This is a genomic window from Variovorax sp. GW821-FHT10B04 (genome assembly GCF_059415645.1).
This window is the reverse complement of sequence record NZ_JBWKNQ010000004.1, coordinates 114708-226869: the sequence shown is the minus strand read 5'-3', so window position 1 is coordinate 226869 and position 112162 is coordinate 114708. Positions and strand designations below refer to the sequence as shown.

General features: G+C 67.9%; 109 protein-coding genes and 2 pseudogenes (2 of these 111 only partly in view). 66 read left to right on the top strand and 45 right to left on the bottom strand.

Annotated features, from left to right (window positions below; translation table 11 throughout):
* The 3 genes in view from AC07PZ_RS12345 to AC07PZ_RS12335 are tightly spaced (at most 8 nt apart) and all read left to right on the top strand, a layout consistent with a single transcriptional unit that may run on beyond the window.
* Nucleotides 1-613, top strand: partial view of a dihydrodipicolinate synthase family protein gene (locus AC07PZ_RS12345; RefSeq protein ID WP_495295378.1) — the 3' portion only. 341 nt of this gene lie to the left of the window's left edge; only the last 613 of its 954 coding nucleotides appear in the window; its start codon lies off the left edge, out of view; the stop codon is at nt 611-613.
* Between the two features lie 8 nt (nt 614-621).
* Nucleotides 622-2034: a dihydropyrimidinase gene (gene hydA, locus AC07PZ_RS12340; protein WP_495295377.1), complete on the top strand. Its 1413-nt coding sequence runs from the start codon at nt 622-624 to the stop codon at nt 2032-2034.
* A 1-nt stretch (nt 2035) separates the two neighbouring features.
* Entirely contained in the window at nt 2036-2806 is a 771-nt protein-coding gene (locus AC07PZ_RS12335) for an HpcH/HpaI aldolase family protein (RefSeq protein ID WP_495295376.1), read from the top strand.
* A 3-nt stretch (nt 2807-2809) separates the two neighbouring features.
* Here AC07PZ_RS12335 and AC07PZ_RS12330 read toward each other — a convergent pair whose 3' ends face one another.
* Complete coding sequence (locus AC07PZ_RS12330) at nt 2810-3655, bottom strand: transporter substrate-binding domain-containing protein (protein WP_495295375.1); 846 nt, start codon at nt 3653-3655, stop codon at nt 2810-2812.
* Nucleotides 3656-3863: 208 nt separating this feature from the next.
* Here AC07PZ_RS12330 and AC07PZ_RS12325 point away from each other — a divergent pair, with 208 nt between their 5' ends.
* Entirely contained in the window at nt 3864-4832 is a 969-nt protein-coding gene (locus tag AC07PZ_RS12325) for a LysR family transcriptional regulator (protein WP_495295374.1), read from the top strand.
* 72 nt (nt 4833-4904) lie between these two features.
* On the opposite strand, the gene AC07PZ_RS12320 is transcribed toward AC07PZ_RS12325, so the two are convergent.
* From AC07PZ_RS12320 to AC07PZ_RS12290, 7 genes are all read right to left on the bottom strand, one after another.
* Nucleotides 4905-5615, bottom strand: coding sequence for an amino acid ABC transporter permease (locus AC07PZ_RS12320; protein WP_495295373.1), 711 nt, complete (start codon nt 5613-5615; stop codon nt 4905-4907).
* Between the two features lie 34 nt (nt 5616-5649).
* A complete protein-coding gene (locus tag AC07PZ_RS12315) occupies nt 5650-6489 on the bottom strand; it encodes an ABC transporter substrate-binding protein (RefSeq protein ID WP_495295372.1) in 840 nt (279 codons plus the stop codon).
* A 75-nt stretch (nt 6490-6564) separates the two neighbouring features.
* A complete protein-coding gene (locus AC07PZ_RS12310; RefSeq protein WP_495295371.1) occupies nt 6565-7026 on the bottom strand; it encodes a MaoC family dehydratase in 462 nt (153 codons plus the stop codon).
* Nucleotides 7023-8612, bottom strand: a complete 1590-nt coding sequence (locus AC07PZ_RS12305) for an acyl CoA:acetate/3-ketoacid CoA transferase (protein ID WP_495295370.1) — start codon at nt 8610-8612, stop codon at nt 7023-7025. The genes AC07PZ_RS12310 and AC07PZ_RS12305 overlap by 4 nt, the downstream gene beginning before the upstream one ends.
* A gap of 13 nt (nt 8613-8625) precedes the next feature.
* Nucleotides 8626-9768, bottom strand: coding sequence for an acyl-CoA dehydrogenase family protein (locus AC07PZ_RS12300; RefSeq protein ID WP_495295369.1), 1143 nt, complete (start codon nt 9766-9768; stop codon nt 8626-8628).
* The gene (locus AC07PZ_RS12295; RefSeq protein ID WP_495295368.1) at nt 9765-10160 is read right to left on the bottom strand and encodes a tautomerase family protein; all 396 of its coding nucleotides are present in this window, start codon (nt 10158-10160) and stop codon (nt 9765-9767) included. Before AC07PZ_RS12295 ends, AC07PZ_RS12300 begins: the two co-directional genes overlap by 4 nt.
* 8 nt (nt 10161-10168) lie before the next feature.
* Nucleotides 10169-11179, bottom strand: coding sequence for a LacI family DNA-binding transcriptional regulator (locus tag AC07PZ_RS12290; protein ID WP_495295367.1), 1011 nt, complete (start codon nt 11177-11179; stop codon nt 10169-10171).
* 171 nt (nt 11180-11350) lie between these two features.
* On the opposite strand from AC07PZ_RS12290, the gene AC07PZ_RS12285 reads away from it, so the two are divergent.
* Genes AC07PZ_RS12285 through AC07PZ_RS12275 form a run of 3 tightly spaced genes read left to right on the top strand, consistent with a single transcriptional unit; the run spans nt 11351 to nt 14014 of the window.
* Nucleotides 11351-12292 carry a dihydrodipicolinate synthase family protein gene (locus AC07PZ_RS12285; RefSeq protein ID WP_495295366.1) on the top strand — a complete coding sequence of 314 codons (942 nt, stop codon included), beginning with the start codon at nt 11351-11353 and terminating at the stop codon, nt 12290-12292.
* A gap of 28 nt (nt 12293-12320) precedes the next feature.
* Nucleotides 12321-13223: a dihydrodipicolinate synthase family protein gene (locus AC07PZ_RS12280; protein WP_495295365.1), complete on the top strand. Its 903-nt coding sequence runs from the start codon at nt 12321-12323 to the stop codon at nt 13221-13223.
* A gap of 5 nt (nt 13224-13228) precedes the next feature.
* Nucleotides 13229-14014: an amino acid ABC transporter ATP-binding protein gene (locus tag AC07PZ_RS12275; protein WP_495295693.1), complete on the top strand. Its 786-nt coding sequence runs from the start codon at nt 13229-13231 to the stop codon at nt 14012-14014.
* 64 nt (nt 14015-14078) lie between these two features.
* On the opposite strand, the gene AC07PZ_RS12270 is transcribed toward AC07PZ_RS12275, so the two are convergent.
* The 15 genes and pseudogenes from AC07PZ_RS12270 to AC07PZ_RS12200 form a co-directional block, all read right to left on the bottom strand.
* Nucleotides 14079-14996: a DMT family transporter gene (locus AC07PZ_RS12270; RefSeq protein ID WP_495295364.1), complete on the bottom strand. Its 918-nt coding sequence runs from the start codon at nt 14994-14996 to the stop codon at nt 14079-14081.
* Nucleotides 14993-16312 (bottom strand): MFS transporter, encoded by a 1320-nt coding sequence (locus AC07PZ_RS12265; protein WP_495295363.1) that lies wholly within the window; start codon nt 16310-16312, stop codon nt 14993-14995. The genes AC07PZ_RS12270 and AC07PZ_RS12265 overlap by 4 nt, the downstream gene beginning before the upstream one ends.
* Before the next feature lie 52 nt (nt 16313-16364).
* Entirely contained in the window at nt 16365-18230 is a 1866-nt protein-coding gene (locus tag AC07PZ_RS12260) for a TRAP transporter large permease (protein WP_495295362.1), read from the bottom strand.
* A gap of 16 nt (nt 18231-18246) precedes the next feature.
* A complete protein-coding gene (locus AC07PZ_RS12255; RefSeq protein WP_495295361.1) occupies nt 18247-19257 on the bottom strand; it encodes a TRAP transporter substrate-binding protein in 1011 nt (336 codons plus the stop codon).
* Nucleotides 19258-19351: 94 nt separating this feature from the next.
* Entirely contained in the window at nt 19352-19891 is a 540-nt protein-coding gene (locus AC07PZ_RS12250; protein WP_495295360.1) for a type II 3-dehydroquinate dehydratase, read from the bottom strand.
* Between the two features lie 25 nt (nt 19892-19916).
* Entirely contained in the window at nt 19917-20672 is a 756-nt protein-coding gene (locus tag AC07PZ_RS12245; RefSeq protein WP_495295359.1) for an SDR family NAD(P)-dependent oxidoreductase, read from the bottom strand.
* 67 nt (nt 20673-20739) lie between these two features.
* Nucleotides 20740-21513: an SDR family NAD(P)-dependent oxidoreductase gene (locus AC07PZ_RS12240; protein WP_495295358.1), complete on the bottom strand. Its 774-nt coding sequence runs from the start codon at nt 21511-21513 to the stop codon at nt 20740-20742.
* Entirely contained in the window at nt 21510-22370 is an 861-nt protein-coding gene (locus tag AC07PZ_RS12235; RefSeq protein WP_495295357.1) for an alpha/beta fold hydrolase, read from the bottom strand. Before AC07PZ_RS12235 ends, AC07PZ_RS12240 begins: the two co-directional genes overlap by 4 nt.
* Nucleotides 22370-23626, bottom strand: coding sequence for a CaiB/BaiF CoA transferase family protein (locus AC07PZ_RS12230; RefSeq protein ID WP_495295356.1), 1257 nt, complete (start codon nt 23624-23626; stop codon nt 22370-22372). Before AC07PZ_RS12230 ends, AC07PZ_RS12235 begins: the two co-directional genes overlap by 1 nt.
* Nucleotides 23623-24423, bottom strand: coding sequence for an IclR family transcriptional regulator (locus tag AC07PZ_RS12225; RefSeq protein WP_495295355.1), 801 nt, complete (start codon nt 24421-24423; stop codon nt 23623-23625). Before AC07PZ_RS12225 ends, AC07PZ_RS12230 begins: the two co-directional genes overlap by 4 nt.
* Before the next feature lie 8 nt (nt 24424-24431).
* Entirely contained in the window at nt 24432-25577 is a 1146-nt protein-coding gene (locus AC07PZ_RS12220) for a thiolase family protein (RefSeq protein WP_495295354.1), read from the bottom strand.
* A complete protein-coding gene (locus tag AC07PZ_RS12215; RefSeq protein WP_495295353.1) occupies nt 25574-26863 on the bottom strand; it encodes an alpha/beta fold hydrolase in 1290 nt (429 codons plus the stop codon). Before AC07PZ_RS12215 ends, AC07PZ_RS12220 begins: the two co-directional genes overlap by 4 nt.
* 170 nt (nt 26864-27033) lie before the next feature.
* Nucleotides 27034-31728, bottom strand: a complete 4695-nt coding sequence (locus tag AC07PZ_RS12210; RefSeq protein ID WP_495295692.1) for an autotransporter domain-containing protein — start codon at nt 31726-31728, stop codon at nt 27034-27036.
* A gap of 3 nt (nt 31729-31731) precedes the next feature.
* Nucleotides 31732-31860, bottom strand: a pseudogene (locus tag AC07PZ_RS12205) (ESPR-type extended signal peptide-containing protein); the annotation flags it as partial.
* A gap of 336 nt (nt 31861-32196) precedes the next feature.
* The gene (locus AC07PZ_RS12200; RefSeq protein ID WP_495295352.1) at nt 32197-32922 is read right to left on the bottom strand and encodes a FadR/GntR family transcriptional regulator; all 726 of its coding nucleotides are present in this window, start codon (nt 32920-32922) and stop codon (nt 32197-32199) included.
* 98 nt (nt 32923-33020) lie between these two features.
* On the opposite strand from AC07PZ_RS12200, the gene AC07PZ_RS12195 reads away from it, so the two are divergent.
* The 3 genes from AC07PZ_RS12195 to AC07PZ_RS12185 all read left to right on the top strand — a co-directional run bounded on the left by AC07PZ_RS12195 (nt 33021) and on the right by AC07PZ_RS12185 (nt 36193).
* Nucleotides 33021-33707: an RraA family protein gene (locus AC07PZ_RS12195; protein ID WP_495295351.1), complete on the top strand. Its 687-nt coding sequence runs from the start codon at nt 33021-33023 to the stop codon at nt 33705-33707.
* 49 nt (nt 33708-33756) lie between these two features.
* Nucleotides 33757-34569: a transporter substrate-binding domain-containing protein gene (locus tag AC07PZ_RS12190; RefSeq protein ID WP_495295350.1), complete on the top strand. Its 813-nt coding sequence runs from the start codon at nt 33757-33759 to the stop codon at nt 34567-34569.
* Nucleotides 34570-34684: 115 nt separating this feature from the next.
* A complete protein-coding gene (locus AC07PZ_RS12185) occupies nt 34685-36193 on the top strand; it encodes a lyase family protein (RefSeq protein WP_495295349.1) in 1509 nt (502 codons plus the stop codon).
* 32 nt (nt 36194-36225) lie between these two features.
* On the opposite strand, the gene AC07PZ_RS12180 is transcribed toward AC07PZ_RS12185, so the two are convergent.
* The gene (locus AC07PZ_RS12180) at nt 36226-36648 is read right to left on the bottom strand and encodes an SRPBCC family protein (protein ID WP_495295348.1); all 423 of its coding nucleotides are present in this window, start codon (nt 36646-36648) and stop codon (nt 36226-36228) included.
* 296 nt (nt 36649-36944) lie between these two features.
* On the opposite strand from AC07PZ_RS12180, the gene AC07PZ_RS12175 reads away from it, so the two are divergent.
* The 18 genes from AC07PZ_RS12175 to AC07PZ_RS12090 all read left to right on the top strand — a co-directional run bounded on the left by AC07PZ_RS12175 (nt 36945) and on the right by AC07PZ_RS12090 (nt 56005).
* On the top strand, nt 36945-39695 hold the full coding sequence (locus AC07PZ_RS12175) for a winged helix-turn-helix domain-containing protein (protein WP_495295347.1): 2751 nt from the start codon (nt 36945-36947) through the stop codon (nt 39693-39695).
* A gap of 132 nt (nt 39696-39827) precedes the next feature.
* On the top strand, nt 39828-40613 hold the full coding sequence (locus AC07PZ_RS12170; protein ID WP_495295346.1) for an ABC transporter ATP-binding protein: 786 nt from the start codon (nt 39828-39830) through the stop codon (nt 40611-40613).
* Nucleotides 40614-40623: 10 nt separating this feature from the next.
* The gene (locus AC07PZ_RS12165) at nt 40624-41328 is read left to right on the top strand and encodes an ABC transporter ATP-binding protein (RefSeq protein WP_495295691.1); all 705 of its coding nucleotides are present in this window, start codon (nt 40624-40626) and stop codon (nt 41326-41328) included.
* Between the two features lies 1 nt (nt 41329).
* On the top strand, nt 41330-42214 hold the full coding sequence (locus AC07PZ_RS12160; protein WP_495295345.1) for a branched-chain amino acid ABC transporter permease: 885 nt from the start codon (nt 41330-41332) through the stop codon (nt 42212-42214).
* A 13-nt stretch (nt 42215-42227) separates the two neighbouring features.
* Nucleotides 42228-43181, top strand: a complete 954-nt coding sequence (locus AC07PZ_RS12155) for a branched-chain amino acid ABC transporter permease (protein WP_495295690.1) — start codon at nt 42228-42230, stop codon at nt 43179-43181.
* A complete protein-coding gene (locus AC07PZ_RS12150; RefSeq protein ID WP_495295344.1) occupies nt 43178-44056 on the top strand; it encodes an enoyl-CoA hydratase in 879 nt (292 codons plus the stop codon). The genes AC07PZ_RS12155 and AC07PZ_RS12150 overlap by 4 nt, the downstream gene beginning before the upstream one ends.
* Nucleotides 44053-45285, top strand: coding sequence for an ABC transporter substrate-binding protein (locus AC07PZ_RS12145; RefSeq protein WP_495295343.1), 1233 nt, complete (start codon nt 44053-44055; stop codon nt 45283-45285). The genes AC07PZ_RS12150 and AC07PZ_RS12145 overlap by 4 nt, the downstream gene beginning before the upstream one ends.
* On the top strand, nt 45258-46055 hold the full coding sequence (locus AC07PZ_RS12140; protein ID WP_495295342.1) for an SDR family NAD(P)-dependent oxidoreductase: 798 nt from the start codon (nt 45258-45260) through the stop codon (nt 46053-46055). The genes AC07PZ_RS12145 and AC07PZ_RS12140 overlap by 28 nt, the downstream gene beginning before the upstream one ends.
* Nucleotides 46056-46087: 32 nt before the next feature.
* On the top strand, nt 46088-46906 hold the full coding sequence (locus AC07PZ_RS12135) for an enoyl-CoA hydratase/isomerase family protein (protein ID WP_495295341.1): 819 nt from the start codon (nt 46088-46090) through the stop codon (nt 46904-46906).
* Nucleotides 46903-48465, top strand: coding sequence for a class I adenylate-forming enzyme family protein (locus AC07PZ_RS12130; RefSeq protein ID WP_495295340.1), 1563 nt, complete (start codon nt 46903-46905; stop codon nt 48463-48465). Before AC07PZ_RS12135 ends, AC07PZ_RS12130 begins: the two co-directional genes overlap by 4 nt.
* Nucleotides 48462-49625 (top strand): acyl-CoA dehydrogenase family protein, encoded by a 1164-nt coding sequence (locus tag AC07PZ_RS12125; protein ID WP_495295339.1) that lies wholly within the window; start codon nt 48462-48464, stop codon nt 49623-49625. The genes AC07PZ_RS12130 and AC07PZ_RS12125 overlap by 4 nt, the downstream gene beginning before the upstream one ends.
* A 22-nt stretch (nt 49626-49647) precedes the next feature.
* Nucleotides 49648-51204 (top strand): long-chain-fatty-acid--CoA ligase, encoded by a 1557-nt coding sequence (locus AC07PZ_RS12120; RefSeq protein ID WP_495295338.1) that lies wholly within the window; start codon nt 49648-49650, stop codon nt 51202-51204.
* A gap of 1 nt (nt 51205) precedes the next feature.
* Nucleotides 51206-52018, top strand: a complete 813-nt coding sequence (locus tag AC07PZ_RS12115) for an enoyl-CoA hydratase/isomerase family protein (protein WP_495295337.1) — start codon at nt 51206-51208, stop codon at nt 52016-52018.
* An 11-nt stretch (nt 52019-52029) separates the two neighbouring features.
* Nucleotides 52030-53229 (top strand): lipid-transfer protein, encoded by a 1200-nt coding sequence (locus tag AC07PZ_RS12110; protein ID WP_495295336.1) that lies wholly within the window; start codon nt 52030-52032, stop codon nt 53227-53229.
* Nucleotides 53226-53666, top strand: coding sequence for a MaoC family dehydratase N-terminal domain-containing protein (locus AC07PZ_RS12105; RefSeq protein ID WP_495295335.1), 441 nt, complete (start codon nt 53226-53228; stop codon nt 53664-53666). Before AC07PZ_RS12110 ends, AC07PZ_RS12105 begins: the two co-directional genes overlap by 4 nt.
* Before the next feature lie 10 nt (nt 53667-53676).
* Nucleotides 53677-54105, top strand: a complete 429-nt coding sequence (locus AC07PZ_RS12100; protein WP_495295334.1) for a MaoC/PaaZ C-terminal domain-containing protein — start codon at nt 53677-53679, stop codon at nt 54103-54105.
* 38 nt (nt 54106-54143) lie between these two features.
* Nucleotides 54144-54974, top strand: coding sequence for an SDR family NAD(P)-dependent oxidoreductase (locus tag AC07PZ_RS12095; protein ID WP_495295333.1), 831 nt, complete (start codon nt 54144-54146; stop codon nt 54972-54974).
* A 2-nt stretch (nt 54975-54976) separates the two neighbouring features.
* Nucleotides 54977-56005, top strand: coding sequence for a CaiB/BaiF CoA transferase family protein (locus AC07PZ_RS12090; protein WP_495295332.1), 1029 nt, complete (start codon nt 54977-54979; stop codon nt 56003-56005).
* 51 nt (nt 56006-56056) lie between these two features.
* Here AC07PZ_RS12090 and AC07PZ_RS12085 read toward each other — a convergent pair.
* The 3 genes and pseudogenes from AC07PZ_RS12085 to ocd form a co-directional block, all read right to left on the bottom strand.
* Nucleotides 56057-56452: pseudogene (locus AC07PZ_RS12085) on the bottom strand (acyl-CoA thioesterase); the annotation flags it as partial.
* A 99-nt stretch (nt 56453-56551) separates the two neighbouring features.
* On the bottom strand, nt 56552-57505 hold the full coding sequence (gene ctlX, locus AC07PZ_RS12080; RefSeq protein ID WP_495295331.1) for a citrulline utilization hydrolase CtlX: 954 nt from the start codon (nt 57503-57505) through the stop codon (nt 56552-56554).
* A gap of 8 nt (nt 57506-57513) precedes the next feature.
* The gene (gene ocd, locus AC07PZ_RS12075; protein WP_495295330.1) at nt 57514-58563 is read right to left on the bottom strand and encodes an ornithine cyclodeaminase; all 1050 of its coding nucleotides are present in this window, start codon (nt 58561-58563) and stop codon (nt 57514-57516) included.
* 144 nt (nt 58564-58707) lie between these two features.
* Between ocd and AC07PZ_RS12070 the strand changes: the two genes are divergently transcribed.
* Nucleotides 58708-59130 (top strand): Lrp/AsnC family transcriptional regulator, encoded by a 423-nt coding sequence (locus tag AC07PZ_RS12070; protein ID WP_495295329.1) that lies wholly within the window; start codon nt 58708-58710, stop codon nt 59128-59130.
* A 112-nt stretch (nt 59131-59242) separates the two neighbouring features.
* On the opposite strand, the gene AC07PZ_RS12065 is transcribed toward AC07PZ_RS12070, so the two are convergent.
* The 8 genes from AC07PZ_RS12065 to AC07PZ_RS12030 all read right to left on the bottom strand — a co-directional run bounded on the left by AC07PZ_RS12065 (nt 59243) and on the right by AC07PZ_RS12030 (nt 67724).
* A complete protein-coding gene (locus tag AC07PZ_RS12065) occupies nt 59243-60310 on the bottom strand; it encodes an ABC transporter substrate-binding protein (RefSeq protein ID WP_495295328.1) in 1068 nt (355 codons plus the stop codon).
* Nucleotides 60311-60342: 32 nt separating this feature from the next.
* Complete coding sequence (locus AC07PZ_RS12060) at nt 60343-61143, bottom strand: ABC transporter permease (RefSeq protein ID WP_495295327.1); 801 nt, start codon at nt 61141-61143, stop codon at nt 60343-60345.
* Nucleotides 61140-62000 (bottom strand): ABC transporter permease, encoded by an 861-nt coding sequence (locus tag AC07PZ_RS12055; protein ID WP_495295326.1) that lies wholly within the window; start codon nt 61998-62000, stop codon nt 61140-61142. The genes AC07PZ_RS12060 and AC07PZ_RS12055 overlap by 4 nt, the downstream gene beginning before the upstream one ends.
* Complete coding sequence (locus tag AC07PZ_RS12050; protein WP_495295325.1) at nt 61997-63121, bottom strand: ABC transporter ATP-binding protein; 1125 nt, start codon at nt 63119-63121, stop codon at nt 61997-61999. Before AC07PZ_RS12050 ends, AC07PZ_RS12055 begins: the two co-directional genes overlap by 4 nt.
* A complete protein-coding gene (locus AC07PZ_RS12045) occupies nt 63118-64131 on the bottom strand; it encodes a zinc-binding dehydrogenase (RefSeq protein ID WP_495295324.1) in 1014 nt (337 codons plus the stop codon). Before AC07PZ_RS12045 ends, AC07PZ_RS12050 begins: the two co-directional genes overlap by 4 nt.
* A 32-nt stretch (nt 64132-64163) precedes the next feature.
* Nucleotides 64164-65678 carry a class I adenylate-forming enzyme family protein gene (locus tag AC07PZ_RS12040; RefSeq protein ID WP_495295323.1) on the bottom strand — a complete coding sequence of 505 codons (1515 nt, stop codon included), beginning with the start codon at nt 65676-65678 and terminating at the stop codon, nt 64164-64166.
* The gene (locus AC07PZ_RS12035; RefSeq protein WP_495295322.1) at nt 65675-66910 is read right to left on the bottom strand and encodes an amidohydrolase family protein; all 1236 of its coding nucleotides are present in this window, start codon (nt 66908-66910) and stop codon (nt 65675-65677) included. The genes AC07PZ_RS12040 and AC07PZ_RS12035 overlap by 4 nt, the downstream gene beginning before the upstream one ends.
* A gap of 220 nt (nt 66911-67130) precedes the next feature.
* Nucleotides 67131-67724, bottom strand: a complete 594-nt coding sequence (locus AC07PZ_RS12030) for a flavin reductase family protein (protein WP_495295321.1) — start codon at nt 67722-67724, stop codon at nt 67131-67133.
* A 234-nt stretch (nt 67725-67958) separates the two neighbouring features.
* Between AC07PZ_RS12030 and AC07PZ_RS12025 the strand changes: the two genes are divergently transcribed.
* The 11 genes from AC07PZ_RS12025 to AC07PZ_RS11975 all read left to right on the top strand — a co-directional run bounded on the left by AC07PZ_RS12025 (nt 67959) and on the right by AC07PZ_RS11975 (nt 78251).
* Nucleotides 67959-68381: an Lrp/AsnC family transcriptional regulator gene (locus tag AC07PZ_RS12025; RefSeq protein ID WP_495295320.1), complete on the top strand. Its 423-nt coding sequence runs from the start codon at nt 67959-67961 to the stop codon at nt 68379-68381.
* Nucleotides 68382-68553: 172 nt separating this feature from the next.
* A complete protein-coding gene (locus AC07PZ_RS12020) occupies nt 68554-69447 on the top strand; it encodes an amino acid ABC transporter permease (protein ID WP_495295319.1) in 894 nt (297 codons plus the stop codon).
* 58 nt (nt 69448-69505) lie between these two features.
* Nucleotides 69506-70285 carry an amino acid ABC transporter ATP-binding protein gene (locus AC07PZ_RS12015; RefSeq protein WP_495295318.1) on the top strand — a complete coding sequence of 260 codons (780 nt, stop codon included), beginning with the start codon at nt 69506-69508 and terminating at the stop codon, nt 70283-70285.
* Between the two features lie 13 nt (nt 70286-70298).
* Nucleotides 70299-71222: an ABC transporter substrate-binding protein gene (locus tag AC07PZ_RS12010; RefSeq protein ID WP_495295317.1), complete on the top strand. Its 924-nt coding sequence runs from the start codon at nt 70299-70301 to the stop codon at nt 71220-71222.
* Nucleotides 71219-72601 carry an MmgE/PrpD family protein gene (locus tag AC07PZ_RS12005; protein ID WP_495295316.1) on the top strand — a complete coding sequence of 461 codons (1383 nt, stop codon included), beginning with the start codon at nt 71219-71221 and terminating at the stop codon, nt 72599-72601. The genes AC07PZ_RS12010 and AC07PZ_RS12005 overlap by 4 nt, the downstream gene beginning before the upstream one ends.
* Before the next feature lie 29 nt (nt 72602-72630).
* Nucleotides 72631-73548 (top strand): arginase family protein, encoded by a 918-nt coding sequence (locus AC07PZ_RS12000; RefSeq protein ID WP_495295315.1) that lies wholly within the window; start codon nt 72631-72633, stop codon nt 73546-73548.
* Nucleotides 73538-75046: an argininosuccinate lyase gene (argH, locus tag AC07PZ_RS11995; RefSeq protein WP_495295314.1), complete on the top strand. Its 1509-nt coding sequence runs from the start codon at nt 73538-73540 to the stop codon at nt 75044-75046. Before AC07PZ_RS12000 ends, argH begins: the two co-directional genes overlap by 11 nt.
* 22 nt (nt 75047-75068) lie before the next feature.
* Entirely contained in the window at nt 75069-75959 is an 891-nt protein-coding gene (locus AC07PZ_RS11990; protein WP_495295313.1) for a polysaccharide deacetylase family protein, read from the top strand.
* A gap of 9 nt (nt 75960-75968) precedes the next feature.
* On the top strand, nt 75969-76664 hold the full coding sequence (locus AC07PZ_RS11985) for a helix-turn-helix domain-containing protein (RefSeq protein ID WP_495295312.1): 696 nt from the start codon (nt 75969-75971) through the stop codon (nt 76662-76664).
* A 126-nt stretch (nt 76665-76790) separates the two neighbouring features.
* Nucleotides 76791-77732 carry a YihY/virulence factor BrkB family protein gene (locus AC07PZ_RS11980; RefSeq protein ID WP_495295311.1) on the top strand — a complete coding sequence of 314 codons (942 nt, stop codon included), beginning with the start codon at nt 76791-76793 and terminating at the stop codon, nt 77730-77732.
* A 99-nt stretch (nt 77733-77831) separates the two neighbouring features.
* On the top strand, nt 77832-78251 hold the full coding sequence (locus tag AC07PZ_RS11975) for a hypothetical protein (protein WP_495295310.1): 420 nt from the start codon (nt 77832-77834) through the stop codon (nt 78249-78251).
* Here AC07PZ_RS11975 and AC07PZ_RS11970 read toward each other — a convergent pair.
* Nucleotides 78248-79228, bottom strand: coding sequence for an SMP-30/gluconolactonase/LRE family protein (locus AC07PZ_RS11970; RefSeq protein ID WP_495295309.1), 981 nt, complete (start codon nt 79226-79228; stop codon nt 78248-78250). The two genes, AC07PZ_RS11975 and AC07PZ_RS11970, sit on opposite strands and share 4 nt — an antisense overlap.
* Between AC07PZ_RS11970 and AC07PZ_RS11965 the strand changes: the two genes are divergently transcribed.
* The 7 genes from AC07PZ_RS11965 to AC07PZ_RS11935 all read left to right on the top strand — a co-directional run bounded on the left by AC07PZ_RS11965 (nt 79212) and on the right by AC07PZ_RS11935 (nt 85144).
* Nucleotides 79212-79382: a hypothetical protein gene (locus AC07PZ_RS11965; RefSeq protein ID WP_495295308.1), complete on the top strand. Its 171-nt coding sequence runs from the start codon at nt 79212-79214 to the stop codon at nt 79380-79382. The two genes, AC07PZ_RS11970 and AC07PZ_RS11965, sit on opposite strands and share 17 nt — an antisense overlap.
* A 73-nt stretch (nt 79383-79455) precedes the next feature.
* Entirely contained in the window at nt 79456-80646 is a 1191-nt protein-coding gene (locus tag AC07PZ_RS11960) for an ABC transporter substrate-binding protein (RefSeq protein ID WP_495295307.1), read from the top strand.
* A gap of 21 nt (nt 80647-80667) precedes the next feature.
* A complete protein-coding gene (locus AC07PZ_RS11955; RefSeq protein WP_495295689.1) occupies nt 80668-81423 on the top strand; it encodes an ABC transporter ATP-binding protein in 756 nt (251 codons plus the stop codon).
* Nucleotides 81416-82168: an ABC transporter ATP-binding protein gene (locus AC07PZ_RS11950; RefSeq protein WP_495295306.1), complete on the top strand. Its 753-nt coding sequence runs from the start codon at nt 81416-81418 to the stop codon at nt 82166-82168. Before AC07PZ_RS11955 ends, AC07PZ_RS11950 begins: the two co-directional genes overlap by 8 nt.
* 48 nt (nt 82169-82216) lie before the next feature.
* Nucleotides 82217-83104 carry a branched-chain amino acid ABC transporter permease gene (locus AC07PZ_RS11945; RefSeq protein ID WP_495295305.1) on the top strand — a complete coding sequence of 296 codons (888 nt, stop codon included), beginning with the start codon at nt 82217-82219 and terminating at the stop codon, nt 83102-83104.
* On the top strand, nt 83101-84087 hold the full coding sequence (locus AC07PZ_RS11940; protein ID WP_495295304.1) for a branched-chain amino acid ABC transporter permease: 987 nt from the start codon (nt 83101-83103) through the stop codon (nt 84085-84087). Before AC07PZ_RS11945 ends, AC07PZ_RS11940 begins: the two co-directional genes overlap by 4 nt.
* A gap of 34 nt (nt 84088-84121) precedes the next feature.
* The gene (locus AC07PZ_RS11935; protein WP_495295303.1) at nt 84122-85144 is read left to right on the top strand and encodes a cyclase family protein; all 1023 of its coding nucleotides are present in this window, start codon (nt 84122-84124) and stop codon (nt 85142-85144) included.
* A 26-nt stretch (nt 85145-85170) separates the two neighbouring features.
* Here AC07PZ_RS11935 and AC07PZ_RS11930 read toward each other — a convergent pair whose 3' ends face one another.
* The 5 genes from AC07PZ_RS11930 to AC07PZ_RS11910 are packed head-to-tail and all read right to left on the bottom strand — an operon-like array spanning nt 85171 to nt 90939.
* Nucleotides 85171-85794 carry a nuclear transport factor 2 family protein gene (locus AC07PZ_RS11930; protein ID WP_495295302.1) on the bottom strand — a complete coding sequence of 208 codons (624 nt, stop codon included), beginning with the start codon at nt 85792-85794 and terminating at the stop codon, nt 85171-85173.
* 1 nt (nt 85795) lies between these two features.
* Complete coding sequence (locus AC07PZ_RS11925; protein WP_495295301.1) at nt 85796-86581, bottom strand: enoyl-CoA hydratase-related protein; 786 nt, start codon at nt 86579-86581, stop codon at nt 85796-85798.
* Complete coding sequence (locus AC07PZ_RS11920) at nt 86578-88686, bottom strand: acetate--CoA ligase family protein (protein ID WP_495295300.1); 2109 nt, start codon at nt 88684-88686, stop codon at nt 86578-86580. The genes AC07PZ_RS11925 and AC07PZ_RS11920 overlap by 4 nt, the downstream gene beginning before the upstream one ends.
* Nucleotides 88679-89788: an acyl-CoA dehydrogenase family protein gene (locus tag AC07PZ_RS11915; protein WP_495295299.1), complete on the bottom strand. Its 1110-nt coding sequence runs from the start codon at nt 89786-89788 to the stop codon at nt 88679-88681. The genes AC07PZ_RS11920 and AC07PZ_RS11915 overlap by 8 nt, the downstream gene beginning before the upstream one ends.
* Nucleotides 89785-90939: an acyl-CoA dehydrogenase family protein gene (locus AC07PZ_RS11910; RefSeq protein WP_495295688.1), complete on the bottom strand. Its 1155-nt coding sequence runs from the start codon at nt 90937-90939 to the stop codon at nt 89785-89787. The genes AC07PZ_RS11915 and AC07PZ_RS11910 overlap by 4 nt, the downstream gene beginning before the upstream one ends.
* Nucleotides 90940-91268: 329 nt before the next feature.
* Between AC07PZ_RS11910 and AC07PZ_RS11905 the strand changes: the two genes are divergently transcribed.
* From AC07PZ_RS11905 to AC07PZ_RS11830, 16 genes are all read left to right on the top strand, one after another.
* Nucleotides 91269-92369 carry an LLM class flavin-dependent oxidoreductase gene (locus AC07PZ_RS11905; protein ID WP_495295298.1) on the top strand — a complete coding sequence of 367 codons (1101 nt, stop codon included), beginning with the start codon at nt 91269-91271 and terminating at the stop codon, nt 92367-92369.
* Between the two features lie 57 nt (nt 92370-92426).
* On the top strand, nt 92427-93617 hold the full coding sequence (locus AC07PZ_RS11900; protein WP_495295297.1) for a CaiB/BaiF CoA transferase family protein: 1191 nt from the start codon (nt 92427-92429) through the stop codon (nt 93615-93617).
* Nucleotides 93617-94435 carry an enoyl-CoA hydratase/isomerase family protein gene (locus tag AC07PZ_RS11895; protein ID WP_495295296.1) on the top strand — a complete coding sequence of 273 codons (819 nt, stop codon included), beginning with the start codon at nt 93617-93619 and terminating at the stop codon, nt 94433-94435. The genes AC07PZ_RS11900 and AC07PZ_RS11895 overlap by 1 nt, the downstream gene beginning before the upstream one ends.
* 11 nt (nt 94436-94446) lie before the next feature.
* The gene (locus tag AC07PZ_RS11890; RefSeq protein WP_495295295.1) at nt 94447-94950 is read left to right on the top strand and encodes a flavin reductase family protein; all 504 of its coding nucleotides are present in this window, start codon (nt 94447-94449) and stop codon (nt 94948-94950) included.
* A 40-nt stretch (nt 94951-94990) separates the two neighbouring features.
* A complete protein-coding gene (locus AC07PZ_RS11885) occupies nt 94991-95917 on the top strand; it encodes an SDR family oxidoreductase (protein ID WP_495295294.1) in 927 nt (308 codons plus the stop codon).
* A 10-nt stretch (nt 95918-95927) separates the two neighbouring features.
* Nucleotides 95928-96797, top strand: a complete 870-nt coding sequence (locus AC07PZ_RS11880; protein WP_495295293.1) for a MaoC/PaaZ C-terminal domain-containing protein — start codon at nt 95928-95930, stop codon at nt 96795-96797.
* Nucleotides 96798-96811: 14 nt separating this feature from the next.
* Nucleotides 96812-97168, top strand: a complete 357-nt coding sequence (locus tag AC07PZ_RS11875) for a VOC family protein (protein WP_495295292.1) — start codon at nt 96812-96814, stop codon at nt 97166-97168.
* Nucleotides 97169-97200: 32 nt separating this feature from the next.
* A complete protein-coding gene (locus AC07PZ_RS11870; protein ID WP_495295291.1) occupies nt 97201-98367 on the top strand; it encodes a thiolase family protein in 1167 nt (388 codons plus the stop codon).
* On the top strand, nt 98364-98738 hold the full coding sequence (locus tag AC07PZ_RS11865) for a Zn-ribbon domain-containing OB-fold protein (RefSeq protein WP_495295290.1): 375 nt from the start codon (nt 98364-98366) through the stop codon (nt 98736-98738). Before AC07PZ_RS11870 ends, AC07PZ_RS11865 begins: the two co-directional genes overlap by 4 nt.
* Before the next feature lie 116 nt (nt 98739-98854).
* Nucleotides 98855-99769: a LysR family transcriptional regulator gene (locus AC07PZ_RS11860; protein ID WP_495295289.1), complete on the top strand. Its 915-nt coding sequence runs from the start codon at nt 98855-98857 to the stop codon at nt 99767-99769.
* 104 nt (nt 99770-99873) lie between these two features.
* Nucleotides 99874-100872, top strand: a complete 999-nt coding sequence (locus tag AC07PZ_RS11855; protein WP_495295288.1) for a Bug family tripartite tricarboxylate transporter substrate binding protein — start codon at nt 99874-99876, stop codon at nt 100870-100872.
* A 14-nt stretch (nt 100873-100886) separates the two neighbouring features.
* Complete coding sequence (locus tag AC07PZ_RS11850) at nt 100887-101678, top strand: SDR family NAD(P)-dependent oxidoreductase (protein ID WP_495295287.1); 792 nt, start codon at nt 100887-100889, stop codon at nt 101676-101678.
* Between the two features lie 23 nt (nt 101679-101701).
* The gene (locus AC07PZ_RS11845; protein ID WP_495295286.1) at nt 101702-102643 is read left to right on the top strand and encodes an SDR family NAD(P)-dependent oxidoreductase; all 942 of its coding nucleotides are present in this window, start codon (nt 101702-101704) and stop codon (nt 102641-102643) included.
* Nucleotides 102644-102693: 50 nt separating this feature from the next.
* Nucleotides 102694-103566, top strand: coding sequence for an alpha/beta hydrolase (locus tag AC07PZ_RS11840; protein WP_495295285.1), 873 nt, complete (start codon nt 102694-102696; stop codon nt 103564-103566).
* 5 nt (nt 103567-103571) lie between these two features.
* Nucleotides 103572-104603 carry a hydroxyacid dehydrogenase gene (locus AC07PZ_RS11835; protein WP_495295284.1) on the top strand — a complete coding sequence of 344 codons (1032 nt, stop codon included), beginning with the start codon at nt 103572-103574 and terminating at the stop codon, nt 104601-104603.
* A 67-nt stretch (nt 104604-104670) separates the two neighbouring features.
* The gene (locus AC07PZ_RS11830; RefSeq protein ID WP_495295283.1) at nt 104671-105813 is read left to right on the top strand and encodes an alpha-hydroxy acid oxidase; all 1143 of its coding nucleotides are present in this window, start codon (nt 104671-104673) and stop codon (nt 105811-105813) included.
* A 35-nt stretch (nt 105814-105848) separates the two neighbouring features.
* On the opposite strand, the gene AC07PZ_RS11825 is transcribed toward AC07PZ_RS11830, so the two are convergent.
* The 4 genes from AC07PZ_RS11825 to AC07PZ_RS11810 all read right to left on the bottom strand — a co-directional run bounded on the left by AC07PZ_RS11825 (nt 105849) and on the right by AC07PZ_RS11810 (nt 109161).
* Nucleotides 105849-106829: a Bug family tripartite tricarboxylate transporter substrate binding protein gene (locus AC07PZ_RS11825; RefSeq protein WP_495295282.1), complete on the bottom strand. Its 981-nt coding sequence runs from the start codon at nt 106827-106829 to the stop codon at nt 105849-105851.
* Between the two features lie 28 nt (nt 106830-106857).
* Nucleotides 106858-107838: a Bug family tripartite tricarboxylate transporter substrate binding protein gene (locus AC07PZ_RS11820; protein WP_495295281.1), complete on the bottom strand. Its 981-nt coding sequence runs from the start codon at nt 107836-107838 to the stop codon at nt 106858-106860.
* Nucleotides 107839-107932: 94 nt separating this feature from the next.
* Complete coding sequence (locus AC07PZ_RS11815; RefSeq protein WP_495295280.1) at nt 107933-108718, bottom strand: SDR family NAD(P)-dependent oxidoreductase; 786 nt, start codon at nt 108716-108718, stop codon at nt 107933-107935.
* On the bottom strand, nt 108715-109161 hold the full coding sequence (locus tag AC07PZ_RS11810; protein ID WP_495295279.1) for a carboxymuconolactone decarboxylase family protein: 447 nt from the start codon (nt 109159-109161) through the stop codon (nt 108715-108717). The genes AC07PZ_RS11815 and AC07PZ_RS11810 overlap by 4 nt, the downstream gene beginning before the upstream one ends.
* Before the next feature lie 295 nt (nt 109162-109456).
* Here AC07PZ_RS11810 and AC07PZ_RS11805 point away from each other — a divergent pair, with 295 nt between their 5' ends.
* The 3 genes in view from AC07PZ_RS11805 to AC07PZ_RS11795 are tightly spaced (at most 50 nt apart) and all read left to right on the top strand, a layout consistent with a single transcriptional unit that may run on beyond the window.
* Nucleotides 109457-110647, top strand: a complete 1191-nt coding sequence (locus AC07PZ_RS11805; protein ID WP_495295278.1) for an acyl-CoA dehydrogenase family protein — start codon at nt 109457-109459, stop codon at nt 110645-110647.
* A 19-nt stretch (nt 110648-110666) separates the two neighbouring features.
* Complete coding sequence (locus AC07PZ_RS11800; protein ID WP_495295277.1) at nt 110667-111806, top strand: acyl-CoA dehydrogenase family protein; 1140 nt, start codon at nt 110667-110669, stop codon at nt 111804-111806.
* A gap of 50 nt (nt 111807-111856) precedes the next feature.
* Nucleotides 111857-112162, top strand: partial view of a carboxymuconolactone decarboxylase family protein gene (locus AC07PZ_RS11795; RefSeq protein ID WP_495295276.1) — the 5' portion only. The gene runs 129 nt beyond the window's last position; the window shows 306 of its 435 coding nt (coding positions 1-306); it begins with the start codon at nt 111857-111859; its stop codon lies beyond the right edge, outside the window.

Sequence of the window (112162 nt, the reverse complement as noted above, 5' to 3'; positions counted from 1 at the left end):
CTCCTGGGCGCTCTCGCAGGACGCCGACATGGCGGTGCGCCACCACCGCATCGCCACGTCGAACAGCTCGCTGCCGCTGTTTCTCTACCAGGCTGGTGTGCGTGCCGGGTCGCTCGGCTATACCGCCGACGTGCTGGAGCGCCTGGTGCAGTTGCCCAACGTGATCGGCATCAAGGAAGGCAGTTGGGAGGCCGCCGCCTACGAAGCCAACCTGCGCCTGGTGCGCCGCGTGGCGCCCGAAGTGATGGTGATGGCCTCGGGCGACGAGCACCTGCTGACCTGCTTCGCGATCGGCACCGAAGGCAGCCTGGTGAGCCTGGCCTGCGTCACGCCCGAGCTGATCGTCGGGCTCTACCGCGCGATGCAGGCGGGCGATCTCGCCGCGGCGCGCGCGTTCAACGACCGCATCTATCCGCTGGCCAAGGCCATCTACGGCACCGCGCCCGGCGGCCATGCCAATGCGCGGCTGAAGACCTGCTTGAAATTGCTCGGACGCATCCCGAGCGACGCGATGCGTCCGCCGATGGGCCCGCTGCCCGACAGCGAAGTCGCGATGCTGGCGCAGGCATTGAAAGCCGCGGGACTGACCACAACCGACGAATCCGTCGCATGAGCAACACCATGACCAAGACCCTGATCCGCAACGGCCGCATCGTCACGGCCGTCGACGACTACCGCGCCGACATCCTGCTCGAGGACGGCCAGATCGCCGCCATCGGCAAGCGGCTCGACGTCGGCCCCGACACGCCGGTGATCGATGCGGCCGGCCTGCTGGTGCTGCCCGGCGGTGTCGACGTCCACACCCATCTCGACAACACCTTCGGCGACTCGACCACCGCCGACGACTACGAGTCCGGCACGCGCGCTGCGGCCTTTGGCGGCACGACGACGATCATCGACTTCGCCTTCCAGGGCAAGACCGACAGCCCGCTCGACGCCATCGCGCGCACGCAGTCCAAGGCCGCGATCGGCGCCAGCATCGACTACGGCTTCCACGTGATCCTCACGCACGTCGACGACGCCGTGCTGGGCGACATGAAGCACGCGATCCGCCATGAAGGCGTGAGCAGCTTCAAGATGTTCATGGCCTATCCGGGCACGGTGATGGTCGACGACGCGGCCATCTTCCAGGCGATGCGGCTGGTCGGCGAGCACGGCGGCATGGTCGCGCTGCATGCCGAGAACGGCAACGTGATCGAGCTGCTGATCCGTGAGGCGCTGGCGCAGGGCCACACCTCGCCGCGGTACCACGCGCTCACCCGGCCGGCCATTCTGGAAGGCGAGGCGACGCACCGCGGCATCAAGCTGGCCGAGTTGGCCAATGCACCGGTGTATTTCGTGCATCTGTCGGCCAAGGAGGCGCTCAAGCATGTCGTCGAAGCACGCGATGCGGGCATTCCGGTGTTCGCCGAAACCTGTCCGCATTACCTCTTCTTCGACGAGTCGGTGTACGACAGCGACGACTTCTCGATCGCCAAGCATGTGATGACGCCGCCGCTGCGCGACAAGCAGTCCCAAGACGCGCTCTGGACCGCGCTCAAGACCGACGACCTGCAACTCATCTCGACCGACCACTGCCCGTTCTGCATGAAGGAAGGCCACATGGGCCGCGTGCATCAGAAGGAGCACGGCCGACACGACTTCTCGAAGATCCCGAACGGCGCGCCGGGCATCGAGACCCGCATGACGGTGATCTACGACGGCGGTGTGCGCACGAAGCGCATCACGCTCAACCGCTTCGTCGAGCTGACGGCCACCGCGCCGGCCAAGCTGTTCGGCCTGTTCCCGCGCAAGGGCACGATCGCGGTGGGCAGCGACGCCGACATCGTGCTGTTCGACCCGGACGGCGCGCAGACCATCTCGGCGCACACGCACCACAGCAACGTCGACTACAGCCTGTTCGAAGGCAAGCACGTGCATGGCGTGGTGAAGAAGGTGTTCTCGCGCGGCGAGCTGATCGTCGACGGCGCGCAATGGCTCGGCCGGCCGGGGCGCGGCCAGTTCCAGAAGCGCGGCGAAGTCGGAGGCTATTGAATTGATCCGACCGAACACGGCGCGCCGCACGATGCAATCCGGCGGCGCGGTACTCGGCATGGGCGTGCAGCAGGTCGTGGGCGCGGCGGCCGCGGGGCTGGCACGCCGATGCGGCTTCGACTTCTTGTTCATCGACATCGAGCATTCCGCGATCGACGCTACTGCCGCCGCGAACATCTCGGCCGCTGCATTGCCACTGGGCATCGCGCCGCTGGTTCGGGTGCCGGGCAAGAACTCGCCGGACATCGCGCGGCTGCTGGACGGCGGCGCGCAGGGCATCGTGATTCCGCATGTGGACGACGCGGAGGAGGCCGCCGCCGCGGTGCGCGCCTGCAAATACCCGCCGGTCGGCATGCGCTCCTTCTTCGCGCTGCAGCCGCACTTCGATTACGTGCGCCATCCGGCGGCCGAAGCCATGGCCGTCGCCAATGCCGAAATCCTTTGCGTCGTGATGCTGGAGTCGCCGCGTGCCATTGCCAATGCGGCAAGCATTGCGGCTGTGCCTGGCGTGGATGTGTTGATGATCGGCTGCAACGACCTGTCGCTGGAACTCGGCATTCCCGGACAGGTCGACGACCCCGCCATCGAGTCGGCTTGCGATGCGGTGATCAAGGCCTGTGCCCAACACGGCAAGCAACCAGGGCTGGGCGGCGTGGCCGATGCGTCGCTGTTGACGCGACGCATTGCGAGCGGCATGCGTTTCGTGCTGGCCACCAACGACACCGACCTGCTCATCGCCGCCGGCGAAGCGCGGGTGGCGTCGCTTCGCTGATGGTCAGACCGGCCCGGTGCCGCGAATTGCGATGACCTTCTCAGGCAGCTTGGTCATGCCGTATTGGTCGAGGATGCGGTCGTAGGTGCCGTCCTTGATCATGTCGTTGAAGGCCTTGACCACCGCATCGGCGACCGGCTTGGAGCGGAAGCTCATCATCGTCGGCGATGCGCCCTGGGCCGGCAGCAGCATCGTGGCCTGGCCGGCCTTCACGAAGGCACCGCCCGCGTAATTGGGGAATGCGGCGATGTCGAATTGACCGGCGCGCAGTCCGGCCATGACTTCGCTGGCCGTCGGGAACGACAGGATCTTCAGCGACTTGCGTCCCTTGGCGACGTTGTCCTTCTCGCGCTCCTTCAGCCAGCGCTCCTGGTACGAGTCGGCCTCGACGCCGATGCTCATGTCGGTCAACGCGTCGGGCGACGCAACGGTGCGCTTGCTGCCCGGCAGCGCGACGATGTCGATCGCGGCCATCGCGTACGGAATGGTCCACATCACCTTGGAGCGCTCTTCGGTGAAGAACATGCCGGTGTTGATGCCGTCGAAGCGCGCCGCCTTGAGTGCCGGGATCATCGCGGGGAAGTCCATGCGAAGCGTCTCGGCTTTGAGGCACAGGCGCTTGCCGAGCTCGGCCGCGAGTTCGATGTTCATGCCCTTGAGCTCACCGCTCGCGTCGACGAATTGCAATGGCGGCAATGTCGGATTGGTCGACAGCTGGATCTTGCCCTCCGAGATCAGCTCGCTCTTCGGAATGGTCGGTGTGCAGGTCTGGGCGGAAGCGACCATGCCGGAGAGCGGACCGGCCAGCGCGACGATGGCGATCGCGCTGCGCAGAAGAGCAAATTTCATGATGATTCCTGAAAGAAAAAGAAGAACTCGGACACGTGTTTCAAAGGCTCGAAAAGAAAAGAATAACGAGCGCTGCGCAACGCACTCAATTCAGTTGAGGGGGCGGACTATAGGCAGTCGATATACGTCGTGATGGTGCGTGTTGCGCACCGAATCGGCCGCTATCATCAAGTGGCCCGACCCCTTTTTCGGGCATGAATCGACCCCCATGTCCGACCCGCAATTCCGCTCCCTGATCAACCTGCGCCAGCTCGAGGTTCTGCGCGCGGTCATGCGTTGCCGGACCACCATCGGCGCGGCCGAGGAGCTGGGCATGTCGCAGCCCGCGGTGAGCAATGCGATCAAGCTGGCAGAGACCAAGCTGGGCATCGCGCTGTTCGACCGCGTGAGCAACCGCCTGGTCCCCACGGCCGACGCGCAGATCCTGATGGCCGATGCCGAGCCGCTCTTCGTCGTGCACGAGGCGGTCCAGCGCAAGGCCTGGGACCTGCGCACCGGCCGTGCGGGCGTGCTGCGCATCCACGCGACGGCCGAGCTGTCGCAGTACCTCGTGCCGTCGGTGCTCGCGCTCTTCATGGCCGAGCATCCGGACGTGCAGGTCACCATCGAATCGGTGCGCATGGACGCGCTGCTCGAAGGCGTCGAGAGCGGCAGTGCCGACGTCGGCATCGCGATGAAGCCGCCGATGCGCCCCAACCTTGCGCGCGAGGTGTTGGTCGAGGCCGAGATGATGTGCATCACGCCGAGGGGGCATGAACTGGCCGGGCTGCCGGTGCTGACACCCTTCGATTTGCGCGGCCGGCGCATCGTCGGGCCGGGGCCCGCGAGCCCACTCGGCGCGATGATCGCGCAGGCCTTCGAGCGCTCGTCCGACCACTATCACCCCGACATCGAGGCGCGCTTCGCGAACATCGTGAGTCCGCTCGTGGCGCGTGGCCTGGGCATCGGCTTCGTCGACGAGATGACGGCGCGCTATTCCAACCCTTCGAAGGAGCCGGCTTTCGACGTGCACCGTTTCCGGCCGCGCGTCGCGATCCCGGTGTGCGGCCTGTTCGTGCGCGACAAGCCGCGTGCGCGCCTGGCGCAGGCCTTCATGCAGCATGCGCTGCAGTACATGCAGGCGCAGATCGGGCGGCGCGATGACGACGACGACGGTGACGCCGCGCAGCCAACGTAGCCAACGAAAAAGCGCCCGAGGTGGCCGAAGCCATCGTCGGGCGCCATCGTTCATGGCGGGTCGCGGGGGCGGTCAGGCTGGCGTTGCCGCCGTGCGTGCCACCGGCGTCTTCTTCTCGGCTTGTGCGTAGCCCTTGCCGTAGTGCCGTTCGAGGCGGCGTTGCACCACGTCCCACACCGAGGTCAGCACGAGATAGAAGACGGCTGCCACGCAGTACAGCTCCAGCACCTCGAACTTCGCCTGCATCAGCACCTGGCTGCGGCGCATCAGCTCTTCCATCGAGATGACGGACGCGAGCGACGTCGCCTTCAGCAGGCCGTTCACCGAATTGCCGAGCGGCGGAATGATGATGCGGATGACCTGCGGCAGCGTGACCAGCCGCAGCGTGGCGAACTTCGACAGGCTGAGCGCCTTGGCTGCCTCGATCTGCCCCTTGGCGACGGCCGAGAAGCCCGCGCGGATGGTCTCCGACAGGTAGGCCGCCTCATTGAGGCTGAGCGCCAGGATGGCGGAGGTCAGCACATCGAAGCGCACGCCCAGCTGCGGCAGGCCGGTGTAGATGATCACGATCTGCACCAGCAGCGGCGTGCCGCGGAAGACCCAGATGTAGAACTTGGCCGGCGCCCGCAGCAGCTTGTTGGTGGACATGCTCGCCAGCGCCAGCGGCAGCGCGAGGGCCAGGCCGATGAGGATCGTGGCGATCGTCAGCCCGATCGTGATCCCGACCCCACCGAGCAGGTAGGGGTTGACCAGGTAGGACAGGAATGCATCGACGTTGAACACGGCCCGGATTTCCTTCTTGCTCTATCTGTGCCGCTTACTTCGGCGCCGGGCCGGGGCCGCGGATGGCGAAGGTCGTGTCTTTCAGACGGGTCATCTTGAACTTGTCGAACAGCTTGTCGTAGGTGCCGTCGGCCTTCAGTTCGTTCAGCGCCGCGGCGGCGGCCGTGGCCGTCGTCTTGTCGCGGTAGGTCACGGTGATGTCCGTGCCGTTGATGCCGCTCAGCCAGATCTTCGCGATGCCGCGTTCGGCGAAGGCGATGGCGGTCTCGTCGATGTTGATGCCGGCTTCGAGCTGGCCGGCACGCAGGGCGGCCGTGGTTTCCGAGGCGGTGGAGAAGGTGCGGAAGTCGATCGCCTTCAACCCGCGCGCGACCATGTCGGCGTTGTATTCGCGGGACTTGCGTTCCTGGTAGGTGCCGGTCTCGATGCCGACGACGTGGCCTGCCAGGTCATCGAACTTGGTGATCTTCAGCGTGCTGTTGGGCACGGTGTAGATGCTCATCGCCTGCTGGCCGTACGGGATCATGAACATCAGCTTGGAGCGCTCTTCCGTCCAGAACATGCCGGTGTTGATCATGTCGAAGCGGCCGGCCTGCAGCGCGGGAATCATCGGCGGCATGTCCATGCGCAGGAAGACCGGTTCGAGGCACAGCTTCTTCGCGATCGCCTTGCCGAGTTCGACGTTCAGGCCTTGCAGTTCGCCCTTCTCGTCGACGAACTGCTGCGGCGGCAGCGTGGGGTTGATCGACATCTGCAGCTTGCCTGCGGTGACGAGGTGTTCTGCGCCCACCTTGGGTGTGCAGGTCTGGGCCAGGGCCGAAGCCGAGAACGCGGCGCCGATGAAGAGCGCAAGAGCCAGTTTGGTGAGTTGCATGATGTGCTTTCGTGAGACGGAGGTTGGGAAGGACGGCGGAAAACGGGTCGGAAGGTGAAAGTGAAGGTGAAGGGTTCAGGCCTCGGGCCGGCATGCCAGCAGCGCGCTGTGCTGCGCCTCGATGACGCATTCGTCGCGCTGGTTCAGCAGGCGCAGCGACTCGATGACGATGCCGCGGCCGGGACGCGATGACGTGCGCTTCTCGGTTAATTCGAAGCTCACGCGCACCGTGTCGCCGGCAATCACCGGTCGCAAGAAACGAACCCGGTCCCAGCCGAGCGATGCGATCGAGCTGTTCTGATAGAGCTTCAGCTCGGTCTTGAGCCCTTCCATCAGCGCCAGGCCGTAGAGACCGTGTGCAATGACGCCGCCGAAGCCGCGCGACGACGCATAGTCCGCGTCGGTGTGCAGCGGATGGTGGTCGCGCGTCAGGTCGCAGAAGTGCGCGATGTCGGCGGCCGTGATCGCATGCGGCTCGGTCGTGAAGGTGGTGCCGACGACCACGTCGTCGAAATAGATGTCGTGGGTGTCGCTCATGCTGCAGGTACCTCGATATGCCGTGGGGACTGGGCCATGAAGGCATCGCGCATGCCCATCGGTCCGAGCCGGAAGATGCGCGCGTCCATGGTCTTCAGCGCGTCGCTGATGCGGATCGGGAAGCCGATCTGGTCAAGCACGTCTTCCTGCAGCCGCACGCCCGGGGCGATCTCGGTCAGCACGATGCCGTCGGCCTCCATCTCGAACACGGCGCGGTCGGTGATGAAGGTCACGCGTTGCCCGCGCTCGCGCGCCAGGTGGCCGGAGAAACTGATCTGGTCGACCTCGGGCACGAACTTCTTGAACTTGCCGTCGCGGCGGATCGCTAGCCCGCCGTCGGCCACGCCGATGTCGAATTCGCCACCGGTCAGCGAGCCGTTGAACACCAGCCGCTGGGTGTTCTGCGTGATGTTGATGAAGCCGCCGGCGCCGTCGTAGCGCTTGCCGAAGCGGGTGACGTTGACGTTGCCGTGCCGGTCGACCTGCGCGAAGGACAGGAAGGCGCAACTCAGGCCGCCGCCGTCGTAGAAGTCGAACTGGTAGGACTGGTCGAGGATGACCCGCGGATTCACCGAGGTGCCGAATTCGCGCGCATGGCCCGGCACGCCGCCGACCGCGCCCGACTCGACGGTGAGCGTGATCATCTCGTCGATGCCTTCCTCGGCCGCGACGTTCGGGATCATGGCCGAGATGCCGACGCCGAGGTTCACCACGTCCCGCGGACGCAGCTCGAAGGCGGCGCGGCGTGCGACCACGCGGCGCGCGTCGAGGCGGTCGGGCGGAATGCTCGAACTCGGCACGATGGTCTCGCCGCAGCGCGCGGGGTCGTACTGCGTCGTGTACGTCTGCATCTGGTCGGGCTGCACGACGAAGTGGTCGATCAGGAAGCCCGGGATCTTCACCATGTGCGGGTTCAGCGTGCCGCGCTTGACGAGGCGCTTGACCTGGCAGATCACGGTGCCGCCGGCGTTGTGCACGGCCTGCGCCATCGACAGGTCTTCGCGCGCGGTGGCCTCGTGTTCCATGCTGACGTAGCCGTCCTCGTCTGCCGAGGTGCCGCGGATCAAGGCGACCGACGGCACGCCCGGCGCACGGTAGAACAGGTAGTCCTTGCCGCCGATGTTGACGAGTTCGACCAGCTTCTCGGTCGTGCGTTCGTTCATGCGGCCGCCGTCCTGGCGCGGGTCCATGTAGGTTTCCAGGCCCACGTGCGTCAGCACGCCGGGCTGGCGGCCGGCCATCGCGCGGCACATGTGCGTCATCACGCCCTGCGGGAAGTTGTAGGCCTCGAGTTCCTGGTCGAGCACCAGCTTCATGAAGGGCAGCTGCATGCCGAAGTTGCCCCCGATCACGCGCTGCACCAGGCCCTTGTGCGCGAAGTGGCACAGGCCCTTCTCGGTCAGCGCACCGACGCCGGTGATGTGGAAGAGGGTGATGCCGTGCGGGCCGTCGCCGGCCAGGAAGCGGCGCTCGACGGCCTCGAACACCGCCTCGGGCACGCCCGAACCGCCGTTGCCGCCGGCCAGCACCATGTCGCCGTCCTTCAGCAGGGCGGCGGCTTCGTCGGGGGTGATGCAGTGGATCATGGTCGACGTCTCCTCAGGCCAGTTCTTTCTCGACCTGCTTCGAGATGATCAGGCGCTGGATCTGGTTGGTGCCTTCGTAGATCTGCGCCAGGCGCACGTCGCGGAAGATGCGTTCGATGCGGTAGTCGCGCGAATAGCCGTTGCCGCCATGCACCTGCAGGGCGTTCGACACATGCTTCATCGCCATGTCGGTGGTGAACAGCTTGGCCTGCGCCGCTTCCTTGGCGTAGGACAGGCCGGCGTCGAACACGCGCGACGCGTGGTGGATGAGCAGGCGCGCGGCGGCGATGTCGGTCGACATGTCGGCCACCATGAACTGGATGGCCTGGAAGTTGATGATCGGCTCGCCGAACTGCTTGCGCGTGGTGGCGTAGGCCACCGCGTCTTCCATGGCGGCCTGCGCCATGCCCAGCGCCATCGACGACATCAGCAGGCGGCTGAAGTTGAAGTTGCCCATGGCCGTCTTGAAGGCCTGGTTCTCGGCGCCGATCAGCGCGGTCTTGGGCACGTGCACGTCCTGCAGCACGATCTGGCAGTCTTCCAGGCCGTGCATGCCCAGCAGTTCCTCGTTCTTGCCGCGGCTCACGCCGGGCGACGATGCGTCGACCAGGAAGCAGCTGATCGACCGGTGGCCGGCGTCCTTGCCGGTGCGCGCGAAGACCATGATGCGGTCGGCCACGCCGCCGAGCGTGACCCAGGCCTTGGTGCCGTTGAGCACCCAGCCGTCATCGGTCGCACGCGCGGTGGTCTGGATGCTGGCGGCGTCGGAGCCGAAGTCGGGTTCGGTCATGGCCGTGGCGAACACGATCGAGCCGTCGAGGATGCCGGGGATCAGCGCCTTCTGCGATTCGTTGCCGTGGTGATGCAGGAACAGGGCGGCCTCCACGGGAATGGCGAAGGCATTGCCGACGGCGGCCGAGCAGCGCGCCAGTTCTTCCATCACCAGGCAGACGCTGACGGTGTCCAGGGCCGAGCCGCCCGACGATTCGGGCAGGCTGATGCCGAACAGGCCGAGCTCGGCCATGCCGCGGTACAGCGTGCGGTCGAAGGTGTCTTCGCGGTCGATCGCGGCGGCGCGCGGCAGGATCTCGTTCTCGGCGAAACGGCGCGCGGTGTCGCGCACCGAGATCTGGTCTTCGGTAAGGAAATGGGTCATGGTGCAGTGGAGGTTTCGATGACTTCGTCGCTGGCCAGGTGGCCTTCGTGCGCGACCTCGTCGCGTTCGCGGTCGATGAAGTAGATGGCGACGTTGTGGGCCGGCGTGTCGAAGCAGGCGGCGATGGCCGGCGTCATGGCTTCGGCCACGGCCCGGCGCTGGTTGGCGCTGCGCCGGTAGGCGTGCAACTTGACGAACACGCGGGCACCGGACGGCGGCAGGCCGAATTCGCCGGCATGCGCATAGTCCTCGGTGCCGACCGGCACGAAATAGATCGTCACGGTCGACGGCGTGACGTCGAAGCCGCGCACGATGCCGTCGGTGACGGTCTGGGTCAGTTGGCGTTTTCGGGTAGCGGCGGCGCTGGGCGCCAGGATCTCGACGTAAGGCATGCGATTCTTCAGAAAGTGGGCAGGGCCCGGCAGGAGGCGCGCTCGACGAGCCGCGAGCCGATGCGGTATTCGCGCCCGCTGTTGGCGACGCCGCCGAGGCGGGACATGAGACGGTCGACCGCGAGGTTGGCCATGTCGGCCGCGCCGCTGTCGACCACGCTGATCGCGGGGCGCTGCCACTCGAACCACGGCGAGTCTTCGTAGAAGAGCACCGAGAGGTCCGACGGAACCGACAGGCCGCGCTCTGAAATCACGCGCAGCACGCCGACCGAGGATTCGTGGTTCGCCACGAAGATCGCCGAGGGCGGCGAGGCGAGCGACAGCAGGCTGTTGGCACCGGCCACGCCGGTTTCCGGCAGGTAGCGGCCGCGGTGGATGAGCCCGGGTTCGACGGTCAGGCCCGCTTCCTGCATGGCCCGGGTGTAACCCGCCAGACGTTCCTTGCCGGATGTCGTGTCGCCAGGCCCAACGATGAGTCCGATCCGCCGATGACCCAGTCCCAGCAGATGCTGCGTTCCGGCGTAGGCGCCTTCCATGTCGGCGGCCAGGATCGATTCGAGCGAGGCGCCGGCAACGCGGCGCACCGCGCAGATGACCGGGATGTCGCTGTGTTCCATGGCCAGCAGCTGGGCGCCGTTGCTGCCGGTCGGCACGGCGATCAGCCCGTCGACGCTGTGGTCGACGAGCGTCTTGAGGATCTCGCGCTCCTGGTCGGCATCGTCGTTGCTGATGCTCAGGATGACCTGGTAGCCGAGCGCCTGCATGCGCGCCTGCACGACCGAGGCGAGCACGCGGAAGGACGCGTTCTCGAGGTTGTGGACGGTCAGGCCGATGAGGCGCGACTTGCGCGTCTTGAGTGCGCGGGCCACCGTATTGGTGCGGTAGCCGATGGCCGCGGCGACCTGGACCACGTGCTTCTGCGTGGCCTGGTTGATCAGGCTGGAACCCGCCAGCGCCCGCGAGGCGGTGGCGATGGACACGTCGGCGGCACGCGCCACGTCGCGCAACGTGACCGTCACTGGGTGACCTCGGCGATGAAAATTATTGCAAACGATTGCATAAGCGGAATGTAGGGCCTGTGCGAATGGTTGGTCAACAATCTGTCATGAATAATCCGGTGGAACTGACGGTTATTTGCAAACGATTGCATTGATGTTGCATACTCGCCGGCACTTATCCGATCGAGTCCCATGACATTTCCCGTTTCCGGCGTGGGCGGCATCTGGCCCGCCACACTCACCCCTTTCACGCCCGCTGGCGCCATCGACGACGCGGCGCTCGCTGCGCATGTCCGCGAGATCGCATCGACGCGTGGCGTCCGCGCCGTGGTGGTCAACGGCCATGCCGGCGAGACCTCGTCGCTCAACCGCGCGGAGCGGGCGCACGTCGTGCGCATGGCGGTCGCCGCCGCCGGTTCGGTGCCGGTGGTGGCCGGCGTGGTCGCCGAGGACCCGCGCGACGCCCGTGCGCTGGCGGTCGATGCGGCCGAAGCGGGCGCATCGGCCCTGCTGTTGTTTCCGCCAGCCATGTTCGGCAGCGGCGCGGCGCTGCGGCCCGAAATGATCCTGCGCTACGTCAAGGACGTGGCCAGCGCGTCGTCGCTGCCCATCGTGCTGTTCCAGCTGTCGCGCGCGTCGAACCAGGCCTTCTCGGTGGACATGCTGGTGCGGCTGTGCAACGAGGTGCCGGAGATCGTCGCGATCAAGGACGGCAGCGACGTGCCCGAGCTGTACGAAGACAGCCTGCGCGCCCTGCGCCGGCTGGATCGCCCGGTGACCATGCTGTCCAGCAACAACGGCTGGCTCTTCGCGTCGCTCACCTACGGTGCCGACGGCATCCTGTCGGGCATCGGCAGCGTGGTGGCGCCGCTGCTGGTCGAAATGCACGAAGCCGTCGCGGCCGGCAGGCTCGATGCCGCGCGTGCCGTGAACGACCGGCTCGTGCCCCTGTGCCGCGTGTTCTATCGCGCGCCGTACCTCGACATCCACAACCGCATGAAGACCGCGCTGCACCTGCTCGGCCGCCTGTCGCATCCGGCGCCGCGGCTGCCGCTGCTGCCGGTGAGCGACGACGAAACCCAGCGCATCCGCGCCGCGCTGGTCGCTGCCGGCCTGCTCGACAACGCCCGCTGATCACCACCGACCACCCGACATCACCGACATGAAAGATTTCCGCGGCACCTACACCATCATGGTCACGCCCTTCGACGCCGAAGGCGCCGTCGACGTGCCCGCGCTCGAGCGCTATGTCGACTGGCAGATCGAATCGGGCATCCACGGGCTGATCCCGCTGGGCTCGACCGGCGAGTTCCTGTCGATGACCGACGACGAGATCGAGCTGGTCGCCAGGACCGTGATCGACCGCAGCGCCGGCCGCGTGCCGGTGATCATCGGCACCACGGCCGAAGACACCCGCGTCGCCGCCCGCAAGAGCCGCATGGCCGAGTCGCTGGGCGCCGATGGCGTGATGGTGCTGCCGCCGTTCTATTGCACGCCGACCGACGACGAGCTGTACGAGCACTACAAGGTCATCTCGGACGCGATCGGCATTCCGATCATGGTCTACAACAACCCGGCGGTGACCAACGTCGACCTGAAGCCCAGGCTGGTCGCGCGGCTCTCGGAGATCGACAACTGCCGCTACATCAAGGAGTCGACGCTCGAGGTGACCCGCGTGCGCGACATCATGCGGCTGTCGGACGGCCGCATGAACGTGTTCGGCGGCATCATGGGCTTCGAGTCCTATGTCGAGGGCGCGGTCGGCTGGGCGGCGGTGCCGTCGAACGGCGCGCCGGCCGAGATGGCGCGGCTCTACGACCTGGTGATGGCCGGCGAGCTGGCGCAGGCGCGCGCGCTGTCGTTCAAGTACTTCCCGATGATCGATTTCGTGGCCGGCCAGTCGTACGTGGCCGGCACCAAGGCGATGCTCACGGCCATGGGCCTGCCCGTCGGCGGGCCGCGTCCGCCACGGCTGCCGCTCGGCCCCGAAGGCATCGCCGCCGCTCAACGCCTGGTCGACGAACTCGGCCTGAAGATCGCCCAACCCGCTGAAGGATCGCCATGACTGCCATGAACGCTGCGCAAACGACGACGCCCGTCACCGACGACCCTGCGACGGGCCCCGAGCTGGTCATCCGCATGGTGAACGTGCAGAAGTGGTACGGCGACTTCCAGGTCCTGCGCGACATCAACCTCGAAGTGCGGCGCGGCGAGCGCATCGTGATCTGCGGCCCGTCGGGCTCGGGCAAGTCGACGCTGCTGCGCTGCATCAACCGGCTCGAAGAACACCAGCAGGGCCACATCGTCGTCAACCGCGTCGAGCTCACCAACGACATGCGCCGCATCGACGCGGTGCGCCGCGACGTGGGCATGGTGTTCCAGCACTTCAACCTGTTCCCGCACCTGACGATCCTCGAGAACTGCACGCTCGCGCCGATCTGGAGCAAGAAGTACACGCCGAAGGAAGCCAAGGAGGTCGCGATGGGCTACCTGACGAAGGTGAAGATCCCCGACCAGGCCAACAAGTACCCGTCGCAACTGTCCGGCGGCCAGCAGCAGCGCGTGGCCATCGCGCGTGCGCTGTGCATGAGCCCCAAGGTCATGCTGTTCGACGAGCCCACGTCGGCACTCGACCCCGAGATGGTGAAGGAAGTGCTCGACACGATGGTGTCGCTCGCGGAAGACGGCACCACCATGCTGTCGGTCACGCACGAGATGGGCTTTGCGCGGCAGGTCGCCAACCGCGTGATCTTCATGGACCAGGGCACCATCGTCGAAGAGGCGCCGCCGGCGGAGTTCTTCGGCAATCCGAAGCACGCGCGCACGCGACTCTTCCTGAGCCAGCTTCTGCACTGAGCGGCGAACGCCCGGGAGCCCGAGCCCAACGAGCCTGCGCGGCCCGATCGGCCGTCGGGCCGGCTCAGACGGCTTCGCTCGCGACGCTGCGCTTCCAGGTTGCGAGCGCGAGCCCGCCCAGCACCAGCGCGCCGCCGACCATGTGGAAGACCTCGAGCCGTTCACCCAGGACGACGTAGGCCGCGACGGCTGCGAACAGCGGCGCCATGTACAGGCTGGTGGCCGCGCGCGCGGAGCCGAGAATCTGCTGGGCTCGCCCGTAGGCCCAGTACGCGATCACGCCGGGGAAGAGCGCCGAGACCACGACCAGCAGCGTGGCCTGCCGCGACCAGGCGGTCAGGCCCGGCGTCGAATGCTCCCAGATCGCGAACGGCAGCAGCACGCAGGAGCCGGCGAAGCTCGTGACGGCCACGCGCGCGAAGGTCGACAGCGTGCTCGGCCAGATCCGCAACAGCAGCGAGTAGGCCGCCCAGCCGAGCGTGGCGCACACGATCCACAGGTCGCCGGACGAGAGATGCACGCCCGCCAGCGAATTCCAATGGCCTTTGACCGTCACGTGAACCACGCCGACCAGCGACAGCACCGTGCCGGCCAGCCTGGCGCCCGTCATCCGTTCGCCCAGCCAGAGCACCGAACCGATCAGGATGAGCACGGGCGCGGCGGCGTAGATCAGCGCGATGTTCATCGTGCTCGTGCTGCGGCCGGCGATGTACACCCAGGCGCCGCACACCAGCATGCCGAGCGCGCCGAGCACCAGGTAGCGAAGCCAGTCGCGCTGGATCTCGGCCCGGCGGGCCCACAGCTCGCGGTGCGTGGCGACGCAGAGGATGGCGCTGGCCAGGGCCCAGCGTCCCAGCGCCAGCGTGTGCGGTGCGATGACGCCGGGCGCCACGCGGGCGACGATGTAGTTCATCGACCACATCGTGGGCACCAGGATGAGAAGCGCGTACGCCAGACGCGTTTCCCGCGCGCTGAAGCTCATGGCTGGCGCGGGGCGGCCGGTGCCGATGCGCTGCGGCCTTCGCGGCTCATCAGTGCGCACACCAGGCCCAGCACGCCGAGCAGCATCACGTAGCCCGAGATCAGCACCGTGTTGCCGGTCCAGGCGAAGAACAGCGTGGCGAGGAAGGGCACGGACCCGCCGACCACCGTGGTCGGAATCGCCTGGCTCAGCGCCACGCCGGTGTAGCGCACCGACACGTCGTAGCGGGACGAGAACAGCGCCGCCTGGGGCGCCTGGATCGCCGCGTGGATCACGGCCAGCGCGATGGCCATGGCCACGAAGGTGGCGAACACAGACCCCGAGTTCAGCAGCGAGAAATAGAAGTAGCTGAAGACGACAGTCACGGCGCAACCGAAGGCGATCACGGCGGCGGGGCTGGTCTTGTCGGCGATCCATCCGAAGAGCGGGATGGTGAAGAGGTAGATGGCGGCGGCGAGCATCAGGACATTGAGAAGGGCTGCGCGGTCCATGCCGAGCCGGCTGGTCGCGTAGGACAGCGTGTAGGTGCTGACGATGAAGAATACCGCGTTGCCCGGTGCGGCCATGCCGAAGGCCTTGGCCAGGTCCTTCCAGTTGTGCTGCAGCACGGTGGCGATCGGCGCGCGTGGCAGGGCCTTGGCCGCCAGGCGCATCTCCTGGAACTCGGGCGACTCGTCGATGCCGCGGCGGATCCAGTAGGCCACGCCGAGCAGCAGCACACTGGCGATGAAGGGCAGGCGCCAGCCCCACACCAGGAACTGGTCGCCCGAGATCAGCGCGCTCAGGCTGGTGATGCCGGTCGCGAGGATCAGCCCGCCCGGCGCGCCCATCTGCACGACGCTGCCCATGACGCCCTTGCGGCCCGGCGCCGCGTTTTCCACCAGCATCAGCGCCGCGCCGCCCCATTCGCCGCCCAGCGCGAGCCCCTGCAGGATGCGCAGGGCGGTCAGCAGGATCGGTGCGAACAGGCCGACGGATTCGAAGGAGGGCACGAGGCCGATGCCCACGGTCGAGCCGCCCATCATGCTCAGCGAGATGATCAGCGTCGTGCGGCGCCCGAGCTTGTCGCCCCAGTAGCCGAACAGCACGCTGCCCAGCGGTCGCGCCAGGAACCCGACGGCGAAGGTGGCGAAGGCCGCGAGCGTGCCTGCGAGCTCGCTGTAGCCCGGGAAGAACAGCTGCTTGAAGACCAGCGCCGCCATCGTCCCGTAGATGAAGAAGTCGTAGAACTCCAGCGTCGTCCCGGCGAAGCTCGCGAAGATGATGCGGACCGGCTGCTTGCGGCGGGGCGACGAACTGGAACGGCTGCTTGGCATCTGTAACCCGACAAGGCGTGCGCCCCCCGGGCGCACTTGAAACGAAAGACGGCTACTTCAGGAAGCCGGTGGAGAACCACGGGAACGCGGTCACGATGACCAGCCCGATGAACAGCGCGACCATGTAGCCGATGATGGGCTTCATGCCCTCGTCGGGGTGGATGCGGCTGATCGCGCAGGCGGCGTAGTAGCCCACGCCGAACGGCGGTGCGAACAGGCCGAGGCCCATCGACAGCACGACGACCATCGCGTAGTGGATGTCGTTGATGCCCAGCTTGTGCGCGATCGGGAACATCAGCGGACCGAAGAGCACGATCGCTGGAATCCCCTCGAGCAGGCTGCCGAGGATGATGAATGCCAGCACCGACACCGCCAGGAAGGTGGTTCCGCCGCCCGGCAGCGCGCCCATGAAGTCCGCCAGCGCGTTCGAGAACCCGGATTGCGTCAGCGCCCAGGCCATCGCCGTGGCCGCGCCGATGATCAGCAGGATCGCGCCCGACAGCGATGCCGTGTCGACGAGCATCGGCCGCAGCCGGCGCCAGTCGAACTGCCGGTAGACGAACAGGCCCATGACGACGGCGTAGGCGATGCCGATGGTCGAGACCTCGGTCGCCGTCGCCACGCCTTCGATCACCGCGGCGCGGATGACGAAGGGCAGCGCGATGGCCGGCAGCGCGATCAGCAGCGAACGGCCGATCTCGCGTGCGTTCGCACGCTTCACGCCTTCGAGGCTCTCGCCGCGATGGCGCCACCAGACGACCAGGCACAGCCCCGCACCGAGGACCACGGCAGGCAGCAGCCCGCCGATGAACAGCGCCGAGATCGACAGGCCGGTCACGGAGCCGATCGTGATCAGCACGATGCTCGGCGGAACCGTCTCGGTCTGGGCGCCGGTCGCCGACAGCAGGGCGACGAGGTCGCCGCGCTTGGCTCCGCGCTTCTCCATCTCGGGGAAGAGCACGGGTGCAACCGCGGCCATGTCGGCCGCCTTGGCGCCCGAGATGCCCGACACCAGGTACATCGCCCCGACCAGCACGTAGCTCAGGCCGCCGCGGACGTGGCCGAGCAGGCTCGCCAGGAAGCGCACCATCGCGCGCGCCATGCCCGTCATCTCGATCAGCAGGCCGAGGAACACGAACAGCGGAACCGCCAGCAGGATCAGGTGCGACATGCCTTCGTCCATGCGGCTCACGACCACCGTGAGCGGCATGGTCGTCGCCACGGCCAGGTAGCCGAAGGTGGCGAGGCCGAAGCAGAACGCGATCGGCACGCCCGACAGCACGGTGCCCGCCACGACGATCACGAAGAAAATCACGAGGTTGAAGTTGCCCAGGCCCTTGAGCAGGGGCTGCAGCAACCACATGACGGCGCAGATCGCGACCACGCCGCCGATGGCCTTGGCGACCAGCCTGGCATCGGCGACCTGCACCAGCCGGATCAGCGCGGTCACGATCATCAGCGCGATGCCCACGGGCAACGCGGCGGCGCGCCACGAGTTGGCGATCTCCAGCGCCGGCGTGGTGATGAACGCCTCGTCGGCCGCGTACTCGTACGACGGCACCATCATCAGCACCAGGAAGGCCAGGGCCGCGGCGATGGCGATCACGTCGAACAGCGCGCGCCGAGGCGGCGTGAGTCCGCTGACCATGGCGGTCATGCGCATGTGCTCGCCGCGCCGGAACGCGACCACCGCGCCCAGCATGGCCAGCCAGAGGAACAGGATCGAGGCGAGCTCGTCCGACCAGATCACCGGGCGGTGCAGCAGGTAGCGGCAGACGACGCCGGTGAGCAGCACGATCACCTCGGTCAGCACCAGCAGGCCGGCGGGAATCTCGACCAGGATGCCGAGCCATCGGTCGATCGTTGCCAGGGCGCCGCCTTCCCGGCGCGGACTTCCCTGAAGTGTGTGTTCTTGCATGGCGGGTCCGCTGTACTCAGCTCAGGTTGCCGGCGTACTTCTCGAGCAGCGTCCAGGCTTCGGCGCCGAACTTCTCCTTCCAGTCGGCGTAGTAGCCGGCCTGCTTGAGCTTCTCGCGGAACGGCGTCACGTCGATCTCGTTGAACTTCATGCCCTTGGCGCTCAGGCTCTGGCGCAGCATGCTGTCCTGCTTGGCCATGTCCTCGCGCTGGTCGAGTGCGGAACGGTCGAAGTGCTTGGTCACGATGGCCTGCACGTCGGCCGGCATGCGACCGAACGAGCGGCGGTTGCCGAGCACCCAGTAGCCGTCCCACATGTGGTTCGTCAGCGTGCAGAACTGCTGGACTTCATAGAGGCGGTTGGTCTCGAGGATCACCAGCGGGTTCTCCTGGCCGTTCACCACCTTGGTCTGCAGCGACGTGTAGAGCTCCGCGAAGTTGATCGCGGTCGGGCTCGCACCGAAGCCCTTGAAGAGCGACACCCACATCGGGCTCGCCGGCACGCGGATCTTGAAGTTGTCGAAGTCGGCGGGCGTGCGGATCGGGCCGGTGCTGCTCGTGACCTGCCGGAAGCCGCTGGTCCAGATGTGGGGCATGGTGATCAGGCCGGCCTTCTCGATCTGCTTGCGCAGGTAGGCGCCGACGTCGCCGTCGAGCGCCTTGAGCGCGGTGGCCGTGTCCTTGAAGGCGAAGCCCACACCCGGCAGCGCCGAGGCCGGAACCAGCGGCGCGACCAGCTGCGTGGAGTACATGAAGAAGTCGAGCGCACCGGAGCGCAGCTGGTTCAGCATGTCGGGGCCGCCGCCGAGCTGGTTGTTCGGGAAGAGCTTGATGTCGACGCGACCGCCGGTTTCTTCCTTGATGCGCGCCGCGGCTTCCAGCGTGCGCACGTTGCAGGGGTGGGTTGCGGGCGTGTCGCTCGCGATCTTGAATTCGTACTCGGCGGCCTGCGCGAAGCGGGGCAGCAGCACGGTGCCGGCGAGGGCGGCGGAGCCGGAAAGGATGTGGCGACGATTCAGTTGTCTCATGATTGATTTCTCCAGGACTGCAAACACGCAGGGGGTTAGATGTGCCGCCCGGATCGGCGGGCGGCACTCGGTGAACGGGTCAGTTCAGGTCAGGTCAGGCCGCGCTGGCCGCCTGGCCGAGGAAGCCGTCGTCGTCCAGTGCCAGCACCATGGCCGTGAGCGCGCCGATGTAGCTGTACTGGCGCATGCCCATGCACATGCCGGTGGCCGTGTGGGTGAAGCTCGACCGGATGCTGCCGCCGCCGAGGCCGCGGGACCCGCCGGCACCGGCGCTGATGTTGGCGAAGTGCACTTCGATCACGGGGCGGCCGGTGTCCTCGAGGGCATGGCGCACGCCTTCGCCGACCGTGGTGAGGCCGGCCGGATTGATGATGTAGCCGTCCACGCGTTCGGCCGACGCGTGGATGTATTCCAGGATGTCGCCCTGGTGGTTGGACGAGAAGGCTTCGACGTCGACGCCGAGCCGCTCGCCGAAGCCGGCGACGTAGGCCTTCAGTTCGTCGAGCGAACCGATCTTTCCGTAGACCTTCTTGCTGCGTGCGCCGAGGTTGGACATGTTCGGGCCGTCGATCACCGCGATGCGATGGCGCCGGGCGGTCTCGCGCTGGATCTGTGCCGTGTGCGTGTTGCTCATCTGTTGTCTCCTGATGGGTTCCGGATCAGTTGAAGCGCAGCCCGGCGTCGACGTTCAGCGTCTGGCCGGTGATGTACTTGCTGGCGTCGGACGCGAGGAACATGGTCGCGCCGATCATGTCGCTCACGTCGCCCTTGCGCTTGAGTGCCTGGGCCGCGAGGATCGCGTCCCACTGCTCGGGCTTGATCGTGTCGCGCGGCACTTCGGTCACGATGCCGTGCGGGCTGATGGCGTTGACGTTGATGCCCGCGTCGCCGAGTTCGGTGGCCAGTGCGCGGGTCAGCGCGACCACGGCGCCCTTCGATGCCACGTAGTGCGCGTAGTTGGCGCGCCCGGTCACGACGACCGACGACGAGATGTTCACGATCTTGCCGCTGCCCTGCGCGCGCATCGGCTTGGCCGCCGCCTGGGCGCAGAAGAACACGCCGCGGGCGTTCACGGCCATCACGCGGTCCCACTCGTCGCCGTCGATCTCCTCGAAGGGCTTCATCTTGAGGGTCGAGAAGATGGCGGCGTTGTTGATCAGCACGTCGACGCGGCCGAAGGCCTCGATTGCCTTGTCGACCATCGCCTGGGCGCTGGCCTTGTTCGCGACGTCGACCTTCACGGCGATCGCCTTGCCGTCGGCGGCAACGACTTCGGCCGCGACCTTGTTGGCCTGCTCTTCGTTCAGATCGGCGACGACGACCGAGCCGCCGGCCTTGGCGAATTCGAGTGCGTACGCGCGGCCGATGCCCTGGCCGGAGCCGGTGATGATGATGACCTTGTTCTTGAAGTCCATGACGAATGCTTTCTTGTGTTGAGGAAGGTGTTGGGTGTGAAAGGTGTGGGCGGTGCCGTGCGCCGGGTCAGCGCGGCATCCGCAGCGCGGTCATGCCGCCATCCAGGTTGATCACGCTGCCGACGCTCGAATGCGCACCGGCGCGGGCCAGGTAGAGGACGGCCTCGCCGACTTCCTGCGGCGACACCATGCGGCCGGTCGGCTGCCTGGCTTCGAACGAGGCGCGCTTGGCGGCAGGGTCCGCGTCGCGGGCGGCCAGCTCGGCCATGAAGGGCGTGTCGACCGTTCCGGGGCTCACGCAGTTGACGCGGATCCCTTCGGTGACCAGGTCGGCCGCCATGGCCATGGTCATCGACTGCACGGCGCCTTTGGTGGCCGAGTACAGCGCGCGCTGCGGCAGCCCGTTGACGGCGGTGCACGACGACATGTTGACGATCGCCGCATCGCCCGAGCGCCGCAGCCAGGGCAGCGCCGCGCGGGTCGCGCGCATCTGGCCGACCACGTTGATGTCGTAGATGCGGTGCCAGTCGGCCTCGCTGCCGTCCTCGATCGACCCGACGAAGCTCACGCCGGCGTTGTTGACCAGCACGTCGATGCGGCCGTGCGCCTCGCCGAAGCCGCCGATCGCGCTGTCGAGCGCCGACTGGTCGCGCACATCGGCGACGAGCGCGGTCGCACCGGCCGGCACGCCCTCGACACCGAGGTCGACGGAGGCCACGGTCCAGCCCTGGCTCAGCAACACGCCGACGACGGCCTGTCCGATGCCGGCGGCGCCGCCGGTGACGACCGCGACACGGCCGGTGGCTGCCGGTGCGGTGGGCGATGGATGGGAAGTACTCATTCTGTGTCCGTGAAAGAAGGGGTGTCGCCACCGGCGGCATGGGCCAGCCAGTGGTGTCGGAGTGCGGCGACCAGTTCGGGCGCGGCGAACAGCGGCGCCATGTGGCCACCGCTCGGCAGGACCTGCAGCGCCACGTCCGCGGCGCGTCCGGCCCGCACGAACGCGTCGACGATCGGCTGCATGACCCGGGGCGGTGTCGACAGGTCGTCCTGCGCCGTGATGCAGACGGTCGCAGGCAGGCTTTGCACGATGGACGGATAGCCCGCAAACCCCGCGAGCGCGGTCCAGGCGCCGGCGAGACCGTCGGCCTGCATGGCGGCCAGCGCCGCGCGTGCATGGCGTTGCGGCCAGGCGTCGGCCAGGCGGCCGGCTTCGCCGAACCAGCGGGCCATCGTCGGATCGATGCTGGCTTCCGTGCCTGCACCGCGTGCATCGGCGGCACGCTGCAGAAAGGCGGGATGGCCCGCCGCCGGCGACGAGACGAGCGCCAGCGACGCGATGCGCCCAGGCTGGCTGCGCGCCGTCCGGGCCGCCAGCAACGCCGCGACGGCGCCGCCCATGGAATGGCCCAGCAGGTGCGCCGGCCCCGCGGCGCAGGCGTCCAGCACGGCGGCGGCATCGTCGACATAGCCGTCGAGCGCGTCGCAGGCCTGCGACGTGCGGTGGCCATGGCCGCGCTGGTCGAAGGACACGATCTGCCAGCCGTCGCCGAGGCGCTCGCGCAGCGCATCGAACGCCCGCGCATCGTGCCCGAGCGAATGCAGCGCCAGGACCTGGCCGTGCACGGCGTTGCCGCTGCGGACGACGTGCATGCGCGAGTCCACGGAGGCCACGGTGGTGCTGCCGGAGGCGGTCATCAGGCGACCGCCACCTTGCGTTGGGCGAGCACGCCGCGCGACATCAGTCCTGCGACGTCGTCGGCGCTCGTGCCCAGCCAGTCGCCCAGCACGCGTGCGGCGTCTTCGCCGAGCCTCGGCGGATAGCTGGCGTCGCGTTCGGCTTCGCCGGTGAAGCGGATCGGGTTGCCGACCACCTCGATGTGCTCGCCGCGGTCGCTGTCGAGCGCGAGGATCATGCCGCGGCCCGACTCCCGCGCGTCCTGCAGGGCTTCGGGCACGTTCTTGATCAGCGCGACCGGCACGCCCTGGACCTGCAGCGGTTCGATCCAGTCCGCTGCCGGCTTGGCCAGGAAGGCCTGTTCGAGCAGGGGCCAGAGCGTTTCGCGGTTCTTCAGGCGCTGGCCGCCGGTGGCGAAGCGCGCGTCGGCGATGAGTCCGGACAGGCCGAGCGCTTCGCACAGGCCCTTCCACATGCGCTCGGTGTTGGCCGTGACGACCAGCTCGCGGCCGTCGCCCGCCACGAAGGAGCGGTAGGTCGGAATCGAGTCGTGGCGCGCGCCCTGGGGGTGCGGCGTGGTGCCGGCCACCAGCGCATAGGTGCTCTGGTAGGACAGCATGGCGAGCTGGCAGTCCAGCATCGACACGTCGATGACGCGGCCTTCGCCGTGGCCCGAGGTCTGGCGGCTGCGCTCGCGGTCGGCCAGCGCCGCATTGATGGCGATGGCCGCGTACATGCCGGCCACCATGTCGCCCGCCGGAATGCCCAGGCGGACGGCCGGGCGGCCGGGCTCGCCGGTGAGGCTCATCACGCCCGAGAGTGCCTGGACGATCATGTCGTACGCCGGCTTGTCGCGCCACGGGCCGGTCTGGCCGAAGCCGCTCACCGAGGCCCAGATGAGCGACGGGTGCGCCGCGCGCAGGGCGTCGATGTCGAGCCCGATGCGCGTCGCGACACCGGGGCGGTAGTTCTCGACGACCACGTCGGACTGTCCGATCAGCTGCTTGACCAATGTCAGGCCGTCGGGCTGCTTCATGTCCACCGCGATGCTGCGCTTGTTGCGGTTGATGCCCAGGTAATAGGCGCTGTCGTCGCCGACGAAGTGGGGCGGAATGGCGCGGCTCGAGTCGCCTTCGGGCGCTTCGACCTTGACCACCTCTGCACCGAGGTCGGCGAGGATCTGCGTGCAGAAAGGACCGGACAGGAAGGTCGTCAGGTCGAGGATGCGGTAGCCGGCCAGCGGCTGGGGACGGGAAGAGGATGCGGGTGCGTTCATTTGAAGACGGCTCCGAGATCGTGCGAGAGCGCCTTGGCGCGCTTCGCGACCTCCTGGCCGATGGCGTCGGTACTGGCGTGCGGCATGCGCGCCTTGGGAGAAGTGAGGCAGATGCAGCCGATCACGCCGGCGGGGCCGTACACCGGTGCGGCGATGCCGCGCGCGTCCGGCAGCTTTTCGCTCTCGCTCAAGGCCCAGCCCTGGCTGCGGATGCCGGCCAGTTCCGCGGCGAGCTGCTGCGCATCGGGCGGTGGCGCGCCGGTGGCCGGCGACGGGCCTTCGGCAGCGAGGATGGTCGCCACGACGTCGTCCGGCAGGAAGGCCAGCACCGACTTGCCCGACGCGCCCCAGACCAGCGAGAGCGGCTTGTGCATGTCGATCTGGTACTTGAGCTTCTGCTGGCCGTCGGCGCGTGCGGCGAAGGTCAGGGTTCCCTCGGTCGGCAGGTAGAGACCGAAGACGACCGTCTCGTTGAAGGTCTCGGCGATGCTCTCGATGACGGGCTGCGCAACGGTGGCCGGCGACATGCCGCCCACCACGCGGGCCGCCACGCGATAGAACTGCGGGCCGACGCCGTACTGGCCGCCGGGCGCCGCATCGACGAAGCCTTCCTTGCGCAGGAGCTGCAGCAGGCGGTGCGCAGTCGAAGGCGGCACCTGCATGACGTCGCCCACGTGCTTCACGGTGACGCGGCCGCCGGCGTCGGCCAGCAGGGTGAGCAGCGCCAGCGCGCGGCTCACCGTGCCCGTGCCGGCACCCGAACCGGCGTCGGGCGAGGTCGTTGCGGAGGGCGTCACCTGCGTGCTCACAGCGTGCGTTCGAAGAGGTGGACGGTGCATGCACCGTGGTCGAGACCGGCAATGCCGCCGCCGGTCACGTGCGACAGGCCGATCCGGGCGTCTTCGACCTGGCGAGCGCCGGCCGTGCCGGTGAGCTGCCAGTACATCTCGACCGCCTGCGCCACGCCGCTGCAGCCCACCGGGTGGCCCTTCGACAGCAGGCCGCCGCTCGGGTTGACCACCACGTCGCCGCCGTAGGTCGTCTTGCCGGCCTTCAGGTAGTCGGCCGATTCGCCGGGCTTGCACAGGCCGAGCGCTTCGTAATAGACCAGTTCGGCAATGGTGAAGGCGTCGTGCAGTTCGACCACGTCGACATCGGCCGCGCCGATGCCGGCCGCCTCGTACGCGTCGGCGGCCGAGTGGTAGGTGATCTCGGGGCGCAGCATGTCGCGGAAGCCGGTCGTCATCGAACCCGAATGCAGGATCGACGCGGCGACGCGCACCGCGGGCAGGCCGAGGCGCTTGCGCACCGCGTCCGACACCACGAGCACCGCGGCGGCGCCGTCGCCGGTCGGGCAGCACTGCAGCAGCGTGAGCGGCTCGCAGATGTAGCGGGAGGCGAGGACTTCCTCGACCGTGACTTCCTTGCGGAACTGGGCGTAGGGGTTCTTCGCGCCATGGCGGCGTGCCTTGACGCTGACTTCCGCCAGGTCCGACGGCTGGGCGCCGCGCTCATGCAGGTAGCGGCGTGCGCGCATGGCGTAGAGCGCCGGCATCACCATGCCTTGCTGGACTTCGGGGTCTTCCAGCACCAGCGGCAGGGTGCCGCCACCGAACTGGGTGAGCTTGTCGACGCCGATGACGAGCACGATCTCGTGGCGGCCGGCCTGGATGTCCTTCCATGCCAGGTGCAGCGCGGTCGCGCCGCCGGAGCACGCGTTGTCGACGTTGGTCACCGGCACCGTGCTGATGCCCATTTCCTTGACGATGCGCTGGCCGGTCAGCATGCCGCCGAACGCATGGCCGCAGACCACCGACTGCACGTCGGACGGCTTGAGCCCGGCGGAGGCGAGCGCGTTGAGGACAGCCGGCAGCGCCAGGCCGGAATAGCTCGATTCACGGTGCTTGGCCATGGGGATCATGGCGGCACCGACGATGAAGGCTTCGCTCATGCGGCTGCTCCTTGTGCGTCGATGGGGGAGACGAACCAGCTTTCGCCGTCGGCGCGCAGTTCGACGGGGATGTCGCAAGCCAGCGGGCGGCCATCGGCCTCGACCAGCGCCAGGACGCGCACGCCGTTGTCGAAGTCGACGTAGCCGATGGTGTAGGGCGTGGGACGCGACGAGGACACGTGCACGGTCGAGTAGCTGTAGAGCGTGCCGCGCGGGCCGAAGGTCATCGGCTCCATGTCGCGCGCGCCGGTCTCGGGGCACACGGCGCGGGCCGGAAAGGCACGGCTGCCGGACGAGCGCGACACGCTGCCGCGCAGTCGCACGGTGCCGTCCTGGATCTCGAACGGCAGGTGTTCCGGGGTCGCCAGGTCGCGGTACGGCAGGGCGTCGGCAGCAAAGCCGGACCCCGACGTGAGGGAGGCGGTTTCAGTGGTCATGTGGTTGGATGCTTTGTCTGATGGGGGGAATACGGTGGCGCTCCAGAACGCGGCCAGCGCGTCGGCGAACGGCGTCGCCTCTTCGATGGGCGGCGTGTGGCCCGATGCCGCCATGACGATGTGGCGGCTGCGCGGCACACGGTCGGCGATGAATTGCATGTCGGCCGGCTTCTTGGCGTTGTCGAGCGCGCCGCTCACGAGCAGCAGGGGCGTGCGCAGCTGCGGCAGCGTGTCGACATAGCCCGGGCGTGCGAACACCTCGTGCACGGCATCGGGAATGCGGTCGTCCAGCGCGGCGAAGTGCGCGCGCCAGGCGTCCAGCGCCGCGCCGCCGGATTCGGCGAAGCGCGCGCCGAACATGGTGGCGACCAGTCCGTCGACCAGGCGGGCAGCGCCGCCGTCGCGCAATGCGGCTTCCAGCGCGGCGAAGCGCTCGGGCTGCTGTTCGGCCTCCGAGGTGCAGCACGACAGCACGCAGCTGCGCAGCAGGTCGGGACGCTGGCGGGCCAGTTCGAGCGCCACGTAGCCGCCCATCGAACTGCCGACCAGATGGACCGGCCCGTCTCCGAGCGATTCGATGATCTCCGCCGTGTCGGCGGCCAGCCGGGCCATGGTGGGCGCCAGCGAGCCCGACGCGCTGCCGCACTGGCCCCGGTGGTCCGGGCAGATCAGGCGCCATTCGGACGGCAGGCGACGAGCGACCTGCTCGAACATGCGTGCGCCGAAGAACAGCGACGGCAGCAGCACCGCGGTGCCGGCCGAAGGCCCGGTGGCCGGTCGTTCCAGGTACTGGAGAACCGCCCCATCGCTGGCGGCCCGGTGCGTGCCTGGGAGAAAGAAGTCTGTCATTCGCTATTCCGTTTAACGGAATTACATGCTATTTAATGGAATGTGAAGAGTCTAGGTCCGGGTCTTTCCCTCGGCATCCGGGAAAACCCCAGGCGGGTGCGCACCAAAAAAAAACCGCGCCGGAGGGCGCGGTTTTCATGGAGCGGTGGCAGGGCCGGAGCCCTTCGGCATCAGAACTTCCAGAGCAGATCGGCCTTCACGCCCCTGTCGGTGACGCCGCTGCCGACCTGACCCACATAGGACAGGCCCAGCGTGAGGTTGGGACGGAAGGCGACGTCGATACCGCCCTCGACCACCAGCGTGTTCTTGGCGATCGGCACACCGGCCACCGTGAAGCCGGGTTGGCCGGCGAGCGCCACCGTGCGGGTCATGTCGGTGTCGCCGAACGCATGCCGCCAGCCGAGCAGGCCCTTGAGCGTGGTCTGCGTGCCCGTGTCCACGGTGGTCACGCCGCGCAGGCCCAGGGTGCTGAACGTGGTGTTGTCGGTGCTCTTGCCCGCGTTGAGCGCCGCGACACCGCCGCTTTCGGCGAAGCCGTCGGTGCGCAGGTTCACGTGGGCCAGTCCCACGAAGGGCTCGAGCGAACCGGACGCCGTCGGGATGCGCCAGCCGAGTTCACCGAACACCTGCGCGGTCTTGAGGTCGTAGCTGGCACGCGTGCTGTCGCTGAAGCCGGTGAAGGCGACGTCGCGCTGCGTGTCGGCGTCACCCACGCTGTAGGCCGCGCCCAGGCGCAGGCCGAGAGCGCCCCATTGCGTGCCGCCATAGACGCCCGCATGGTAGGTGTCGCTGGTGGCCGAAGACGCGCGGTTGTCCAGTGTCACGCGGTTGCGGCTGTAGCCGCCGAGCACGCCCACGTTCCAGGCGTCGCCGACCCGGGTGTCGGCCCCGATCAGGATGCCGCTGGTGGAGCGGGTGGTGGACGACGCATTGCCGTCGCCGCCGGTATCGCCCCACGCGCCGAAACCATGCGCCCACAGGCCGCCGCGGTTGCCGTCCGGCTGGTCGCCGGCCTGGCGCAGGCGCGTCAGTCCGGCATCGCGCACGAAGCGGCTGTCCTCGATGGCGGTCGACTTGACCGATGCATGGACCTCGCCCGACAGGCCGTCGAAGGCCGCTCGGGCATCGGCCGCGTTCAGCTGCACCACGGCGCTGTACAGCGTGCCGGTGTGCAGTGCCGCGACGGCGCCGGCAGCGGCGATCTGGTTGCGGGTCTGCGCGACGTCGGCGAAGGTGACGTCGTTGCGCTGCAGCCGCAGCGTCACGGTCTGCGGGCCGTAGGTCAGGAAGGGCTCGAGGAAAGCCATGTCGGTGGTCGCGCCGCTGAACTGGCCCAGCACGCCGCCATTGGCCGCGACGATGGTGTAGCTGGTGGTCGGCTGCCATGTGCCCGTGGCCAGCACCGACACCGTGCCGCCTTGCAGCGTCGCCGTGCCGGTGGCACGGATCTGGTCGGCGCGGCCGTCGCCCGCGGCCTCGACCTGGTAGGTCGAACCCGCCGCGAAGACGATGTTGCCTGCCACGTTCAGCGTGCCGATGCTGTTGCCCGGTGCCACGGTGCCGCCCGATTGCACCAGCGTGCTGCCCACGGTGCCGGTGCCTTTCAGCGTGCCGCCGTTGGCCACCGTCAGCAGGCCGCCGAGCGAGCCGTTGACCGCTAGCGTGCCGCCGGCGATCACGGTGTTGCCGGCGAAGGCGCTGCTGTTGCCCGTGAGGTTCAGGCTGCCCGAGCCCTGCTTCGTGATCTGGCCGGTTCCCAGCAGGACGTTCGCCATGCTGCCGGAGCCGCTCTGGTCGAGCACCAGTGCCGCGTTGTCGGTGATCGAGCCGCTGCCGAAGCTGCCGCTGTTGCCGATCAAGGTGCCCGCGCTCACGGTGGTGCCGCCGCTGTAGCTGTTGGTCGCGGCCAGCGTGGTGCTGCCCGTGCCCATCTGCACCACGGTGCCGGTGCCGGAGATCGTGCCGTCGAAGCGCACCGCGTCCGAGCGGTCGAACGCCAGCGTGCCGCTGGTGGCGACGTTGCCCGTGATGGAACCTGTGGTGCCGCCATTGCCGAGCTGCAGCGTGCCGGCCGTGATCGTCGTCCCGCCCGTGTAGGTGTTGGCGCCCGTCAGCGTGGTCGTGCCGGTGCCGCGCTGTTCGAGCGTGCCGGTGCCGGACACGACGCCTGCGAAGGTGACGGCGTCCGACCGATTGAAGGCCAGCGTGCCGTTGTCGACCACGTTGCCGGCGATGGAGCCGGTCGTGCCGCCGTTGCCCAGTTGCAGCGTGCCGGCCGCAACCGTCGTGCCGCCGCTGTAGGTGTTGGTGCCCGTCAGCACGGTGGTGCCGGTGCCGCGCTGCTCGACCGAACCGGTGCCTGAGACCACGCCCGTGAAGAGCGCGGCGTCGGAGCGATCGAAGGCCAGCGTGCCGCTGTTCGCGACGTTGCCTGCGATCGATCCGCTGGTGCCGCCGTTGCCGAGCTGCAGCGTGCCGGCCGTGATCGTCGTGCCGCCGGTGTAGGTGTTCGCGGCGGCGAGCACCAGCGTGCCGGCACCGGTCTTGTCGAGTGCGCCGTTGCCGCTCACGACACCGTTGAACACCGCGGTGGTGGCCGCATCGGTCTGCACGGTGGCGCCTGCGGCACCCGCCGTCACAGCCCGTGCGGAAGTGAGGTCGGCCGTGGTGCGCAGCGTGCCGCCGTCGATCGTCAGCGTGCCCGCGCTTGCGCCCAGGCTGGCATCGGTGGCGATCGACAGCGTGCCTGCCTCGATCGACCATGGCGTGAGTGCCGTGGTCGCCCCGGTCAGCGTCCAGGTGCTGGTGCCGAGCTTCTCGAAGCCGGTGAAGTTGCGGTACTGCGCCGTGTCGCCGATCAGCGCCGCGTTGAAGCTCGCATCGGACGACCCGGTCAGCGCCAGCGTGTCGCCGCCCGCCACCGTGGCCACCACATTGCCCTGGATGGTCGAGTTGGACAGCAACTCGAGCCGGTTGCCGCCGCCCGTCAGGGTGATGGCATTGCCGCGTGTGGCTCCGTTGCCCGAGAGGCCGCCGCGGATGGTGCCGTCGTTGACGATGGTGTCGCCACCCACCGCAACGATGCCCACGCCACCGGCCGCAACGGCCGGCGTGCCGGTCAGCAAAGTGCCGGCTGCACCGCCGGCCCCGCCGGCGATGGTGCCGGTGTTGGTGAGCGTCGAGCCAGTCGCCAGCGTCGCGCCTGCGCCGCCGGCACCACCCGCGCCGCGGACGAGTGCCGAGCCACCCTGGCCGCCGGCGCCGCCGCTGATCGTGCCCGCGTTGGTGATGGCCGCGCCGGTGACGCTGCTCGTCACGCCGACGCCGCCTGCGCCGCCGTTGCCGCCCGTGCCGAAGACGCCAATGCCGCCCGTGCCGCCAGCGCCGCCGGTGACGGTGCCGAAGTTGTCGAGGCCGGTCGCCGTGCCGGTGAGCAGCACGCCCGTGGCACCGCCGGTCGCATTGCCGCCGCTGCCGAGGCCCGCCGTGCCGTTGGTGCCGCGCGTGCCCGTGATGACGCCGCTGGCGTTGCCGCTGCTGCCGAGTTGCAATTCACCGCCGCTCACGGTCGCGCCGCCGGTCAGGTTGGTCGCGCCCGCCAGTTGCAGGTCGCCTGCACCGGTCTTGGTGAAGCTGCCCGCGCCGGACAGCGCGTTGTTCAGCGTGCCGTTGGTGGCCTGGTCGATCACCAGCGCTGCGTTGTTCGCGATGGCGCCACTGCCGAAACTGCCCGCATCGCCGACCAGCGTGCCGGCCGCGACCGTGGTTCCGCCTTCGTAGGTGTTGGTGCCGTTCAGCACCGTGGTGCCGCTGCCGGTCTTCGTCAGCCCGCCGGTGCCCGACACGACGCCGTCGACCGTGTAGGTCGTGCCCGCCGCCGTCGCCAGCGTGCCGTTGCCGGCACCCAGCGCGATGGCCCGCGTCGTGCTGATGTCGGCCGTCGTCTGCAGCGTGCCGCCATCGAGCGTCAACGCGCCCGAGCTGGCGCCGAGGCTCGCGTCGTCCGCGATCGACAGCGTGCCTTGCCGCACGCTCCATGGCGTGACGGCGGTCGTGACGCCGGTCAACGTCCAGGTGCTGGAACCGACCTTCTCGTAGCCGGTGAAGTTGCGGTACTGTGCCGCCGCCCCGATGGCGGCGGTGTCGAAGGTGGCCGATGTGGTGCCGCCCAGCGCCAGCGTGTCGCCGCCCGCCGCGGTGGCGACGACGTTGCCGTCGATGACCGAGTTGGCGCGAAGCTCGAGCCGGTTGCCGCCGCCGCTGAAGCGCACGGCATCGGCACGCGTGGCGCCGTCGCCCGAGAGGCCGCCGCGGATCGTGCCGTCATTGACGATCGTGGCGCCACCGGTTGCCGTCACGCCGGCACCGCCGGCAGCCACGGCCGGCGTGCCTGTCACCAGTGCACCGGCCGCGCCGCCTGCACCGCCTGTGATGGTTCCCGTGTTGGTCAAGGTGACCGGTGCCGTCAGGGCCGCACCCGTGCCGCCCGCACCGCCTGCGCCACGCGCGACGGCGGAACCGCCCGTGCCGCCGTTGCCGCCGGAGATCGATCCCGCGTTCTGTATGTCCGCGCCCGTGGCGCTGCCGATCACGCCGGTGCCGCCGGCGCCGCCCGTGCCGCCGTTCACGATGCCGAGGCCACCGTTTCCGCCATTGCCGCCGGTCACGCTGCCGGTCGCCTGAATGTTGAGAACGGTTGCGGCCGTGGTCTGGCGCGCTGCCGTACCCGCTCCGCCGGTGCCGCCCCTGTTGAGGCCGAACCCGCCATTCGCACCATTGCTCCCGGTGACCGCACCGGTCACGACCTGTGCGTTGACGCCGCTGGCTGCGAATGCGGTGAATGCAACCGCGCATGCAAGTGCCATTGCCGTGCGACGCGGCTGGATGGTGGCGTTGCCTTCACTCCCGCCAGCCGCATGGGAACCCTGTGCAACTTCAGAAACCGCTTGGCAAGTGCCCGTGACGCGATTGAAGACCAGACGATGAATTCGATTCATTTGCTCTCGTTGTTCGATGTGAGGAAAGAACAATTCTTACTTGCGAGCATTCACTATTTAACAATTCAGACATCAAATTGCCTTTTGTGTGGCGACCTGTCTACAGATTGAAAATGGCCTAGAAACGCGCAGCGGACAGCCCTACGAATGCCGTAGTTCCTCTCCTACAGAGCGGTCGATTCATCTGGCATTGCACGCCAATTATTGGAATTGGACCGGCAATTAATTGGTCGATTAATTGGGCGATCGAAGACGTCGGACGGTCAATTGCTGCATGCCGGCTGCGCTTTATCCCAATTGATTTGAATTGGAATCTTGCAATCGGGAAAACCCGAATCAGGCAGAGCCGACCGTCATCAGGGCCTGCAAGGCCGCATTCATGTGGGCCTGCATGCAGGCTCCGGCGCCGCTCACATCGCCTTCGCAGATCTTCGCGACGAGTTCCGCATGGCCGTCCTGGACCTGTTGCAGGCTCTCGTCGGTCCTTCGTCGTTCCATGCCCTGCCGCGACAGCGATTCGAGCGACGCGCGGATCGAACCGATCATCTGCCACAGAAGCGGGTTGCCGCTGGCGCGGGCGATCTCGACGTGGAGTTCGGTGTCCAGCGCGGCGTAGGCAGCCGGGTCGCGCAGGCAGGCCTGCATCTGTATGACCAGCGCCGCCATGCGCTCGGTCTGTTCGGGCGGACGCCGTGCGGCGGCCAGCATTGCCGCGCGGCCTTCCAGGGCGGCGCGGACGTCCATCAATTCCTCGGTAGAGTTGTCCAGCACCTGCAATGCACGCGAGAAATAGATGCCCAGCGCAGTCACATCGAGGTCCCGGCGAACCGTCGGGCTCTTGCCATTGGCGATGTCCACCACGCCCATTCCCTTGAGCGTGCGCAGGGCTTCGCGCACCACCGGCCGGCTGACGCCCAGCGTTTCCGCCAACCGGCCTTCTCCGGGAAGCGGCGCGCCGGGCGCGAGCCGCGCCTGCTCGATGTACTTCAGCAGGCTCTGCACGGCCTGCTCCGCCAGGGAGACGCGCTCGACAGGGGTGAGGACGAAAGGGTGCGCGGCCATCGATGTAAAAAGTGATGACCTATCTTATAGGGTGAAAGGTTGAATGAGCCCGGGTACGGCGTTTCAATCCGCGCACCGATCCGAACCGAGAGACCTGCATGTGGAAAGATGACGACGAGCTGTTCCAGCTCATGAAGACCCGCCTGTTCCCCGCCGTGGTGGGAGACATCCTGGACACCATGGGGCTGATGCGCCAGTTCCTGCCGCCCGGCATCCGGCCCGTCGCGCGGTCGATGGTGATCGCGGGGCGGGCAATGCCCGTGCTCGAAACCAATTGCTTCGCGCGCACCGAGCCCGAAGGCAAGACGCCGCTGAGCCAGAAGCCTTTCGGGCTGCTGTTCGAGGCGCTCGACGATCTCAGGCCCCACGAGGTCTACGTGGCCACCGGCTGTGCGCCGCAGTTCGCGCTCTGGGGCGGGCTGATGACCACCCGGGCGCAGCATCTGAAGGCCGCGGGCGCCGTGCTCGACGGCTATTCACGCGACACCAACGAAGTGCTCGAGCTCGGCCTGCCCGTGTTCTCGCTGGGCGGCTATTCGCAGGACCAGGGGCCGCGCGGCAAGGTGGTCGACTACCGCGTGCCGGTCGAGATCCAGGGCGTCCGCATCCGCCCCGGCGACATCGTCTTCGGCGACCAGGACGGCGTGCTCATCGTGCCGCGAGAGGCCGAGGTCGAGGCATTCAGCCGCGCGCTGGAAAAGGCCAGCACCGAGAACGCCGTGCGCAAGGCCATCCAGAACGGCATGAGCACGGTCGAGGCCTTCGACACCTTCGGCGTGATGTGAAGCGCATCCGCGCCGACTGCACATCAGCTTCCCAGATTCACAAGGAGACATGCACATGAGCCAATTCCATTCACCATCGCGCCGGCAAGCGATCGCGCTGGGCCTCGCGACCGCATTCGGCGGCCTGTCGGGCATCGCGGCGGCACAGAACATCGCCGACATCAAGAAGAAGGGCGAACTCACCGTCGGCATGCTGGTGGACTTTCCGCCGTACGGGACGACCAACGCGCAGAACCAGCCGGACGGCTACGACGCCGACGTGGCGCGCCTGCTGGCGAAGGACCTGGGCGTGAAGCTCAACATCGTGCCGGTCACCGGGCCGAACCGCATTCCGTTCCTGCTGACAAACAAGGTCGATCTGCTGGTCGCGTCCCTGGCCATCACGCCCGAACGGGCCAAGCAGGTGGACTTCTCCGCGCCGTACGCGACGGCGTCCGTGATCCTTTACGGCGCCAAGAAAGTGGACATCAAGTCGCCCGCCGACTTCAAGGGCAAGCGGATCGGCGTGGCACGCGCCAGCGTCCAGGACGTGGCGCTGACGGCCATGTCGCCGGAAGGCACCGAGATCCGCCGCTTCGACGACGATGCCTCCGGCATGCAGGCGCTGATCTCCGGCCAGGTCGACGCGATCGGCTGCTCGACCACGGTCGCCGCGCAGATCGCCAAGCGCGTGCCCGCGGACACCTACGAAAAGAAGCTCACGATCCGCGAACAGGTGATGGCCATCGCGCTGCGGCCAGGCCAGGTGGAACTGAAGAAGACGCTGGATGATTTCATTGCGCGCAACCGTGCCAACGGCGAACTGAACAAGCTCTACCAGAAATGGCTGGGCGTCGACTTCCCGGTCGTCACCGGCGCCTGAAGCTGGCGGCCGCGGCCGTCGGCGGCTCGGGGTCGCCACCGGGCTCCTGCGTCTCGCCGGGCCATGCAAGCGTGTATTCTGCGGCGCTGCATTGACCAACCAAGTTCGAGACACCATGAAACTGTCTGCCCTGGCCCTGGCGGCCGCTCTTTCCCTGTCTTCCGCGGTTCCCCAGGCATGGGCGCAGGCCAAGCCGAGGCATGACGAGTTCTTCTGGCTCGGCCAGATCAACAAGGCCACGGCGGTCATCAACACGGACGAGGGCCTGCTCGACAAGTCGATGACGCCGCTGGTCTATTCGGGCATCACCAAGGTGCTGGCGGACGGCGACAAGCCGGGCGGCAAGCGCCCCAGCAACGTCATCACCTTCGAACCGCTGCTGATCGAAGCCGCCGGGCCGCAGGTCACGCTGCTGCACGCAGGCCGCTCCAGCCAGGACATGCTGGCCACGCTGCGCTCGGCGATCCTGCGCGACGACCTGCTCAGCCTGGCCGACCAGCTCAACAAGACGACCGGCACCATGGTCAAGCTGGCGGACAGGTACAAGGACACCATCGTTCCCAACTACACCAACGGCGTGGCGGCGCAACCCAACAGCTACGGGCACTACCTGCTGGGCATCGCCGCCGGCCTGGACCGCGATGCCCAGCGCATCCGCGAGTTCTATGTGCGCCTCGACCGGTCCTCCATGGGCACGACGGTGCTGAACGGAACCAGCTGGCCCCTGAACCGCAAGCGCATGGCCGACTACCTGGGCTTCGCCGCCACGGTGGACAACGCCTACGACGCTTCGCAGATCTCGTCCGTGGACGAGCCGGTGGAGGCGGGCGCGATCGTCATGGCCATCGCCCTGCATGCCGGCAGCTTCATCGAGGACGTGATGGCGCAGTACTCGCAGGCGCGGCCCTGGATCCTGCTGCAGGAGGGCGGCGGCAACACCTACGTGTCCAGCGCCATGCCGCAGAAACGCAACCCCGGCCTGCTCAACAGCACCCGCCGCGACGCGTCGACGGCACTGACCCTGGGGCTGGGCGCGGCCATCCAGGCCCACAACATTCCACCCGGCATGAGCGACCCGAAGGAGGTCAAGCCCAACAGCGCGATGGTGCAGAGCGCCATCGGTGTGCTGAACAACTGGGACAAGATCCTGGGCGCCATGGTGCTCGACACCGATCGGGCGCTGGAGGAACTCAACAGCGACTGGACCGCGTCGCAGGAACTGGCGGACGTGCTGATGCGCACCTACAAGCTGCCCTTCCGCGTCGGCCACCATTTCGCATCCGAAGTGGTGGAGTACGCGAAGGCCAAGAACATCAAGCCGCTGGACTTCCCCTATGTCGAGGCGCAGCGCATCTACGCCGAGACCGTCAAGGGGTCGGACTTCGCGCCCGTGCTGCCGATGTCGGAGGCGGAATTCCGCTCGACCCTGAACCCGGTGGCCATCGTGAAGAACCGCCAGACTGCCGGCGGTCCGCAGCCCGCCGAGATGGCGCGCATGCTCAAGGAGTCGACGCTGCGCGTGGCGCAGCAGGACGCCTGGATCAAGGCGCGTCGCACGCAGATCGCGTCGTCCCTGGCGCGGCTCGACAGCGACTTCGACAAGCTGGGCGCGGCATCGCGCTGAGCCCGGGCGGCGTCGCGCCGAGTCGCGTCACATCAAGCGGCGCGGTGCAGCTTCTCCAGAACGGTCTTCAGCGCCTGGAGATCGCGCTCGACGTGGGCGACGTCACGCTGGAAATCCTCCAGCGCCACACCGGGCAGGCGGAACACGACGAAGGACACCAGGCTGCTCTCGCCAGCGGCCCCCGGCGCCGGGATCACCCGCAGCGGGTTGTGCACGGTGGTCCCGTCGGGCAGCGTCACGTCGTGGTCGAGCACGCCGAATTCGTTGCGGGGCGCCATGGCGACCTGAACCCGCCCCATCGGTGATTCGGCGAACCATCGCCCGTTCTCTTCCTGGATGCCGGCGGCGAGGCCGGATGCCCACTGCGGCAGCGTGTCCATCCGCCGGGCGAAGGTGTAGACACTCTCCGCCGGCACGCGGATCACTGCATTGACGATCTGGTAGTCGAGGGACATCGCAAGGCCCTGAAAGCCGCGGTCGCCCGACGGGACGTCCGCAACGGTTGAAAGGATGGCAAGGATGGCAATTGGCGCGAGGTTGAACGGGATCCGCAGCGAGCCGGTCGGATCGGCGCGTCATCATCGGACGGCGAACACCTACAACTTCGATCGGCGGGCGGTGGTCGGCCGAAGAAAAAGCGCATCCGCAACCGTCGCGTCCCGGTAGAAACAGCGATGGATTTCGCCGTTCATGCACGGCAAAGTCGCGGCTGCACGCAAACCTGGGTGCGGACCAACGAGGCGACAAGAAATTGGAGACACCTTCCCCGGCATCGGCGCAGCACATCGCGCACGCCAAGCTGAATCCCCGGCTGACTTCGCCGCGCCCCGTGCCGCGGACCCAGGTCGTCGAGCACATCCATGCGGCCGAGGAAGCCGGGCTGGTGCTCGTGCACGGCCCCGCGGGATTCGGCAAGACGACCGTCATGCTGCAGTACTTCGCGCAGCTCAGAAACCGTGGCATCGCCACCGGCTGGCTCACGCTCGACAGCGCGGACAACGATCTCGGCCGGTTCCTGGGCTATCTGGTCGAGGTGTTCAAGGCGGTGGATCCGGCCAACGTGCTGGCCTTCGAGAGCCGCGGCACCCAGGCGGATGCCGATACCGATGGCGCGATGGTCGATCTGGTCAACCATCTCTCGGCGTTCCGCGGCCGCTTCGTCATTTTTCTCGATGATTTCGAGGTCATCGAGAGCCCGGTGATCCTGGGGCTGTTGCGGCAACTGATCCGCTACATCCCCGAGAACGGCCAGTTCGTCATCGGCTCGCGCACGACACCCGACCTCGGGCTGGGCCGGCTGCGTGCGCATGGGCGCCTGCTCGAAGTGGAGGCTGCCGAGCTGCGCTTCACCTCGCAGGAGACCGCCGCCTTCCTGCGTCACCAGCGCGGACTCGCGCTGCGCGACGACCACATCGTCAGGCTGCAGCAGCGCACCGAAGGCTGGCCGGCCGCGCTGTGGCTGGTGTCGCTGGCATTGCGCGACCGCGACGATCCGCAGGCCTTCATCGACACCTTCGACGGCTCCAACGCGTCGATCGCCGACTACCTGCTGGAGGACGTGCTGTCGCGCCAGACGGCACAGGTGCGGCACTTCCTGTTGCACACCAGCGTGCTCCACGAGCTCAGCGGGCCGCTGTGCGACTACCTGCTCGAAGGCAACGACGGCCATGAACTGCTGGCGCAGGTCGAGCGCGCGCATCTCTTCCTGGTGCCCCAGGACGAGGGCCGCAACTGGTTCCGCTATCACGCGCTCTTCAGCGGTTTCCTGCGCAACCAGTTGACGCAGACGGCGCCCCGCGAGGCGGCCAGGCTGCACCGACGTGCCGCGCAATGGTGGCTGGCGCAGGGCCGGCCGGTGCGCGCCATCGAACACGCGCTGCGGTGCGACGACGCGGCCTACCTGCTCGAACTGCTGTCGGCGCATGCGTCGGGCCTGCTCTGGCAGGGGCGCGCGCGGACCCTTGCACGGTGGTTCGCCGCGGCGCGACTCGGCGAGAACCTCGATCGATTGCCCGAGCTCGCGCTGGCCTTTGCCTGGTCGCTGACGCTGACGCACCGCTACGACGAGAGCCTGCAGCTCCTCGACCGGGTCGAGCGCACGCATGCGGGCGGGCTGGCGGTGGCGGAGGCGGTGCCGCCGGGCGCCATCGGCGTGCAGCGGGCGTTCGTCCTTGCGATGACCGATCACCTGAAGGAGTCGTCCAGGCTGTGGCTGGACTGCCTGGCCATCGTGCCGCCGGCGCAGTCGTTCGCGCACGCCATGATGGGTGCGTCGTACGGCTACTGCCTCGTGGCGGAGAGCCGCTTCGACGAGGCGCGGCGCTTCCTGGACCAGGCCAGGCAGCGGGCGCTCGGCAACGGGACTTCGTTCATCACGCCGATGGCGCTGTGCCTGGAAGGCGCCATCGACTTCGCGCAAGGCCGGCTGAAGAGCGCCACCGCGAGCTTCCGGGCCGCGCTGTCCGGCGGCGGGTCCACCGCCATGCCGCATGCGGCGAGCAGCACGGTGTCGGCCGCGTTCCTGGCCGAGGCGCTGTACGAAAGCGACGATCTCGACGAGGCCGAGAAGCTGCTGAGCGTGTACCTGCCGCTGCTCAAGGACGTGGCGGCGCCGGACCAGCTGATCACCAGCTACATGGTGCTGGTGCGCATCGCGGTGGCGCGCGGCAACCACGATCGCGCCGACGAACTGCTGGGCGACATGGAGATCACCGGCCATCTGCACGCGCTGCCCCGCATGGTCGCGACCGCGCGGCTCGAGAGTGCGCGGCTGGCGCTGGCGCGCGGCAACATGGAATCGGCCCGCGACCTGATGGCCAGTGCCGGCGACGAACGCACCTGGGCGCCTTTCCAGGGGCTGGTGACGCATGCCAACGACGTCGACACCCTGCGCTTCGCGGGGTTCAGGCTGAAGATCCGCAGCGGCCACAGCGAAGCGGTCATCGCGCCGCTGAAGGAGGCGCTCAAGGAAGCCGAGAGCCTGCGGCGATACCGTCGCGCGCTCAAGCTCAACATCCTGCTGGCCGAGGCGCTGTGCAACGCCGGGCAATCGGCCGTGGGCCTGCGGCGCCTGCGGGACGCCCTTCAGTTCGCGGCGATGGAAGGCTTCTCCCGCAGCTTCGTCGACGAGGGGCCCGGCGTGGCGCGCTGCATTGCCGAACTGCGTGCCGCGCGGGCCGACGAGTCCGGTGCCGACGGCCCGGGCGATGCCTTGTCGGCCTTCATGGACAAGGTGCTCGACATGGCCGGATTCACCACGCCCGGTGCGGCGGCGCCCGTGGTGCCGAGTGCCGTCATGGGCGGCCCGTCGGTTCTCTCGGAGCGCGAGCTGCAGGTCCTGCGCCTGCTGGCCGGCGGACATCGCAACCGGGTGATCGCCGAGAAGCTCTTCGTGTCCGAGACCACCGTGAAGGCGCACCTGCGCAGCATCAACGTCAAGCTGTGCACCGAGAGCCGCACCCATGCCATCGCCGTCGGGCGGCAGATGGGGCTGGTCGCCTGAGCGCCTGAGCGCACACCGGAGCGCGCGGCCGGCATGCCGCCCTGGTGAAAACCCGCCCTGCGAACTGTCCTTTCGGACGAGGTCGCCACGGGGGCCGGCCCCGAACATCGCGGCACTCAACGGCGGGACGCGATGCTTGCAAACAACGACGACATTCTCGAGACAAACGACCTGGTCAAGGAATTCCGGGGCTTCGTTGCGGTCGACGGCCTCAACCTGCGCGTGCGGCGCGGCCGGATCCATGCGCTGATCGGCCCCAACGGTGCCGGCAAGACGACGGTCTTCAATCTGCTGACCAAGTTCCTGCAGCCCACGCGCGGCAGCATCACCTTCAACGGCCAGGACATCACGTCCGACAGCCCGGCCGCCGTGGCGCGCAAGGGCATGGTCCGCTCGTTCCAGATCTCGGCGGTGTTCCCCAACCTGTCGCTCGTCGAGAACGTGCGCATCGCCCTGCAGCGCAGGGTCGGTACCTCGTATCGGTTCTGGCGGCCGGAGCGTTCGCTCGGCCACCTGGACGCGAGGGCGATGGAACTGCTCGAAGCGGTCGGCCTGCAGGCGCATGCGCGACTGTCGGCGGGCGAGCTGCCCTATGGCCGCAAGCGCGCGCTCGAACTCGCCACGACGCTCGCGACCGAGCCCGAACTGCTGCTGCTCGACGAGCCGACGCAGGGCATGGGGCACGAGGACATCGACCAGGTGACGGCGCTGATCGCTCGGGTCGCGGTCGGGCGCACCGTGCTGATGGTCGAGCACAACATGAGCGTGATCGAGCGCATCGCGGACACCATCAGCGTGCTGCAGCGGGGCCGCATCATCGCCGAGGGGCCGTACGCCGAGGTGTCGGTGCATCCGCAGGTACTCGAGGCCTACATGGGCAGCGAGGACGCCGAACTCGCGGGAGCCGCCCATGGATGAAGCGCGCGGGGTGACGCCTCCGATGCTGGAGGTCCGGGGCCTGCAGGCGTTCTACGGCGAGTCGCACGTGCTGCACGGCGTCGACTTCCATGTGCACCAGGGCGAGGTCGTCACCGTGCTCGGGCGCAACGGCGCCGGGCGCACGACGCTGCTCAAGTCGATCATGGGGCTGGTCGGCAAGGTGAGCGGATCGGTCCGGCTGCATGGCGCCGACATCACCGGCTTTGCGCCGCATCACGTGGCGCACCGCGGCATCGGCTACTGCCCGGAAGAGCGGGGCATCTTCGCGAGCCTCAGCTGCGAGGAGAACCTGCTGTTGCCGCCGGTCATCGGTGCCGGCGGCATGAGCATCGCAGAGATCTACGAACTCTTCCCCAACCTGAAGGAGCGCCGCAACAGCCCCGGCACGCGGCTGTCCGGGGGCGAGCAGCAGATGCTCGCGCTCGCACGCATCCTGCGCACCGGTGCGCGGCTGCTGCTGCTCGACGAGACCTCCGAAGGGCTCGCCCCGGTGATCGTCAAGGCCATCGCGCGCGTGATCCGCACGCTGCGCGACAAGGGCTTCACCGTGGTGATGGTGGAGCAGAACTTCCGCTTCGCGGCGCCGCTCGCGGATCGCTTCTATGTGATGGAGGGTGGCCGCATGGTCGAGCAGTTCCCCGCCGCCGAACTGGGTGCGCGCATGCACATGCTGCACACGCATCTGGGGGTCTAGCATGGAGATCTTCGGCGTCCCCTCGCAGGCCCTCTTCGGGCAGCTGCTCATCGGCCTCATCAACGGCTCGTTCTACGCCTTGCTCTCGCTGGGCCTGGCGATCATCTTCGGCCTCCTGCGCATCATCAACTTCGCGCATGGCGCGCAGTACATGTTCGGTGCCTTCGTCGCCTACCTGCTGCTGAACAAGGCCGGCATCGGCTACTGGTGGGCGCTGCTGCTCGCACCGCTCGGCGTCGGGGCGGTGGGCGCGGCGGCCGAGCGCTTCATGATCTCGCGGCTCTACCGGGTCGACCATCTCTACAGCCTGATGCTCACCTTCGGGCTCGGGTTGATCGTGCAGGGCGTGTTCCTCAGCGAGTACGGCTCGTCGGGCCAGCCGTACCCGATGCCGGCGCAGCTCGCCGGCGGCCACAGCCTGGGCTTCATGTTCCTGCCGAACTACCGCGTGTGGGTGATCGGCCTGTCGATCGCGGTCTGCCTGTCGGCCTGGTTCCTGATCGAGCGCACGCGCCTCGGCGGCTACCTGCGCGCCGCCACCGAGAACCCGACGCTGGTGCAGGCCTTCGGCATCAACGTGCCCAGGCTGCTCACGCTCACCTACGGCGCGGGCGCCGCGCTCGCCGCACTGGCCGGCGTGATGGCCGCGCCGATCTACCAGGTCGGCCCGTTGATGGGCACCGAGATGATCATCGTCGTCTTCGCCGTGGTGGTGATCGGCGGCATGGGTTCGATCATGGGTTCGATCCTGGCGGGCTTCGGGCTCGGCGTGGTCGAGGGGCTGACCAAGGTTTTCTACCCCGAGGCCTCCAGCACCGTCGTCTTCGTGATGATGGCGCTGGTGATCCTCGTCAAGCCGAACGGACTGTTCGGCACCAGGAGCTAGCACGATGAACACCATGACCCTGCGCCTTGCGGAGCCGCTCGCGGTGCGCCGCATCCAGGCGGCAGCCTTTGCCGGGATGATCGCGTTCTTCGCGATCGCGCCGCTCTTCATCTACCCGGTGTACCTGATGAAGGTGATGTGCTTCGCGCTGTTCGCGTGCGCCTTCAACCTGCTGATCGGCTTCTGCGGCCTGCTGTCCTTCGGCCATGCGATGTTCTTCGGCGTCGCCGGCTACGCGACCGCGCACGCCGCCAAGGTCTGGGGCCTGACGCCCGAGCTTGCCGTGCTCTTCGGCATGGCATGCGCCGGTGCGCTGGGCCTGGTCACCGGCCTGCTGGCGATCCGCAGGCAGGGCATCTACTTCGCGATGATCACCCTCGCGCTCGCGCAGATGGTGTACTTCTTCGTTCTCCAGGCACCCTTCACCGGGGGCGAGAACGGGCTCCAGGCGGTGCCGCGCGGCAGGCTCTTCGGCCTGGTCGACCTCAACCAGCCGGCGGCGCTCTACGCCTTCGTCTTCGCGATCTTCGTCGTCGGCTTCTTCGCGGTCTGGCGCATCGTCCATTCGCCGTTCGGGCAGGTGCTCAAGGCCATCCGCGAGAACGAGCCGCGCGCGATCTCGCTGGGCTACGAGGTCGATCGCCACAAGCTGCTGGCGTTCGTCCTGTCCGCCACGCTGGCCGGCGCCGCCGGTGCGGCCAAGGTGCTGGTCTTCCAGCTCGCCGCCTTGCCGGACGCGCACTGGAGCATGTCGGGCGAGGTCGTGCTCATGACCCTGCTCGGCGGCCTCGGCACGCTGCTGGGGCCGGTGGTCGGCGCGGCCGTCATCGTGATGATGCACAACTACCTCGCGCATCTCGACGCCTGGGTCATGGCGATCCAGGGCGTGATCTTCGCGGTCTGCGTGCTGGCCTTCCGGCGCGGGTTGATCGGCGAGATCACGCATCGCATCGGGCGGCCGCTGTGAGCGTGCTGCACGTGGAGCGCGCCGAGGGCTACGCGGTCCTCACGCTCAACCGCCCGGCCGCGCGCAACGCCTTGTCGCATGCACTGCGCGAGGCGATCCGCGATGCGCTCGACGCCTTGTCGCGCGATCCCGCCGTGCGGGTGCTGATCCTCACCGGCGCGGGCGACGCGTTCTGCGCCGGACTCGACCTGGAAGAACTCGGCACGAGCGGCACCCATCTGCAGCAGGTGCTCGACGAGCGGTCGCCGGTCGACGCGCTCGGCCACTTCGGCGGGCCGGTGATCGGCGCCATCAACGGTGCGGCGATCACCGGCGGCTTCGAGCTGGCGCTGGGCTGCGACGTGCTGATCGCGTCGCCGCAAGCCCGCTTCGCCGACACGCATGGCCGCGTCGGCCTGCTGCCGATCTGGGGGCTGAGCCAGAAGCTGAGCCGGTCGATCGGCATCTCGCGCGCCAAGGAACTGTCGCTGACCGGCAACTTCCTGGACGCGCAACGCGCCGAAGCCTGGGGCCTGGTCAATCGCGTGGTGCCCGCCGACGAACTGCTGCCGCAGGCGCGTGCGCTCGCGCTCGACATGCTCTCGCTCGCGCCCGGCCTGCTCGCGGCCTACAAGAAGCTCGTCGACGACGGCTTCGAACAGGGCTTCGGCGACGCGCTGGCCCTGGAGCAGAAGCAGGCGCGCGCGTTCAACGCATCGCAGGGCGCCGCGGGCATCGCGCAGCGCCGCCAGGACGTGCTCGCGCGCGGCCGGCAACAGGCGGGACATGCGCAGCACCGCCCCAGAACTGTTCTTTCGGACGAGGCCGCCGGCAGGCAGAACGGCCACCATCGGTCCGACACCCATTCCTACAACGACGGAGACAAGAAACCATGAAGTCGATGACGACACGCCGCTTCCGGCTTGCCGCGGCAGCCGCAGCCGTGGCTGCGATGACAACGGGCCTCGCGGCCCATGCGGCCGACACCGACCCGGTCAAGATCGGTGTGCTCACCGACATGACCGGCTTCCTCTCGTCGTCGCTGGGCCCCGGCTCGGTGGACGCGGCCAGGATGGCCATCGAGGACTTCGGTGGCCAGGTGCTCGGCAAGAAGATCGAGTTCGTCTCGGCCGACCACCAGAACAAGCCCGACGTCGGCCTGGCGACGGCACGCAAGTGGTACGAGAGCGACGGCGTCGACGTGATCGCCGACGTCGGCAACTCGGCCGTCGGCCTGGGCGTCCAGGAGCTGGCCAAGGACAAGAAGAAGCTGGTCTTCTACTCCGGCGCGTCGAGCTCGATCTTCACCGACAAGGCCTGCTCGCCCTACGGCACGCAGTGGAGCCACGACACCTACATGTTCGCCAGCGCGCTGCCCGCCAAGCTCACGCGGGCGGGCGACAAGACCTGGTACTTCGTGACGGCGGACTTCGCTTTCGGCCAGGCGCTCGAAGCCGATGCGACGCGCGCCATCAACGGCGCCGGCGGCAAGGTGGTGGGCAGCGTCCGGCATCCGCCGAACAGCACGGACTTCTCGTCCTTCCTGATGCAGGCATCGTCGTCCAAGGGCAGCGTGGTCGCGCTTGCCAACGCGATCACCGACACCACGAACTCGATCAAGCAGTGGAACGAGTTCCAGATGGGCGGCAAGTCGCAGAAGCTGGTCGCGTTGACGCTGCTGCTCAACGACGTGCGGGCGCTGGGCCTGCCGGTTGCGCAGGGCACCGTGTTCTCGACCGTCTTCTACTGGGACCTCGACGACAAGACCCGCGGCTTCTCGAAGCGCTTCTTCGAACGCAACAAGTTCATGCCGGCCGAGGCGCATGCCGGCACCTACAGCGCCGTGCTGCACTACCTGCAGGCCGTCAAGGCGGCGGGCACCAAGGACGCCGACGTGGTGCGCGTCAAGATGCGCGAGCTGCCGGTCAACGACTTCTATTCCGACGGCGTCAAGATCCGCGAAGACGGCCGCGTGATGCGCCAGACCTACATCGCGCAGGTCAAGACGCCGGCCGAGTCGAAGGGCCCGTGGGACCTCTACAAGATCCTGGAAACGGTCCCGGCCGACCAGAGCTGGCGGCCGCTGGCCGAGTCGCAATGCCCGCTCGTGAAGAAGCCCGCATGACGGGCGTGTCGATCCATGGCGGCGGACGCGTCGCCATCGTCACCGGCGGCGGGTCGGGCATCGGCCGCGCTGCCGCGCTGCAACTCGCGCAAGACGGTTTGCGGCTGGTGGTGAGCGACATCGACGAAGCCGCGGCGCAGGCCACGGCGCGGCTGATCGACGCCGCGGGCGGCGAGGCGACCGCGGTGCGCGCCGACGTGAGTCAGGACGCGGACTGCGCGGCGCTGGTCGCGCACACCGTCGAGCGCTACGGCCGCCTCGACGTGGCGTTCAACAACGCCGGCATCGCCGGCTATCCGCTGCTGACGGTCGACCACAGCCCGGCGCAATGGCAACGGGTGATCGACGTCAACCTGACGGGCGTCTTCAACTGCATGCGCCACGAGATACCCGCGATGCAGCGCACCGGCGGCGGCGCCATCGTCAACACCGCGTCGATCATGGGGCTGACCGGCGCGCCGGGCGGCTCGGCCTACTGCGCAGCCAAGCACGGCGTGATCGGGCTCACCAAGGCCGCGGCGCTCGAATGCGGGCGCGACGGCATCCGCATCAACGCCGTCTGCCCCGGCTACATCGACACGCCGATGACCACCGGGGACGACTCGATCTTCCCCGGCAACAAGCTGCAGCACGGCGTCGCGCGCGCCGCCATCCGCCGCATGGCCCGGCCCGAGGAGGTCGCGGAGATGGTGGTCTGGTTGTGCTCGCCGCGTGCGTCCTACGTGACCGGCGCGAGCTTCACGGTCGACGGCGGCGTGACCGCAGGCTGAGTCCGACGCATCCGCTTCTTCATCTTCAAGCCATGAACTATTCCGACTATCAAACGCTTTCGTTCAGCCGTTCGGGCGCCGTCCTGACCGTGAAAATCCATCGCCCGGAGGCGCTCAACGCGGTCAACGCCACGCTGCACACCGAGCTGTCGCGGGTCTTCGCGCAGATCGCGCAGGACGCCGGCGTCGACGCGGTCGTGCTCACCGGCGAGGGCCGGGCCTTCTCCGCCGGCGGCGACCTCGGCTGGTTCGGCGACATCACGCCCGCGCAGCTCGACGCGCTCTTCGTCGAGGCCCGCAAGATCATCGTCGACCTGGTCGACATGCCGCAGCCGATCGTCTCGGCCATCAACGGCGTCGCGGCCGGCCTGGGCGCCACGCTGGCGCTGTTCTGCGACGTGATCTACGTGGCCGACGACGCGAAGATCTCCGACCCGCACGTGCGCATCGGCGTCACGGCGGGCGACGGCGGCGCGGTGATCTGGCCTTTCCTGGTGGGCATGTCGCGGGCCAAGGAGTACCTGATGACGGGCGACAGCCTGGGCGCCGCCGAGGCCGAGCGCATCGGCCTCGTCAACCGCGTGGTGCCGGCCGACCAGCTCGTCGAACAGGCGCAGGCCATGGCCGCGCGGCTGGCCACGGGTTCGCGGATGGCCATCCGCTCGACCAAGGCGTCGCTCAACAAGCATCTGCGCGATGCGGTCAACCTGGTGCTGGACACCTCGCTGGCATTCGAGAAGGAGTGCTTCTCGGACCCGTTCCACAAGAACGCGATCAAGGCCTTCGCGGCCCGCGGCGCACGGGCCGAAAGCGCCGGCGGCACCGGCAGTGCCGGGAGGTTGGCACCATGAGCGCGATGGCCCTCGGGCAGATGCTGATCGGCAACATGCTGGCCACCGCGGCGCAGCGCGATGCGCGGCGAGAGGCTTTCTTCTGCGCCACCACCGGGCGCCGGTTCACCTTCGCGCAGACCAACGAGCGCTGCAACCGCCTGGCCAACGGCCTGCTCGGGCTCGGCCTGCGCAAGGGCGATTGCGTCGCCTTCCTCAGCACCAATCGCGTGGAGGTGGTCGAGATCTATTTCGCGCTCGCCAAGGCCGGCCTGGTCGGGCTGCCGCTCAACTACCGGCTGGCGCCGGTGGAGATGGTCGCGTTGATGCGCGAGGTCGATGCCGTCGCGCTGCTGTCGGAGCGCAAGTTCGCGGAAATCGCCGCCCTGGTGCAGCAGGAGATGCCGCAGGTCCGCGTGCAGGTGGACTTCGGTGACGGTGCCGCCCATGCCGCGGTCGCGCCGCATGCCTACGAGGCGCTGCTCGACCGGGCCGACGCCGCGGAACCCGATGTGCAGCTGAAGGAAAGCGATCCGTACTACTTCAACCTCACGTCGGGCACGACCGGCCTGCCGAAGTGCTACCTGCTCACGCACTACAACGCCGCGTCGTTCTTCAGCATGTTTCAGGCCCTGCACGTGACGCGCGGCGACGTGGTGATGACCGTGTTCCCGATGTACGGGCGCGTCGGCTTCGCCTGGGTGGCCTGCAGCGTGATGTTCGGCATCCGGAACGTGCTCACCAACTTCGAGCCGGCACGGGTCCTCGAACTGACGGCGAGCGAGGGCGTGACGATCTACAACCTCGTGCCGACCATGGGCGCGATGCTGCTCGCACGACCGGAGCTCGACGCCACCGACCTGCGCTCCCTGCGTGCGCTGGTGTTCGCCGGGTCGCTGCTGCCCGCACCCATCCGCGAGGGCGTGGTCGCGCGGATCTGCCCGCGCCTCTACGAGTACTACGGCATGCAGGAGACCAGCACGCTGGTCGTGAGCACGCCGGAAGACCGCGCGCGCCGGCCGGACTCGGTCGGCCAGCCGATCCTGTTCGCCGAAGTGCAGGTGGTCGACGCCGACGGCCGCACGGTCGCGCCCGGCGAGACCGGTGCCATCGTCGGGCGCTCGCCCGGCACGATCACGGGCTACTACAAGAATCCCGCCAAGAACCTGGAGACCTTCCGCGACGGCTGGCTGCACACCGGCGACCTCGGCAGCATCGACGGCGAGGGCTATCTCTTCATCAAGGGCCGGACCAAGGACGTGATCGTGACCGGCGGCCAGAACGTGCATGCCGGCGAGGTGGAGGAGGCCATCCTGCGCTACCCCGGCGTGGCGGACTGCGCGGTGATCGGGCTGGCCGATCCGCTGTGGGGCGAATGCGTGACCGCGGTCGTCGTCGAGGCGGAGGGGCGGCAGGTCGACGCCGCCGCGCTCATCGACTGGTGCCGCGCCAGCCTGGCCGGCTTCAAGACGCCGAAGAAGGTGCTGATCAGCGACGAGCCGCTGCCGCGGACCGCCACCGGCAAAGTGCAGAAATTTCGCCTGGTCGAGCGCTACGACACCAAGGAGACCACACGATGAGCGAGACGACCTACCGCAGCCCCTGGATGGATGCCGAGCTGGAAACCTACCGCGACGCCGTGCGCCGCTTCGTCGCTGAGGAGATCGCGCCGCACCAGGAACGCTGGGCGCGGCAGCAGCATGTCGACCGCGCCACCTGGGAGAAGGCCGGCGCGCTCGGCCTGCTGCTGACCGACATACCGGAGGCCTACGGCGGCGCCGGCGGCAGCGCGGCGCACGTGGCCGTGCTGATGGAAGAGCTGGCCTACGCGGGCGACTACGGCTTCGGCCTCAGCGTCCACCAGATCTCGGCGCACTACCTGCTGGGCCAGGGCACCGAGGCGCAGAAGCGCAGGTACCTGCCGGAGATGGCCGCGGGCCGGATGATCGGCGCGATCGCGATGACCGAGCCCGGCGCGGGCTCCGACCTGCAGGGCATCCGCACGCGGGCCGATCTGCAGGGCGGCGAGTACGTCATCAACGGGAGCAAGACCTTCATCTCCAACGGGTCGATGGCCGACCTGATCGTGGTGGTCGCCAAGACCGACCCCGGCGCGGGCAGCAGGGGCATTTCGCTGATCCTGCTGGAGACCAGGGACGCGCCCGGGTTCAAGGTCGGACGCGTGCTCGACAAGCTCGGGCAGAAGGCGGCGGACACCAGCGAGCTCTTCTTCGACAACGTGCGCGTGCCTGCCGGCAACGTGCTGGGCGGCGTCGAAGGGCAGGGCTTTCGCCACCTGATGACGGAGCTGCCCTACGAGCGGACGCTGTGTGCGGTGAGCGCCATCTCGTCGACCGAGGCGGCGCTGCGCATGACGCTCGACTACACGCGGGAGCGCCGCGCATTCGGCAAGGCGCTGTTCGACTTCCAGAACGCGCGCTTCAAGCTGGCGGAGATCAAGACGCAGGCCACCGTCGGCCGCGCCTTCGTCGACACCTGCGTGCAGCGCCTGATCGACGGAACGATGGACGCCGACACCGCGGCCATGGCCAAGCTGTGGACCACCGAGACGCTGGGCCGCGCGGCGGACGAGTGCCTCCAGCTGTTCGGCGGCTACGGCTACATGACCGAATACCCGATTGCCCGGCTGTACGCCGATGCGCGGGTGCAGCGTATCTACGGGGGCACCAGCGAGATCATGAAAGAGATCATTGCCCGGTCGATGGAGCGCAATCCGTGACACCAACAACGAGGAGACAACCATGTACCTGACCCAGGGACTGCGGCGAGCCGCGCAGCAGACACCGAACGCCGTCGCATCCGTCTTCCAGGGACGAGAGCGCACCTTCGCGCAACTGATCGATCGCGTCGCGCGCATCGCCGGCGTGCTGCGCCAGCTGGGCGTGCAACCGGGCGATCGCGTGGGCATGCTCGCGCTCAACTCCGACTGGTACCTCGAGTACTACCCCGGCGTGTACTGGGCGGGCGGCGTGGTCAACCCGATCAACACCCGCTGGAGCGCGGCGGAAATCGCCTTCTCTCTCGACGATTGCCAGACCCGCATCCTGATCGTCGACGACGCCTTCGCCGGCATGGTCGAAGACCTCCGGCGGCGCAGCCCGTCGTTGCGCACCGTCATCCACATCGGCGACGGCGAGCCGCCCGCGGGCATGCTCGGCTACGAGGCGCTGCTCGCGCAGGCCGAACCGGTCGAAGACGCGCTGCGCGGCGGCGAAGACCTGGCGGGCGTCTTCTACACCGGTGGCACCACCGGGTCGCCGAAGGGCGTGATGCTGCCGCACCGCGGCCTGTACAGCAACGCGATCGGCGTGATCGCCGAAGGCGCGATCCAGCGCGGCTGCATCGGCCTGCATGCGGCGCCGATGTTCCATCTGGCCGATGGGTGCTTCATGAACGCGATGTTCGCCAGCGGCGGGCGCCACGTGATCGTGCCGCGCTTCGAGCCGGTGGCCGTGCTCGAGGCCATCCAGAACCACGGCGTGACCGAGGCCCTGCTGGTGCCCACCATGATCCAGATGATGGTCGACCACCCGGACCTCGGGCGCTATCGGCTCGAGCACTTCAAGAACATGCTGTATGGCGCGTCGCCGATCAGCGAGGGCCTGCTCGACCGCGCGATGAAGGCGCTGCCGTGGGCCGGCTTCACGCAGCTCTACGGCATGACCGAGCTGTCGCCGATGGCCACGGTGCTGACGCAAGAGATGCACCGCGAGGCGGGCCGTGCCAAGGGGCGCCACCGTTCGGGCGGCCGTGCGGCGATCGGCTGCGAAGTGCGCATCGTCGATTCGCTCGGCCACGAAGTGCCGCGCGGCGCGGTCGGCGAAGTGGCGGTGCGCGGCCCCGGCGTGATGCTCGGCTACTGGAACAAGCCGGCCGAGACCGCCGCCGCCCTGCGCGACGGCTGGATGTTCACCGGCGACGGCGGCCGGATGGACGAGGACGGCTACGTCTTCATCGTCGACCGCATCAAGGACATGATCGTGACCGGCGGCGAGAACGTCTACAGCGTCGAGGTGGAGAGCGCCGTCGCGACGCATCCGGCGGTCGCTTCGTGCGCGGTGATCGGCGTGCCCGACGAGCAGTGGGGCGAGCTGGTGCATGCCTTCATCGTGAAGAAGGCCGGGTCGAGCCTGAGCGCGCAGGAGCTCATCGACCACTGCAAGAAGCGCATCGCCGGCTACAAGTGCCCGCGCCAGGTGTCGTTCATCGACGCCATGCCGCTGTCGGGCGCCGGCAAGATCCTCAAGACCCAGTTGCGCGCCCCGTTCTGGGAAGGCCGCGAGAGAAAGGTGGCCTGACATGGCGAACTCCGACAGCACCGGGCCGCGGACGGTGATCTGGCGCATTGAGGACGGCGTCGGCCACATCGTCCTCAACCGGCCCGATGCAGCCAACGCGCTGGACTCGGCCGCCGGCGAGGCGCTCGCCGACGCCATCGACCAGGCGACGCGGGCCGACATCGGCGCCGTGCTGATCTCGTCGACCGGCAACCAGTTCTGCGCCGGCGGCGACATCAACGAGTTCCTCGAGCGCCGCGACGAACTCGACCGCCTCGTGCAGACCATGCTGGACCGGCTGCATCCGGCGATCCATGCGCTTGCCACGCTGCCGGTGCCGGTGGTGAGCGCCGTGCAAGGCCCGCTCGGCGGCGCCGGCATCTCGGTGGCGCTGTGCGCCGACATCGTGCTCGCGGCGCCGGCGATGAAGCTGCGCGGCGGGTACTCGGCCATCGGCCTGAGCCCTGACCTCGGCGCGTCGTACTACCTCGCGCGCCGCGCCGGCGCGGTCCGCGCCAAGAACATCCTGCTGACCAACCGCGCGATACCCGCCGAGCAATGCCTGGACTGGGGCATCGTCGACGAGCTGCACGGCGCCGACGAATTGCCCGCTGCGGCACTCGCACTCGCCACACGGCTCGCGCGCGGCGCCACCGCGTCCCTCGGCGGCATCAAGCGGCTGTGCGACAGCGCCTTCGAACACGACCTGCGCACCCACCTGAGCCTGGAACGCGAGGCGCTGTTGCGCTGCGCGGTGTCGGTCGACGGCCGGGAAGGCGTCACCGCCTTCGTCGAGAAGCGCGCAGCCCGTTTCACCGAACAACGACTTCCCTGAAAGGAATTTTCATGAGCAACCAGGTTTATGTCACCGGCGTGGGGATGGTGCCCTTCGTCAAGCCGGGCAAGCATCCGGCCTATTACCAGATGGCCGCGCAGGCGACCGCCATTGCGCTTGCCGATGCCGGCATCGGCTATGCGCAGGTGCAGCAGGCCTATGTGGGCTATGTCTACGGCGACTCGACCGCCGGCCAGCGCGCGCTGTACGAGGTGGGCATGACCGGCATCCCGATCGTCAACGTCAACAACAACTGCTCGACCGGCTCGACGGCGCTCTTCCTGGCGCGGCAGGCCGTTGCGAGCGGCGCGGCCGACTGCGTGCTGGCGCTGGGCTTCGAGCACATGAACCCGGGCGCGCTGGGCGCGGTCTTCAAGGACCGCCCGAGCCCCTTCGACCGCTTCGACGAAGCGACCGAGTCGCTCGTCGGACACGCCGAGATCCCGCTCGCGCTGCGCTACTTCGGCGGCGCGGGGCTCGCACACATGCAGCAGTACGGCACGCAGATGTCGACCTTCGCCAAGATCCGCGCCAAGGCCAGCCTGCACGCGGCGAACAATCCGGTGGCCCTGTTCCGCACGCCGGTGACCGAAGAAGAGGTCATGGCTTCGCCGGTCATGTGGCCGGGCGTGATGACGCGGCTGATGGCCTGCCCGCCGACCTGCGGCGCTGCGGCGGCCATCGTCTGCTCGGAAGCCTTCGCGCAGCGGCACGGGCTGGACCGCAGCGTGCGCATCGCGGCCCAGGCGATGACCACCGACGGGCCCGAAACCTTCGGCGCCGGCGACATGCGCGAGGTGGTCGGTTTCAGCATGGCCAAGGCGGCGGCGCGCCAGGTGTACGAGTCGGCGGGCATCGGCCCGAAGGACATCGACGTGGTCGAGCTGCACGACTGCTTCGCCCACAACGAGCTCATCAGCTACGAGGCGCTGGGCCTGTGCCCGGAAGGCGGCGCCGAACAGTTCGTCTGCGACGGCGACAACACCTACGGCGGCGCCTTCGTGACCAACCCCTCGGGCGGCCTGCTGTCCAAGGGCCATCCGCTGGGCGCGACCGGCCTGGCCCAATGCACCGAGCTGGTCCAGCAGTTGCGCGGCACGGCCGACAAGCGCCAGGTCGAAGGCGCGCGGCTCGCGCTGCAGCACAACCTGGGCCTTGGCGGCGCCTGCGTGGTCACGCTGTACGAGCGGGTCGAACGGAGCCACGCATGATCGACAGGAAGTGGATCGGGCACGAGCTGCCCGCGTCGGTGCTGTCGATCGACCACAGCCGCCTTCGCTTCTTCGCCAAGGCGATCGGGGAGACCGACCCGGTCTACACCGACAGCGCGGCGGCGCGCGATGCGGGCTATGCCGACCTGCCGGCACCGCCGACCTTCCTGTTCGCGGCCGAACTCGACTCGGGCGCCAACGACCGCCTGTTGAACGACCTGGGGATTCCCATCGCGAAGCTGCTGCACGGCGAGCAGGGCTTCAGCTACCACCGCACGGCCTGTGCCGGCGACACCGTCACGGTGCGCTCGCGCATCGACGACATCTACGACAAGAAGGGCGGGGCGCTGGAGTTCGTCGTGAAGACGTCCCGCGCGACCAACCAGCGCGACGAGCTGGTGGCCGAAATGCGCACCGTGCTGGTCTGCAGACATTGAAGGCGATCCGATGACACGAACTGCCCCATTGACTTTCGACAGCGTCCAGGTCGGCGACGCATTGCCGCCGCTGAGCCTTCCGCCGGTGAACCGCACGACCCTGGCGCTGTTCGGCGGCGCCTCGGGCGACCACAACCCGATCCACATCGACATCGACGTCGCACGCCAGGCCGGCATGCCGGACGTGTTCGCCCAGGGCATGCTGGGCATGGCATGGCTCGCACGCCTGCTCACGCGCTGGACGCCGCAGGCGCAACTGCGACGCTTCGACGTGCGCTTCCAGGGCATCACGCACCTGGGCAACGCGATGCAGTGCAGCGGCCGCGTGGTCGAGAAGCTGACCGTCGGCGACGAGCGCTGCGTGCGCGTGGAGGTCACCAGCCTCAACCAGTTCGGGCAGCCCAAGATCGCCGGCGAGGCGCTGGTGGCACTGCCCTGAAATCCTTCCCCCCATTCATCGAGACAGAAAGACGATCCATGACATCCAGACTTGAAGGCAAGGTCGCCATCGTGAGCGGCTCGGGCCGCGGCATCGGCCGGGCGATCGCATTGAAATTCGCATCGGAAGGCGCGCGCGTGGTGGTCAACGACCTCGACGCGGGCCCGGCCGAAGAGGTGGTCGCCGAGATCCGCGCCGCCGGCGGCGAAGCGGTGAGCTGTGTCGGCAACGTGACGGCACCGGACTTTGCCGATCGCTTCGTCGGCACGGCGGTGAGCGAGTTCGGCGGTCTCGACATCATCGTCAACAACGCGGGCTACACCTGGGACAACGTGATCCAGAAGATGACCGACGAGCAGTGGTACGCAATGATCGACTGCCACCTGACGGCGCCCTTCCGCATCCTGCGGGCGGCCTATCCGGTGATCCGCAACCTGTCGAAGAGCGACACGGACGCGGGCCGTCGCAACATGCGCAAGGTGGTCAACATCTCCTCGGTGGCCGGGCTGTTCGGCAACGTCGGCCAGGTCAACTACGCGAGCGCCAAGGCCGGCATCCTCGGCATGACGCAGACGCTCGCCAAGGAATGGGGGCGCATCGGCGTGACCGTCAACGCGGTGGCCTACGGCTTCATCCGGACGCGGCTGACGGGCGACGTGCGCGACGCGGCGACGGCCAACATCGAGGGCCGCGAGATCAAGGTCGGCGTGAATCCCGACCTGCTGGCGACCATGGAACGCAGCATTCCGCTGGGCCGCGGCGGCACGCCGGAAGAGGCGGCCGGCGCCGTGTTCCTGCTGTGCCTGCCCGAGTCGGACTATGTGAGCGGCCAGACGCTGATGTGTTCCGGCGGCCTGACGGGCATCTGAGCATGGCGCTGCAATCCCCGCTGGCGGGGCTCCGTGTCGTCGAATTCGAGGGCATCGGCCCCGGCCCCGTGGCCGGCCGCATCCTGGCCGCGATGGGCGCCGAAGTGACCGTCATCGCGCGGCCGGTGGCCGGCGCGGTGCAGCGCATGGGCGGCACCGGCGACAACCCGCTGCGCGCAGGCAAGCACCTCGTCGTGCTCGACCTCAAGAAACCCGACGACGTGGCGCGTGCGCTGGACATGGTCGCAACGGCCGACGCGCTGATCGAAGGCAACCGCCCCGGCGTCATGGAGCGCCTGGGTCTCGGCCCCGACGCCTGCAAGGCGCGCAACCCGCGCCTGGTCTATGGCCGCATGACGGGCTGGGGCCAGACCGGGCCGCTCGCGCAGGCCGCCGGCCACGACCTCAACTATGTCGCGTTGAGCGGCCTGCTGTCGCTGTCGGCGCGGCCCGGTCAGGCGCCGATGGTTCCGCCCACGGTGCTGGGTGACGCGGGCGGCGCGCTGGGGCTGGCATTCGGGATCGTCTGCGGCGTGTTCGAGGCCCGGTCGAGCGGCATCGGCCGTGTGGTCGACGCCGCGATCCTGGACGTGGTCGCCATGCTCGGGACCCTGGCGCACTGGCTCCATGGCAACGACCAGCTGGGCGGCGCCGCGCCGAGCGCGTTCCATGACTCGCCGCAGTACGACGTGTACGAATGCGCGGACGGCCGCTACGTCACCATCGGTGCGCTCGAGCCGCAGTTCTACGCGTTGCTGCTCGACAAGCTCGGCATGCACGATGTCGATCCGGCCGGGCAATCGGACACACGGCAGTGGCCCGCGCTCAAGGCGCGCATCGCCGCGGCGATCAGGAGCCGCTCCCGCCAGGACTGGTGCGACCGGCTCGAAGGGACGGACGTCTGCTTCGCGCCGGTGCTGGACATCGATGAAGCCGCGGCGCATCCGCACAACGTGGCGCGTGGCCTGTTCCCGCGCACGGCCGGCGGCGCGATCGACACGCAGGTGGCGCCGCGCTTCACCGCACTCTAGGTCGCGAGGAGTCGCCCTCAGGAAACCGCGATCAGCTTCCGGATGGCCTCGGGGAAAAGGGGCCACGCTGCGCGAATGCTTGTCGATGAAGACGATGCCGACCTTGCCCTTGGCCACGTCGCGGCCCGAGGTCTTCTCGGTCATGCGGTACTGGAGGTCGAAGCCGTAGCGATTGAAGTCCGCGGGGGCCATCTCCACCCGCAGCGTCTCGCCATGGAAGGCCTCCGAGCTGTACTGGGCGATCATGTCGGCGACGACGATCGACACGTCGCCCACGTCGGCTTCAACATAGCCCAGTGACTGGAAGTAGCGCACGCGTGCTTCCGAGACCAGCGTCAGAAGCTGCGCGTTGTCGAGGTGGCCGCCCTGGTTCACGTGGCTGATGTAGATCTGCAGTTCGGTGGAGAACGTGAATTTCTGGGGAAGCTCGAAGATGACTCTGGCCATGGCGGGATGTGGGTGACGGTGTCCCGGGCCGAGAGAGATCTCCGCGGCACGGCGACGAATGGAATCACGGCCTGTGCGGCCGGGAGGTTGCCGTCATTTTCACTGACTCGCCGCTGCAGGCTGGCGCCGGGCCAGGTGGATGCCGGCCAGCATGCAGCGAACCGAACCGCCGGCCATCTCGATGGTCGGCACCGGCAACGGCACGAGCCTGCTGGTGCGGGCGATGATCGATTTCTGCGCGGCGTCGAGACTCTCGAACGCACGCTGCGACAGCGCAAGCAGTCGGCCGTCCCGGCTCGACAGCTCGATCGCGTTGCCGGCGAATTCGGCGATCTGCGCCGCCCGCAATGCGATTACCTCGCGGCCCGACTCTTCCAGCCGTGCGCGTATCTGCATGGCGCGCGCGCGGTCCGGGATCATCTCGAAGCCGACCATGGCGAAATCGGTGGCCACGCACATCAGCACGTTGGTGTGATAGATGGGCAGGCCCGCAGCGTCGGCCGTGTCGAACACGATCGGTTCGAAGTTGAAGTGCGTGCTGAAGCGCTCCAGCGCCACCGGGTCGGCCCGGTTCGAGCGCGCGGTGTACGCCACCCGCGCCATGTGGTCGAGCACCATCGCGCCGGTGCCTTCCAGGAACAGGCCGTCGGGCTCGAGCCCCGAATAGTCGATCACGTCCTGCACGCGGTATTCGGCCTTCAGCAGTTCGATCACGTCGGAGCGGCGCTCGCGGCGCCGGCTGGCCGAGCGCATCGGGTAGATCGCCACGTGGCCGCCCGGATGCGTGGAGAACCAGTTGTTCGGGAAGACCGAGTCCGGCGTGTCGCGTTCGCCGCGGTCTTCGAACAGGTGCACGCGCACGCCTTCCCCTGCGAGCCGTTCGGCCGCGGCGGTGACCTCGTCATGGGCCGCCTGGGCGGTCGCGCGCGCGGACGCCTGTTGCGCGGGGGTCTGGAAGGCGTTGTCGACCGCGGTTTCCGGATTCGGTGTGAACGCATGCGGCCGGATCATCACGACCGCAGCGGGCGCCTGGATGGACTGGAGGCTTGGCATGTCGTCGCTCAGGCCACACGGCGCATCGCCACGCGTGCGCGTCCGGACTGCGTGTGCCGGAACAGGTCCTTGGGATCTTCCGCCTCGGGCACCAGTTGCACGTCGACGCCGAGGTGGAGCCGGGTCGATTGCGCCAGCACGTAGCGCAGTGCGGAATAGTCCTCGAGCGCGAAGCCGACGGAGTCGAACACCGTCACCTGATCGGCGCTCTGGCGCCCGGCGGCGCTGCCGGCCAGCACGCGCCACAGGTCGACCACCGGGAAGTCCGCGGGCAACTGCTGGATGTCGCCTTCGACGCGCGTCTGCGGTTCGTATTCGACGAACACGCGCGCCGCGCGCAACACGTCCGCATGCAGCTCGGTCTTGCCGGGGCAGTCGCCGCCGACCGCGTTGATGTGCATGCCGGGCTCGATCATCTCCGGCGTGAGGATGGTGGCGTAGGCCTTGTCGGCCGTGACCGTGGTCACGATGTCGGCGCCGCGCACGGCGTCGGCCGTCGACGCGGCGCGCACGATCTTCAGCGAAGGCCAGGCCGACAGGTTGCGCACCAGCTTGTCGGTGGCGCGCGGGTCGACGTCGTACACCGCGATCTCCTCGATGCCCAGGTGGCTGTGGAAGGCCAGCGCCTGGAATTCGCTTTGCGCGCCATTGCCGATCAAGGCCATGCGGCGCGCATCGGGCCGTGCCAGTGCACGCGCGGCCATCAGCGACGTCGCGCAGGTGCGCAATGCGGTGGCCAGCGTGAGTTCGGACAGCAGGACCGGATAGCCGGTGGCCACGTCGGCCAGCACGCCGAAGGCCATCACCGTGTAGAGGCCTCGCGCGGTGTTGGCCGGATGGCCGTTGACGTACTTGAAGGCGTAGTTCCGGGCGTCCGAGACGGGCATCAGTTCGATCACGCCGATGTCCGAATGGCTGGCGACGCGCGCCGACTTGTCGAAGTCGGCCCAGCGCACGAAGTCGTCGCGGATGGCGTCGGCGAGTTCGCCGATGAAGGGGGCCACGCCGATGGCCTGGACCAGGCGGGACATGGTGGGAACGTCGACAAAGCGGGTCATGGTTTTCTCCTCGAAGGTGGCAGCCGGCCTGCCACGGCATGGGGAAATTCTCGGACCGGTCGGTGCCATAGTGAAGAGAGCAAGTTGGCACATCTGCTCGATCGACGTACATTCCGCCACTTCGAATTGACAGATTGACAAGCCATGGACGACACGGACCGCCAGCTGCTGGGCCTGCTTCGAGACAACGCGCGGCTCTCGGTGGTGGCGCTGGCACAGCAGCTGCGCGTGGCACGGGCCACGGTGCAGAACCGCATCGCGCGGCTGGAGGCCGATGGAACGATCGTGGGCTACACGGTCCGCCTGAAGCCCGAGGCGGAAGGGCAACGCATCCGAGCGATCACCAGCATCGAGATCGAGGGGCATCATGGCGACGCGGTGCGCCGGGCCTTGCGCGGCCACCCGAACGTGGTGGCGCTGCACACCACCAACGGCCGCTGGGACCTGATGGCCGAACTGCGCGCCGACACGCTCGAGTCCTTCGACGAGTTGCTGAACGTGATCCGCTCGATCCCGGGCATTTCGAATACCGAGACGAGCATCCTGCTGTCGACGCACAAGCTCTGAATGCGCCGCGCCGGAGGGAAGTGATGGCGGCGGTACCGGGCGTCGCGCAGGCCCGGCACCGCTCGTACGCCCTGCAGGACGTTGCAGGACGCAGTAGGACGTACAGGGCGTTCTACTTGCCCGTGACTTCGTTGAAGCGGTCGGTCCACTTCCCGATGTTGGCGTTGATGAAGGCTTCGTCCACGATGACGCCGTCGCCTTCCTTGGGCATGGCTTCGAGGAATGCGGCCGAAGGCTTCACGTCGGTGCGCACCGGGCCCATGTTGTAGCTGTCGGTGATGAACTTCTGCCATTCCGGCGACAGCAGCTTGTTCACGAAGGCGGCGGCCAGGTCTTCCTTGCCGCTGCGCGTGATCATCACGCCTTCGAAGAACAGCGGCGCGGGCTTGGGGCTCACCATGGCCGCAGGGATCTTCTGGTCGCGCAGGGCACCGACGGCCGACGGCGAGGTCACCATCGCCCAGATCTCGCCCTGCGCCAGTGCGCGGCGCGCCTGCGCGTCGGCGCTGTGGATGGCGGCGAGGTTGGGCTTCTGCTTCGCGAGGAATTCGAGGCCCGGCTGGATGTTGTTCATGTCGCCGCCGTTGAGCAGGCTGGAGATCAGGATCATCCGGCCCGGGAAGATGTTGGGCGCGGGCAGCGACACCTTGTTCTTGAAGCTCGGCTGCCAGAGGTCGTTCCACGACGTGATCTTGCCGCCGGGCACCAGGTCGGGCCGGTAGACGATGCCCAGCGGCGCGTAGTACGAGGCCACGAACATGTCGTTGGCCGCGCCCTTCATCAGCGTCTTCAGGTTCGGGATCTTGACCGGGTCGAGCGGCACGAAGAGCTTGGTGTCGGTGGCGGCGCGCAGCGCGACCGATTCGCTGGTGAACCACACGTCGGCCTGCGGCTTGTCGCGGTTCGCCTGCAGCTTGGTCAGGCCTTCGACGGCCGAGGTCTCGCTCACGTATTCGAGCGTGATGCCGGTGTCCTTCTTCAGGTCGTCGGCCAGCGGGCGGAAGATCCGTTCCCAGAGTGCGCCGTAGGTCATCAGGGTCAGGCGCTTGTCCTGTGCCATGGCGGCACCGGGCAGGAAGGCGCCGAGCAGTGCGGTGCCCAGCGCCAGACCGGCGAGCTGCCGGCGGCGAACGGTGCGAGTGCTCGGAGAAGACGAAGTGCGGGATGCGTTGGCAGTCATGTGAAGCCTTGGAGTGGAAGGGTTGCGGGAAATCAGCGGTTGGCCAGGAAGCGGTCCAGGCCCACGAGTTTTTCGATGAGCAGCACCAGCGCGACGCTCAGTGCGATCAGCACGCTGGCCATCGCGGCCACCGTCGGGTCGTCGAAGTCGCGGATGTAGCCGTAGGCCTCGATCGGCAGCGTGCTGGTGCGGATGTCGGTCAGGAAGGCGGTGATCGCGAAGTTGTCGATCGCCTCGACGAAGGCGAAGGTGGCGCCCGCGATCAACCCCGGCTTGAGCTGCGGCAGCGTGATCAGGAAGAACGCCGACAGTGGCCCGGCGCCCAGGTTGCGCGCGGCTTTCTCCAGGTCGTGGTCGACCCCATGCAGGTTGGCCACCAGCGGGCGCAGCGTGAAGGGCAGCGTGAAGCAGACCATGGCGACCACGATCGGCGCGAAGCCGGTGCCCAGGCCGATGCCCACCGAGAAGCTCAGGAACGCAATGCCCACGATCACGCCGGGGATCAGCAGCGGCGACATCAGCAACGCCAGCAGCGGCTTCTTGCCGGGGAAGTCGTGGCGCACCACGGCGACGGCCGTCGGCAATGCGACCGCCAGCGAGATCGGCGTGACCACGCCCGCGATCAGCAGCGAGTTCAGCAGCGCCTGCTGGAAGCGCGTGTTGCCGAAGAAGTTCTCGAACCACCGCAGCGTCAGCGTCTCCGGCGGAAAGGCGAAGTAGGACGTCGGGTTGAACGCATACAGCAGGATCACCAGCACCGGCGCGACCGTGAACGCCAGCGCAAGCCCGGCGGCGATCGACACGCCGCGCGAATAGGGTCGGATGTCGCTCATGCCGCGCTCCCCGTCCGCATGCGTGCGGCCGCCAGGCGCTGCACCAGGCCGAAGGCGATGAACGCGGCCGCGGTCAGCAGCAGGAACAGCACCGACAGCGCGGCCGCCGCGGGGATGTCGTAGCCGGTCTGGATCTTCTCGAAGATCGACGTGGCGCTGACGTGGACCCGTCCACCGCCCAGCAGTTCGGGAAACAGGAAGGCGGCCAGCGCGATCGCGAAGACCAGCGAACTGGCCGCGACCAGGCCCGGCAGCGAGAGCGGCAGCGTGACCGCGGCGAAGGTGCGCAGCCGCGATGCGCCGAGGTTGCGGGACGCATGCTCCAGCGCTTCGGGGATCGCCTGCAGCGCACCGAACAGCGTGAACACGAAGAAGGGCAGCGAGAAGTTGAGGACGCTCACGACGACGGCGAACTGATTGTTGATGAGTTGCAGCGGCGGGATGCCGACGACGGCCAGCAGCCCGTTGACGACCCCGCGATTGCCCAGGATCACCATCCATGCATAGGCCCGCGTGACGCCGCCCGACAGGAAGGTCGCGACCAGGCAGAACAGGATGGTCCGGCGCACCGCCGACGAGGTGGAACGCGCCAGCACGTAGGCGAGCGGAAAGCCGATCGCGATGGCGAGCAGCGTCACCTCGGCCGCGATCAGGAAGGTCTGCGCCGCCACGCGCCAGAAGTAGTCGGAGCGCAGCGCGGCGGCATAGTTGGCCAGGCTGGCCGGTCCCACGAAGGTCGAGCCGCCGGATTCCAGGCGCAGGAAACTGATGCCCACGAAGGACAGCAGTGCCGCGACGAAGAAGCCGCTCACCACCAGCGCGGGCAGGCTCAGCAGCCAGGGTTTCGCGTGCTTCATGCCGCCGCCGGAACCAGTGCGCAATGCGACGGCGCGAGCCGCAGGCCGACGCGGGCGCCGGTCTCCAGCACGCCGCCCTCGCGCCGGTGTGCCGAGATGCGCAGCGACAGCCCGTCGTCGGTCGTCACCTCGTAGACGATGCTCGCCCCCAGCGCCCGCGCGAAGGACACGACGCCGCGCAGGGCGCCATCGCCACCGCTGCCACCACCGTCATCGGGCAGCACGTCGATCGCCTCGGCCCGCACCGCGAGTTCGGCCTGGGCACCGATCTGCAGGCCGGCCGGCAACGGCACGCCCTCCAGCACCAGGTCCTGCAGACGGACATCGGCACGGTCGGCATGCTGCGCGAGCACGGTCACGGGCAGCAGGTTCTCCACGCCCGTGAAGGTGGCGACGAAGCGGGTGCGCGGCCGGTCGTAGATGTCCAGCGGCGAGCCGATCTGCTCGATGCGCCCGCCGTTCATCACGGCGATGAAGTCCGACAGCGCGATCGCCTCCTTCTGGTCGTGCGTCACGATCAGGCTGGTGATGCCGACGTTCTGCTGCAGCTTGCGCAGCTCGACCTGCATCGCCTCGCGCAGGTTCTGGTCGAGCGCGCCGAGCGGCTCGTCGAGCAGCAGCACCTTGGGCCGCGTGACCAGTGCGCGTGCCAGGGCGACGCGCTGCTTCTGGCCGCCGGACAGCTGGCCCGGATAGCGGTCCGCGAAGCCGCCGATGCGCACCAGGTCCATCACCTGCGTGACGGCCGGTGCGATGTCCGCGGCCGGCCAGCGTTGCATTCTGGGGCCGAAGCCGATGTTCTCGCGCACCGTCATGTGCGGGAACAGCGCGTAGTGCTGGAACAGCATCGCCGTCTCGCGCTTTTCCGGCGGGCGCGGCAGCACCGACACGCCGTCGATGCGCACGTCGCCTTCGTCGGGCCGCACGAAGCCGGCGATCGACTGCAGGATCGTGGTCTTGCCGCAGCCCGACGGGCCGAGCAGCGACAGCAGCTTGCCCGGCGGGATCGACAGGTTCACGCCGTCGACGGCGGTAACGCCGCCATAGCGCTTGACGAGTTGCTGGATCTGCAGGTCGCAGCCCGCGGCGTTGCCGCCACGCGGATTCGGCACGGCACTCATGGGGTTACCAGCACCTTGCCGAAGACGTTGCGCTCCTCGATGCGCGCGAAGGCCTCGTCGGCGCGCTCGAGCGGGAAGGCCTGGTCGACCACCACGCGCAGCTTGCCGGCGCTCACCAGCTCGAGCAGTTGCAGCAGGTCGGCCGGCTTGTAGCCGTTCGAGCCCTGGATGTTGAGTTCGAAGGCCCAGATGTAGCGCAGGTCCTCCACCGGGTCGAAGCCGGCCGTGGCACCGCAGGTCAGCACACGGCCGCCGACGCGCAGGCACTTCAGCGACTTCACCCAGGTGTCGCCACCGGTGTAGTTGACGACCACGTCCACGCCCTTGTGGATGTTGGCGCCGCGCCGGCTCGGCTTGCCGTAGAGCGCGTGGACTTCGGCCACGAAGTCCTTGCTGTTGTAGTTGATCGTGTGATCGGCGCCCAGGGCCTTGAGGCGCTCGGCCTTCTCGTCGGATCCCGCGCAGGCGATCACCTCGGCGCCGGCCAGCTTGGCCAGCTGCACGCAGCCCACGCCGACGCCGCCGCTGGCGCCGAGCACCAGCACCTTCTCGCCCGGCTGGATGCGGCCGTTGGTGTACATCATGCGAAGCGCGGTGCCGTAGGCGGTCGGCAGCACCGCCGCATCGGCGAAGCTCACGTTGCCCGGCAGGCGGATCAGCTGGTGCACCGGCACGCGGCAGTATTCGGCCAGTCCGCCGTGCGTGGTCTCGCCGATCAGGCCGCCTTCGACACGGTTCATCGGGTCGACCAGCACGCGGTCGCCCACCGCCCAGCCCCCGACGTCGGCGCCGAGTTCGACGATCTCGCCGGCCACGTCCAGCCCCGGAATCACCGGCAGCGGGATCTTGATGCCGGGCATGCCGCGGCGCGTGAAGATGTCGTGGTAGTTGAGCGTCGACGCCCGCACGCGGATGACGACCTGGCCCGGGCCTGCCACCGGGTCGGGGAAGTCCTCGGCGAATGCCATGACCTCGGGGCCGCCATGTTCGCGGATGAAATAGGCCTTCATTGTTCTCTTTCTCTATCTGGAAGGAAGGTGGATCAGAAGGGGTCGGTGCCGAGCAGGGTGGCGGCGAGATCGGCCAGGCGCCTGCGGTCGACCTTGTTGGTGCCGGCGAGCGGCATCTCGGGCAGGAACCACACGCGCCGCGGATGCTGGTAGGGCGGCGCTTGGTCGAGCGCGTGCTGCCGCAGTTGCGGTTCGGTCGCCTGCAGGCCGGGCTTCAACACCACGAAGGCGACCGGCTTGTGGCCCTTGATCGCATCGGCGATCGGCAGCACGGCCGCCTCGTGCACGGCGGGATGGCCCAGCAGCACGGCCTCGACCTCGCCCGGAAAGATGTTCTCGCCGCCGCAGACGAACATGTCGTCGGCACGGCTCACGAAGTAGAAGAAGCCGTCGGCATCGCGGCGGAAGATGTCGCCGGTGTCGTAGTAGCCGTCGGCCGTGATCGCGCGCCGGCTCTGCTCGGGCAGGCCGCGGTAGCCCAGCATCAGCGCCGGGCTGCGGATCTGCAGCACGCCTTCTTCATCGTTCTCGCGACCGTCGCGCATGAGGCGCAGCGACACCTCGGGATGCGCGCAGCCCACCGACATGTCCGGCTGCACGAGCCCCTGCGGATGCGGCCCGAAGCAGACCGGGCCGCCTTCGGTCGTGCCGAAGCCGTTGACGATGGCCGCATTCGGGAAGATGCGGCGCGCCTCGGCCATCAGCTCGGGCGTGGACGGCGCCGAACTCACGCGCACGATGCGCACCGCCGAGAGGTCGGCCCGTGCCAGCGCCGCCTGCTCGCGCGCCACCAGCGCGAGCATGGTCGGCACCGCCGTCAGCATCGTGGCGCGGTGTGCCGATGCGGCTTCGATGTAGCTGGCCGCGGTGAAGCCGGGCAGCAGCACCACGGCGCCGCCGCTGGCGAGCGCCGCCTGGCAGGAGGCAAGCCCGTTCTGGTGGTACAGCGGCGCCGCCACCAGCGTGCGCTGGCCGCGCGGGCTGCTGGCATTGGTGCGCTGGTCGAGTGCCCACAGATGCCCCAGGTGGGAGAACATCACGCCCTTGGGCCGGCCGGTGGAGCCCGAGGTGTAGATCACCATGGCCACGTCGCCCTCTTCGGGCAGCACCGGCTCGAACTCGCCAGGGTCGAGGAAGGCCTGGAAGCCCGCCGGGCCCGTGTCGTCGAAGTCGATGCGCGGCGGTGCGTCGGGGCACAGCGCCAGCCGCTGGCGGTCGCCCAGCAGCAGCCGGACGCCGGCATCGGCAATCAGCGACGCGATGGTGGCTGCCGGCAGCTTGTGATTGACCGGCACCGCGGTCACGCCGGCCTGCAGCGCGCCGAAGACCGTGACCAGGAACTCGAGCCGGTTGGCGGCGATCACCGCGATCGCGTCGCCGCGGCCCAGCCCGCGCCGCACAAAGCCGCGGGCCGCGGCGCGCGACAGCGCGGCAAGCTCGCCATAGCGCACTTCGCGCGGCGTGGCGGGGCCGAGGTCGATCAGTGCGACCGCTTCCGGCGATGCCGTCGGCGACAGGGCCGCACCCAGGTTGGCGTAGCGCGTCATGCCCGTGTCTCCTCGGCTGCGGGCGTGCGGACGGGCGCGAACGGTCCGCGCGGAACGGCGCGCCCGTCCTGAACCAGCCATTCGCCGCCGGCCATCACGGCATGGATGCGGTCCTGCGCGTCCAGCGCGACGAGGTCGGCGTCCATGCCCGGCCGCAGCGCGCCCTTGCGTTGCTGCAGGCCCAGCCCGCGTGCCACGTTGGTGGTGATCAGCGTCAGCGCCTGCGCCAGGGGCACGCCGGCTTCGTGCACGGTTCGCATCAGGTCGCGGTGCAGCACGGTGGGTGGCACCACCCGCATGCCGAGCAGCTCGCCGGCCGCGCCGCGCACGGCCGCCGGCACGTTGCTGTCGGACGAGAAGCTCAGGCGCTCCAGCGGAACGCCCGCATCGAGGCTCTGGCGCACGGCGTCGTGCACGTCCACGCCGGTCGGGTTGCCGTCCTGCTGCGACACGCAGCAGCTGAAGTCGATGGTGCCGCCCAGGCGCGCAAAACGCAGCGCATGCGCGAAGACGGGCGAGAAGGCGGCGGTGCGGTTCACGTGCGTCGGCACGATCTGCGACGGCGGCATGCCGAGCCGCTCGACCAGTTCGAACAGCGGTGCCATGCCTTCGGCCATGCCGCCCATGTGGCAGTGCAGGACGGCGGCCTTGCCGGTCATCGCGCGGGCCTGCAGCATTTCGCCGGCCAGCTGCATCAGCGCGGCGGCGTCCTGGTTCGGATAGAAGCGCTCGGAGATCGCGGTCTTCACGCCCATCACCTGGTCGATGAACGCGACGTCGGCACGCACGCTGGTGAGCATGCACGGCGCCGGCAGCCGGAACGAGCCGGTGTACATCAGCGCGGTCAGCCCGGCGCGCGTCAGTTCATGCACCTTGCGCAGCAACAGCAGGAGTCCGCGCGCCTCCATCTCGACGCCGACCACGCCGACCGCCGTGGTGATGCCGGCCAGCGCAAGGTCTTCGGGCGTGAGTTCCGCCACGCGGCCGAGCGGACCGGCCGCATCGCCGCCGCCCAGCAGATGGATGTGCTGGTCGACGAAACCCGGCACCAGGCGCAGCCCGCCGACATCCACGGTCTCGACGCCGGCATGTGCGAACTCGGCGAGCGACGCACCCATCTGCAGGATGCGGCCTCCGCCGACCAGGATGTCGCGGCGCCCGATGTGTTCGGGCGCATAGACGTCGGCGCCGCGCAGCAGGCGCATGAAGGCCGAGCCGGTCGCGGACGTCATGGAAGCGGCCTTGCGGCAGGTCGGGAGTGCTTCATCAGAGGTGTCCTGTAGTTCAACTTTGGTTGTTCACACATTCAGCAGAATCTGTGCCACATGGAACATTTAGTTTTCTATTTGTACACATTTGATTCTTATGTATACCTGCAGGAAACCCTGCTCATGTTGGTGCGCCGATGCACCGCCTTCGCGCGATGCACCGCACGAAGGCGGACGCACGCGCTCAGTCCTCGGGCATGAAGCGTTCGCCCGTCCGCAGGTAGAGCGTCGAGCCGAAGCGACCGACCGGCAGGTAGCCGTCGAGGTTCACGTGGTGCCTGTCGAGGTCCAGCAATCCGTCGCGCGCGTGCAGCCGCAGGACGCGGCCGATGAACACGTGGCGGTTGCCGGTCTCGGTGACTTCGGCGAGCACGCATTCGAAGGCGACCGGTGCCTGCGCGATGCGTGGCGGCGCCACGGCCGTCGAGGGCAGGACGTCGAGCCCGTTGGCATCGACCTCGCTCGTGTCGGGCGGCAGCGCGGCGCCGCAGCGATGCAGCGCCGTCGCCATGGCTTCATCGGCGATGTGCACGACGAATTCCTTGCGCGCGAGGATGTTGCGGCTGGTGTCCTTCAGTTGGCCGTCGGCGCCCTTGCTGATGCTCAGCAGGAGCAGGGGCGGGTCCTCGCCGATCATGTTGAAGAGGCTGAAGGGGGCGGCGTTCACGACGCCGGTCGCACCGAGCGTGGTGACCAGCGCGATGGGGCGCGGCACGATCAGGCTCGACATCAGCTTGTAGCGCGGGTAGGGCGCCAGCGTTTCGAAATCGACTTCCATGGCGGGGTGTGTCAGGTGCGTTCGCGCCGGAGTTCGGCGGGCTGGCAGGGGCGGAGGCGAAGGTGTTTTCTGGCGTGCACGGGAGACCCTGGATCGAATGGGCATGAAAGCTGCTCAACGGCAGTCACATTCGAATAAAGTTTCGCACCACGAACATTTAAGCGAAAGTGTCGAGATCGCAGATTTCGATCGACACCTTGGCAGATTGACCATGCCTTCTGGCGATATGCACACATGAACGAGACAGACGTCCGCCTCCTGAGCCTGCTGCGCGACAACGCGCGCGAATCGGCTGCCACCCTGGCCAAGAAGCTCCAGGTGTCGCGCGCCACGGTCCAGAACCGCCTCTCCCGGCTGGAAGCCGCCGGCGTGATCGTCGGCTACACCGTGCGGCTGAAGCCCGCCGCCGGGCCGCAGCGCATCAGCGCCATCACCAGCATTTCGATCGAAGGGAACACGACATCGCGTGTGTTGCAGGCGCTGCGCGGCGACCCCAACGTGGAGGCGCTGCACACGACCAACGGCCGCTGGGACGTGGTGGCCGAGCTGCGGGCCGACAACCTGGAGGCCTTCGACAGCGTGCTCAACCGGATCCGGCTGATACCGGGGATCGCCACGTCGGAGACCAGCATCTTCCTGTCGACGCACAAGCTCTGATGCGCCAGCCCGACTTGGCAGATGGTCTTCATGATGAGTTCAAAAGTTTCTTATTAGGAAACTTTTTGCTTGCGCGAAAAGTTGCGCATCAATACACTCAGGTTCACTAACAAGAACCATGCCGCGACCGGCATGGCGCCTCTTCCACGCATCGATCCGGTCAGGAGTTTCCGTGTCAGCCTTGCCTCCCGTCGCCGTCATCGGCGCCGTCGCAACACCTGCCTTGCGCGTCCGGCGCCCCGCCGCGCGGCCGGGGCGCTGGGTCGCCGGCCTGCTGTGCGTCGGCGTGCTGGCGTTTCTCGTGCGCGCCTTCGCGCTGGGCCGCATCGACTGGCCCTATGTCGCGACCTTCTTCACCGCGCCGGTGATCCTGAGCGGGCTCGGCAACACGCTGATCCTCACCGCCGCATCGATGGCGCTGGGCATCGCACTCGGCCTGGTGGCCGCACTGATGCGGCTGTCGCAGAACCCGGTTTCGCAGGCGATGGCGTCCGGCTATATCTGGCTGTTCCGCGGCACGCCGGTCTATCTGCAGTTGCTGATCTGGTTCAACCTCGCGCTCGTGTTTCCGACCATCGGCATACCGGGCCTGTGGGAAGTGAAGACGGTCACCGTGATGACGCCCTTCCTGGCCGCGTGGCTGGGCCTGGGCATCTGCCAGGGCGCCTACACGGCCGAGGTCATCCGCGGCGGCATCCTCTCGATCGACAGCGGCCAGTACGAGGCCGCGCAATCCGTCGGCATGACCCAGTGGCAGCTGATGCGCCATGTGGTGCTGCCGCAGACGCTGCGCGTGATCACGCCGCCGATCGGCAACGAGGTGATCGGCATGCTCAAGACCACCTCGCTCGCGGCGGTCGTCAACTATGGCGAACTCATCCATTCGGCGTCGCTCATCTATTACGTCAACAGCCGCGTGATCGAGCTGCTGATCGTCTGCGCCATCTACTACCTGATCGCGGTCACGCTGCTGAGCCTGCTGCAGCGCATGCTGGAGACGCGCCTGTCGCGTTCGGCGCACCGCGCGATGGCGCAGGGCCGCAACGAGGCGGAGGCAACCCGATGAGCGCCGCCCGGCCGCCCGAAGGCGATCGCGCCGCAGCCCGCAGGGCGGAGGCAACCCAATGAGCGCGGTGGTCATCGCACGCCAGCTGTGCAAGCGCTACGGCACGACCCAGGTGCTGACCGACGTGTCGCTGGATGTGGGGCAGGGCGAGGTGCTCGGCATCATCGGCCCGTCGGGCGCCGGCAAGAGCACGCTCCTGCGCTGCATCAACCAGCTCGAGGGCGTGGACAGCGGCGATCTGTACGTCAACGGCGAGTTCGCGGGCTACCGCGCCGGCAAGGACGCGCTCCATCGGCTGCCCGATGCCGAGGTCGCACGCCAGCGTTCGGCCACCGGCATGGTGTTCCAGCGCTTCAATCTGTTCGCCCACAAGACGGTGCTCGACAACGTCACGCTCGGCCCGATGGTGGTCCGCCGCACGGCTCGCCGCGAAGCCGAGGCGCTGGCGGCCGAGCTGCTCGCCCAGGTCGGTCTGCGCGGTTTCGAGCAGCGCTATCCGTCGCAGTTGTCGGGCGGACAGCAGCAGCGCGTGGCGATCGCGCGCGCGCTGGCCATGCGGCCGAAGGTGCTGCTGTTCGACGAGCCGACCTCGGCACTCGATTCCGAGCTGGTCGGCGAGGTGCTGGACGTGATGAAGGCACTGGCCGCATCGGGCCAGACCATGCTCGTCGTGACGCACGAGCTTGCCTTTGCGCGTGCGGTCTGCAGCCGCATCGCCTTCATGGAGGCGGGCCGCATCGTCGAGATCGGCACGCCGCACCAGATATTCAACAACCCCGTCCAGGCCCGGACCCGCGCGTTCGTGCAGCGCGCGACCACGCCCGAACCCATTCACTGAGCCACGTCCCCCCATGAAGACATCCATCCTTTCGCACACCCGCATGCTGGCCGCCGCGCTGCTCTGCGCCACGCTGTCGCTGCATGCCTTGGCCCAGACCGCTGCGAGCGCGTCGTCGCTCGTGCCGGACGCCATCCGCAAGGCCGGCAAGCTGCGCGTCGGTACCAGTCCGACCTACCCGCCGCTGGAGTTCAAGGACCCGATGACGCAGAAGCTGCAGGGCCTGGACATCGACCTGACGGTCGAGGTCGCCAAACGCCTGGGCCTGCAGGTCGAGTGGTCCGAGCAGTCGTTCGACCAGCTGATCAATTCGCTCGACACCGGCCGCATCGACATGGGCGCCTCGGGCATGACCGACATTCCGGCGCGCCGCGAGAAGGTCGACTTCGTCGACTACTTCTCCACCGGCACGCAGCTCTTCACGATGCCCGACCAGGCCAAGGGACTGAACAAGGTCGAGGACGCCTGCGGCAAGGACGTGGCGGTCAACCGCAACGGCATCTTCTTCGTGCGGCTGCAGGAGTTCAACAAGAACGTCTGCATTGCGCGCAAGCTGCCGGAGATCAAGTACTCGCTGACCGACAAGACGGCCGATGCGCGGCTGCAGATCATCCAGGGCCGGGTGGTCGCCGCGGCGCAGGGCGTGGACGCCATCCGCTATCTCAACGAATTCCCGAAGTCGTCCGACAAGGGTGCCTTCGTGCTGATCGGCCAGCCGATCGCGGTCGACCTGGCGGGCTTCGGCTTTGCCAAGACCAACCCGGCGCTGCGCGATGCGGTGGCGCAGGCGCTCACGCTGATGATCTCGGACGGCAGCTATGCGCGCATCTTCGACGCCTGGGCGCTGCCCTACGCCAAGGTGCAGACGGTGACCATCAACACGCAGCCTGCGGCATCGGCCGCGTCACCGATCGCCAAGGGTGCCGTCGGCAAATGAACACGCCCTCGCTGTCGCAGGTGCTGGCCGGGTTCACCTCGCAGGTGACGATGGCGGCGCTGTCGCCCGACACCGTGAAGGCGGTGCGGCGCCACACGCTGGACACGCTCGGCGCCGCGCTGGGCGGCGCGCGCCAGCCCGAACCGATGGCCGCCTGGGCCGCGGCACGCGTCGCCTTCGGCGAAACCGGCGGCGCCGAACTCTGGGGGCGCGATGTCTCGGCGCCTCCCGGGGTGAGTGCGCTGGTCAACGGCACCGCGGCGCATGCGCTCGAACTCGACGACGCCAGCGGCTGCGACCATTCCGGCGCGGTGGTGGTGCCCGCGGTGATGGCGGCGCTCGCATTGCCGCCGAGCGAAGGCGCTGCGGCTGCGTCGGAGGCCGACCTGCTCTGCGCCATCCTGGTCGGCTACGAGGTCGGCCGGCGCGTCATGGAGGCCAGCGGCGGCTACGACGGGCACAACGGCGCGGGCTGGCATTCGACCGGCACCTGCGGCGTGTTCGGCGCCGCGGCGGCCGTGGCGCGGCTGCTGCGCTGCGACGCCGCCACCACGGCCCGTGCGCTGGGCGTCGCCGGTTCCTTCGCATCCGGCACCTGGGCCTTTCTCGGCGACGGGGCCATGACGAAGCGCATGCATCCCGGCCATGCGGCCAGCGCCGGCCTGCTGGCGGTCGAGATGGCCCGCGCAGGCCTGGTCGCTCCCGCGCAGGTCTTCGAGGCCGACTGGGGCGGCTTCTTCAAGACCTATGTGGGCGAGGTGGCCGAGCCCGAACTGCTCACGCGCCACCTCGGCAGCAACTGGCGCATCCATCGCTCGTCGATCAAGCCCTATGCATCGTGCCGCGGCACCCATGCGGCGGTCGAGGCCGTGATCGGCCTGCGCGAAGGCCTCGCGCCCGGGCAGATCGCCAGCGTCGCGGTGACCGTCACCCCGACGGTCGCCCGCATGTGCGGCAACAAGTCGATCGGCAGCTTCGTCGACGCGCAGATGAGCCTGCCCTATGCGGTGGCGATCGCCGCGCTGCACGGCGCGGCGGACCTGAGCCGCTTCGACGAGGCCCACCGGCGCGACCCCGCCATCGCGGCGCTGATGCAGCGCGTGGAAGTGCGCGAGGCGACGACGCTGTCGAGCAACGTGGCGGCCGAAGTGCTGCTGCGCACCGACGCGGGCATTGAGCACCGTCGCGCGATCGACGTGCCGCTGGGCTCGCCCGGCAACCCGCTGTCCGACGACAGCCTGCTGGCCAAGTACCACTCGCTCGCCGACCCGGTGCTGGGCCCGGACGCCGCCGCAGCGCTCGCGCGGCGCGTGCTGCAGCTCGGGCAGGGCGACGACCTCCGCGGCCTGGCCCGCCTGACCCAACCCGCGGCCACCTGAGCCGCATCGAACACATCACCAGGAACAACATGACCCAGAACACCCTCCGGGGCGCCGATCTGCTCGGCGTCCCCTACGACGGACAGTCGACGCTCGGCTATCCCGGCTCGCGCTATGCGCCGGAACGCGTACGCATGTGCGCAGGCTGGATCAACATGCGCATCCAGGACGGCAAGATCTTCTCGCTAGGCGACAACAAGGACCTCGAGGTCGGCGACAACCTGATGGTCGACCGTGGCGACGTCGCCGTGGTGCCGCACGATGTCGAGGCGACCTTTGCCGCCACCCGCCAGGCGGTGAGCGCGTCGATCGCCTCCGGCCGCGCGCCGATCGTGATCGGCGGCGACGACTGCCTGCTGTTTCCCGTGGCGCATGGCGTGCACGAAGCGCTGCCGGGCCGCATCGGCATCATCCATTTCGATGCGCATCTCGACCTGATGGACAACAGTCCCCAGCAAGGCCGCTTCAGCCAGTCCAGCGGCATGCGCCGTGCGCTCGAACTCGACCGGATCGCAGCGACCGACTCGATCCAGGTGTGCGAGCGGCATTTCAACTTTCCGGCCTCCGGCCAGTTCAAGCGCGAGAACGACCTGGTGCACCTCTCGGCGCGCGAGGTGCTGAAGCTCGGGCCGCAGGAAACGGTTCGCCGCATCCTCGAACGCACGAAGAATGCCGACCACCTGTTCCTGTCTTTCGACATCGACGCGATCGACCCGGCCTTCGCACCCGGCGCGGGCGCGCACGAACCGGGCGGCATCAGTTCGGCCGAAGCGCTCGAGATGGTCGAGATGCTCGCACCGCATTGCGCCGCCATGGCGATCACCGAGGTGAATCCGACGACCGACGTCAAGGACATGACCTCCATGCTGGCCGCCTACCTGGCCTTCACCTTCGCGGTCTACGGCCGCCACCCGATTGCACGCAAGGAGGCGCTCCATGAGCACTGAACACGCAGGCTACAGCGGCTTTCGCGGCGTCGGCGCACGGCTCACCGAAGAGCCGCTGGCCCATCTGAATTCGCACAAGTCCAGCTTGCTGGGCGAGTCGGTCCACGCGATCCACGCCTTCGACAAGGCGCATGCGCTGATGCTGTCGGAAGAGGGCATCAACACCCGCGACATCGGCCGGAAGATCCTGTCGGCGTTCCGCGAGATCGAGCGCGGCGGCGTGGAAGAAGTGCGCGGCCGGGCCGATGGCGGCATGCATTCGGGCGAGCACTACCTGATCCAGACCCAGGGCGAAGCGGTGGGCGGGCGCCTGCACCTGGGCCGCAGCTCGGGCGACCTGATCGAGGTCGCGCGCCGCATGACCTTCCGCAACCACGTGCATGCGCTGCTCGGTGCGTTGTGCGACGTGCGCCAGGCGCTGCTCGACCTGGCGGGCATTCATCTCGGCACGGTGATGCCGGGCTACACGCATGGCCAGCATGCGCAGCCCACCACCTTCGCCCACTGGGCCACGATGTTCGCGGAGGTCTTCGCGCGCGACACGGCGCGGCTGCTGTCCTTCCATGTGCGACTCAACCGTTCGCCGGCCGGCGCCGCGATCCTCACCGGCAGCGACTTCCCGCTGAACCGCCAGCGCGTGTCGGACCTGCTGGGCTTCGACGAGCCGCTGCCGCACACGATGGACGCGATCCTGAGCCATGACCTGGAAATGGAATACGCCAGCGTGCTGGCCGTGGTGGCGCAGGGGCTGGGCCGGATCGCCGACGACCTGATCCTGTGGTCGACCACCGAGTTCGCGATGGTGGAGTTGCCGGACCGCTATTGCGGGACCAGCAGCATCATGCCGCAGAAGAAGAACCCGGACGGCCTCGAAGACATGAAGTCGGTGGCCGCGCGTTCGATGGGCGTGGTGGTCACGGTGATGGCCGCCGAGAAGGGCCCGACCGGCTTCCCGATCATGGAACGCCGCAACAGCCAGGCCATCTTGTGGGACCTCGGCCGCGATCTCGGCGTGCGCTTCGACAGCATGGGACCGCTGCTGCGCGACATGGCCGTGAACGTGCAGCGCATGCACACGCTCGCCGGCGCCAACTGGGCGCAGGTGACCGACCTGTCCGGCGCCCTGGTGCGCGTGGCGGGCTTCGACTGGCGCACGTCGCACCAGGTCGTCGCGGTGCTCGTGCGGCGCTGCGCGGCGGCCGGCATCCGGCCCGACGCGGCCACGTCCGCCCACCTGGACGAAGCGGCCGTGGAGATCGGCGCGCCCGCACCGCATCTGTCCGTCGCGGTGTTCGCCGACGCCATGGACCCGCGCGCCTTCGTGGAACGCCGCGTGCTGTATGGCGGCCCGGCGTCCACCTCGGTCGCGCGCGAATCGGCAGCGGCCCGGCTGCTGCTGGACGCCGACCGCGCGCAGGTCGCCGCGCTGCGCGCGCAGGCCGACGCTGCCGCACTGGCGCTCGACACCGCCATCGACGCCTTCCTGGCACAACCCTGAACCCGAAACCGAGGCCACGCGCATGGCAGACGACTACACCTCCCGCAAGCCGGCCGCCGCCAATCAGGCGCCACCGGCTCCCGAGTTCCCCTGGCCCGACGACCATCGCTGCGCGCTGATGCCTGCGTTCGATGTCGACGGCGAATCCATCTGGCTCGCCTTCGACGCGCTGAGCGAGCGCCGGCTGGTGACGCGCTCGTACGGCGGCTACGAGGCACGCGTCGGCATTCCCAAGATCCTGGAAGCGTTGGCGGACCGGGAGATCAAGGCGACCTTCTTCGTGACCGGCTGGGCGCTCGATGCGCATCCGGCGCTGTGCGAATCGATCGTCAAGGGCGGCCACGAGGTCGCGCACCACGGCTACTGGCACAAGCGGCCGGAGCCCGGCCAGCTGGCGGCCATGCAGGACGAGGTCGAACAGGGGCTCGACGCCCTGCAGCGGATCCTGGGCGTGAAGCCGGCCGGCTACCGCGCGCCGTATGGCGAGAGCGTGGCCGAACTGCTCGCGATGCTCACCGACCGCGGCTTCGTCTATTCCAGTTCGTGGCGCGACGACATCCGGCCCTACCGGCACGTGCTGGAAGACGGCCGGCCCGGCGTGATCGAGATCCCCGTCAACTTCAGTTTCGACGACTGGGGTTATGGCCTGACGCACCGCCATTCGCCGCGCACGCTGATGCCGCGCGGGCATGTCGTGTCGATCTGGAAGGACGAACTCGCGCAGACGCGCGAATGGGGCGGCGTGGTGTCGATGGTGATGCACCCCCAGGTCTCGGGCCGGCCCAAGGGCTTCATGATCATGACGGAGTTCCTCGACCACGCACGCAGCCACGACGACATCTGGATTGCCACGGGTGCACAGATTGCGGCGCATTACGCGGCGTGCGAACGGCAAACGCAATCGACTGATTAAACTCGTTTCATGGCCCGCTCCACTTCCCGACAGTCACCGAAAACCCCGAAGAGCGCGCCGCCCGCCAGTGCGCCCGAACCGGTCGCGGCGCCCGCTCCGCGCAGCATTCCACGCACGCCCAAGAAGGTCGCCGCGCCGCTGCAGGTCGTTCGCCCGCCGCAGGACGACATCCACCTGGGAGAGCGCCTGCGTGCCGCGCGAAAGGCGCGCAGCCTGTCGATCGAACAGGTGGCCAACGTCGCCGGGATCACCAAGTCCTTCCTGAGCCGGCTCGAGCGCGATGCCGTGGCCGCCTCGGTCGCCACGCTGCTGCGCGTGTGCAACGCAATCGGCATACGGCCAGGCTCGCTGTTCGATCCGCCCGCCACCAACCTGGTGCGCGCATCCGAAGGCACCCCGATCAGCCTGGGCGGGCAGGGCATGTCGGAGTTCCTGATCTCCGGCTCCAGCAACGAGCACATGATGGCGCTGCTGTCGGTGATCGAGCCGAGCGGTGGTTCGGGCTCGGAGCCCTACACGCTGAACGCGGCGTCCGACCTGGTCCACATCAAGGAGGGCGAGCTGATCATCGTGGTGGACAACGTGTCGCACCACCTGTACGCCGGCGACACCTTCACCTTTCCGCCGTCGCTCAGCCACATGTGGGTGAATCCGTCGTCCAAGGACAAGACCGTGGCGATCTGGATCATCGTGCCGCCGCCCTGAGCGGGCTGCGACGCGGTCGGTCGTCGGCGCCGCCATGCCATGATCGATCATGACCATCGCCTGCCCAGTCCGATTCGCCACCTTGCCCGAACCCGCTGCGGGAGGGCCGGCTTGACTCACCGCCCGATGAGACGCCTGGGCGACGCCTGGCGCGGCGTGAAGCACGCCGCGTTGACCACCCCCGGACTGCGGGTCATCCTGCTGGCGATCCGCAACTACATCCTCCACCAGAGCGCGAACCAGGCCGGAAGCCTGGCGTTCTCGTCGGTGCTGGCGATGTTTCCGCTGCTGATCCTGCTGTCCGCCGCCGCCGGCTTCATCGGCCAGCCCGGCGACGCGGCAGCGCTGGCCGACCGGGTCATGGGCTATGCGCCGCAACTGGTGCGCGACGCGATGCAGCCGGTCATCAAGCAGGTTCTGGCCCAGCGCAACCAGGCGCTGCTGACGGTCGGCCTGATCGCGACGCTGTGGACGGCCTCCTCGGGCATGCAGGCCATTCGTTCCGCGCTGAACCGGTCGTACGGCATCCAGCGCGGCCTGCCTTTCTGGAAGGCGCGCATCAAGGTCACGTTGTTCACTGTGATCGTCGGTGCCGGCATCCTCGCGGCGTTCAGCTCGGTGATCGTCATGCCGTATGTCTGGCAGTTGCTGGAGACCAACCTGGGCGGGCGCGAGGTGCTCTGGCTGCACAACAGCGTGCGCTACGGCACGGCCTTCCTGGCGCTCACGACGCTGTATGCGCTGCTGTACGGCTGGCTGCCCGACATTCGCCAGCGCCTGTACACCGTCGTGCCCGGTGCGCTGGTCGGGGCGGCGCTGTGGGTGGGCGCGGCGGCCACGCTGTCGTACACGCTGCGCACCGCCGGCAAGCTCGCACTGCTGTACGGCAGCTTCGCGGGCGTGGTCGCGACGCTCGTGTTCCTCTACATCAGTGCGACCACGCTGATCTTCGGCGCTGAGGTCAATGGCGTCCTGCACGACAAGGCGCAGCCGGAGCCGCCGCCGGGCAAACCATCGCCCCGGGACACGGCAGACACGGAGATGCCGAACCGGCCGAAGCAGCCCTGAGCGTTGTCATCCGTGCATGTCGAAGATTTCAGCCGCCTCCTACATGCCGGTGTTTTCCGGCAAGGTAGTTTCAGCCGGTCGAACGAGATGGAGCCCGACATGAGTCATACCGCCGCTGCCGCAACGTCCTCGCCCGTGCTTGCGCAGTCGCCCTACGCCACAGGCACCGAGCAGGCTGCCGTGAACCCCGGGAACGTTGCCGCCGACGCGGGCCGCGATGCCGGCTTTGCGGACTGGATCGGCGCCGAGGCCGCGGCCTACGGTGCGGTCCATATGCTGCACCAGAGAACATGCGGCGGGCGTTTGAAGGCGTCGTCCGCCGACATCGAAGAGATCGCGCGTCTGCGCCGCGAGGCCGACGACCGGTTCGCGATGCTCCGCGGCGCGCCGGAAGCCGCTGGTGCCGATGGCGCACGGATGGCGGCACGGCCGCCGCTGAGAGCGCGCGCACATCGGGCGGTTGCGGACACGTGCCGCATCAAGTTCGCCGGCGCCAACGTGCCGGGTGCCCTGGCCTAAGCCTTGGCCACGTAGTTCCAGTGCGACAGCGGTGCGCCGGCCACCGGGCTGCGAAAGCACCCGAGCGATTCGCCGTGCGTCGTTCCCAGATACACCGTGCGCAAGTCGGCGCCACCGAAAGTGATGCTCGAAATCGGCAGCAGCTTGCGGCTGCTGGTCGCGTGCAGGTGCTCCAATCCGAGTTGTCCCGCCTGATAGATCGCCTCGATCCGTGAGAGTGCGGCCGGGTCGTTGTCTTCCAGAACGATCCTGGCGTCTCCAGTCGGCGAGATTCGATACAGCCGATTGCTGATGATGCTGGTGACCCACAGATGCCCTTCGGCATCGAATGCGGCGCCGTCGGGAAAAGCGCCGGAGCCCAATTCCGAGAAGATCTCCGCATCGGCCGGGGTTGCCGCCTCATCCACCGGGACGCGCTTGATACGCCGCCCGAATGTCTCGACCACATGCAAGGCGTCCTCGTCCGGCGAGAGGCGGCACTCGTTGGTGAATCCGAATCCCTCGGCAAATATTCTCGGACCTCGCTGGTCCACCACCACCACATAGCCGTCGGCGACGCGGTCGTTGTAGGTCAGCGAGCGGGGCACCGTCCGTGTGCTGATGGAGATCCAGACGCGGTCCTTGCGATCGACCATCACGAAATTGGCGGCGCTCAATGGCCTGCCTTCGACGTCGAGAAGAAAGGGTCGCAATTCTCCCTGGCGATCGATCTGCCAGACACCGCCTTCGCTGCCCATGTTGGCGATCAACAGAACGCCGTTACGCCGCAAGGCAATGCCGTTCGGCACGAAGCGGTCGTCTCCGCCGTTCGGCATTCCAAGAAGCGCGCGATGTCCGTCCGGTGCAATGTGCTGCACGCCAATGCCCTTGTGGGATACGAAGAGGCCGGAGCTCCTCGTGCCCAGCACGCATTCGGGCCGGCGCAAGCCACCGAGCACCAGTTCGACGGAATCAAGATCGATGCTGAGTGCAGTCACTGTTGTCTCCATATGCCCGGCCGAATTTAACCGTGGCGATTCAATTGCGACGCCGATGATCTTTGCGCTTTTCAAAACAATGCTTTTCGGCAATGCCGGGTATCGCGCCAAAGACCGCGATGCAACAATCTTTTTCGGAGACAAGCTGCATTGACAGCACCACAAAAGATTTGGAGCAAGACATGGGTCACAAACGACGTGCCTGGATGGCTTTTTGCGTTGCCGCCATGGCGGTTCCCCTGATGGCCGCAGCCCAGCCGGCCGCCCGATCCGACGAGCCGATACGGCTGGGCGTGATTGCCGATCAGAGCGGAGCCTATTCCGCCATCGGCGGCCGTGGCTCCACAGTGGCCGTCCGCCTGGCCATCGAGGACTTTGGCGGCAAGGTATTGGGCCGGCCCATCGAAGTGGTCCAGGCAGACCACCAGAACAAGGCCGATCTGGCCACCTCGCTGAGCCGCCAATGGATCGACAACAACAAGGTGGTGGCACTGATCCACGGCGGCGGTACGTCCGTGGTCGGCTTTGCGCTCAAGCAACTCGGCAAGGACAAGAAGATCATCACGCTCGACTCGGCGTCGACCAGCACCGATCTCGTGGGCAAGGCGTGCTCGCCCTACGGCTTCCAGTTCGCTTTCGATACCTATTCGATGACCAAGGTGCCGAGCGCATCGACAGTCCAGCGCGGCGAGAACCAATGGTTCTTCATTGCGGCCGACTACACCTTCGGCAAGAACATCGTGAAGGACGCAACGGCTTTCATCGACCGTGCAGGCGGCAAGGTCGTGGGCACGGTGTCGGCGCCGCTGGGGTCGATCGACTACTCATCCTTCCTGCTGCAGGCCAAATCGTCCAAGGCGAATGCGATCGGCCTGGCACTGGCCGGATCGGACCTCGTGAACGTGCTGAAGCAGGCCTCCGAGTTCGGCATGGACGACGGCAAGCAGAAGATCGTCGGCTTCTTCGTGATGATCAACGACGTTGCCGCGCTCGGCCTCGACAAGGCGCAGGGCATGACGATCTCGACGTCGTTCTATTGGGACCTGAATGAACAGACCCGCGCCTGGGCGAAGCGCTTCATGGCGCAGTACGACGGCAAGGTTCCTTCCGAGGTCAACGCCGGTGCGTACAGCGCCACCTTGCACATGCTGCGTGCCATGGAGGCGGCCAAGAGCACCGATCCGGATCTGGTCGCAGCCAAGATGCGGGAGATGCGCATGAACGACATGTACAACAAGGACGTTCTGATCCGCGAGGACGGCCGTGCGCTGCAGGACATGTACCTCATGCAGATCAAGGCACCCGCCCAGTCCAAGTACAAATACGATTTCTATCAGGTGCTCTCGCGCGTGCCGGGCAATGAAGCCTATGGCGCACAGAATCCCGAGTGCCCGCTGGTCAAGACCGCTGCTCGCTGAGTCTTGCCGAGTCCCGAGAAGATGGACAACAAGGTGATACTCGAGACGCGGCAACTGAAGAAGTCCTTCAATGGCTTCAGCGCAGTGGCCGGTGTCGATCTGGCGGTCCGCGAAGGCACGGTGCACGCGTTGATCGGACCCAATGGCGCGGGCAAGACGACCTGCTTCAATCTGCTCACGAAGTTCATGGAGCCCAGCGCCGGATCGATCTTCTTCGCGGGTGAGGACCTGGCGGGTGTGCCTGCGCATGCCATGCCCGCCCGCGGCATGGTGCGTTCGTTTCAGATATCGGCCGTGTTCTCCGACCTCAGCGTGCGCCAGAACGTCTGTGTGGCGCTGCAGCGAAGACAGGGCAATTCATACAGGTTCTGGGAGTCCGAGCGCACGCTGCGCCGCTTCGATGCCCGTGCCGGCGAGTTGCTCGAGCAGGTGGGTCTCATCGACTTCATCGATCAGCCGGCGCGGCAATTGGCCTATGGGCGCAAGCGCGCTCTGGAAATTGCAACGACATTGGCCATGGAGCCGCGCCTGATGCTGCTGGACGAACCGACAGCCGGCATGGGCAACGAGGACATCGGTCGCATCGTCGACCTGATCCGCAGAGTCTCCGTGAACCGCACGGTGCTGATGGTGGAGCACAACCTGTCGGTGGTGTCGAACCTGTCCGACCGGGTCACGGTGCTGGCGCGTGGGTCGGTGATCGCGGACGGCTCCTATGCCGACGTGTCGCGCGATCCGCGTGTCGTCGAAGCCTATCTGGGACAAGGCCATGCATGAAGCCCTCCTTGCCCAGGCGCCGACTCCGGTGGCCAGCGGACATGCACGGACGCTTCTGAGCGTTGCGGGACTGAACGGCTGGTATGGCGAGTCGCATGTGCTGCATGGCGTCGACTTCGAGATTCGCGTGGGCGAGATCGTCACGCTGATCGGCCGCAACGGCGCCGGGAAGACGACGACGCTGAAGGCGCTCATGGGCCTGTTGCAACGGCGCAGCGGATCCCTCATGTTCGACGGCGTCGATCTCGGCATTCTGTCGCCGCGCAGGATCGCAGCCCAGGGCATCGGCTATGTGCCCGAAGAGCGTGGCATCTATGCCTCGTTGACTGTCGCGGAGAACCTGCGGCTGCCGCCGATCAAGCGGCCCGGCGGCTACAGCGAGGAGGAGATCTTCACGCTGTTCCCGAACCTGCGGGAGCGGCTGCGGAGCTTCGGCAACCTGCTGTCCGGCGGTGAACAGCAGATGCTCGCGATTGCGCGCGTGCTGCGAAGCGGCGCACGGCTGATCCTGCTGGACGAGCCGACCGAGGGGCTTGCGCCCGTCATCGTGCAGCAGATCGGCAAGGCGCTGCAGCAACTGAAGGCACGCGGCTACACCGTGCTTCTGGTCGAGCAGAACCTCCAGTTCACCGCGAGCGTGGCCGACCGGCACTACCTGATGGAGACCGGCCGCGTCGTCGACAGCTTTGCCAATGCCGACATGGCCGCCAACCAGGACAAGCTGCATCGGTACCTGGGTGTCTGAGACGTGGCAGTCGATCAGTTCAATCGTTAGCGGCAAGGAGCCTGGTCCATGACGGAGATTTTCGGAATCTCAACGCAGGCCCTGTACGGGCAACTGCTGTTGGGCGTGATGAATGGTGCGTTCTACGCGACGCTGAGCCTCGGGCTGGCGGTGGTGTTCGGGCTGCTCAACGTCATCAATTTCGCGCACGGCGCCCAATACATGCTCGGGGCGCTGGTGGCCTGGCTGCTGCTCGACCAGCTCGGGGTGTCCTACTGGTGGTCGCTGCTGCTGGCGCCACTGGGCGTCGGCCTGATCGGCATCGTGATCGAACGCACGCTGATCTCCCGCGTGAGCTACGACCACCGCTACGGCATGCTGCTGACCTATGGCCTGGCGCTGATCGTCCAGGGCCTGGTGCGCGACCGCTATGGCGCCGCCGGCTTGCCCTACGGCGTGCCGGCCGAACTCAGGGGCGGCATCGACCTCGGCTTCATGTATGCGCCGTACTACCGCATCTGGGTGGTGGGCGTGTCGTTCGCGCTGTGCGCCGCCACCTGGATGACGATCGAGAAGACGCGGCTGGGGTCCTACCTGCGTGCGGCGACCGAGAACGCCGCATTGACGGAAGCCTTCGGCATCAACGTCAAGCTGCTGGCCACCTTGACCTACGGCACCGCGGTGGCGCTGGCCGCATTCGCCGGCGTGCTGGCGGCACCGATGTATGCGGTCAATCCCATGATGGGGGCCGATCTGATCATCACCGTGTTCGCGGTCGTGGTGATCGGAGGCATGGGCTCGATGGTGGGCGCGCTGGTGGCGGGCTTCGGTCTCGGCATCTGCGAAGGACTCACCAAGACCTTCTATCCCGCGGCCTCGACCACGGTGATCTTCGTGATCATGGCCATCGTTCTGGCCATCCGGCCCGCGGGCCTGTTTGGAAAGGGCCCGCGATGAGCGTTCCGCAAGACATGATGGTCGAGTCTCGTCCACGCCCACCGGCAACGCGTCTTTCGCGCCTGCAGGGTCCGCTGCCATTCCTCGGCGGCCTGGCGCTGCTGATCGCGCTCGGGCCGCTGTTGCTGTATCCGTTGTTCCTGGCCAAGGTGCTGTGCCTTGCGCTGTTTGCGACGGCCTTCAATCTGCTGATCGGCTTTGGCGGCCTGATGTCCTTCGGCCATGCCGCTTTCTTCGGCATGGCGAGCTACGCCGCCGCCTATGCGGCGAAGCAATGGGGCCTGTCGCCCGAACTGGCACTGCTGCTGGGCGCGGTGACGGCCGCCGCGATCGGCTTGCCGATCGGCGCGCTGTCCATACGCCGGCAAGGCGTCTATTTCTCGATGATCACGCTGGCGCTGGCGCAGATGGTCTATTTCTTCTGCCTGCAGGCGCCATTCACCGGAGGTGAAGACGGCATTCAGGGCGCGCCGCGGCTGCCGCTCTTCGGCGTCATCGACGTCTCCGGCGACCTGGCCACCTACTACTTCTGCGCGGCCGTGTTTCTCGCGGGCACCGCGGTCATCTACCGCGTCATCCATTCGCCATTCGGACAGATCGTGAAGGCGATCCGCGACAACGAACCCCGCGCCATTTCGCTGGGCTACAACGTCTATGGCTACAAGCTGCTGCTGTTCGTGATCTCGGCGGCTTTCTCGGGCGTTGCCGGTGCCCTGAGCGCCACGGTATTCCAGGTGGCCGCATTGCCCGGCGTCCATTGGGCGACCTCGGGCGAAGTGCTGCTGATGACGCTGGTCGGCGGCATCGGCACATTGCTCGGCCCGCTCGTCGGCGCATTCGCGGTGGTCGGCATCGAACACTACCTTGCAGCCTTCGGCTCGTGGGTCACGATTGCGCAGGGCATCGTCTTCGTCGTCGCCGTCGTGGTCTTTCCAAAGGGCGTCATGGGCACTTTCACGCGCCATGACGGGCAGCCGCACTAGCCGGTCCGGCGTTTTCCATCAACAGGAGATACATGTGAACAACGTCCGCTGGACGCACCGGCCGCAAGGCTCGAACTGGGGAGACTTCGGCGCCGACGACCAGCGTGGCCGGATGAACCTGCTGACGCCGGCACACGTGCTGCGCGCCGTGGCCGAAGTGCGTGAAGGCAAGGTCTTCACGCTCAGCCTGCCACTCGACATTCCGGGTGGCTCGTCATCGATCGGGCGCGAGCCGCCGAAGATGTCGGCCAGCGTGGAACACGGCTGCCATTGCAACTTCCATCGATCCTTCTCGGAGCTGGTGGCCGGCGCGACGGGCTATGTCTGCGACGACGTCGTGACGCTGCACACCCAGTACTCGACACAGTGGGACGGCCTGGGCCATGTCGGCGTGGCCTTCGACAGCAGGGGCACCGGCGAGCGCGAGATCGTCTACTACAACGGCTACCGCGCGGTACACGACATCGTCGCGCCCGACGCGGCGGGGTCTTCGCTCGCCAATCCGCTGGGCATCGACCGCATGGCACAGGCGGGCGTGCAGGGGCGTGCGGTGCTGGTCAACCTGTGGGCCGTGTACGGCACGGAACGCGTGGCCGTCGGCTATCGGGCGCTGATGGACATCCTGCGCGATCAGCGCATCGAGGTCATGCCCGGCGACTTTCTGTGTCTCTACACGGGCTATGCCGATCTGCTGCTGTCCATGCAGGGCAAGCCCGACCACGAACTGCTCAGGCACAGTTGCGCGGGACTCGACGGCAGCGACGCGCAACTGCTGCAATGGATCACCGACAGCGGCGTCGTCGCGCTGTGCGCCGACAACAACGCCGTCGAAGTGGTGCCGAGGGAGAGCTTTCGGGCCGACGATCCGCGCCCGTTCCTGCCGCTGCACGAGCACTGCCTGTTCAAGCTCGGCGTGCACCTGGGCGAGCTGTGGCACTTCCAGGCACTCGCGCAGCACCTGGCGCAGGCTGGCCGTTCGGCGTTCCTGCTGACCGCGCCGCCACTGCGCCTGCCCGGCGCCGCGGGCTCGCCGGTGACCCCGATCGCGACGGTGTAGGCGCCTGCCGTACGCAGGCCTGGCGGTCAGAGGCCGATGGCCTGCCGCTTGGCGTACAGCACATCGGCATGGTCGCGGGCCGAGCGCATCAGTGCCGGATTGGCCAGCGCGCCGGCCGAAGCCACCCGCGCGCGGTAGAGGTCGAACAGCACGTCGCGGTGCAGGATGCGCCAGCAGCCGTCGCGCCGGGTCACATGGTCGACGTAGCGTCCGACCACTTCGTTGTCGACCGCATCATCGGCACCGGCGACCTCGCCATTCAGATAGGTGAGTCGTGACGGACCCGCGGCCGGGCTCAGCCGCTGGTAGGTGGTGAAGTAGCTCTCCACCAGGGCGCTGTCGTCGCCAGCGAACTCGATCAGCACGTTGCTGATGACATGCAGCGATTGTTCGATGGTGGCATGGCGCTTCTCCAGCGACGCGATGAATCCGTCGACCGGTCCCTTGTAGTTGCCATGGTTGTCATAGGCATCGGGGTGGTAGGCGGATCGCACCAGGGCCCAGTCCTTGCGGTCGACACCGCGCGCATAGCGGAACAGGTTCTGTTCGATCTCGAACACGTCGGCGAGCCGCCGAGGCGAATCGGGCCGTGGGGAAGAAGAAGGTGTCACGGTGGCCATGGTCATGGGTGTCGTTGCGTCGGAGCTCATGTCATTTGCCGATGAAGACCGGCGTGCGTTTTTCGAGGAATGCCGCCACCGCTTCCTTGTGGTCTTCCGTGGCGTAGACCACGGCCATGTGCGACGAGATCTGGTCCAGGTGCGTGGCCAGGTCGATGGCCTGCGCCTGGCGTGCGGCGCGCTTGATCATGCGGATGGCGACCGGCGGGCCGGCGGCGATGCGCTGGGCGAGCGCCAGCGTGTGGTCCATCAGGACCTCGTCGGCGACCACCTCGCTGACCAGGCCCAGGCGCGCCGCCTCGGCGGCGTCGACGAAGCGGCCGGTCCACAGCAGCTCCAGCGCACGCGACATGCCGACCAGCCGTGGCAGGAACCATGCGCCGCCGTCGCCGGGCACGATGCCCACCTTGACGTAGGTCTCGGCAAAACGTGCGCTGCTGCCGGCGATGCGGATGTCGCCCATCAGCGCCATGTCCATCCCCGCGCCCGTGGCGACGCCGTTCACCGCGACCAGCACCGGCTTGTCGATGGCCATCATGGTCATCGGAATCCGATGGACGCGATCGGACAGCGAATTCTTGCGCTGCAGCGCGGTGTCTTCGCCGCGGTCGCGCATGTTGCCGATATCGCCGCCGGAGCAGAAGGCGGTGCCCGCGCCCGTCAGCACGATGGCGCGCACGTCGTCGCGCGCCTGCGACTCCTGCAGCGCAGCCGCCCAGCTGTGCAGCATGGCCGTCGTGAAGGCGTTGCGCTTCTCGGGGCGGTTCAACGTGATGGTCGCGATGTGCGCATGGACATCGAACAGCAGTTCACTCATGGCGCACTCCTGACGCCGAGAGCGTCGACGACCGTCAGGCCCGCGCCGGCCGCGTGCACGAAGATCGGGTTCAGATCCATTTCGGCCAGCACGTCACCGGTTCGGGCGGCGATGTCCGACAGCGCCACCAGCAGCGCGCACAAGGCGTCGACGTCGCAGGGCGGGCGGCCGCGCACGCCGGTCAGCAACGGATAGCCCTTGAGCTTCTTCAGCATCGACAGCGCCGTGGCCGTGCCGAAGGGCGCCGGCGCCAAGGCCGTGTCGTCCAGCACTTCGACCAGGATGCCGCCGAGGCCCACCATCACCATGGCGCCGAACTCGGCGTCCTGCACGATGCCCGCGATCATCTCGAGGCCCGGCCGGCCCATCGCCTGGACCAGCACACCGTGGATGTCGGCATGCGGCGCGTAGGCCCTGGCGTTGTGCAGCAATCGGGTCGCGCCTTCGTGCACGGCCGCGACGGAGTCGATGTTCAGCAGCACGCCGCCGGCTTCGGTCTTGTGTGGAATCTGCGGCGACTGGATCTTCAGCGCCACCGGCAGGCCGATGGCTTCGGCGAACTCTGCGGCCTGCTCGGGTGTCCTCGCCAGCCGCTCGGCCGGTACGGCGATGCCGAAGGCGGCCAGCAACTGCTTGGATTCGTATTCGCACAGTGTCGGCGCGCCGGGGCGGCCGAGCAGGTCGAGCACGGCTGCCGGCAAGGGCTTCGGCGCGGCCGGCACTGGCCGCTGAGCCCGGGCGGCCTGGAACTGCGAATAGGCGAGAAGCCCCTGCAGCCCGCGCACGCATCCCGTGATGCTGGTGTAGCAATACAGCCCGAGCCGATCGAGGATGGCCATGGAACTGGCGGAGGGCAGCGTGTAGCTGTAGAACACCACCGGGATGCCCAACTCGCGGGCCAGCCGGCCCATGTCCTCGCCTTCCTTCTTCAGGCGCGTGTCGTGCGCGAAGGACGAGGCGACGATGATGGCGTCGATGTAGTCCGCGTCGCCCAGCACTTCCATCGACTGCGCATAGGCGTTGACGCCTTGCGCCGTGATGTCCACCGGATTCGCCGTCGAGCCGTACGACGGGATGAAGCGTGCCAGCCGTGCCTGGCGCTCCGCGTCGATCGGCGGCACCTCCAGCCCCATCGCCTCGCAGGTGTCGGCCAGCCAGACCGCGGTGCCGCCCGATGTCGAGATGATCGCCACGCGCGGGCCGCGCATCGGCTTGCGCTGCGAGAGGGCCGCAGCCAGGTCCAGCAACTCGTCCTGGTCGTCCGCACGCAGCACGCCGTGGTGCGCCAGCACCGCGTCGGACACGCGGGCCGAGCCGACCATGGCGCCGGTGTGCGAGGCCGCCGCGCGCTGGCCGGCGCGCGAGCGCCCCACCTTCGCGACGATCAGCGGCTTGTTCAGCTGCGCGGCGCGTTCGGCCACCTGCAGGAAGCGGCGCGGCTGGCGGAAGCTCTCCACGTACAGCATCACGTTGGCCGTGCCGGGGTCGTCCAGCATGTGGTCGACATAGTCGTTGAGTTCCAGGTCGACCTGGTTGCCGACACTGACGATGTGGCTGAACGCCATGTTGCGTTGCCGACCGCGGTTGTAGAGCGCAAAGCCGAGACCGCCGCTTTGCGAGACGATGCCGGTGCTCGGGCCGCTGGCCGGCCGCGGCAGGTCGATGGCCGGGCTGAAGGTGGCGGCGACGCCATGGCGCACGTTGAAGAAGCCTTCGGAATTCGGTCCGTTGACGCGAATGCCGGTACGTTTGCAGATGGCCTCGACCTGCTGCTGCAGCCGCATGCCTTCGGTGCCTTCCTCGGAGAAGCCCGAGCTGAAGATGACCGCGGCGGCAATGCCGTGCGCAGCGCATTCCTCCAGTGCCTGCGGCACCTGCGCGGCCGGAATCGCGATCAGCACCAGATCCACGCGCTCCGGAAGTTCGGCGATGCGCGCGTATGCACGCAGGCCGGCAATCTCCGGGCGTGTGCGGTTGACCGGGTACACGCGGCCGGCATAGTTCTCGCGGAGCAGGGTGTTCAGGACCTTGCCGCCGATCTTGGTGGCGTCTTCCGTTGCGCCGATCAGCGCGATGCTGGCGGGATTGAAGAACTTTTCAAGCATGGGTGGCGAGCCGGTAGCGGTTGGCTTCAGGGAATTGCCGGGGCGCAGTGACGAAGGCCCACAACTGATCGGCACCGACATCGGCCACGGTGCGGCCGATCCAGTTCGCCCATTCGGCGTCGGAGCCGAACTCGTCGCGCCAGGACATCAGGCGCAAGGTGCTCCGATGCAGCGGGTGCTCCAGCGCGAAGCCCATGGCGCCGTGGACCTGGTGGGCCACCGCCACCACATGGCCGGCCGCCTCGCTCACGCGGGCCTTGGCGGCGGCGACGGCCAGGGCCGCGGGCGCGTCATCGGCGGCGGCGGCGACCGCGGCCTCGACCGCGGCGGCGGTGGCCGCGACCTGCGAGGCCATCATCGCCACCTGCTGCTGGACCGCCTGGAACTTGCCGATGGGCCGGCCGAACTGCACGCGCTCGGCGCTGTAGCGAAGCGTGAGGTCCAGCGCCGTCTGCATGGCGCCGCTCATCTGGGCGGCACGCCACAGCGCGGCCTGGAAGTAGAGCCGGTCCCACGCCCAGCCCCGGCCTTCCGCGCCGACGGCGGCGTCATCGAGCAGCAGGCCGTCGAAGACGAAATCGTCACGCGGCTCGCCCGCATGGTTGTGGCCCAGCTGCTGCGGCGCGGGTGCCGGAACGCACACGGTGACGTGGCTCGCACCGCAGGCGACGATGGCGACGATCGACCCGACGTGGCGCCCCCATGGAATGCGCCGCAAGCGCCCCGACAGCGCCCAGCCCGTGGCCGTGCGCTGCAGGTGCAATCGGTCCGACGCCAGCACCGGACCGAATGCCAGCGGATGCGTGGGCGCCGGCAGGCCGGCCGCGTGCAGCGCCAACTGGCCGAGCAGGGTTTCGACCAGGGGAATGGGTGCGGCGGTGGCCCCGACGGTTCGCGCCAAGGCCGCAAGCACCGGCAGCGGCAGCGCATCCGCCCCGTCGGACTCGGCGTCCAGTGCCGTGCAGAGCCCGGCCTGCGCGGCGTGCTCCCACAAGGCGGCGGGCCACGGCGCTTGCTCCGTACCGCCGTGCGGCGCAATCGTGCCCAGGTCGTTGAACAGCCGGGTGGCCGAGTCGACCACCATATCGATCATCTCGCTCATCGCATTCCCAGGCTCTTGGCGATGATGCCGCGCAGGATTTCGCGCGTACCGCCACGGATCGAAAAAGATGGCGCGTGCAATGTGGCGCGCGCCAGCGCGGCCTGCAGGTCGGCGGCCGGGCCGTCGAACCTGGCCGACTCGGGTGCAAGCAGGCGAGCGACTTCGGGGATCTCGCGCTCGAAGCCGGTGCCCAGGTCTTTCACCAGCGCCGCCTCGGTGGCGGGCGTCACGCCACGCTGCAGCATGCCTGCGATCGACATCGACATCCGCTGCAATGTCCACAGGTGCGCGACCAGCCGGCCGGTGGCGGTGTGCGATGCGGACGTCGCCTGCAGCGAAGTCCAGGCGACCAGTTGCCGCAGCAGGAAGTAGGTGCTGAGCCAGCGGTCCGGGCCGCTGCGCTCGTAGGTCAGTTCGCTGCTGACCTGGTTCCACCCGTTGCCCAGCGTGCCGATCAGCATCTCCTGCGGAATGAACACCTTGTCGAACACGACCTCGTTGAAGTCCGCTTCACCGGCCAGGTTCCGGATGCCGTTGATGCGGATGCCGGGCGACTGCAGGTCGACGAGGAACTGGCTGACACCGCCACGCCGGTCTTCCTCGGCCGCCGCGGTGCGGGCGAACAGGATCATCATGTGTGCGCGGTGTGCATTGCTGGTCCACAGCTTGGAGCCGCTGACCTGCCAGCCGCCGTCGACCGCCACGGCCCTGGTCCGTACCGACGCGAGGTCGGAGCCGGAGTCGGCTTCGCTCATGCCGATGCAGAAGGTGCATTCGCCCTGCGCGATGCGCGGCAGGTAGGACGCGCGCTGCGCCTCGGTGCCGAAGCGCATCAGCACCGGACCGCTCTGCCGGTCGGCCACCCAGTGCGCCCGCACCGGCGCACCGGCGGACAGCAGCTCCTCGGTCACCACATGGCGCTCGAGCGCGCTTCTCTCGTGGCCGCCGTATTGCCTGGGCCAGGTCATGCCGATCCAGCCCTGGCGCGCGAGCCGTCGGCTGAACTGGCGGTCGAATCCCGCCCATCCGGCCGGGCCCGGCTTCCAGGTGCCTTGCCGCTCCTCGCTGGCCAGGAAGGCGCGGACCTCCTTGCGCAAGTCCATCAAGGCGGCCGATTCCGGCAATTGCTCGAACTTGAATTGGGACTGCATTGACAAGTCCGTCTCCTTTCTTCTGTGTGCAGCCCGACAGCCGCATTGCCGGAAATTATGGGTGGCTCGACTCCGGCGCCAGACCGACAAAAGCCGTAAAGCTGCTTTGCAGAAATCACGCGGAGTCGCTCGATGCCGGCGCAACCCCCTCATGAAACATGAATGAACCATGAGGAAGGCAATGAAGAGACGCTTTATTTGCGGTTTCTGCAAAGCACGTGTTCGATTTGAAGTACTTATGCAGACAGCGCCCGATTCCTAGAATTTCTGCACGCCATCAAGGCTGCGAAGCACAGAGAACACGTGCTCGCCATAACCAAGGAGCACGCATGGATTTCGGCATCTTCAACCTGCTGCAGCAGCGCAACCAGAACAAACCCTCGCACCAGATCGTTGCGGACACCGTGGAGCTGACTCGTCTTGCCGACGAATTGGGCTTTGGCGCCGCCTGGTTTGCGGAGCATCATTTTTCTAATTACGGGCTATGCCCATCGCCATTGATGATGGTGGCCCATTGCGCGGCATTGACGAAGAACATACGGCTCGGGCCGGGCGTGATCGTCGCACCGCTCTACACGCCGGCGCGCCTGGTGGCGGAGATCGCATTGGTCGACCAGTTGTCGAATGGCCGCCTGAACCTCGGACTCGGCGGCGGTTACCAGCAATTCGAGTTCGAGCGCTTCGGCGTGTTGATGGACAACACCAAGGAACGCACGCTCGAGATGCTGGACATCATCGAGCTCGGCCTGAAGCAGAAGAAGTTCAGCTACCAGGGCCAGTTCTATCAGCAGCTTCTGTCATCGATCAGCGTGCGGCCGGTGCAGCAGCCGATGCCGCCGGTCTGGATCGCCAGCGGCGACCCGCAATTGATGCGCCGTGCCATTCGCGACGATCATTCGATCTTCATCGGCGGAGGGCTGGGCAATTACAAGCGCATGGGCGGCCTGCGTTCGGTCATCGACGGTATCTGCGAGTCCGAGGGCAAGGATCCGGCCAAGGCCAAGCTGGGACTGCTGCGCTTTGCCTATGCCAGCGACGACGAGGCCGAGATCGATCACTTCGTGGATTGCGCGCGCTACCAGCAGCGTGTGGCCGTGGCGTTGAAGACGCGCGCCGAGTCGGTGGCCGACGACTACATGATCAACGAACAGCCCTTTGCGGAGGAGTTGTCGCTGGAGAAGATCAAGTCGAACCTGCCGGTCGGCAACGTGGAGACGGTGATCGAGCGGCTGGTGCGCGACATCCGCGTGGTGCGCCCGCACCATGTCGCCATCCACACGCAGATCGGCGACCTGGGCCACGCGGCCATGTGCCGCCAGCTGGAACTGTGGGCCCACACCATCATCCCTGCGGTGCAGAAGGAGGTCGCCAGGTTCGACACCTATGTGAGTCTGGCCCCGGCATCGGGCGAGGTCGCACTTGCCCGTTGACCGCGACCGCCGCCGCCGCGCCACGCGGCCGGCCGATGCACACCACACAAGGAATATATGAGCCAGGCACCATTGGCAGGAATCCGAGTCATCGACGTGAGCCGAGTTCTGGCCGCACCCTTCTGCGGCCAGTTGCTGGCCGACATGGGCGCCGACGTCATCAAGGTCGAAGGCCCGTCGGGCGACGAGAACCGCGGCTGGGCGCCGTTCAACGCGTCCGGCCAGAGCTGTAATTTCATGAGCGTCAACCGGGGCAAGCGCGGCATCACGCTGAACCTCAAGACGCCTCAGGGGCAAGAGATCCTCGGCAAGCTGCTGGCCAAGGCCGACGTGCTGATCCACAACTACCTGCCCGATGTGGCCGAGGTGCTGGGCATCGACGAGGAGAAATTCCGCGCCAGGTTTCCACGCCTCGTCGTCTGCGGGATCTCGGCCTTCGGCGCGCAGGGACCGATGCGCAATCGGCCCGGCTACGACTCGCTTCTGCAGGCCTTCGCCGGGATCATGGGATTCACCGGCGAGCGCGAAGGCAAGTCGGTGCGCTCCGGTGTGTCCTTCGTCGACATGACGACGGGCGCCTTCGCGTATGGCGCGGTGCTCACCGCATTGATGGGGCGCACGCAGACCGGCCTCGGCACGCATGTGCGCGTGTCGCTGCTGGAGACCGCGCTGGGCCTGTTGAGCTACCACGGCGTCTCCTGGCTCGAAGCCGGTGTGCTGCCGCAGAAGGAAGGCTCCGGACTCTGGAACCAGGTGCCCTACCAGGCGTTTCCGTGCAAGGACACCGAGCTGGTGACGGGCGCCTTGAACGATGCCACCTGGCGCCGCATGTGCGAGGCGATCGGCAGGCCCGATCTGCGCGACGACCCGACGCTCGCCACCAATGCGCAGCGCCTGGAGCGCCGCCAGGAAGTCATCGACATCTTTGCCGCGACCTTCCTGCAGGACACCGCGGCCGAGTGGACGCGCAAGCTGGGCGAGGGCGGCGTGCCCGTCGCGCCGATGCACACCGTGGCGGAGGCGCTGACCCACGAGCAGTCGGTGGCCAACCAGATGGTGATGCACATGACGGACCAGGATGGCAAGGACATCCGGCTGCTGGGCGTTCCGTTCAAGGTGGGCGACACACCCAGCCATGCCACACGGCCGCCGCCGCGCCTGGGCGAGCACACCGAGGCGGTGCTGCGTGAACTGGCCGGGCTGTCCGATGGCGAGATGGATGCGCTGCGCGCGCAGCGGGTGATCTGATGGGCGAGGTCGAGATCGAGCAGTCCGGCGACGGTGCGGTCACCTTCTGGCTGCACAACCCTGGCAAGCGGAATGCGCTCGATGACGCCATGCTCGGCACGCTGGTGCAAGGTATCCGGCATCACGCGGCGCAGGCGCATTGCCGGTTGATCGCATTGCGCGGACGGGAAGGCGACTTCTGCGTCGGCCGCGATGTGGCGAACCTGCAGCGCGACCCCGGCGCGGCCGGCGGGCCGGTGGACGCGATGGCGCAGGTCCGCCCCGCCCATCTGCTGGCCGAGACATTGCGGCAGTGCCAGGTTCCCACCGTTGCCGTGGTGTCCGGACTGGCGGTGGGCCTCGGCATGGGCCTGGTCGTCTGGTGCGACCTGGCGATCGCGGAGCGGCAGGCCAGATTCAGCGTTCCCGAGGCCCGCCTCGGCATTCCGCCCAGCATGATCGCCATGTCGATGGTGCGCCTGATCGGCGCGCGCGCCACGGCCGACCTGACCTTGCGCGCCCGCACCATCGGCACCGAAGAGGCCGCCCGGATCGGCCTGCTGGGCAAGGTCTGCGACGGCGAAGCCGGACTGTCCGCCGAAGTCGCCGCGATGGCGGCGGACATCCTGAAGTGCAGCCCGGCCGCCCTGCGGTCCAGCAAGGCACTGATGCGGGAGATTGCGGACCAGCCGTTCGCTGCGGCCTTCGATCGCGCGACGGCCGTCGCAGCGGGCTCGCTGGGCAGCCCCGATGCGGTCGAGGGAATGGATGCGTTTCGCGGCAAGCGGCCGCCGCGCTGGGCCGTGCGGCCGAATGCCGATGAAAGGACCGGGCCATGATGGGGAATGCGATGAGCAATGCTTTTGCGTTCGATGTCGGCGGTTTCCGCAAGGCGCTCTCGGGATTCGCCACGGGCGTGACCGTGATGACGGCACGCGGCGACGACGGCAGGCTGGTCGGCGTGACCTGCAACTCGTTCAACTCGGTCTCGCTCACGCCGCCGCTGATCCTCTGGAGCCTGGCGAAGAAGTCGTCCAGCGTCCCGGTGTTCCTGAACAGCCGGTACTTCGCGGTCAACATCCTTTCGCACGACCAGGAGCATCTGTCCCGGCAGTTCGCGACCAGCAGCGCGGACAAGTTCGCCGGCGTCGACTTCGAGGCGGGTCATGGCGGCGTGCCGATCCTGCAGGGCGCCACCACGCTGGAGTGCGAGATGGGCTCCTGCTACGACGAGGGCGATCACTACATCCTGGTCGGCAAGGTCGTGCGCTACGACCGCAACGGCAAGCCGCCGCTGATCTTCCACGACGGCCAGTACCTCCGCCTGCAGGCGGAGCCGCCATCGACCCATTGACGCGTCGGCAGGCAGACCAGAGATCAAACAGGAGACATAAATGGACGAGATGACAGGTTTGGCCGGCAAGGTGGCCGTGGTGACGGGCGCCGGCCGGGGCATCGGCCGGGAGGTCGCGCTGATGCTCGGCCGCTACGGTTGCAAGGTGGTGGTGAACGACGTGGGTGCGAGCCTGAACGGTGCCGGCGGCGACGACGGCCCGGCACAGGAGGTGGTGGCGGCCATCCGCGAAGCCGGTGGCGAGGCCGTGCGCAGCGGGGACAGCGTGGCCGAATGGCCGGGCGCGCAGCAGATCGTGCAGCAGGCCATGGACAGCTTCGGACGCATCGACTTCGTGGTCAACAACGCAGGCATCCTGCGCGACAACATCTTCCATCGCCTGAGTCCCGAGGAGTTCGATGCGGTGCTGAAGGTCCACCTGTACGGCAGCTTCCACGTGAGCCGTGCCGCCGCGACGCACTTCCGCGACCGCAGCGCCGGCGTCTACCTGCACATGACATCGACCTCGGGCCTGATCGGTAGCCTGGGGCAGGCGAACTACGCGTCGGCGAAGGCCGGCATCGTCGGGCTGTCGCGCTCGCTGGCGCTGGACATGGCGCGCTTCAACGTGCGCTCCAACTGCATCGCGCCGCACGCCTTCAGCCGCATGATCGAGTCGGTACCCGGCAAGAGCCCGGAAGAGCAGGCCGCCTACCTGGAACTGCGGCGGGCGACCACGCGGCCGGAGCAGATCGCCTCGGTCGCGACCTTCCTTCTGAGCGACGGCGCAAAGGACATCACGGGCCAGATCTTCGGCGTGCGGGGCAACGAGGTCTATCTGTACAGCCAGCCGCGGCCCATCCGCGTGTTCCAGCGCACCGAACCATGGACCGTGGAGACGTTGTCCACGCAGCTCGCGCCCGCCTGGGCCAGTGCGTTCGTGCCGCTGGAGCGCACGCGCGACGTCTTTCCCTGGCAGCCCGTCTGAGCGAGGCCACATGGCAATCGACAGACAGCAACTGCTCGACTGGCCGTTCGAGGACGTCGTGCAGAGCTACACCGCGCGCGACAGCATGCTCTATGGCTTGAGCCTCGGGCTGGGCATGGACCCGGTCGATCCGCAGCAACTCCAGTTCGTGCTGGAGCCCGGGCTGCGGGCGTTTCCCACCATGGCGCTCGTACTGGGTCATCCCGGGCCATGGACGGCCCATCCCGACCTGGGCATCGACCGCAAGCGGATCGTGCATGGCGAGCAACGCATCGACTGGCTGGGCGAGCTGCCCGTCGCCGGCACGGTGCGCGGGCGCACGCGTGTCGTGGACGTCATCGACAAGGGCGTGGACAAGGGCGCGCTGATCCTGACCGAGCGCACGCTGTCGATGGCGGACGGCGGCGCACCGATCGCCTCGATCACCGGCACCACGGTGTGCCGCGGCGACGGTGGCTTCGGTGGGCCGTCCGCCCCCGCATCGGGTGCTTCGGCGCCACCGCATCCGATGCCCGAGCGCGCGCCGGACCTGTCCATCGAACTGCCCACCACGCCGCAGGCCGCGTTGCTGTACCGGTTGAACGGGGACTACAACCCCTTGCACGCCGACCCCGTGCGCGCCCGCGAGGCCGGCTTTCCACGCCCGATCTCGCACGGGCTGCTGTCCTTCGGCCTGTGCGCACGCGCGCTCCTTCAGGGCTGCTGCGACATGGACCCGGCGCGCCTGCGCGGCCTGTCGGGCCGCTTCGCCGCACCCACCTACCCGGGCGAAAGCCTGCGCGTCGATCTCTGGCGCGATGGGCAAGGCGTTTCCTTCCGGGCCATCGAGCCCACGCGCGGCGTGCAGGTCGTCTCGAACGGCCGGGCGTTGCTGAGATGACGGAGCACACAGGAATGAACATCACCACACGGCGCATCCAGAACAGCACGCTGGTCGCGCGCGACGCCGACGCGCTCGCCGACTTCTACGCGTCGGCACTGAACCTGAAGCCCAGGTTCAGGGACGCCGGCCACTGGATCCAGTTCGACGTGAACGGGCACAACTTCGCGATCGCGGGGCCCCGCGAGGCCGCAGTCGACCATGGCGCCGTGCTGGTGTTCGAGGTCGACGACCTCGAGGCCGCATGCGCGAAATTCCAGTCGCTCGGCGGCGCCCTGGTGTCGACCCGCGACATGGGAACGCACGGCCGCGTGGCCACGCTGACCGATCCTGCGGGCAACACGGTGCAGTGCTTTCAGCCGGCCGGCTGATGGCCGCGCCCAGCCATCGAGCGAATCACCGCATGCGTTCCCGACCTCCAGCCTGCATCGCCGGCATCTACGAACATCCGACGCGCCTCGCACCGGACAAGTCCCTGGCCCAGTTGCACGCCGAATGCGCACTGGGTGCGCTGGCCGATGCCGGGCTGCACAAGAGCGACGTCGACGCCTATTTCTGCGCCGGCGACGCGCCCGGCCTCGGGCCGCTGTCGATGGTCGACTACCTCAACCTGAACGTCAGGCATGTGGACTCGACCGACATCGGCGGTGCGTCCTACATCTCGCATGTCGCGCACGCGGCCGATGCGATTGCGCAGGGCCGGTGCAACATCGCGCTCATCACGCTGGCCGGACGGCCGCGCAGTGCCGGCTCGTCGGGGCTGAAGCCGCGGGCGGTGCAGCCCGACCAGCCCGATGTGCCGTGGGAGATGCCCTATGGCCCGGCCACGGTGAACCTGTATGCGATGTGCGCCATGCGCCACATGCATGTCTACGGCACGACGTCCGAGCAACTCGCCTGGGTCAAGGTCGCGGCCTCGCACCATGCCCGGCACAACCCGAACGCGATGCTGCGCAAGCTGCTCACGGTGGACGACGTGCTGAACTCGCCGGTCGTCGCCAGCCCGCTGCATCGGATGGACTGCTGCGTGGTCAGCGATGGCGGCGGCGCGCTGCTGGTGGTGCGCCCGGAGATCGCCGCGCAGCTCCGGCAGCCGGTCGTGGCGGTGCGCGGCGCCGGCGAGGCGGTCAAGGGGCAGATGGGTGGCGACGTCGACTTGCTCTACTCGGCCGGTGCCATGTCCGGCCCTGCCGCATTTGCGCAGGCGGGTCTGCAGCCATCGGACATCAAGTACGCATCGATCTACGACAGCTTCACGATCACGGTGCTGATGCAGCTGGAGGATCTCGGCTTCTGTGCCAAAGGCCAGGGCGGCGCGTTCGTCGCCGACGGCGGACTGATCGCCGGGGTCGGGCGGCTGCCGGTCAATACCGACGGCGGCGGGCTGTGCAACAACCATCCAGGCAACCGCGGTGGCATGACGAAGGTGATCGAAGCGGTCCGGCAATTGCGCGGACAGGCGCACCCCGAATTGCAGGTGCGCAATTGCGACCTGGCGCTGGTGCACGGCACCGGCGGATCGCTCGGCACCCGGCATGGGGCGGCCACATTGATCCTGGAGCGGCAATGAGTGAAGACCATGACGCATCGCCACCCGGCCATCGCCTGCAACTGCCCCGCTGCACCGCATGCGGGAGGTTTCATTGGTATCCGCGTCCCTTCTGCCCGTTCTGCGGCGCCACGGACCTGGAATGGCTCGACGCGAGCGGCCACGGCAGCGTCTACAGCGCGAGCACCATGTGGCAGGCCAGTCCGGTCTACACGATCGCCTACGTGACCCTCGAAGAGGGGCCGACCATGCTGACGCAGATCGTCGACTGTGCGCACGAAGACGTCCGCGTGGGCATGCCCGTGCAGCTGCGCTTCGGACCCACGGCCTTCAGCGAGACGGCCGTTCCGCTGTTCGGCCCGGCCGGCGCCGCGGCAGCACCGGACCCCTGACCCCCTGGTTCACCATATCGACGCGGTGAAGCCAAGTCGGCATGCTGTGGGAACTCATCCGCGGGCTCCGCCCGGGTCCGGATGAAGGCCCGACGCAACCCTCGAAGCTTCACAGAATGCTCAATTCCATTCGTCTTTTCCTGAAGGTGGTCCAGGACGGCAGCCTGTCCGCCGCTGGCAGGACCCTGAACCTGTCCCCGGCCTCCGTGTCGCGGCACATCGCCGCGCTGGAAGCCAATCTCGGTATCCAGCTGTTCAACCGGACCAGCCGCAAGATCGTGCTGACCGATGCCGGGGAAACCTATTACCAGCGCATCAAGCCGGTGGTGGAGGAATTCCAGGACGTGCACAACTTCGCGCGGCAGATGCAGGACGAGGCGCAAGGCGCCCTGCGCATTCATTCGCGCACGTCGGTGGGCATCCAGCTGATCGCCCCGGGCATCAAGGAGTTCTGCGAGCGGCATCCCAAGGTCACCGTGGAACTGCAGCTGTCCGAGGACTCCGTGAATCTGATGGACAAGGATTTCGACATCGACATCCGCCTGGGCGAGCTGGAGGACTCGTCGTTCCTGGTGCGCAAGCTCGCGCCGAGCGAGCGCGTGCTGGTCGCCAGCCCGGACTACCTGGACACCCATCCGCCGATCCTTTCTCCCGAAGACCTGCTGCAGCACAACTGCCTGACCTACAAGCGGGACGCGGAGCTCACGTCGTGGCGGCTCGCGAAGGCCGACGTGGCGGACCAGGTGCTCGACATCGCGGGCTCGTTCCACAGCAACAACGCCGAGGTGCTGCGCCGCGTGGCACTGAGCGGCCTGGGCGTCGCGCTGCTCACGGACTGGGCCATCTACGCGGACCTGCGCGAAGGCCGTCTTCGGCATGTGCTGCCGTCGTACCGCGCAACCAACCGCTCCTTCAACAACGGCATCTATGCGGTGTTCCGGCAGACGCGTTACGTGCCGAAGAAGGTGCGTGTGTTCGTCGACTTCCTGGTCGAGCGCATGAAGGTCGCGCAGCCCGACGGCAAGGACTGATTTGCGGTTTCCAAGAAGGTGTTGTGCGCACGTTGCAAGCTCGGAAAAAACCAATCCGTGCCACCATCAAAGCGTTGTGCAGCACAACCTGAAGGAGACAAAAAATGAGCTTGAAGAATGCCAAGCGCTGGCTGCTCGGCGCTGCGAATCTGGCCGGTTGCCTGGCCGGCCTTCTCATCGGTCCGGTGGTGCATGCGAAGGACAGCTTTCCTTCGCACCCGCTGACGATCGTGGTGTCGTATCCGCCTGGCGGTTCGAGTGATCCGGTGGCGCGCCTGATGGCCCAGCACATGAGCAAGAGCTTCGGGCAGCCGGTGATCGTCGAGAACCGGGCCGGCGCCGCAGGCACCATGGGCGCGGCCTATGTGAGCCGCGCAAAGCCCGATGGCTATACCGCTCTCTTCGCCCCGAACGGCGTGTCCCTGCACCCGGTGACCATGAAGAAGATCGCGGGCTACGACGTGCGCCACGACCTTGCGCCCGTCAGCCTGATCTCGACCGGCCCCTATGTGCTGGCCGTCAATGCGGACCTGCCGGTCAACAGCGTCGCCGAACTGATCGCCTATGCCAAGGCGAATCCGAAGAAGCTGTTCTACGGCACGGCCGGCGTGGCCTCGCCGCTGCATCTGCTGACGGAGCTGTTCGATCGATCGGCCGGCATCGAGATGAACCATGTGCCCTACAAGGGCAACGGGCCGGTGCTGGTCGGGCTGGTGGCGGGCGAGGTGCAGGTCGCCATGGACACCGTGACCAGTGCCCGGCCGTTGATGGAGACCGGGCGGCTGAAGATTCTTGCCGTGACCGGCAATACCCGCAACGCGATGCTGCCCGACGTGCCCACGCTCGACGAGGCCGGCGTGCACGGTGTCGACGGTGTCCTGTGGCAGGCCTTCTTCCTGCCCAAGAACACGCCGGCGCCGCTGGTCGCCAGGTGGAACGCCGCAGTGCTCGCGGCGCTGCAGGTTCCGGCGGTGCGCAGCATGCTGGGCGAGCTCGGTTTCGATGTGCTCGGCAGCACCCCCGCAGGACTGACCGAGCGGATCAACCGCGACATCGTCCAGTGGGAAACCATCGTCAAGAACGCCAACATCCCCCTGGACTGAGATCGAGCATGGCCATGAATCCTGAACAACAAGTCGCCGTCGTCATCGGCGGTGCCAACGGCATCGGCGCCGCCACCTGCCGCCTGATGGCGGCGCGCGGATGGCGCGTGGTGGTGGCCGACCGCGACAGTGCGGCGGCCGACCTGCTGGCCGCCGAAATAGACGGCCATGCCCGTGCGGTGGACGTGACCGACGTGGCGCAGATCAAGGCGCTCGCGGCCCATGTCGATGCCGAGCTGGGCGGCGCCCGTGCGCTGGTGGTGTCGTCCGGCGCGTTCCAGCCCGTGCTGGCACCGGAGGACATCTCGGCCGAGGTCTGGAACCACATCGTCAACGTCAACCTGAGCGGTACCTTCCACTGCAACACGGCGTTCGGCGTGTCGATGGTGCGGCGCGGCGGCGGCAGCATCGTCAACATCGCGTCGGCCACCGGCATGCAGGCAGCGCCCGTGCTGGCCTATGCGTCGAGCAAGGCGGCGGTCATCAACCTGACGACCAGCCTGGCCTGCGAATGGGGGCACGCGGGCGTGCGCGTCAATGCCGTGTCGCCGGGTGTCACGCTGGTCGAACGGATCCTCAAGCGCTGGGCCGCCGGTGGCGGCACGCGGGCTGCGGGAGATCCGGCGCGGCATGCGGCGCTCGCCCGTTGCGTGGCGCCGGAAGAAGTGGCCGAAGCCGTGGAGTTCCTGGCGTCGGCCCGTGCGTCGGCCATCACCGGCATCAACCTGCCGGTCGACGCCGGCTGGGTCGCCGCGAGCGGCACCGAGATGTACGGCGGCCCGCGCCAGGCCCCGAACGCTTCCTGAACACCTTGATCGCGGAGTCCCGAATGAACGAATCCTCTCTTGCCGGCCGCGTGGTCATCGTGACGGGCGCGGGCCGCGGCATCGGCCGCGAGTGCGCCCTGCTGATGGCCAGGGAAGGTGCCCGGTTGGTGGTCAACGACGTCGGCACATCGCTGCAGGGCGAAGGCCACGATGGCGCCGTGGCCCAGGCCGTGGTCGACGAAATCCGCCGGCAGGGCGGCCAGGCGATCGCCAGCCAGGTCGACGTGTCGCGGCCGGACAGCGGCGACCAGCTGGTGGACGCTGCGCTGCAGGGCTTCGGCCGCATCGATGCCGTGGTGAACAACGCCGGCATCATGCGCGGCAAGCCCTTCTGCGAGATGGACGAGGCCAGCTGGGATCTGGTGCTGAAGGTCAACCTGAACGGTGCCTTCTACCTGAGCCGCGCGGCGGCGCCGCACTTCGTGCGCCAGCGTTCGGGTGCCTTCGTCCACATGACGTCCTCGGCTGCGTTGATCGGTGCCGTCAACCAGGCCAACTACGCGGTGTCGAAGAACGGCGTGGCCGCGTTGTCGCGTTCACTGTCGCTCGAGATGCAGGCACATGGTGTGCGCTCCAACTGCGTGGCGCCCCTGGCGTTCAGCCGCATGACCATCGGCGCGACGGGCCGGTCCGAAGACGATCCGATCGTGCGGAAGCAGCGCGAGATCGAAGGTGCGGCCGCGGTGGCGCCGCTGGTGGCCTACCTCGCCAGCGACGCGTCGCGGCAGATCAATGGCCAGGTCATCGGCGTGCGCGGCAACGAGGTCTATCTGTATTCGCAGCCGAGGCCGATCCGCGTGCTTCACGAGCGCGAGGGCTGGTCGCTCGACAGGCTGGCGCAGACCCTGGCGCCAGCCTGGCAGTCGGCACTGACGCCGGTGGAGCGGACCCGCGATGTCTTTACCTGGGACGTCGGCAGCAGCAGCCCCCTGCGATCGTCCTGATTTCCGCAAGTCCGCCCGGACTGCGTTTCAACCATGGAGATGGAGACAAGGTGAATACAAGAACTGATGTCAGCTTTGCCGTGGGCGACGGCCTGCGCCTCGCCGGCTGGCTGTACCGGCCACGGCATGCGACCGGGCCCGTGCCGCTCATCGTGATGAGCCATGGCACCGGCTGCGTCAAGGAGATGGGCCTGGCGCCGTTCGCCGAGTCCTTTGCGGACGCCGGCTTCGCATGCCTGGTGTACGACCACCGCAACCTGGGCGCGAGCGAAGGCGAGCCACGCGGCGAGCTCGATCCGTGGCAGCAGGTCAGCGACATGAAGGACGCCGTCACCTACGGCTCGACGCTCGAAGGCATCGACGCCAGCCGCCTGGCACTGTGGGGCACGAGCTATTCGGGCGGCCATGTCATCGTGGCGGCCGCCACCGATCGCCGCGTCCGCTGCGTCGTCGCGCAGGTGCCGACCTTGAGCGGTTCGCAGACCAGCGTGCTGGGCATGTCGGCGCCGCAGATCGCCAGGATGATCGAGAGCTTCGCGGCCGATCGGGTGGCGCGCTACCGCGGTGCGGCGCCGTTGCGCGCCGCGCCATCGGCCGCCGGCACGGAGACCGGCGACTGGTTGATCGCCACCGGCACCGGCACGCGCTACCGTGGCGACCTGACCCTGCGCAGCAAGGAGCTGCGGATGGGCTACGAGCCGATCGACTACATCGCCCGCATTGCGCCGACGCCTTTCCTGATGATCGGCGTGACCCGGGACTCGCGGTCGCCGACGCAGGAGCAGGAAGAGGGCTTCAGCCGGGCCGCCGAGCCGAAGAAGCTGGTGATGATCGACGGCGGCCATTATTCGGTCTACGACCAGACCCGTCCCCAGGCGACGCAGGCCGCGCTGGACTGGTTTCGCACGTACCTCGCGGAATGACGGCCATGGCGAAAACCAGACTGGTCTATTTCGAACGCTGGGCCGACCCGGTGGCGCTCGACGTCCTGGCACGGGACGACGCCGTGGAGGTGGTGCGCCTGGAATACGGCGGCGACGTGAAGAACAACCAGGCGCGGATGGCCGATGCGCATGGCTACCAGATCGGCGGCCGTTCCGAGCTGAGCGACCCCTGGTTCGGCGACGCGGCATTGATCGCGCGCTGCCCGCAGCTGCTGGCGATCAGCACCATCGGCGCCGGCTTCGACGTGGTCGATGTCGACGCCTGCACCGCGGCCGGCATCCTGGTCCTCAACCAGACCGGCCTGAACAAGGAAGCGGTGGCCGAGCACGCGCTGGGCATGATGCTGTCGCTGTCGAAGAAGATCGTGCAGACCAACCACGCGCTTCGCCACGGCGGCAAGCTCGAGAGATTCAACCACCTGGGCAACGACCTCTACGGAAAGACCGTGGGCATCGTCGGCCTGGGCGAGATCGGCACCCGCATGGCGCGCATCTGCGCGCGGGCGTTCGACATGCGGGTGCTGGCCTGCGACCCGCTGTTGACGGCGAAGCAGATCGAGGAGCGCGGCGCCCGCGGCGTGGACCTGAACGAGCTGCTCGCGCAGTCCGACTACGTGACGCTCCATTGCCCGCGCACGCCGGAGACTCTCGGCATGTTCGGTGCGGCGCAGTTCGCGGCGATGAAGCGCAGCGCCTACTTCATCAACACGGCGCGCGGTGGCGTGCACGACGAGACCGCGTTGTACGAGGCCCTGACCGCCGGCCAGCTCGCGGGTGCCGGGCTGGACGTGTTCGTCACCGAGCCGCCGCCCGCCAGCCATCCCTTGCTGACCCTCGGCAACGTCGTCGTCAGCCCGCACATCGCCGGCATCACGGACGAGGCCATGCGCGCCATGGCGCAAGGTGCGGCCGAGCAGTGGCTGGGCCTGTTCCGGGGAGAGCGGCCGACCCGGCTCGTCAATCCGGCGGCCTGGCCGAAGTTCCAGCAGCGCTACCAGCACATCCTCGGCCGTTGAGCGGCAGCGCACCGCAGCCGCGTGCCCTGGCTCGCGCAGTCATCGCCAGGACAGGAGATAAGCCCGAATGAATTACAAGAATGCCTTGTCGGTCGAGGACATGAAGCGCCTGGCGCGGCGCCGCCTGCCTCGCATCGTGTTCGACTACGTCGAAGGCGGATTGGGTACGGAGCGCGGCATTGCGCGCAACGAGGAAGCCTTCAGGCGATTGACGCTGATGCCGCGTTATCTGTCGGACGTCACCACATGCGACCAGTCCCTGCCGCTGTTCGGCCGCCGGTATGCGCGGCCCTTCGGCATCTCGCCTACGGGCGGCGCCGGCCTGCTGCGCGCGCGCGGCGACACGATGCTGGTGCAGGCCGCGAAGGCGGCCAACATACCGATCATGCTGTCCGGCGCGGCCGACCTGCTGATCGAGGACGCGGCGAAGATCGCGCCGGACAACGTGTGGTTTCAGCTCTACGCGGCCAGCGACCGCGGCATCGTCAACGACATGATCGATCGCTGCAATGCCGCGGGCGTCGAGACGCTGGTCCTCACCATCGACACGCCCGTGCGGCGCCGGCGCGAGCGCAATGCCCGCAACGGTTTCAGCTACAACCCGCGGCTGCGGCCCAGCATCGTGCTCGACGGCCTGTGCCATCCGGCCTGGCTGGTCGACTATCTGCGCCATGGCGGCCCGCCCAGCTTCCGCAACTGGGAGGCCTATGCGCAGAACGATCGCCGCAAGGCCATCGATCTGTTCCATCGGCAGACGCCCGCCGTGCAGTCCTGGGAGGACATCGCCGACTTCCGTCGCCGCTGGCCGCGCAATCTCGTGATGAAGGGAGTGCTGCATCCTGACGATGCGCGCCGCGCGGCGGATTGCGGGCTCGACGGCGTGATCGTCTCGAACCACGGCGGACGGCAGCTCGACGAGGCGATCACCTCGCTGCAGGCGCTGCCCGCCGTGGTCGAGGCCGTCGGCGACCGCATGACCGTGATGCTGGACAGCGGTGTTCGCACCGGTGGCGACGTCGTGTCGGCCATCGCGCTCGGTGCGCGCTTCGTCTTCGTCGGGCGGCCCACGCTGTATGGGCTGGCGGCCGCGGGCGAGGCCGGTGTGCGCCGGGTCATCGACATCCTGGCCGAAGACGTCGCCGGCGTGATGGGCATGTCGGGCAATGCCACGCTGGAACAGCTGCCCGCCGATCTGGTCGGGCAATTCTGAGGAGAGCCGGACACCGAAGTCCGGCTCCCGGCTTTTCAGTCCTGCACCATGTCCAGGTCGATCGCCGTGCGGCGATAGGTCTCGCGTTCATCCTTGACGAACCTGGCCAGCGCTTCCGGCGTGGTCACCGGCGTGTAGACCAGGCCCGCGTCGCGCATCCGGGTCTGCACGGTCGGGTCGTTGAACGCGGCGACGAAAGCCTTGTTCAGCCGCGCGGTGACCGGCTTGGGCAAGCCCGCCGGCCCGAAGATCCCGAGCCAGCCGCCGCCGAATTCGCCGCCCGCCACGCCTTCTTCGCGCATCGACGGCACGTCCGGCAGCAGCGGACTGCGGGCCGGCAGCGTGGTCGCCAGCACGCGCAGCTTGCCCTCCTTGACGAAGTTCATCACCGAACTCGTCGCGAACATCGCCTGGACCCGGTTGGTCAGCAGGTCGGCCGCCGCGCCCAGCTCGCCCTTGTACTGGACCTGGGTCATGTTCAGCCCGTGCTTGCGGGCGACGTCGGACATGATCATCCGGCCCTGCAGGTTGCCGGTCGCGTAGTCCACCTTGCCCGGATTGGCTTTGACGTAGGCGATGAACTCCTTCATCGTCCTGGCGGGGAAGCTCGGGTTCACGTAGAGGAAGAACGAGAAGTCCACCGATCCCGCGATCGGCGTGAAGCCGGTCACCGGATCGAACGGCGGGTTCTTGCGCATCGCCGGAATGCCCATCAATGAGCCGCCACCGGCCCAGAGCACGCGGTAGCCGTCGGCGGGTGCCTTGTTGACGTCCATGATGCCGATCAGCGCCTCGGCGCCCGGCTTGGGCTCCACGATGATCGGCTGGCCCAGCTCCTTGCTGGCGACTTCGGCAATGGCGCGTGCAATGGTGTCCGACGTATTGCCGGCCAGGAAGGGGGACACCAGCGTCACGGGCCGGGTGGGGAACGTCTGCGCGAACGCAGGCACGATGGACAGCGCAACACACAGGCCGGCAACACGGCCGATGGCGCGCAGGCTCGCATTTCGAATCATGGTGAGTCTCCTGCTGTGGGTCTGCGCATCAGTCCTGGACGAGATTGAGTTCCGTCGCCGTCTTGCGATAGATGTCCCGCTGCGCCTTCACGTACTGCGCAAGTTCCTCGGGCGTGTTGTAGGGCGTGTAGACGAGTCCGTTGTCGCGCAGCTTGCCCTGCACGTCGGGACTGTTGAACGCCTTCACGAATGCGGTGTTGAGCCGCTGAACGATGGGCTTCGGCAATCCGGCCGGGCCGAAGATGCCGAGCCATCCGCCTCCGAATTCGCCACCGGCAATGCCTTCCTCGCGCAGCGTGGGAACGTCGGGGAGGAGCTCGCTGCGCTTGGTCAGCGTGGTCGACAGGACCCGCAGCTTTCCTTCCTTCGCGAAGTTGAGGATCGACGTCGTCGCCCAGATCGCCTGCACCCGGTTCGTCAGCAGATCCGCGGCGGCGCCGACTTCTCCCTTGTATTGAACCCGGACCATTTCCAGGCCGTATTTCTTCTCCATGTCGGCCATGGTCAGAAGGCCCTGGTTGTTGCCGGTCGCATAACTGACCTTGCCCGGATTGGCCTTCACATAGGCAATGAATTCCTTCGTCGTCTTCGCGGGAAAGCTGGGATGGACGTAGAGAAAGAACGAGAAGTCGACCGACGCCGCGACCGGCGTGAAAGCGACCACCGGATCGAAGGGCGGGTTCTTGCGCAGTGCCGGCGGAATCATCAACGAGCCGGCGCCACCCCACAGCACGCGGTAGCCATCGGGGCGGGCGTTCTGGACGTCCGTGGCACCGATCAGTCCTTCCGCGCCGGGCTTGGACTCGACGACGATGGGTTGCCCGAGATCCTTTGCCGCGGACTCGGCGATCGCGCGGGCCACCGCATCGGCCGAACCGCCGGCGAGATAGGGCGAGACCAGCACGATGGGGCGCGAGGGATAGGCCTGGGCGGCCGCATCGAGGCCGATCAGGGCGAGGCAGGCAGCAGCCGCGAACCGGATGCATCCGCGCATCTTTCGAGTGAACATTGTTGTCTCCAATCATCAGAAGAATGCAGCGGCCTGGCGGGGCGCCATGTCGACACCGTCGAGCCGTCTGCGGGTGAAGGTCGATGCAATGCGCCTATGCGGCGCAATAGCCACCGTCGACCAGCAGGTCGGCACCCGTCATGTACGACGAGGCGTCGCTTGCCAGGAACAGCGCGGCACCTGTCATCTCGTCGGGATGGGCGAAGCGCTTCATCAGGTACTTCTGCGCGACTTCCTTGAGCTTGGCCTCGGCGTCGTCGCCATAACGGAAGGTGATCCGCCGTGTCGCCACCGCACCGGGCGACAGCGTGTTGACGCGGACACCCTGGTCGGCATGGTCGATGGCCATGTTCTTCGCGAGCATGATCAGCGCCGCCTTGGCCGTCGTGTACGACACGCGGCTGGCACGGCCGACCGAACCATGCATCGATGCGATGTGGATGACGGAGCCACCGCCCGCTTCGATCATGGCCGGCAACACGGCGCGCGACATCAGGTAAGCGCCGGTGAGGTTGACGCTCAGCACGCGCTGCCACTCCTGCGGATCGATCTCGAGAATGGTTCCCGAGTGGTCCAGCACGGCGGCACCGTTGACCAGAATCGCCGGACGCCCGAGTTGCTCGCGCACCCGTGCTGCCGCGTCGAGCGTCGAGCGCTCGTCGCTCACGTCGCAGGCCAGCCCGATGGCATCGCCACCGGCCTCGCGGATCGTGGCGGCCAGTGCCTGCGCGGCCGCGGCATCGTGGTCGAGGCACGCCACGCGCGCGCCCACGTTGGCATAGGCCCGCGCGATCGCGCTGCAGATGCCGCCGGCCGCACCGGTGATGACCGCGATCCTGCCATCGAGCCGGAACATCTTCTCGTCGATGGTCGCGTTCACTTGCCGCTCTCGCCGGGTTCGTCGAGCACGGACAGGTCGACGTCTTCCTCCTTGAGAACCCGGCGCGCAATGACGAAGCAATCGCGTGCGATCGGAATGCCGCAGTACATGCCGATGTGCAGCAGCACCTCGCGCAACTGGATCAGCGGCACCTTGGTGACCTTCAGCGCAATCCGGAAATGCAGCTCGAACTCTTCCATGCGGGCCCTGCCGGCGAGCATGCCGAGATTGATCAGGCTGAGTTGCTGCTCGCTGAGGATGCCGCGCGCCCAGGTGCGGCCGAAGATCTGGTTGGTCACGAAGAGCTGGTACTCGCGATCGAACGGCGTCATGGCGGCGACTGCGCGATCGAAGGTCTCGTCACCCAGCAGGTGACGCCTCACGGCTTCGCCGGCCGGGTCGAAGCCGAGTGCGGCGGATGGGGTATCGGACTCATTGCTCAAGGTTGTTGTCTCCTGTAATTTGTCGATGGAGCTATCGGTGCTCTCGATGCTCACAACGCAAATTCGATGCCATGCACGTGCGGTGTCCGCATGACTCTCACAGGGGTGTCCTTGGGCAATGGCGAGTGTCTTCGACGGGGGCGACCTGCGTGTCGAATGTCTGCGCTGCGGACACATTGGCACGGCAGAAGAGGCGGCATTGCGTTGCCTTCAGGAGAAGCGGGCGCGTCGCGTCGTCTCTCGTCGGCAAGGCATCAATGTTGCTTTGCAAGCCGATCTGCAGAAGGGGACATCCATGAAGTTGAACGACACGCCTGAGCATCAGGCGTTTCGCAGTGAGGTGCGCGAGTTCCTGGAATCGGCATTGCCGGCCGACATCCGCGACAAGGTGGTCCATCACAAGCGGCTGGGCCGGGAAGACCATGTGCGCTGGCATCGCATCGTGAACGAACACGGTTGGGCCGGTACCAGCTGGCCGGTGGAATATGGCGGCACGGGCTGGTCGCCGGTGCAGCAGCACATCTGGGACGAAGAGAGCAGCCGCGCCGGCAGCCCCGGCATCCAGCCGTTCGGCGTCAGCATGGTCGGCCCGGTCATCATGGCCTATGGCACGACGGAACAGAAGGCGCGCTACCTGCCGCGCATCCTGTCCTGCGACGACTGGTGGTGCCAGGGTTATTCGGAGCCCGGTGCCGGCTCGGACCTGGCATCGCTGCGGTTGCGCGCGCAGCGCCGCGGCGACGACTACGTCCTCAACGGGCAGAAGACCTGGACGACGCTGGCCCAGCATGCCGACATGATGTTCTGCCTGGTCCGCCACCACAGCGACGGCCGAAAGCAGGAGGGCATCTCCTTCCTGCTGGTCGACATGCGGACGCCGGGCATCAGCGTGCGGCCCATCGTCCTGCTGCATGGCGAAGCCGATGTGAACGACGTCTTCTTCGAGGACGTGGAGGTGCCGGTCGGCAACCTCGTCGGAGAAGAAGGCCGGGGCTGGACCTACGCCAAATACCTGCTCGGCCACGAGCGCACCAGCATTGCGGGTGTCGGCCGCTCCAGGCGCGAACTCGGCTATCTGAAGAGCCTGGCGGGCCGGCAACCGCATCGCGATGGATTCCTGATCGACAGCCCGCTGTTCGCGGCGGAAGTCGCACGTCTCGAAGTCGAATTGATGGCGCTCGAACTCACCGTGCTGCGCGTGGCTTCGCAGTCGTCGGGCGCGCCCGGGCCCCTGGCGTCGATGCTCAAGATCACCGGCACCGAAGTCCAGCAGCGCCTGACCGAATTGACGATGAAGGTCGCGGGGCCGGCGGCACTGCCGTTCGATCCGGACTATCTCGAAGGGCACAGCACACACTTCGCCGGCAGCGACGGTGAAGCGGCCGGGCTTGCATCGGCCTACTTCCAGTGCCGCTCGACCACGATCTATGGCGGCTCGACCGAGATCCAGAAAAACATCATTGCCCAGCAGGTTCTGGGACTCTAGAGAAGCGAGACAGACACCGATGGACTTCGAACTCTCCGACGAGCAGCAGCAATTCGCGCATGCACTGCGCAAATGGGTCGAGCGCGCCTACACCTTCGAGCACCGCCAGAAAGTCGCGCAGGGCGATGCCGGTACCGACGCCGCGGATTGGGCCGCCCTGGCCGATCTCGGCATCGTTGCGCTGGCGGTGCCACAGGACCGGGGCGGGCTCGGCGGCACGGGTGTCGATCTGATGGTCGCCATGCAGGAGATGGGGCGCGCCCTGCTCGTCGAGCCGCTCTTCGCCACCTTGCTCGGGTGCGCGTTCCTGCGTCTCGGTGACGGGCATGCCGACCTGTTGGAACGCGTGGCCGCGGGCCATGGGCGGCTGGCTTGTGCGCTCGGCGAAGGGCCGTCGCGCCACGACCTTCGCCACGTCGCCTGCCGGGCACAGCCGTGCGACGGAGGGTGGCGCCTGGATGGCAGCAAGGCCGTGGTGCTGCATGGCGCCGAGGCGGACACGCTGATCGTTTCTGCCCGTACCGCCGGACTCCCGCGGGATGAGCAGGGCATTTCGCTCTTCGTGGTGCCGGCGACGACACCCGGACTGGCGCGCCGGAGCTACCGGACCTTCGATGGCCAGCGCGCCGCGCAGGTCGAGCTCGACGGTGTCGTCGTGCCCGCGCAGGCCCTGCTCGGTGAGGCCGGGCAGGGTTGGCAACTGCTCGACGCCGCCTGCGACGCAGGCATCGCGCTGCTGTGCGCCGAAGCCGTGGGCGTGCTGGAAGTGCTCGGCGAAGACACGCTGCAGCACCTGCGGACACGCCAGCAATTCGGCGTGGCGATCGGCAAGTTCCAGGCGCTCCAGCATCGGATGGCCGAGATATTCATCCATCTCGAGCAGGCCCGCTCGATGGCGATCCTGGCGGCCGTCAGCTGCGATGCGGACGACGCGTCGCAGCGCCGCCGCTGCGTGTCGGCCGCCAAGATCCGCGTCGGCGAAGCGCTCCGCTTCGTCGGCCAGCAGGCGGTGCAGCTGCATGGCGGACTGGGCGTGAGCGACGAGATGCGCGTTGCGCATCTCTTCAAGCGGGCGACCGCGATCGATCTCTGCCTGGGCGACGCCGACCACCACCTGGAACGCTTCATGGCACGGCCGGACTTCGCGGTCTCGCACTGAACTGCCAGGACGACGGACCCGTCAAAACAATGGAAGACAAAGGAAAGACCATGGACCTGAATGCACCGACCACATCCACCAGCGAGTTCTGGGCCGAAGGCGAGGCCACGCGCCGCAAGATCGTCGGCGACCGCTATGTCGACGACATGCTGGCCGTCAAGAATGCCTTCGACGAGGAATGGCAGCGCTACTGCACCAACCAGCTGTGGGGCCGCACCTGGCAGCGCGGCATCCTGAAGCACCAGCAACTGAGCCTGCTGACCATCGGCATGCTCGCCGGGCAGGGCCGGATGGAGGAGTTCGAGATGCACTTCCGCATTGCGCTGAAGCACACCGGCGTGCCGTTGATCGAACTG

What these genes read in the sequence shown, in the direction of transcription:
- AC07PZ_RS12330 (WP_495295375.1), bottom strand. Translation starts at nt 3,655, where the DNA reads ATGAAATTTGCTCTTCTGCGCAGCGCGATCGCCATCGTCGCGCTGGCC.
- AC07PZ_RS12285 (WP_495295366.1), top strand. Translation starts at nt 11,351, where the DNA reads ATGACATTTCCCGTTTCCGGCGTGGGCGGCATCTGGCCCGCCACACTC.
- AC07PZ_RS11910 (WP_495295688.1), bottom strand. Translation starts at nt 90,939, where the DNA reads ATGCAGTCCCAATTCAAGTTCGAGCAATTGCCGGAATCGGCCGCCTTG.
- AC07PZ_RS12025 (WP_495295320.1), top strand. Translation starts at nt 67,959, where the DNA reads ATGAACGAGACAGACGTCCGCCTCCTGAGCCTGCTGCGCGACAACGCG.
- AC07PZ_RS12240 (WP_495295358.1), bottom strand. Translation starts at nt 21,513, where the DNA reads ATGAGTACTTCCCATCCATCGCCCACCGCACCGGCAGCCACCGGCCGT.
- AC07PZ_RS12270 (WP_495295364.1), bottom strand. Translation starts at nt 14,996, where the DNA reads ATGAGCTTCAGCGCGCGGGAAACGCGTCTGGCGTACGCGCTTCTCATC.
- AC07PZ_RS11900 (WP_495295297.1), top strand. Translation starts at nt 92,427, where the DNA reads ATGAGCCAGGCACCATTGGCAGGAATCCGAGTCATCGACGTGAGCCGA.
- AC07PZ_RS11975 (WP_495295310.1), top strand. Translation starts at nt 77,832, where the DNA reads ATGAGTCATACCGCCGCTGCCGCAACGTCCTCGCCCGTGCTTGCGCAG.
- AC07PZ_RS12235 (WP_495295357.1), bottom strand. Translation starts at nt 22,370, where the DNA reads ATGACCGCCTCCGGCAGCACCACCGTGGCCTCCGTGGACTCGCGCATG.
- AC07PZ_RS11830 (WP_495295283.1), top strand. Translation starts at nt 104,671, where the DNA reads ATGAATTACAAGAATGCCTTGTCGGTCGAGGACATGAAGCGCCTGGCG.
- AC07PZ_RS11885 (WP_495295294.1), top strand. Translation starts at nt 94,991, where the DNA reads ATGGACGAGATGACAGGTTTGGCCGGCAAGGTGGCCGTGGTGACGGGC.
- AC07PZ_RS12050 (WP_495295325.1), bottom strand. Translation starts at nt 63,121, where the DNA reads ATGAGTGCCGTGCCGAATCCGCGTGGCGGCAACGCCGCGGGCTGCGAC.
- AC07PZ_RS11925 (WP_495295301.1), bottom strand. Translation starts at nt 86,581, where the DNA reads ATGAGTGAACTGCTGTTCGATGTCCATGCGCACATCGCGACCATCACG.
- ocd (WP_495295330.1), bottom strand. Translation starts at nt 58,563, where the DNA reads ATGACCCGCTTTGTCGACGTTCCCACCATGTCCCGCCTGGTCCAGGCC.
- AC07PZ_RS11880 (WP_495295293.1), top strand. Translation starts at nt 95,928, where the DNA reads ATGGCAATCGACAGACAGCAACTGCTCGACTGGCCGTTCGAGGACGTC.
- AC07PZ_RS12070 (WP_495295329.1), top strand. Translation starts at nt 58,708, where the DNA reads ATGGACGACACGGACCGCCAGCTGCTGGGCCTGCTTCGAGACAACGCG.
- AC07PZ_RS11895 (WP_495295296.1), top strand. Translation starts at nt 93,617, where the DNA reads ATGGGCGAGGTCGAGATCGAGCAGTCCGGCGACGGTGCGGTCACCTTC.
- AC07PZ_RS11945 (WP_495295305.1), top strand. Translation starts at nt 82,217, where the DNA reads ATGACGGAGATTTTCGGAATCTCAACGCAGGCCCTGTACGGGCAACTG.
- AC07PZ_RS12255 (WP_495295361.1), bottom strand. Translation starts at nt 19,257, where the DNA reads ATGAGACAACTGAATCGTCGCCACATCCTTTCCGGCTCCGCCGCCCTC.
- AC07PZ_RS11870 (WP_495295291.1), top strand. Translation starts at nt 97,201, where the DNA reads ATGCGTTCCCGACCTCCAGCCTGCATCGCCGGCATCTACGAACATCCG.
- AC07PZ_RS11800 (WP_495295277.1), top strand. Translation starts at nt 110,667, where the DNA reads ATGGACTTCGAACTCTCCGACGAGCAGCAGCAATTCGCGCATGCACTG.
- hydA (WP_495295377.1), top strand. Translation starts at nt 622, where the DNA reads ATGACCAAGACCCTGATCCGCAACGGCCGCATCGTCACGGCCGTCGAC.
- AC07PZ_RS12300 (WP_495295369.1), bottom strand. Translation starts at nt 9,768, where the DNA reads ATGACCCATTTCCTTACCGAAGACCAGATCTCGGTGCGCGACACCGCG.
- AC07PZ_RS11955 (WP_495295689.1), top strand. Translation starts at nt 80,668, where the DNA reads ATGGACAACAAGGTGATACTCGAGACGCGGCAACTGAAGAAGTCCTTC.
- AC07PZ_RS12185 (WP_495295349.1), top strand. Translation starts at nt 34,685, where the DNA reads ATGAAACTGTCTGCCCTGGCCCTGGCGGCCGCTCTTTCCCTGTCTTCC.
- AC07PZ_RS12180 (WP_495295348.1), bottom strand. Translation starts at nt 36,648, where the DNA reads ATGTCCCTCGACTACCAGATCGTCAATGCAGTGATCCGCGTGCCGGCG.
- AC07PZ_RS11940 (WP_495295304.1), top strand. Translation starts at nt 83,101, where the DNA reads ATGAGCGTTCCGCAAGACATGATGGTCGAGTCTCGTCCACGCCCACCG.
- AC07PZ_RS12220 (WP_495295354.1), bottom strand. Translation starts at nt 25,577, where the DNA reads ATGAGCGAAGCCTTCATCGTCGGTGCCGCCATGATCCCCATGGCCAAG.
- AC07PZ_RS12055 (WP_495295326.1), bottom strand. Translation starts at nt 62,000, where the DNA reads ATGAAGCACGCGAAACCCTGGCTGCTGAGCCTGCCCGCGCTGGTGGTG.
- AC07PZ_RS12200 (WP_495295352.1), bottom strand. Translation starts at nt 32,922, where the DNA reads ATGGCCGCGCACCCTTTCGTCCTCACCCCTGTCGAGCGCGTCTCCCTG.
- AC07PZ_RS12245 (WP_495295359.1), bottom strand. Translation starts at nt 20,672, where the DNA reads ATGGACTTCAAGAACAAGGTCATCATCATCACCGGCTCCGGCCAGGGC.
- AC07PZ_RS12030 (WP_495295321.1), bottom strand. Translation starts at nt 67,724, where the DNA reads ATGGAAGTCGATTTCGAAACGCTGGCGCCCTACCCGCGCTACAAGCTG.
- AC07PZ_RS12135 (WP_495295341.1), top strand. Translation starts at nt 46,088, where the DNA reads ATGAACTATTCCGACTATCAAACGCTTTCGTTCAGCCGTTCGGGCGCC.
- AC07PZ_RS12305 (WP_495295370.1), bottom strand. Translation starts at nt 8,612, where the DNA reads ATGATCCACTGCATCACCCCCGACGAAGCCGCCGCCCTGCTGAAGGAC.
- AC07PZ_RS11850 (WP_495295287.1), top strand. Translation starts at nt 100,887, where the DNA reads ATGAATCCTGAACAACAAGTCGCCGTCGTCATCGGCGGTGCCAACGGC.
- AC07PZ_RS12215 (WP_495295353.1), bottom strand. Translation starts at nt 26,863, where the DNA reads ATGACAGACTTCTTTCTCCCAGGCACGCACCGGGCCGCCAGCGATGGG.
- AC07PZ_RS11905 (WP_495295298.1), top strand. Translation starts at nt 91,269, where the DNA reads ATGGATTTCGGCATCTTCAACCTGCTGCAGCAGCGCAACCAGAACAAA.
- AC07PZ_RS12040 (WP_495295323.1), bottom strand. Translation starts at nt 65,678, where the DNA reads ATGACGCGCTACGCCAACCTGGGTGCGGCCCTGTCGCCGACGGCATCG.
- AC07PZ_RS12115 (WP_495295337.1), top strand. Translation starts at nt 51,206, where the DNA reads ATGGCGAACTCCGACAGCACCGGGCCGCGGACGGTGATCTGGCGCATT.
- AC07PZ_RS11965 (WP_495295308.1), top strand. Translation starts at nt 79,212, where the DNA reads ATGCTGAGTGCAGTCACTGTTGTCTCCATATGCCCGGCCGAATTTAAC.
- AC07PZ_RS12145 (WP_495295343.1), top strand. Translation starts at nt 44,053, where the DNA reads ATGAAGTCGATGACGACACGCCGCTTCCGGCTTGCCGCGGCAGCCGCA.
- AC07PZ_RS12280 (WP_495295365.1), top strand. Translation starts at nt 12,321, where the DNA reads ATGAAAGATTTCCGCGGCACCTACACCATCATGGTCACGCCCTTCGAC.
- AC07PZ_RS12095 (WP_495295333.1), top strand. Translation starts at nt 54,144, where the DNA reads ATGACATCCAGACTTGAAGGCAAGGTCGCCATCGTGAGCGGCTCGGGC.
- AC07PZ_RS12090 (WP_495295332.1), top strand. Translation starts at nt 54,977, where the DNA reads ATGGCGCTGCAATCCCCGCTGGCGGGGCTCCGTGTCGTCGAATTCGAG.
- AC07PZ_RS12155 (WP_495295690.1), top strand. Translation starts at nt 42,228, where the DNA reads ATGACCCTGCGCCTTGCGGAGCCGCTCGCGGTGCGCCGCATCCAGGCG.
- AC07PZ_RS11980 (WP_495295311.1), top strand. Translation starts at nt 76,791, where the DNA reads ATGAGACGCCTGGGCGACGCCTGGCGCGGCGTGAAGCACGCCGCGTTG.
- AC07PZ_RS12110 (WP_495295336.1), top strand. Translation starts at nt 52,030, where the DNA reads ATGAGCAACCAGGTTTATGTCACCGGCGTGGGGATGGTGCCCTTCGTC.
- AC07PZ_RS12210 (WP_495295692.1), bottom strand. Translation starts at nt 31,728, where the DNA reads ATGGCACTTGCATGCGCGGTTGCATTCACCGCATTCGCAGCCAGCGGC.
- AC07PZ_RS12120 (WP_495295338.1), top strand. Translation starts at nt 49,648, where the DNA reads ATGTACCTGACCCAGGGACTGCGGCGAGCCGCGCAGCAGACACCGAAC.
- AC07PZ_RS12195 (WP_495295351.1), top strand. Translation starts at nt 33,021, where the DNA reads ATGTGGAAAGATGACGACGAGCTGTTCCAGCTCATGAAGACCCGCCTG.
- AC07PZ_RS12000 (WP_495295315.1), top strand. Translation starts at nt 72,631, where the DNA reads ATGACCCAGAACACCCTCCGGGGCGCCGATCTGCTCGGCGTCCCCTAC.
- AC07PZ_RS11860 (WP_495295289.1), top strand. Translation starts at nt 98,855, where the DNA reads ATGCTCAATTCCATTCGTCTTTTCCTGAAGGTGGTCCAGGACGGCAGC.
- AC07PZ_RS12170 (WP_495295346.1), top strand. Translation starts at nt 39,828, where the DNA reads ATGCTTGCAAACAACGACGACATTCTCGAGACAAACGACCTGGTCAAG.
- AC07PZ_RS11820 (WP_495295281.1), bottom strand. Translation starts at nt 107,838, where the DNA reads ATGTTCACTCGAAAGATGCGCGGATGCATCCGGTTCGCGGCTGCTGCC.
- AC07PZ_RS12045 (WP_495295324.1), bottom strand. Translation starts at nt 64,131, where the DNA reads ATGAAGGCCTATTTCATCCGCGAACATGGCGGCCCCGAGGTCATGGCA.
- AC07PZ_RS11805 (WP_495295278.1), top strand. Translation starts at nt 109,457, where the DNA reads ATGAAGTTGAACGACACGCCTGAGCATCAGGCGTTTCGCAGTGAGGTG.
- AC07PZ_RS12190 (WP_495295350.1), top strand. Translation starts at nt 33,757, where the DNA reads ATGCACATGAGCCAATTCCATTCACCATCGCGCCGGCAAGCGATCGCG.
- AC07PZ_RS12265 (WP_495295363.1), bottom strand. Translation starts at nt 16,312, where the DNA reads ATGCCAAGCAGCCGTTCCAGTTCGTCGCCCCGCCGCAAGCAGCCGGTC.
- AC07PZ_RS11950 (WP_495295306.1), top strand. Translation starts at nt 81,416, where the DNA reads ATGCATGAAGCCCTCCTTGCCCAGGCGCCGACTCCGGTGGCCAGCGGA.
- AC07PZ_RS12260 (WP_495295362.1), bottom strand. Translation starts at nt 18,230, where the DNA reads ATGCAAGAACACACACTTCAGGGAAGTCCGCGCCGGGAAGGCGGCGCC.
- AC07PZ_RS12295 (WP_495295368.1), bottom strand. Translation starts at nt 10,160, where the DNA reads ATGCCTTACGTCGAGATCCTGGCGCCCAGCGCCGCCGCTACCCGAAAA.
- AC07PZ_RS11855 (WP_495295288.1), top strand. Translation starts at nt 99,874, where the DNA reads ATGAGCTTGAAGAATGCCAAGCGCTGGCTGCTCGGCGCTGCGAATCTG.
- AC07PZ_RS11825 (WP_495295282.1), bottom strand. Translation starts at nt 106,829, where the DNA reads ATGATTCGAAATGCGAGCCTGCGCGCCATCGGCCGTGTTGCCGGCCTG.
- AC07PZ_RS12315 (WP_495295372.1), bottom strand. Translation starts at nt 6,489, where the DNA reads ATGCAACTCACCAAACTGGCTCTTGCGCTCTTCATCGGCGCCGCGTTC.
- AC07PZ_RS12100 (WP_495295334.1), top strand. Translation starts at nt 53,677, where the DNA reads ATGACACGAACTGCCCCATTGACTTTCGACAGCGTCCAGGTCGGCGAC.
- AC07PZ_RS12125 (WP_495295339.1), top strand. Translation starts at nt 48,462, where the DNA reads ATGAGCGAGACGACCTACCGCAGCCCCTGGATGGATGCCGAGCTGGAA.
- AC07PZ_RS12275 (WP_495295693.1), top strand. Translation starts at nt 13,229, where the DNA reads ATGAACGCTGCGCAAACGACGACGCCCGTCACCGACGACCCTGCGACG.
- AC07PZ_RS11960 (WP_495295307.1), top strand. Translation starts at nt 79,456, where the DNA reads ATGGCGGTTCCCCTGATGGCCGCAGCCCAGCCGGCCGCCCGATCCGAC.
- AC07PZ_RS12140 (WP_495295342.1), top strand. Translation starts at nt 45,258, where the DNA reads ATGCCCGCTCGTGAAGAAGCCCGCATGACGGGCGTGTCGATCCATGGC.
- AC07PZ_RS11875 (WP_495295292.1), top strand. Translation starts at nt 96,812, where the DNA reads ATGAACATCACCACACGGCGCATCCAGAACAGCACGCTGGTCGCGCGC.
- AC07PZ_RS11985 (WP_495295312.1), top strand. Translation starts at nt 75,969, where the DNA reads ATGGCCCGCTCCACTTCCCGACAGTCACCGAAAACCCCGAAGAGCGCG.
- AC07PZ_RS12160 (WP_495295345.1), top strand. Translation starts at nt 41,330, where the DNA reads ATGGAGATCTTCGGCGTCCCCTCGCAGGCCCTCTTCGGGCAGCTGCTC.
- AC07PZ_RS12310 (WP_495295371.1), bottom strand. Translation starts at nt 7,026, where the DNA reads ATGAGCGACACCCACGACATCTATTTCGACGACGTGGTCGTCGGCACC.
- AC07PZ_RS12065 (WP_495295328.1), bottom strand. Translation starts at nt 60,310, where the DNA reads ATGACTGCCAACGCATCCCGCACTTCGTCTTCTCCGAGCACTCGCACC.
- AC07PZ_RS11845 (WP_495295286.1), top strand. Translation starts at nt 101,702, where the DNA reads ATGAACGAATCCTCTCTTGCCGGCCGCGTGGTCATCGTGACGGGCGCG.
- AC07PZ_RS11890 (WP_495295295.1), top strand. Translation starts at nt 94,447, where the DNA reads ATGAGCAATGCTTTTGCGTTCGATGTCGGCGGTTTCCGCAAGGCGCTC.
- AC07PZ_RS12005 (WP_495295316.1), top strand. Translation starts at nt 71,219, where the DNA reads ATGAACACGCCCTCGCTGTCGCAGGTGCTGGCCGGGTTCACCTCGCAG.
- AC07PZ_RS12015 (WP_495295318.1), top strand. Translation starts at nt 69,506, where the DNA reads ATGAGCGCGGTGGTCATCGCACGCCAGCTGTGCAAGCGCTACGGCACG.
- AC07PZ_RS12325 (WP_495295374.1), top strand. Translation starts at nt 3,864, where the DNA reads ATGTCCGACCCGCAATTCCGCTCCCTGATCAACCTGCGCCAGCTCGAG.
- ctlX (WP_495295331.1), bottom strand. Translation starts at nt 57,505, where the DNA reads ATGCCAAGCCTCCAGTCCATCCAGGCGCCCGCTGCGGTCGTGATGATC.
- AC07PZ_RS12250 (WP_495295360.1), bottom strand. Translation starts at nt 19,891, where the DNA reads ATGAGCAACACGCACACGGCACAGATCCAGCGCGAGACCGCCCGGCGC.
- AC07PZ_RS12010 (WP_495295317.1), top strand. Translation starts at nt 70,299, where the DNA reads ATGAAGACATCCATCCTTTCGCACACCCGCATGCTGGCCGCCGCGCTG.
- AC07PZ_RS11865 (WP_495295290.1), top strand. Translation starts at nt 98,364, where the DNA reads ATGAGTGAAGACCATGACGCATCGCCACCCGGCCATCGCCTGCAACTG.
- AC07PZ_RS12230 (WP_495295356.1), bottom strand. Translation starts at nt 23,626, where the DNA reads ATGAACGCACCCGCATCCTCTTCCCGTCCCCAGCCGCTGGCCGGCTAC.
- AC07PZ_RS12060 (WP_495295327.1), bottom strand. Translation starts at nt 61,143, where the DNA reads ATGAGCGACATCCGACCCTATTCGCGCGGCGTGTCGATCGCCGCCGGG.
- AC07PZ_RS12105 (WP_495295335.1), top strand. Translation starts at nt 53,226, where the DNA reads ATGATCGACAGGAAGTGGATCGGGCACGAGCTGCCCGCGTCGGTGCTG.
- AC07PZ_RS11915 (WP_495295299.1), bottom strand. Translation starts at nt 89,788, where the DNA reads ATGAGCGAGATGATCGATATGGTGGTCGACTCGGCCACCCGGCTGTTC.
- argH (WP_495295314.1), top strand. Translation starts at nt 73,538, where the DNA reads ATGAGCACTGAACACGCAGGCTACAGCGGCTTTCGCGGCGTCGGCGCA.
- AC07PZ_RS11930 (WP_495295302.1), bottom strand. Translation starts at nt 85,794, where the DNA reads ATGAGCTCCGACGCAACGACACCCATGACCATGGCCACCGTGACACCT.
- AC07PZ_RS12130 (WP_495295340.1), top strand. Translation starts at nt 46,903, where the DNA reads ATGAGCGCGATGGCCCTCGGGCAGATGCTGATCGGCAACATGCTGGCC.
- AC07PZ_RS11835 (WP_495295284.1), top strand. Translation starts at nt 103,572, where the DNA reads ATGGCGAAAACCAGACTGGTCTATTTCGAACGCTGGGCCGACCCGGTG.
- AC07PZ_RS11990 (WP_495295313.1), top strand. Translation starts at nt 75,069, where the DNA reads ATGGCAGACGACTACACCTCCCGCAAGCCGGCCGCCGCCAATCAGGCG.
- AC07PZ_RS11920 (WP_495295300.1), bottom strand. Translation starts at nt 88,686, where the DNA reads ATGCTTGAAAAGTTCTTCAATCCCGCCAGCATCGCGCTGATCGGCGCA.
- AC07PZ_RS12035 (WP_495295322.1), bottom strand. Translation starts at nt 66,910, where the DNA reads ATGACGTCCGCGACCGGCTCGGCCTTCATGCGCCTGCTGCGCGGCGCC.